The organism is Telluria sp. ZT3P26 (assembly GCF_059686035.1).
Genome location: NZ_JCASII010000001.1, coordinates 1664051 through 1777015, shown reverse-complemented (window position 1 = coordinate 1777015; position 112965 = coordinate 1664051). Strand labels below are relative to the sequence as shown.

The following is a 112965-nucleotide window of genomic DNA, read 5'->3' as shown; positions in this document are numbered from 1 at the left end:
TCGGCGCCGTTACGCACAAATTGGCCCATCTGATCTACGGCGTCATTCGAACAGGCAAGCCATTCGACGCAAATTTCTTATCGAATCGGCTTGCAATTCAAGACGGTATCTGACCCCGGCTTTTCGCATGACTGTCGAGATCGTGTCCGAATGTCAGACCTGACCCCGGCTTTTTGTATTTATCGCTGGAACAGTTTGAATTTGAGCTGGAACGATATACCGCCGTACAGACGGTCCTTGTAGTTCGGGATGATTCCGACGTTTAAGCCCACCCGCTCGTACTCGTAGGTCAGCGTCGGGATCACGCCCGGGAACCAGCCGCCGTTGCGCGTTTTCGGGTAGCCGTCGAATGCCGCCAGCGCCAGGCCCACACGCACAGGGCCCACCGCGTACGGCTGCCAGATCACGCCTGCGTAGTTCGACCAGGCGCGGTCGCTGTTGTAGAAGCGTCCCCCGGTGGCGGCCAGTGTGCCGCTGAACCGGTACTCAAGTGCGAGGCCCTTGTTGTTGTTGTTCAGGTCCTTGTCACCGTCGAAGTGGGCCGTGTAGAAGCCCGTGTCGAGCCACAGTTCGCTTTTCGGGGCGGGGTCGATCTTCGTGAAGAAGTCGGCGCCATGCGCCAGCGGGGCCGCGCCCAGCAGTGCCAGCAAATACAGGGTGCGCATCAAGTGTCCGCTTTCGTATCAAGTTCGGGGAACATCACGTCGGTGAAACCGAAGCGGTTGAAGTCGCGAATGCGCGACGGGTACAGGATGCCCAGCAGATGGTCGACTTCATGCTGCACCACGCGCGCATGGAATCCTTCGGCGTCGACGGCAATGCGCTTGCCGAACTGGTCGACGCCTTCGTAATGCAGGCGCGCGTAGCGTGGGACGCTGCCGCGCAGGCCCGGTATCGACAGGCAGCCTTCAAAGCCCTCTTCCATCGCCTCGCCGATCGGCGTGAGCACGGGATTGATCAACACGGTCTCGGGCACCGGCGGCGCGTCCGGATAGCGCTGGTTGCTGGCGAAACCGAAGACCACCAGTTGCAGGTCGACGCCGATCTGCGGCGCGGCCAGGCCCACGCCTTTGGCCGCATGCATCGTCTCGAACATGTCTGCCACCAGCGTGTGCAGCTCGGGCGTATTAAATTGCGTGACCGGCGGGGCCACGCGCAGCAGGCGCGGGTCGCCCATGCGCAGGATGGTGCGGACGGTCATTGCGCCCCCTGCCCGGCCAGCAGCCCCGCCAGCGATGCGCGGAAGCCTTCGGCGGTCTCGGGGTGCTTCAGGCCCATGGCCGTCATCGCCTGCAGGTAGCCGAGTTTGGAGCCGCAGTCGTAGCGCTGGCCGGCGTAGCGGTAGGCCAGCACGCGCTCGGCCTGCATCAGCGCGGCGATGCCGTCGGTGAGCTGGATTTCGCCGCCAGCGCCCTTGCCGATCGTCTCGAGATAGCCGAAGATCGATGGCGACAGCAGGTAGCGACCGACGACGGCCAGCGTCGATGGCGCATCGGCCGGCTGCGGTTTCTCGATGATGTCGGACACCAGCTCCAGGTCCGGACGATACGGCGTGGCGCTGACAATCCCGTACTGGCGCGTCTGCTCGCGCGGCACGTCCTGCACCGCCAGGATGCTGCTGCGTTCATACGTGTAGATGTCGGTCATCTGCGCCAGCACCGGCTTGTGGCCGGCGGCCGTGTCCATGAAGTCGTCGGCCAGCAGGACGGCGAACGGATCGTTGCCCACCACCGGGCGCGCGCACAGGACCGCGTGGCCCAGGCCCAGGGGCGACGACTGGCGGATGTAGATGCAGTTGACGTGCTTCGGAATGACATTGCGCACCGTTTCGAGCAGCGCTGTCTTGCCAGCCGCTTCCAGTTCGGCTTCGAGCTCGTAGGCGGTATCGAAATGGTCCTCGATCGCGCGCTTGTTGCGGCCCGTGATGAAGATCAGCTCCGTGATGCCGGCGGCGACCGCCTCTTCAACCGCGTACTGGATCAGCGGCTTGTCGACGATCGGCAGCATTTCCTTCGGCTGCGCCTTGGTCGCGGGCAGGAAGCGGCTGCCAAGGCCAGCGACGGGAAAGACGGCTTTGCGGATCAGGGTCATCGTGGTCAGTCGTGTGAGGATGATTGGCCGAGCAGCGCCAGCAGCGCCGCCTCGTCCAGGATCGCGACGCCCAGTTCTTCGGCCTTGGCCAGCTTGCTGCCCGCCTCTGCACCGGCCACCACGTACGAAGTCTTCTTCGATACCGACCCGGCAATCTTGCCGCCGGCCGCTTCGATCAGGGCACCGGCTGCGTCGCGGCTCATCGTCGGCAGCGTCCCGGTCAGCACGAACGTCTTGCCAGTCAACGGGCCCTCGGGCGCGGACGCTGCTTCCGGCACCAGGTCGAGCAGTTCGCGCCGCATCGCAGCCAGCGCCGTCACCAGCGCGCGGTTGCCGGCATCCGCGAGCCACGCTTCCAGCGCTGCCGCCACCGTGGCCGGCAAGCCGAAGATGCCGAAGTCGGTGCGCGTAGCGATGGCGTCCAGCGTCTGGCCTGCGGCGACGATCTGGCGCGCGCGCGGCTCGGTCAGTTTGGGGATGGCCAGTGCGGCCAGCAGCTTGATCTCGTCGAGCAGCTCGCGCAGCTGCGCCTTGGGCGGATGCTCGCCCTTCGGCGCCACGCCGGCCGCCAGCAAGGCGTCCAGCGCAGCCTGGTTTTTTTCTTCGGCGAAGAAGTCGGCGATCGACTGCGCCACCGTGCCGCCGATATCGGGCAGCACGCGCAGCAATGCGGCCGGCGCGCGGCGCACCAGCGCCAGGCTGCCCAGATACTCGGCCAGCGTCTTGGCGGTGGACTCGCCCACGTGGCGGATGCCCAGCGCAAACAGCAGGCGTTCGAGCGGCGGCGCCTTGCTGGCGGCAATCGCCGCGAGCAGGTTGTCGGCCCACTTGGTGGGCACCTTGCCCTGCCTGACGGTTTCCGGCGTCGCATCGTCGGCCTCGTCGGCCAGGCGCTTCATCTTGAGCAGGTCGTCCTGCGTCAGCTTGTACAGGTCGGCCACGCCGGTGACCAGGTTCGCTTCGACCAGGCTGTCGATGTAGCGGTCGCCCAGGCCTTCGATGTCCATCATGCGCCGGCCGGCGAAGTGGCGGATCGCTTCCTTGCGCTGGGCCGCGCAGCTCAGGCCACCGGAGCAGCGCGCGACGATCTCGCCTTCTTCGCGCACGACGTGCGAGCCGCACACCGGGCAGGTTGCCGGCAAGGTGTAGACCGGGGGTTCCGGCACCGGACGACGTTCGAGGACCACGCCCAGCACCTCGGGAATCACGTCGCCGGCGCGGCGCACGATGACCGTGTCGCCCACCCGCACGTCCTTGCGCCGCACTTCGTCTTCGTTGTGCAGCGTGGCGTTGGTGACGGTGACGCCGCCGACCGACACCGGCACCAGGCGCGCCACCGGCGTGATGGCGCCGGTGCGGCCGACCTGGACCTCGATCGCCTGGATGGTGGTCAAGGCCTCTTCGGCCGGGAATTTATGGGCCAGCGCGAAGCGCGGCGCGCGCGAGACGAAGCCCAGCGTGCGCTGGTCGTCCAGCCGGTCGACCTTGTAGACGACGCCGTCGATCTCGTACGGCAGCGACGCGCGGCGCTCGCCGATGTCGCGGTAGAACGCCAGCAAGCCATCGCGGCCGGTGACCACCTGGCGTTCCTTCGCGACCGGCAGGCCGAGGGCATCGAGCCAGTCGAGCATCGCCGAATGCGATGCGGGCAGCGCATCCTGTGCGCCATCGAGCTGGCCGATGCCATACGCGAAAAAGCGCAGCCGGCGCGCATTGGTGATGCGCGCATCCAACTGGCGCAGGCTGCCGGCGGCAGCGTTGCGCGGGTTGGCGAACTCCTTCTGGCCGGCAGCGCGCTGGCGCTCGTTGAGGCTCTCGAAATCGCGCTTGAACATCAGGACTTCACCACGCACCTCGAGCACGGCTGGCACGGCGTCGCCATGCAGGCGCATCGGGATCACGCGCACGGTGCGGATATTCGCAGTGACGTCTTCGCCCGTGTAGCCGTCGCCGCGCGTGGCGGCCTGCACGAAGCGGCCGTTTTCGTAGCGCAGGCTGATCGCCAGGCCGTCGAATTTCAGTTCCGCGTTGTAGGCGACGTCGCGCGCCTCGAGCCCTTCGCGCACGCGACGGTCGAAGTTGTCGATGTCGTCGTCGGCAAAGCCGTTATTCAGCGACAGCATCGGCACCGCGTGCGTGACCTGGTTGAATTCCGGGATCGGTGCGTCGCCCACGCGCTGGGTCGGTGAATCGGGCGCGATCGCTTCAGGGTGCAGCGTCTCGAGCGCGGCCAGCTCATGGTACAGGCGATCGTACTCGGCGTCCGGAATCGTCGGGGCGTCGAGCACGTGGTAGTTGTAGCTGGCGCGGTTCAGTTCCGCGACCAGCCAGGCCATCCGGGCCGGGGCATCGGGTTGCTCGGTCACGGGGCGTTCCTCAGCTGAACAGACGCAATGCCCGGGTCGAACCGGCGGCGATGTCGGCAGCGTCCATCTCGGCGTAGAACTCGACCACCTGGCCCTTGATTTCGTCGAGCACTTCGGCTTCGAGCGGCTGGTTGCCGTCGTCGACGATGGTCGCATCCAGGCGCTGCGTCAGTGCGCGCGCGGTATCGACCATGCGGCCGAAGGCGTCGCGCGCCGGCGCCACGCACGGCACGTCCAGCAGCAGCGTCAGGCGCGACGTGGTGTCGGCGCCCAGCGTGACGTTGGTCGAGAGCGTAAACAGCACGCTGTTGCTGGCGCCGTCGCGGTCCGGCATGGCAAAGCGCCCGTCCGGACGCACGTCGAAGCCCGCGTTCTCGAGCGCGCCGATCAGCGTCGACATCGCCCATGGCGCGCCGTTGGCGGCCAGGTTGACGCTCAGCTGCGCGTCGTGGCCGGCGACGAAGCGGTGCAGCGTGCGTGCTTCGCTCATCACTTCGATCATGTCCGGCACGTGGGGCTCGGCGCCGATGTCGTCGCCGACGGCGCGCAGGCGCGTGACGAGTTCGGAGTATTCGAGTTCATTCAGCGCCGTGGTGCGCGTGGCCATCTGCACGCCCGCCTGCAGCTTGGTGTAGACGCCGCCATGGACGATCGGCTCCCATTCGCCGCTGACGGCAAAGCCGATGTAGTGGATCGGCTTGTTGCCCACGCGGCGCAGGCCGTGCAGCGTCGGCAGGATCTTGTCGCCGCGGACTGGCGCGTCGAGCGCCAGCGGGATCATGCAGTCGATCAGCGGGTCGACCAGGCACTCGGCCAGTTCCGCCGGCGGCATGCCGGGGCGCGTGCCCGGGAGCGATGCGGCCACGGCATCCTGGGCAGCGCTGGAACCGGCGGCGCGGGAAGGCGGCGGCGCGACGGGTGCCGCTGGTGCCGCTGGTGCTGCCGGTGCTGCCGGCATGGCGGGTGCGGGCGTCGGGGTCGGCGTTGGCGTGATTGCAGCAGCAGGAACAGGTACTTCTTCGGCCGACGGCGCCGGCGTGTCGGCCAACACCGGTGCATCGAGCTGCGGCTCGGGCTTGGTGTCGGTGACGGTGAACGCGTCGGCATCGAGCGTCGGCTCGTTCACGCGCGTGTAGGTGAATTCACCCTCCTTCGCGGGCGCAGGGGCGGCGGCAGGTGGGGCAGCAGGTGCGTGCGCCGGAACATTCGGCGGCAGGCCGAGGTCGAACATCGGCTCGCTGCGTTCGGCGGCGGGCGCGCCTTCGCCGGTGCGCATCAACACGTCGTCGTGGTCCGATGCGAACGCGCGCTCGACGCTTTTCCTGGCCTTGTACTCCTGCCATTTGTTGTAAGTGACGACACCGACGACGAACACGCCGCCGGCTGCGATCAGGCTCATTTGGAGATCAGTCATGCTGCTTGTGCCTCAATAGCGAAGTCGCGCCGGACGCACGGTCCTGGTCTTGCCGCGAACTGGGTGATTCAATCGAAATGCCACGCGTGCGGGCAGTCCCCACGCGAAGGCATGCAATGATACCAACTCCCCCGCGTGGATGTCATTTATTAGCATTCTGACACGGGCCGCACCATCATGCGGCAACGAGGTCGGCGGCCGCTTCCATGTCCACCGCGACGATGCGCGAGACGCCCTGCTCCTGCATCGTCACGCCAATCAGCTGGCTGGCCATCTCCATCGCGATCTTGTTGTGCGAAATGAAAAGGAACTGCGTGTGCTCGGACATGCGCTTGACCATGCGGCAGAACCGCTCGGTGTTGGCATCGTCCAGCGGCGCATCGACTTCGTCGAGCAGACAGAATGGGGCCGGGTTCAGGCGGAACATCGAGAACACGAGGGCCGTAGCAGTCAGCGCCTTCTCGCCGCCCGACAGCAGGTGGATCGTCGCGTTCTTCTTGCCCGGCGGCTGGGCCATCACCTGCACGCCGGCGTCGAGGATCTCGTCGCCCGTCATGACCAGACGCGCATTGCCGCCGCCGAACAGGATCGGGAACAGCTCCGAGAAGTGCCCGTTCACGCGGTCGAATGTGTCTTGCAACAGGTCGCGCGTTTCGCGGTCGATGCGCCCGATCGCGTCTTCCAGCGTGGCGATGGCTTCACTCAGGTCGGCATTCTGCGAATCGAGGAAGTGCTTGCGCTCGCTGGCCTGCGCCAGTTCATCCACCGCCGCCAGGTTGACGGCGCCCAGGCCGGCGATGGCATTGGTCAGGCGCGTGACTTCGCCCTGCAGGTATTGCGGCTTCAGATCGGGGGCGAGCTTGGCCTGCAGCTCGGCTTCGTCGGCGCCGGTGGCGGCCAGCGCTTCGGCGAACTGCTCCTGGTTCAGGCGCGCTGCCTGCTCTTTCAGTTGCAGCTCGGTGATGCGGTCGCGCTGCGGCTGCAGGCTGCGCTCGGTCTGCATGCGCGATTCTTCGGCCGTGCGCAGCTGCTGCGCGACCTGATCAAGTTCGTGGCGGGCGCTTGATAACGCTGATTCCTGCGTCGTGCGCTGGTCGAGCAGCACTTGCAGGCCCTCGTGGGCGCTGCCACTTTCGAGTGCTTCCAGCTCCAGGCGCGCCTGCGCCAGACTGGCGCCAACCTGCTCGGCCTGCGTGGCAGCGGTGGCGATCGTGCGGCGCAACTCGTCGATGCGGCTGCGCTGGGCGCGCTCGGCAAACTGGGCTTCCTGCGCGCTGCGTTCCAGCTCGCGCAGGTGTTCGCGCGCGCGCGCCAGCGCCTGCTCCTGATCCTGGAACGCGGCCTGGTCGTCTTCGCTGGCTTCCTGCAGTTCGGCCAGTTGCATCTCGAGTTCTTCGAAGGTCTGCTCGGCTTCAAGCTGCGCCTGGCGCTGCTCGGCTTCCTGCGCCGCGATCTCGGTCAGGTCAGCCGCGATCTGCCCGCTCCTCTGGTTGAAGCGCGCTTCGATCTCGCTTTGCTTGAGCACCTCGATCTGCAGCGCGTGCACTTCGCGCTGCAAGGTGGCGACGCGGGCACGCGCATCCTGCACGCGCCGTGCCAGATCGAGAACCGCAGCGTCGGCGCGGGCGGCGCGCTCGCGCGCCTCACCCGCCAGCAGCGCCTGCGCGCGCACCAGCTTGTCGGTGTTGTCGATCTCGTGCTGGCGGGCCAGCATGCCATCCTGCTCGGCGTCGGGCGCATGGAAGCGCACGCTCGAGCGGGTGATCACGTGGCCCTGGCGCGTGACGAAGCTGGCGCCGTGCGGCAGGCGGGCGCGCGCGTCGAACGCTTCCGATGCATCCTGCGCGATATAAACGCCATGCAGCCAGTCGTCCAGCACACCGCGCACGCCGGCGTCGTTGATGCGCAGGAGGCTGGCGAACGGCGTCAGGCCGGCCGGTGCCGGATCACGTGCGCCGCCTGGCTGCGGCGCGTACAGCGCCAGGCGCGCCGGTGGCGGGTCGTTGAAAAACGCCTTGGCCGCGTCAAGGTCCGCCACGTCGAGCGCGCCGGCGCGCTCGCGCAGCACGGCTTCCAGCGCTGTCTCCCACCCCGCTTCCACATCGAGCTGCTGCCACAGGCGCGGCAAGTCGGCCAGCGCGTGCTTCTGCAGCCAGGGCTGAACCTTGCCTTTTGTCTGCACGCGGTCCTGCATCTGGCGCAGCGCCGTCAGGCGCGCTTCCAGCTGCGTGTTGGCGGCGCTCTCGCGCTGGACGTCGCCGTTGGCCTGACGGCGCTCGGCTTCAACCGTATCCTGGCGCGAGGTGGCGTCGTCCAGCGCCTGCGTCTGTTCTTCGAGCGCCAGCTGCTTTTCTTCGAGCTGCAGCCGCAGGTTGTCGAGCGTGGCGCTGTCGGGCAGGTTCAGCGCATTGCGCTCCTGCTGCAGGCGCTCGCGCCGCACGACCAGATTGGCCAGGATGCCGCCGGCATTGCGCCCGTGGGCCGATGCCAGCTCGATCCGCTGCTGGACTGCCATGATGCGCGCACGCGCAGCATTGGCAGCATCCTGGCCGGCGCGCCAGGCCGCTTCGAGTTCGGGCAGGCGCTCGCCATGGACTTCGACCGCGATCTGGGCACCTTCGGCGCGCGCGGCCAGTTCCTCGAGCTGCATCTCGGCTTCTTCCTGGCCTTCGCGGTGTTCTTCGGCCTGGGTCGACCAGCCATCACGCTGGGCGCTCAGCGTGGCGATCTGGTTTTGCAGGCGCGTGCGCGATTCGACGACGAACTTGATCTGCGCTTCGAGGCTGCCGATCTCCGCGTTGACGCTGTAGAGCGCACCCTGCGCCGTGTGCAGGCGGTCGCCCGCAGCGAAATGCGCCTGGCGCAGGTGTTCGAGGTCGAGCTCCACGCCGCGCAGTTGCGCGGTCTGGGCTTCGAGCCCGGTCTGCGCATCTTCGACTTCGCGGAAGAACCTGACCTGCTCGGCCTGCGCATCGTTCTTGCGCAGCAGCCAGAGGAGCTTCTGCTTTTCTTCCTGATCGGACTGCATCTGCTGGAAGCGCAGCGCGACCGCCGCCTGGGCTTCGAGTTTTTCCAGGTTGGCGTTCAGTTCGCGCAGGATGTCTTCGACCCGCAGCAGGTTCTCGCGCGTGTCGGACAAGCGGTTTTCGGTTTCGCGCCGGCGCTCCTTGTACTTGGAGACGCCGGCCGCCTCTTCGAGGAACACGCGCAGTTCTTCGGGGCGCGACTCGATGATCCGCGAAATCATGCCCTGGCCGATGATGGCGTAGGCGCGCGGGCCCAGGCCTGTGCCGAGGAAGATGTCCTGGATATCGCGCCGGCGCACCGGCTGGCCGTTGATGTAATAGGTGGAGGTGCCGTCGCGCGTGAGCGTGCGCTTGACGGCGATCTCCGCGTACTGGCCCCACTGGCCGGCAGCCTTGCCGGCGTTGTTGTCAAACACCAGTTCGACCGACGAGCGCCCCGCGGGCTTCCTGTGCGTGGAGCCGTTGAAGATTACGTCCTGCATCGACTCGCCGCGCAGTTCGGACGCCTTGGATTCGCCCAGCACCCAGCGCACGGCGTCGATGATGTTCGACTTGCCGCAGCCGTTCGGGCCGACCACGCCGACCAGCTGGCCGGGCACCTGAAAATTGGTGGGATCGACAAACGATTTGAATCCCGACAATTTGATGGAAGAGAGGCGCACGTTGCGTGGGTCAGGTAGATAGCGAAGAAGCGGTCATCATACCATCGCCGGGATGGCGAAGGCCATGGCCGGAAGGACGATGGAAACGGACTTACTCGGCGGCGCGATGGTCCGCTGGCGGGCCTGCATCGTTGACGGCCTCGCTGCCGACGGCTGCGCCGAGGATGCGGCCGACGACCCCTTCGGCCAGCACGACCCGGATTGCACCGGCGCGCAGCAGATCGGCCAGGCGCCCGGCGGGCAACGAGAACGCCTCCTGGCGCCCGGCGCCGGAAAAGATATACAGCGTGCGCAGCGGACTGACCCAGGCCAGGCGCACCTTGCGGACACGGTCGCCCTCGGCCAGCTCGAGACGCATGCCCCGCTCGAGGCCTGCCAGGGTGTCGGCTTCCGGCCCCTGACTGGCGTGCGCTTCATCTTCAGCCTGCGCCTGCTCTTGCGCAACGCGGCGCAGTGCATCCTGCTGCGCCGCCTCGACCGCCAGTTCGAGCTGGCGTTCGGGCGCCAGCTCGATCGGCGCGCGCACGATCGACGCGTGGCATTCGGCCAGTTCGGCGAAGAACTGGAGCCGCTCGGCGTCCTGCCAGCGCGTGGCGTCGAGCCATTTGTTCAGGCTTGCCAGCAGCGCCGGCAGGCGCGCGATCAGGGCCTTGCGCTGCTCTTGTGTCGCCTTGGGCTTGACGCTCCAGATCAGGTCTTCCATCGTGCGCGTGGCATTGTCGATCGCGCCGGGACGGGTGTCTTCGATCGTGTAGGCCAGCGCCAGCGCGGCGCTCCAGCGCTGCTCGAGAAAGCCCGCCACCGCAGGCACGAGCTGCTCGCCGGCCAGGCGCAAGGCCACGGCGCGCTGGGCCGAGCGCTCGGCGGCCACCCGCTTTTCGTGGCGCGTGGCATTGGCGATCGGGCCGGCGATGGCGGCCTGTTCGGCGCTGTCACGCGCGGCCAGGCCGGCTTCGAGTTCGGCCACCGCGGCTTCGAACTCGGGCTGCTCGGCATCGCGCACCCGCTCGACGCTGCGGCGCATGGCGTGGTAGACCGGATCGTCCTGGTCGGCCGGCTGCTCCCAGCCCGTTTGCGAGAGCAGGTCGAGCAGGCGCCGCGCGGGATGGGCTTCCTCAAAGAAGAAGCTGCGGTCGCGCAGCGCTGCCTTGAGCACCGGCACCTGCAGGAACGCCAGCAGTTCGCGCGTCTCGGGTGCGACGCCATCGTCCTGCAGCACGCCCTCGAACACGCGCGACAGCAGATCGAGCGTGGTGGCGTCGGCGCGCGACAGTGCGCCCGGCGGCAGGCTCGCGCGCAGCCGCGGGAGGTAGAACGCGCCGTGGGGAACGCTGCTGTCACTGCCGTGCGCCGCGCTGCTGCCGGTCGCGCCGGCGTGGAGAGCCAACGGCTGCAGATCCGGCATGCCGGGAATCGCGGCGCCGGCGCCGAGGCGGCCAAGAAGGTCGATCAGCGGCATCGCGCCAGCCATGGCCGGCGCGCCTGCGCCGCCATGGCCAGGTCCGTGCGTAAAGCCATGGGCGGGCGTCGACACGGCGTGGCCCGGTGTGCCGGGCTGGAAGCCAGGATGGGCGTTGACGTGGCCCCCGGCTCGCTCGCCAGGTTGGGCGCCAGCGTCCGTGGCGACCGGTCCCGGCGTGGCTGGCGTGCCCGCATCCGGTGCCGCAATCGCAAAACCCGAAGCGGCGCTTGGCCGCCAGCCCCCGCTGCCCTGCGGCAGATTCGGAATCTCAGGCACGGCCAGCGCCGGGTCGAACAACAGGCGCAGCTGATCCGACAGCGACGCTTCGCGCCGCGCACGTTCGGCGCGGCGCGCGGCGCGGTCGTCGGTCTTGGCAAAGCGCGTGTCGTCGTCCCTGCCCTTGCGCGCAGCCTTGAGGGCCTCGATCAGCGCTTCGTAGAGCGGTCCGAGATCGATCATCAGGCCGGGGCGCAGCAGTGGCGCGAGCAGGCCGTGCGCTTCCGGATCGGGCTCGAACTCGCACCACGCGGCGTGCAGCGCGCCCAGGAACACGGCGGGACGAAATGGATTATGGGCGGCGCGCACGAGGTCGCGCCCCAGCAGCAATCCAAGGCGCACGCCGAGGGTGGCCAGCGGCTCCGAGTACTGGAGGTCGAACGGGCGGCTGACGGCGTCCAGCGCCATTTGCTGGTCGATCTGCTCGAGCGGCACGAGGCTCAGCGCCACGGGGTGCGCCTCTGCAGCCGGGGCGCCCGGCGCCAGCAGTGCGATCTCGGCTTCCAGCGCTTTTTCGAGCGCGCTCGTGGCCAGGTGGACGAACGCGTAATCGTTGCTCTTGAGGAGGTTGCCGGATTTGACCCGGCGCATGACGGCGCGGGGATCCGGACCGGCGGCTGTGAGGTCGAGCAGGACCGAGACGATGCGCCGGACCACGTCGCCCAGGTCCGTCCCGGCCTGGCGGCAGGCGATGGCGACCAGCCCGGCAAGCGTAGCCTGCTGGGCGGCGGCATTGCGCGCGGCGTGGGTCTGGACGGATGGGGTGGCCATGACGTTTTGGCGAAGAAAGGCGAGCCTCTATTTTGCCATACTCTTGCCGATCAGCAATGAGCAAACACAGCGGGCCAGAGGCAAAGCGACACTGCGCAGGCTGGCGCCCGCGCGGCGCTTACCTGGATCGATAGTAGCGCCCGAGGCAGGCGCATGTCTACAGAGGCTGGGGCCGCCGTCCGGTCAGTGCCCGGTGCCGGGCTTCGCAGGGTGGCTTTCGCGGAAACGAACAACGCCATGTCGGCGGCAGGAGTACGATCTGGCGACACGTTTGAAAGGAATCAACATGGTCGAGAAAAATAACGCTGTTGCGGGTGCAGGCAATCAGGGCGGCAAGCAGGCGCCGCATGGCGACGCCGAACATCAGGGTCGCGGGGACATGCCAGCCCGGAAGTCCGATTCCTTGCCGGATCAGCAGCGGGATTTGGCGTCCGATGCATCGGAGCAATCGGCGCGCCAGCCCACACCGGTGCAGCAACCGGACACCCGCCTGAATGATTCGCAACAGGCCGGCTCGCTCCCGGCTGCAGCCGTCCAGGGCGGCACCCCCGGACACCACGCGAGCGCAGGGCACCAGAGCGACAAGGCCGACCCAACGCGCTGAGTCACGCTGCGCGCCGGGCAGATCAGACGACGCTCAGATATTGCGAAGGATGGCGCCCTTGGGCGGCGCGAAGTCGGTCACTTCGTGAATCATCCTTGCCACCTTGGCATCGCGCGCCGTCATGTGCAGGTCGCCGTACTGATGCACGCTCCATTGCTCGGGCGTGAGCTCGATCTCCTTGCGCAGGATCGTCTCGGTGCGCGCGTCGTCGGCGCGCAGGCCTTCGACGATGATATTGAGCGCATCCGGCCGCGAGCCGGGCGACGCCGTCGCATGCGACTTGTGGATCATGAACCGCGCCGTCTCGCTGGCGTAGCGGCGCGAGCCGGCCAGATACACGACGACGGCAATCGAGGCCACCGCCCCGGCGTTGTACATGACAAATTTCACGGGCGAATTGGCCATGAAGTTATACAGGCACAGCCCGTCGCTGACATAACCACCGTTGGACTGCAGCAGCACGTGGGCGGTATCGATGCCGTCTTCCGTCATGTTCGCCACTGCCTCGAACAGCCGGTGGACCATATCACTGTTGACATCGCCCGACAGCGTGAACCACCCCTCTTTCTCTTGCAGCGCTTTCTCTTGATTCATAGTCTGTTCCGCCTACAAAGTAAGTGAACCAAGTGTAGCAAATCCCCCCGCACGCCCTCCACTACCGATCACCAATAGTGCGAAGCAATGCTTCAAGGCAAATCCACGCCAAACCACCATGAGGGTCAGAGTAGATTTAATGGGCAATTCCTCAAAGTTGTCAAACAATTCGACTCTGACCCCAATTATTATTTGCTAATTTAGCGCTATCAAAATCAGCCTTTAATTCCGGTCCGCACTTAATTTTCTTAACGCATCGTTTTTATTTCCGCGGAGGTCAAAAATAATGAGGGTCGGAGTCGATTTAATGGGCAATTATCGAAAGTTGTCAAACAATTCGACTCTGACCCTAATTATGGGTGGGGGTGTGCGGTTGACAGTCGGCATAGGGTGGAATATCCTCCGCAGTCTTGATCGGGAGAGCGCAGCATGCTGCCGCCGAAGGGGCACTCACCCATAAACTCTCAGGCAAAAGGACCGGTCAAGGGACAGCGGCGCAGCGCGCGGCGGTTCAACTCTGGAGAGCGGCCGCGGTAGCGGTCCACCGAAGGGGCAAGCGGCGCACAGCCGCTATCTCTCAGGTACCAAGGACAGAGGGGTCGACAGCGCACGACGACCGTGCTGTACCCCTATTTCTGCCTGAGGATTCCATGACGCTCAAAGCGACCCCGCTCAATTCCGCGCACCGCGCCGCCAATGCCAAGATGGTCGATTTCGGCGGTTGGGACATGCCCGTCAACTACGGTTCGCAAATCGAAGAGCACAACGCGGTGCGCAGCGACGCCGGCATGTTCGACGTTTCCCATATGTGTGTCGTCGACGTCAGGGGCGCCAACGTGCGCGCGTTCCTTCGCGGCCTGCTGGCCAATAACGTCGACAAGCTGCAGGTACCGGGCAAGGCCCTGTATTCGTGCATGCTCAATCCCGAAGGCGGCGTCATCGACGACCTGATCGTCTATTTCCTGTCCGAAGAATGGTTCCGCATCGTCGTCAACGCTGGCACGGCCGAAAAAGACGTCGCCTGGATGAACCAGCAGAACACCGCCACCAACAGCGGCGTGACGATCACCGCGCGCCGCGACGGCAACGATCCGATCGCACTGATCGCCGTGCAGGGCCCGAATGCCCGCGCCAAGGTGTGGCAGGTGCTGCCGACCACCCAGGCAGCATCCGAAAACCTCAAGCCGTTCAACGCCGTCATCGTCCCGGACACCGCGTTTGGCGAAGCGATGATCGCCCGCACCGGCTACACCGGTGAAGACGGTTTCGAGATCGGCGTGCCGGCCTCGCAGGCCGAAGCGCTGTGGAATGCGTTTGTCGCCGTCGGCATCAAGCCGGCCGGTCTGGGAGCGCGCGATACGCTGCGCCTGGAAGCCGGCATGAATCTGTACGGCCAGGACATGGACGATTCCGTGAACCCGCTCGACGCCGGCCTGGCCTGGACGATCGACCTGGTCTCCGAACGCGACTTCATCGGCAAGGCGGCCCTGCAGGCCAAGGGCCAGGGCGCGCAATTCGTCGGCCTGATCCTGCGTGAAAAAGGCGGCATCCTGCGCGCGCACCAGAAAGTGGTCGCGGCCTCCGGCCTGGAAGGCGAAATCACCAGCGGCACCTTCAGCCCGAGCATGCAGCAGGCGATCGCCCTGGCGCGCGTGCCGATGGACGTGGCCATCGGCGACACCGTCCACGTGATCATCCGCGACAAGCGCCTGGCAGCCAGCGTCGTCAAGCTGCCGTTCGTGCGCAACGGTAAAGTGCTGGCCGCCTGAACGCTGCCCTGCATCCAGAACACCTATACTGCTATCCACCCAACTACCCGGAGTCCCCATGAACATCCCTACCGACCTGAAATACACCGAATCCCATGAGTGGGTTCGCCGCGAAGAAGACGGCACCCTGACCGTCGGCATCACCGAGTACGCGCAGGACGCGCTGGGCGACATCGTGTTCGTCGAACTGCCGCAGGTCGGCAAGGCCTTCACCGCCGGCAGCGACGCCGCCGTCGTGGAATCGGTGAAAGCCGCCAGCGACATCTACGCGCCAGTCGACGGCACCGTCACCGCCGTGAACCAGCCAGTGGCCGACGCGCCGGACTCGATCAACCAGGATGCCTACGGCAGCTGGCTGTTCAAGCTCGCGCCAAGCGACGCCGGCTCGTACGACAATCTGCTCGACGCTGACGCCTACGGCAAGACCACCGACCACTGATCCGCCTCCAGGTGCGCCGCCGGCCCCGCCGCGGCGCACCGCCCTGCACCACCCGCCATTCTCCTTCAACGTCGCCGCAGACTGTGTCCCCCAACATGACCCGACCAAGCCTCACCCAACTCGAAGCACGTGATTCATTCATCCCGCGCCACATCGGCCCGTCCGACGCCGACCAGGCAGCGATGCTGTCGGCCCTCGGCTACGAGACCCGCGCCGCGCTGATCGATGCCGTCGTGCCAGCCAATATCCGCCGCAAGGACAAGATCGACCTGGGCCAGTTCGCCGAGCCACGCACCGAAGAAGAAGCACTGGCTACCCTCAAGGGCCTGGCCTCGAAGAACAAGGTGCTCAAGTCGCTGATCGGCCAGGGTTACCACGGCACCTTCACGCCGAAGGTCATCCTGCGCAACATCTTCGAAAACCCGGCCTGGTACACCGCCTACACGCCGTACCAGCCAGAGATCTCGCAGGGCCGCCTGGAAGCGATCCTGAACTTCCAGCAGGCTGTCACCGACCTGACCGGCATGGGCATCGCCAACTCGTCGATGCTGGACGAAGGCACCGCCGCCGCCGAAGCCATGACGCTGATCCAGCGCGTCGGCAAGTCGGCATCGAAGGTGTTCTATGTGGCTGACGACGTGCTGCCGCAGACCCGCGAAATCATCGAAACGCGCGCGCTGCCGATCGGCGTTGAAGTGCGCACCATCGCCGCGGCCGACGTCGAGTCGCTGGGCGAAACCTGCTTCGGCGTGCTGCTGCAATACCCGGGCGTGAACGGCGAAGTGCGCGACTACCGCGCCGCCGTCGAGAAACTGCACGCCGCCGGCAGCATGGTGATCGTGGCCGCCGACCTGCTGGCCCTGACCCTGCTCACGCCGCCGGGCGAATGGGGGGCGGACGTCGTCGTCGGTAACAGCCAGCGCTTCGGCGTGCCACTCGGTTTCGGCGGTCCGCACGCCGGCTACCTGGCCACCCGCGACGAATTCAAGCGCAGCATGTCGGGCCGCCTGGTCGGCGTGACGATCGACGCGCAGGGCAACCAGGCCTACCGCCTGGCGCTGCAGACGCGCGAGCAGCACATCCGCCGCGAAAAAGCGACGTCGAACATCTGCACCGCGCAAGTGCTGCTGGCCGTGATGGCCGGCATGTACACGGTCTATCACGGCCCGCAGGGTCTCGAGCGCATTGCCCGCCGCGTGCACCGCCAGACCGCGATCCTGGCCGCCGGCCTGCAGCAGCTGGGCTTCGAGCTGGTCAACCAGACCTACTTTGACACGCTGACCGTACGTGTCAAGGACGCCGGCGCGATCCACGCCGCCGCCACTGCACACGGCATCAACCTGCGCCAGATCGACGCCACGCAAGTGGGCATCGCGCTGGACGAAACCGTCACCCGTGACGACCTGGCCACGCTGATGGCGATCTTCGGCGACGGCAAGTCGGTTGACCTGGACGCACTGGACGCCGACGCCAGCGACGCGCTGCCGACGGCCCTGGCCCGCACCAGTGCCTACCTGACCCACCCGACCTTCAACCGCTACCACGCCGAACACGAAATGCTGCGCTACCTGCGCGCACTGGCCGACAAGGACCTGGCGCTGGACCGCACGATGATCCCGCTCGGTTCGTGCACGATGAAGCTCAATGCGACGTCCGAGATGGTGCCGGTCACCTGGCCCGAGTTCTCGAACATCCACCCGCTGGCGCCGAACGACCAGACCGTCGGTTACCGCGAAATGATCACGCAGCTCGAGGCGATGCTGTGCGCCGCCACCGGTTACGCCGCGATCTCGCTGCAGCCGAACGCCGGCTCGCAGGGCGAGTACGCCGGTTTGCTGGTGATCCAGAAGTACCACCAGGCGCGCGGCGAAGGCCACCGCAACATCTGCCTGATCCCGTCGTCGGCCCACGGCACCAACCCGGCGTCGGCCAGCATGGTCGGCATGAAGGTTGTCGTCACCGCCTGCGATGAAAACGGCAACGTCGACCTGGTCGACCTGAAGGCCAAGGCCGAGCAGCACAGCGCGAACCTGGCCTGCGTGATGGTCACCTATCCGTCGACCCACGGCGTGTTTGAAGAAGGCATCAAGGAACTGTGCGAGATCGTGCACCAGCACGGCGGCCAGGTGTACGTCGACGGCGCCAACATGAACGCACTGGTGGGCCTGGCCTCGCCGGGCGCGTTCGGCGGCGACGTCAGCCACCTGAACCTGCACAAGACCTTCTGCATCCCGCACGGTGGTGGCGGCCCGGGCGTCGGCCCGATCGGCGTCGGCGCGCACCTGGCGAAGTTCCTGCCAAACCAGCTCTCGACCGGCTACGTCCGTGACGAACAGGGCATCGGCGCGGTCAGCGCTGCAGCCTTCGGCTCGGCCTCGATCCTGCCGATTTCGTGGATGTACATCGCGATGATGGGCGCGGATGGCCTGACGGCAGCGACCGAAGTGGCGATCCTGAATGCCAACTACATCGCACGCCGCCTGGCGCCGCACTATCCGGTGCTGTACGCGGGCCACGACGGCCTGGTGGCGCACGAGTGCATCATCGACCTGCGTCCGCTGCAGGACAAGACCGGCATCTCGAACGAAGACGTGGCAAAGCGCCTGATGGACTTCGGTTTCCACGCGCCGACCATGAGTTTCCCGGTTCCGGGCACGCTGATGATCGAGCCGACCGAATCGGAATCGAAGGCCGAGATCGACCGTTTCATCGAGGCGATGATCACGATCCACGCCGAGATCGTCAAGGTCGAGCGCGGCGAGTACGACCGCATGGACAATCCGCTCAAGGGTGCACCGCACACGGCCGAAGTGGTCACGAGCGACGACTGGGCTCACGGCTACACGCGTGAAGTGGCGGCGTTCCCGGTCGCGAGCCTGCGCAAGAAGAAGTACTGGCCACCGGTCGGCCGTGCCGACAACGTCTACGGTGACCGCAATCTGTTCTGCGGCTGCGCGCCGATCAGCGATTACGAGTAATCGCTGACCTGCCCTGCCAGCGGCATCACTTGCGGCTCGATGCGAGCCGCAAGTGCGATGCCGGACGACGGCGGCGTTCCCGGTTTGGCCCACGCCGTTCGCGTGTGGGTTCGCCGGGAACGCCGCCTTTTTCATGTGGGGTAATCGGTAACGCCGCCCCCGGCGCCTCAGCGCTGCCCTCGCCTTCTTCCAGCCGGAACCCGGCCACCGTGCGCGCCAGCGTCATGGCGTGCATCTGCAGCATGCGCGCGGCGCTGGCGGCTTCCTCGACCAGCGTGCAGTTCTGGCGCGTGACCTGGTCCATCTGCACGATGGCCTGGCTGACACCGTCCAGTTGCCTGGCCTGGCCATCGCCAGCGGACCCCAGGCGGCCCACGATGTCTTCCACATCGCGAACCGAAGTGGCGATGCATTGCATGCTGCTGCCGGCGCGCAGCGCCCACGCCGTTCCCCCGTCGATCTGCGCCACCGACTGCGCCACCACGGCGCGGATCTCGCGACTGGCCCCGGCGACCCGCCGCGCCAGCGCCCGCACCTCGGTGGCCACTGCCGCCAGGTCGACGGCGCTGATGGACACCCGCGACGCGTCCAGCGCCGCATTCAGGAGCAGCGTACCCGTCGCGCTGGCAGCCAGCTCCAGCTCATCGACAATTGCCACGACCTGCTGCGCACTGCCCCGGCTCGCCTCGAGCATCGTCACCAGGTGCCGGGCGACGCCGTCGCCGTCCTGTGCGACATCGCCGGCGCCGGTCGCCAGGCGGTTGGCGGCCCGGGCGTCATCGGCGCCGTGACGCACGTCGGCCGCCAGCGCCTGCAGCGCGTGTTCGGTCTCGGCCAGCGCAGCGGCGCGGTACACCGCGCGGCTGCCCAGGCTCAGGCTGCCGAGCTTGATGTCGCGCGAGGCCGCCCCGATCGTGCGCGCCGCGTCGACGACCGTGCACAGCATGCCATTCAGATTGCGGATGCTTGCATCGAGCAGGCGCGAGGTGTCGGCGATTTCGTCGCTGCCGTAATCGCGCTGCCGGACCGTGAAGTTACCGCTGGCCAGGCTGCTGGCGGCCACGCCGATGTCGTGGATCTCGCCGAGCAGGATGCGGCGCACGGCCAGCGTGATCGCCAGCGATAGCGCGATTGCCAGCGCCAGCAAGGCCGGCATCAGGATCGCGATCAAGCGAAAGTCCGCCTTGGCGCTACCGGCCGCCTGGCGCGACAAGGCGTCTTCGAGCGCGCCCAGGTCGCTCAGCCGCTGGTCCACCAGCGCGAACGCCGCTTCGGCCTTCTGCATGGCATTGGCGCTGATCGAGCCGTCCAGCGGCGCCAGCTCGATCACGTCGCGCACCGCGCGCGCATAGCGGCGCTGCGCCTGGGCGGCCTGCTCGACGTGGCGCCGCTCGGCGCCGGACAGCGCGCCTGCCGCCAGCGTCGCCAGGCCAACCCCAATACGGCCGTGCTGCGCCAGGATGTCGCGCCGCAGCGGCTCGGTGCGCGCCAAGGGAAAGCTGCCGCCCATCCAGCTCAGGTAGCGGTAGATGTCGGCATGCGCCTTGTGCGACTCGGTGCCCAGCGTGGCGGCAGCGCGCATGCTGGCGGCGCGCTGGCCGACGATCGATTCGAGCGAGTCGTTCTGGCGCGCCAGCGCAACATAGGCTGCGCAGGCCAGCACCAGCAGCAGCACGAGGACGGCGCCCGGCGCCAGCAGCAGTTTGGGCCCGATACGCAAGCGGCTCAGCATAGCGCCCCCGACGGCAGCACGGCGGAACGCGCGGAATGTGGCAGTCGCATCATGGCATCCTCACTCAAGTGTCTACTGCATCATTTCCTCAGTGCATTCACGAATGTACGTCGCGTGCCGGGCATTTCGTTTGTGATGGCGCAAACGCCGCCGGACGACGTGGCGCGCAGCAACGCAATCCGCCACAGTCGCTGGACACGCAATTGCCTGCCAGATACACCTTGCAGGCAGGGGCGCGCTACACTACGGGTATGAGAATGTTCGTCGTCCAGCCGCGTCACCTGTTGTTGCCGGTCCTGTTCGTGCTGTCGCTGGCGCTGCACCTGCTGGCGATCGTGTGGCTCGATCCACGCCCGGCGCCCCGCAGTGCCGCCGCAGGCCTGCTGACCGTGACGCTCGCCGGCGCCAGCGTCACCAGCCCGGTGCTGCCGGTCGCTGCGCCGCCCGTACAGGTGCCCGAGACAGCGCCGGCAACGCCCGCTCCGCTGCCACCAACGCCACCCGCCAGCGACGACGTCGCCACCGCACCGGCCGCCGCTGCCGCCGAACCGTCCACCGCCACCACGACGCTGCCGCAACAAGACATCGGCCCGCTCCAGCGGCCGAGCCAGTACCGCACTGCGTCGCACGACACGGTGCGCATCGATTACTGCGTCGACGGGATCGATGGCGGCAATGCGCATCTGGCGTGGGAAACGGATGGCAGCAGCTACCGCCTGGAACTCGACGGGATATCGGGCGACTTCGTCAGCGAAGGTGGTCTGGACGACGCGGGCATTTCGCCGCGCACAACGAGCGAACGTATGGGGACAGGCAAGGCAAGCACGGTCTTCGACCGCGCACGGGGACAGATCATCGATGGCGTCACCAAGCGCAGCGCGCAGCTGGTGCCCGGCAGCCAAGATGACGCATCGGTGCTGCTGCAATTGAGTGGTATCGGCCAGGCCGACCCCGACCAGCTGCGCAGCAGGCTGGCATTCTGGATCGGCGGCGTGAACGGGGCACGGATGGTGTATTTCGATACTGCCGGCCCGGAACGTCTCGAGACGGCCATAGGCACGCTCGAGACGGTGCGCCTGGTGCGGCTGGCCGACGACGGCGCGCCGCATCTGGAAGTGTGGCTGGCGCCGGCGAAAGCCTGGCTGCCGGTGCAGCTACGCCTGACCAGCCCGGACGGCGCAGTACGCACCCAAACCATCTGCGCGATCAGCACACCGAATTAACCGCAGCGCGAGCAATCGTAGGGTGGACGGCTGCGCCGTCCTCGCGTTCAACCACCCGCGCCGCGCCGTGACATCAAGCCAGCTTGACCGCGTGCTCGCGCGTCGCGTGGAACGTCAGCTTCGGCCAACGTTCCTGCGTCAGGCGCAGGTTCACGCCAGACGTGGCCAGGTACGCCATATTGCCGGCCGCGTCGTAGGCGACGTTGTGACCGAGCGAGGCTTCAAAATCGGCCAGGTTCTTCTTGTCGTCACTCGACACCCAGCGCGCGCTGCTGATGCTGGCGCTTTCGAACACTGCGTCGACACCGTACTCGTTGAGCAGGCGGCTGGCGACCACCTCGAACTGCAGCACGCCGACCGCGCCCAGAATCAGTTCGCCGCCCAGCACCGGCTTGAAGACCTGCACCGCACCCTCTTCGCCCAGCTGCTGCAGACCCTTGTGCAACTGCTTCATCTTCAGCGGATTACGGATGCGCACGGAGCGGAACAGCTCCGGTGCGAAGTACGGAATGCCGGTGAAGCTGAGCATCTCGCCTTCGGTGAAGCTGTCGCCGATCTGCATATTGCCGTGGTTCGGCAAGCCGATGATATCGCCGGCAAACGCCTCTTCGACCTGTTCGCGGCTGGAGGCCATGAAGGTCACCACCGACGACAGCTTGACATCGCGGCCCAGGCGCAGGTGCTTGACCTTCATGCCTTTTTCGAATCGGCCCGAGCACACGCGCAGGAACGCGATGCGGTCGCGGTGGGCCGGGTCCATATTGGCCTGGATCTTGAAGACGAAGCCGGAAAACGGCTGCTCGTCCGGCTTGACCGCGCGTACCGTGGCGTCACGCTCGCGCGGCGATGGCGCCCAGTCGACCAGGGCCGACAGGATTTCGCGCACGCCGAAGTTGTTGATGGCCGAACCGAAGAACACCGGCGTCTGCACGCCCGACAGGAAGCGCTCGAGGTCGAACTCGTGCGAGGCGCCGTGCACCAGCTCGACTTCCATCTTGAGCTGCTCGATCTCGAGCGGGAACATCTGGGCCAGGCGTGGATTGTCGATGCCCTTGACGATCTCGAAGGCGCCGTCGGCTTTTTCTTCTCCCGCCTTGAACAGCATGATCTCGTCCTTCAGCAGGTGATACACCCCGCGGAAGTTCTTGCCCATGCCGATCGGCCAGGTCACCGGCGCGCATTCGATCTTCAGCACCGATTCGACTTCGTCGAGCAGTTCGAGCGGATCGCGCGTTTCGCGGTCCATCTTGTTCATGAACGTGACGATCGGCGTGGCGCGCATGCGGCACACTTCAAGCAGCTTGATCGTCTGCGATTCGACGCCCTTGGCGGCATCGATCACCATCAGCGCCGAGTCGACCGCCGTCAGCACGCGGTAGGTGTCTTCCGAGAAGTCCTGGTGACCCGGCGTGTCGAGCAGGTTGATGACGTGGTCGCGGTAATCGAACTGCATCACCGACGAGGCCACGGAAATGCCGCGCTGCTTTTCGATGTCCATCCAGTCGGACGTCGCATGGCGCCCGCTCTTGCGGCCCTTGACGGTGCCGGCCAGCTGGATCGCGCCCGAGAACAGCAGCAGCTTTTCGGTCAGCGTCGTTTTACCGGCGTCGGGGTGGGAAATGATGCCGAAGGTGCGGCGGCGCGCGACTTCGCGCGCGATCGTGCCGGCCTGGCGGTTGGCAGCGACTTCAAGGTCGGTGCCTGCGCCGGACGGATCGTCGGCGCTGGAAATATCGGTGTCGTTGGCCATAATCGAGCCCAGTTGTGGACCTGTGACGGCCCTTGTCGGAAAACCCTCGATTTTACCGTCTCGGGCACGCGCCGTGTGAACAGAATACGGCGCGCGCCCGGGCAGGCGCAACGTGCGGCGTCAGTCGCGCACGCGGCGCCAGCCGGTGCGGCGGGCATCCTGGCTGGTGGCCGACGTCACCTCGGACGTGATGGTGTCGCCCTTGGCGGTGGTGGTGACCATCTTCAGCGCGCCTGACGGCAGGCGCACGATGATGAAGCCCACTGCCGCCGCATCGCCCGACAAGAGCGAGCCGGCGATGTCGCCGGTGCCGTCGCCGGAGGCATTGCCGGATACGGCGCGACCAGTGCAGACATCCAGATGGTACGCATAGCTCGAGCCGCCCACGTTGCAGGCCGTCGACGACTGCGGCAGGTTGGTCACCACCGACAAGGTGCCCGAGACGATCTTCGGGTCGAGGTTGACCCGTTCACCGGCGTTCTTGTCAAAGTCGATGAACCAGCCGGCCTTCGCGCCCAGATTGACTGTCGCGCCGCCGACCGTGAAGCGGTTCGAGCGCGGCACCAGTGGCGTCGCGGCGTTGTACGGCACGGTTTCGGTGAACTGGCGTTCAGAGAACGTGTCGGTGGCGCGCCATTTGGCATCTGCCACCGGCGTGCCGGTGTCGGCCAGCACGTAGACGCTCTGTTCGCTGACATCCTTGATGTCGATGTAGTCGAGCATGCGACCGGTGCCGAAGGTCACGACGCGCCGCGTCGGCGACGCATCCGCCCCCTGCCCGGTCGTATCGACCTGGCACAGCGCCACGTCAGGCCGCGACGTGATCGGCTGGTTGGCGCCGGCACTGCCCATGCGCAGCCGCGCCACCTTGGCGCCGGTGAAATCGAAGCGCCACATCTGGCCGAAGTTGTCGCCCCCGTACAGATAGGTCACCAGCGGATCGGTGTTCGGGTTGGCGGTGATCGCCGTGATCTTGGCCAGGCCGGACGGATCGGCCACGCCGCTGCCCGAGCCGATACCGCCCGATCCGGTCGTCAACAGGCCCGTCTCGGCGTGGCTGATGTCCCGGTCGCCCAGGTTCAGCACCTGCTGGCCGGTCGCGACATCGACCACGAACAGGATCCCCTTGCCGCTGCCACCGGCCACGCCGTCCGCATCGGGGATATTGTTGTAGCCCGAGGTCAGGAAGGTGACCCAGCGCTGCTTGTCATTGCCGTTGGCATCCTTGCCGTCCTTGATGGTGCCGAACTGCGGGTTGCCGAACGTGAAGCCCATCTCGGGCTGGTGCAGCGGGCCGGCGCAGACGGTGGCATCGGCGCAGATTTCCCACAGCGGCGCCGGTGCATCGGGGTCGGTGACGTCCAGCGCGTAGTAGCCCCGGCCGCCGGCATTCAGGCCCGCGACCAGGATCGTGCGCCAGGTGCCGTTGATCTGCACGTCCGCCAGTTCGGGCGAGCCGTCGACCGTGAACTGGTGCTCGGTCGCGTAACCCACGCTGGCCTGGCGGTACAGCTTCTTCATCGTGATGCGCGGCATGTAGGCCCACATCTCGGTGCCCTTGACGGCGTCGAACGCATGCAGCATGCCGTCATTGGCCGCGATGAACACGGTCGGCTTGCGCCCGGCCTGCGCTGCCTTGTAGGCGTCATAGCCTTCGGCCACGTAGCTCTTGCGCGCGCCGCGCAGATACGCCGGCTTGGACGACGCGATGTCGCCCAGCACCACGGGCTGCGCCGGCTTGTCCGGTTCGACCTCGGTCTCGCTCGGGGCGGAATAGCCGCGCAGGATCACGTTGTTGGCGTATTGCTGGTGGCCGCGCAGCCAGTTGACGATCGTCTCGCCGTTGTTGACGATCGCCTGGTTTGCGCTGTTCAGATTCGCGCATTGCGACAGCAGCGAGCATTTGTTGGCGAACCAGGCACGGTCTGCGCCCATGTCTGCGTACACCAGATCCTTGCGGGTGCCACTGACGGGATCGCGGTACCAGATCGTGCGCGTGTCGCTGGCGGCGCCCACCTGCTGGCCGACGGTCCAGGACGAGCTCCAGATTACTTTCTTCACGACTTCACCAGTGACCGGGTCGAGCACCCGCTTGGCCAGGTTGCCGGTCCATTTCACCGTGGTGAACGTCGACGAGAAGATGTCGGCGTCATCCTGCGTGATGTTTGGCGTCGAAGTGGCCGCAGACGCCGCTGCGCCGGTGGCCTGGCGGATGTCGTTGAGCGCCTCGTTCAGCCCTTCGACCACCTGCTGCGGATCGGACGCAGCAAAGTACTTGCCGCCGCCATTGATCGCCGCATGCCACAGGTCGTCCACCCGTGACTGGTACGTATCCGACAGCGCCACCTTGTCGACCACCGGATCGGGCCAGCGGTACACGCCGTCGCTCGTCCACGGGCAGCCGGTGCGCACCTTGTCGATGATGTTGTCGAGGTCGCCGCCCGGCTCGCGCGCGGTATCGTACTTCGGCTCGTACGTCATGACGCCGTCCACGCCCAGTCCCAGGCCGTAGGTGCGCATGTGCAGGCGCTTGTTGCGGGTGCCGGCCACGACCCCGACGTCGCCTTCCAGTTCGGGGCGCAGCGAATTGTCCCTGGCGGCCGGGGCGATCGTGTTGCGGCCGCCGTTGTACCAGTACAGCGCGACGTCGGCCAGCGACGGCTTGGCTTGCGCGCTGGTGTCGACACAGCCGGTGTCCTCGGTACAGAAGCGCGCCGGATCGTCCTTGTTGTCGTTGTTGACGACATCGGCGACACTACCGCCGTTCCAGTAGCCGTCGGTCGTCACGAACGTGAAGTTCTGCTGGCAGGGAAATTCGATCACTTCGGCGCCCCGCGCCTGCTTGAAGATCCCCTTGTTGGCAAACATATTGCCCATTTCGTTCAGCGCCAGCCGCACCGGCGTGCCGCCGGCGCTGTTCATTTCATAGAGTGCTTTGTACCAGGCGATGCGATCGCCCCCGGTGAACGACTTCGGATACAGGATCTGGTCGTTGCCCATGTAGTCGGTCTGGTTGGCGGCGCGCTGCAGGCCCACCAGCCCCACCTTGTAATCTTTGTCCAGCGGCTGGAAGGCCTGGCCCACGGCCGTCTTCATCATCTGGTTGCGCGACTTGTAGTAGGCATACCAGTTGGCGAAGTTGGTCATCTCTTCGTCGTAGGTGCAGGACGTCTCGGACCGGCAGTCAGTGCGTGCCTCGGTGCGTGGATAGGCATCGCGGGTGGCGACGATGTCGGTGCGCGTAAACACCCCGGTATCGACGCCGGAGACCGACGTCGGCACCTGATCGGTAACGGCTGCCACCGAAGTGAACGTGAGCGAAGCACGGTTGTTGATCGCACCAATGGTGGCAGCCGTTCCTTTGGCCGACAGCGGGCCCACCAGGCACAAGGCCGTCGATGGCGCCGCCGCGCACTGCGGCGTGATGCCGTTGCCGCCGACGTACGCCTTGACGGTTCCGCCGGTGCCGATTTCGGTAGCGAGCTGCGTGGCGATCTGCGCGGCCGAGCCCCTTCGGGTCAGCTCGAGGCCGCGACTGAACCAGGTCTGACCGGCGAAGCGCAGATTGGTCAGCACGCTGCGCGTGCCGTCACCGGCCGTGCCGCTGAACTGCAGCAGCGCCGTGACGCGGGCGCCCGATTCGACGATCAGTTCTTCGGCCGTGCGGCTGCCTTCCCTGACAACCTGGCAGCCATTCTTGTCGGACGTGCGCGGGCAGGCGATCGGAAATACGGCCAGCATGTTTGCCGCCGGCAACGTGATGCCGAAGTCGGAACACGCAGGTGCCGTGCCGGATGCCGTCAGCACGCAGGCATAGAACGGCCTCGCCAGTCCCATTTTTGCATTGATCGACTTGGCCAGCGCGACCGCCAGCGCAAGCTGCTCGGCGGGCGTGTTGGTGCCACCCGTGACGGTCATCGCGCCATTGGTGATTTCCTGCACGCCGGCAGTGCTTGCCGACGTGACCCTGGTCAGCGTCAGCGTACTGTCGGACCCGGAATTGTTGATGGTGATCGTGCTGTACCAGTTGACCGGGCGGTTCGGGTCGCCAAAGCGCGGGTATTTGTAGGTGCCCACGTACTTGGCCTGGCAGTTGGTCAGGGCCGTGCTGTCGCACCAGCGCACCGGCGCCGGCTTGCTGTAGGTCGTATTGGGCGCGACGGCGTTCACGGCGGTCGATACGCAGCTCTGGAGCTTGCTGTCCCTGCAGTATTCGTTGACGTTCAGCCGGTAGTAATAGGCGTTGCCGGTGACGGGGTTCGGGCTGGTGTAGGTGCGGTTCGGATACGTGTAGCCGATCACGTTGCGGCGGCATTCGCCGGTACTGTCGCACCATTCCAGGTCGGGAAAGCCCGTGACCAGATTGGTCTTTTGCGAGGATGTCCCGGCCAGGTCCCGGTACTCGAGGCTGAAGCCGTCAGTGGTCACGTTGGTCCAGCCGCTCGTCGTGGCCCGGTTCTGCTCCGGGTACGAGCTCTGGTCAGCCTTCACCGGCGGCTTGTAGCGCATGTCCGGGTTGTAGTACTGGCGGTTGAACTGCGGCGTGTGATACGGCACGTCGCCGACCGCGCATTCGCGCAGGCCAAGGGCCAGCGTGCTGCTGGCGCGGCAGGTCGTGTTGTCGTTGACGTAGTCGGGCGTGTAGGTGTACGCCATCGAGCCGGAATCGTCGTACAGCAGCATCAGGTTCGGCTTGACCGTCCCGCTGCCGGTCAGGCTCATCAGGGGCATGGACGCCAGCGAGGTTGGCCCCGCCAGTGCCGGCGTGGCGCCGAGGCCAATGGACAACGCGAGCAGCGCCAGGATGGTGGTAAGAGAATGTTTCATGCGATATCCATTCGAACGGCGATGCGCGGGGCCCATCAGGCGCCGATCAGCACGACCATCTGGTTGATCACGTTACCGCCGCGTGCACCATCGAGGCGGGCGGTAATGACATAGTGCAGCTGCGGCGAACTGGCATACGCTGGCGCATCGGACGCCAGGCTCTCGCCGATTGCCACCGTCGTGCCGAGCTTGACGGTGTTGGCGGCGGTCTGGACGCAGCTGTTCTTTGGCTTGGGGTTATTGAACGGCCCGGCCGCCTTGCACAGGCGGTGGATCACGTACTTGATCTTGTTGCCGTCGGCATCCTCCAGCTCGACGCTGCCCTTCCAGAATGCGCTGTCGCGCGGGTTCAGGGCCGTGTCTTCCATGCTGGCGACATACCCTTTGCCGGCATTGTCGGCGTCCAGGTCGGAACGCTTGGCAATCGCGGTCTCGCGCAGCCACTGGAACCCCGTGTGCAGGCCCAGGTCGACGGCACGGCTGAGCGTGGCGTCATACGCGAAGTTGGACGCGGCCAGCGTCGTGGTATTGCTCGAACGCAGCAGATAAATGCTGGTCACCAGCATGACCAGCATCATGATCAGCATGACCGGCAAGGCAACGCCGCGCTGGCGGCGCGAAACGATTCGGAACGTCATGCGGTAGGCCTCCAGCTTGCGTTACGCAGCGGCACGACGGACTCGAACGCGCGGTAGCGATAGCATTTCCAGTCGATCGGGTCGTCCTTGACGCCCAGGTCGAGCGTGACCGGGACGGCATCGATCCCGCTTGGCTGGTCCGTCTCGAACACGGTCAGCGCTTCGGTCGTGGTGCTGCAGTCGCCCCCGTTGGCCGGGCGCTCGGGGCGCTTGTTGCGCGCCACCACGGCAATGCGCAGCGCAGCAATGCGCTGGTAGTCGCCCGCGCCACCCGTCACGCCATCGCCGTCGGCATCGATCATGGTGTTGGACCACTCACGCACCTGCATGCCCAGCTCAGGATCGAAGGCGGCCACGGCGCGCGTGTCGAAGCCGTACTGGGCCTTGAGAGAGACGATATTGTCGGCCACGGCCTGGGCCGTCGCGCCGCTGCTGCCGAGGTTGGTCGCGCGCAGGCGCAGGACACCGCCATCGACCAGCCAGGTGTGGAACGGCAGGTTGGCGCCGCGCCCCAGATTGAACACGCGGGTGGCGCTGCCGGGGAACGTGCGGCCAAGATCGCCCGTATTGAAGCGATCGGTCGTGCTGGCAAAGCCGATCGATGGTGCATCCTGATTCAGTGTCGAGATCTGCGCCAGCGCGCACTGGCCCACGCTGTCCTCGGGCGCAGCCACGATCACGTCGCCAACCGCAAAGCCGTATGGCGTGCGGTCCAGGGCAATCTGGTTGCCGCCGTTGTAGTTGGTGGTCAGGCGCACGGTGGCCGTGCCGCTGGTCGCGCTGCCCGAGTACAGCGTGAGCTGGTCCGGCCCGGCGTTGCCATGCACGATCACGGCGGCTGCCAACGGGTGGATGGTCGCGGTGCCGCGCAGGACCGGCGTCATCGTGAATTCCTTGCTGTCGTTGAAGATGGTGTCGCACCCGGCCAGAATCGGGTCATTCAGGCCGTAACCGGCCTGCTCGGCATCCGCGCTGATCGAGAACATCGCCATCATCCCGTTCTGCATCGATTCGGACCCGCCCAGCGCGCCATCCTTGTTGCTCTCGGAATCGGTCATCATGCGGGTGGCAAACATCACGGCCAGCAAGCCGATCACGATGCTGACCATCAGTTCCACCAGCGAAAAGCCGGCTGCCCGTGACAGTGCGGGTGGTGTGCGGTTATTCATGCCGACCTCGACAGGTAGGTGACGATCCGGTGCCGGTTCTGCTGCGCCGTCTCGTTGCGGCGCCAGCGAATCTCCACTGCCACTGCCGTGCGTTTCGTGCCGGCGGCCGGGGTGACGGCAACGACGACGCTGGCATTGGGCAGGTGCTCCGCCAGCGCCGCATGCCAGTCCTGCAGCCGCGCGCCGGGGGTGGCGTCTTCGGCGACCGCATAGTCGCTCAGATGGTCGAGGTCGTTATTCATCACGCCGATCAGTTCATTCGCCGCGATGGTCGCTTCGGCGCGCATGCTCGCCTCGGCCAGTGCCGCCTGCGAATTGACTTGCAGGCCCAGCGTGCCGATCAGGCCGATGGCCAGGATCAGGATCGCGATCAGCGCTTCGAGCAGCGCGACGCCGCGTTGCCCGGCGTGCCCGGGACGGCGCGCCATCGGGCGCATGGCAGGTGGACGGCGCGGCATCATGGGCACTTGCGCGAATCGCCCGCGTCCAGGTTGGGCCGGCAGGTCACGACGGCCCCGGCCAGCGTCACGACGACGGCGCTGGCCGGAAAGTCGTCGGCGTTCCCGGCCGGCGTCAGGTCCAGCCGCGTCAGTGACGGCTTGGACGTGTCGATCCAGCCCAGCGCCGTGAAATAGGCCGCATCGGCATCGCCGTCGGGCGTGACCGTCAGCGCCGATGTGCGCGGCAGCGACGCCGCGCTGCGAAACACCGAGCTGGTCTTGACGGTGACGCCATTCGGAACGACGGCGGGCTTGTCGACATCCGACCAGCGCGTGCTGGCCGCCGTGCAATCGTCGCCCGCAACCGGGAAGCAGACGTCGGCCTGCCAGTCGCGCTGGCCGCTTTGCGCGTTCTCGGTGAACACCAGGCGGCTGCGTGCGTTGTTGGACAGCGCCAGGCTGCGCGCCAGCGTATAGCCCTCGGCGTAGAACTGGGCGGCGCCGGTACTGGTGGTGGCGCCGAGCCAGGCGCGCATATTCGGCACGCCCACCGCCATCAGGATGGCGAAGATCGCCAGCACGACCATGGTTTCAACCAGTGTGAAGCCGGCATGGCGCGCGCGGCAGCAAGGGCGGGTCATTGGGTACACGAGCCATCCTTCCGGTCAACCCAGCAGTTGTCGCTCTTGGTCCAGCCGTCCGGTACGCCGGTGGTGGCGCGCTTGCCGGACTGGTCCAGCGTGTAGACGAAGCTGGCGGCGGCAGCCCGGCCGGTGGCCGTGAGCAGGTAGCCGCTGACGTCGGCGTCCTCGAGCTGGTAGGTGAAGTTGGCGGTGTCGGCCGGCACCTGGGCGAACTTGTCGTAGGTGCGGTTGTTCGACCAGAACTGTTCCAGCTTCGGCTGCGTGGACGCCAGCGCGCTGTGCGCCTCGACCAGGCGGGCGCGCGTCACGTAACTCGTGTAGGACGGCATGGCGATCGCGCCGAGGATGCCGATGATCGCCACGACGATCATGAGTTCAACGAGGGTAAAGCCGGACTGACGCTGCTGCATAGGGTTGCTCCTGGCCGAAAATGCATCGGTAATGTTTCCAGGAGGAATGATAACCCGGCTTCCTGTCATTTCCCTGAGGAAAGGCTGACAAAACCCTGACAAGTGCGCAGTTTCGGTATTTTTATCGGGTCCGGTTTGTCTGCCTGACATTAAAACGGACCACGACCTGCGTGCCACCGCTGTCGGCATCGGTCAGTTGCACCGACGCTCCGTGCGCCAGCGCGATGTCGCGCACGATCGCCAGTCCCAGGCCGCTGCCCGTCGTCTTGTCGTCGAGCCGCACGAAGCGCTCGAACACGGCGGCGCGGCGCGCGGCGGGAATGCCGGGGCCGGAATCGACGACGGAAAACTGCGTCGCGCCGCCATCCACGCCGCAGCCGACCGTCACCTGCCCGCCTTCGGGCGTGTAGCGCAGCGCATTGTCGACCAGGTTGTCGATCAGATCGCGCAGCTGGAAGGCATCGCCCGTCACCGGCGCCGGCGCCAGTTCGAAGCCGAGGTCGATCCCCTTGCGCGCCGCCTTGCCGACGAAGAACTGGATCGACTCCTGCACCAGCAGCGCCAGGTCGAGCGGACCGGACTGATCACCCGGCCGCCCTTCCCTCGCGCGCGCCAGTGCCAGCAACTGGTTGACCTGGCGGATCATGCGCTCGTTGGCCACGCCCATCATGCCAAGCGAATGCAGCGTGCCGGGGTCGCCCGCATGGCGCGCATGCAGCCATTCGAGCTGGAGCTGCACGCCGGCCAGGGGCGTGCGGAGCTGGTGCGCCATATCGGCCAGGAAGTCGCGCTGCGCCCGCGCGCCGGTTTCGACCTTGTCGAGCAGGTCGTTGAAGCCGCTCACGACCGGGGCGATTTCATACGGCACGCCATCAGTGGGAATGGGCGCGAGGTCACCCGGTCCGCGCCTTGCCAGTTCGGCGCGGATGCGCGCGAGCGGCCGCAAGCCATTGCCCACCGAAAGCCAGACGACGCCGACCAGCGTGATCGTGCCCAGCGAGACCAGCACCACGAGCGAACGCACGATGGCGGCGCGCACGTCGAGGCGCTGGCGCAGCGTGCGCGCCACGCCGACGTGACGCATGCCCGCCGGCGTGGCCACGGCCAGCGCAACGACGCGCACCGGCTCGCCAGCGACGTCGGCATCGTAGGCCGGCGCGCCGGGGTGCAGTACGGGGAAACCCGGGGTTCCTGCCAGGTACCTGCCTGCCGCGTCGCGCACCACGAACCACGCGCGCTCGCCCGTCGCCGCAGCGGCAACGGGCGGCAGCGCGATGGCGCCGCCAGCGGCCACGCGCCCGGCGATGCCGCTCGCGGTATCCGTCAGGCCGGCGTCGAAGGCCACCTGGGCCGGCGTCCAGGCCAGGCCCGCGACCAGCGCCGCCAGCACGAGATTGACGAGCAGGATCGGCCCGAGCAGCCATTTCAGCAGGCGCAGGCGGATGCTGGTCATCGGCGTGGTTGCATCATGCAGCCGCCGCCGCTTCTAGCAGGTAACCGAAGCCGCGGATGGTGCGGATCGCCACGCCGGCGCCATCGAGCTTCAGGCGCAGGCGCGAGACGTAGACTTCCACAGCATTGGGCGTCACGTCGTCGCCCCACGGCAGGATGGCGTCGATGATCTGCTGCTTGGAGACGACGCGCCCGGTGTGCTGCAGCAGGTATTCGAGTACGCCCCACTCGCGCACGGACAGGTCGATCGTACTCTCGCCGATGCGCGCGCGGCGGGTGGCGCTGTCCAGGCTCAGGCGGCCGAGCGTCAGGACTGCCGACAGCGGCGCATGGCGGCGCGCCAGCGCGCGGATGCGGGCGATCAGCTCGGCGGTGGCAAACGGTTTGACCAGATAGTCGTCGGCACCGGTTTCCAGGCCGCGCACGCGGTCTTCGACGGCATCGCGCGCCGTCAGCAGCAGGACCGGAAGAACGCCGCCGCGCGCGCGCAGGCGCCGCACGACCTCGAAGCCGTCGATACCGGGCAGGCCGATGTCGAGGACGGCGACGTCAAAGGTGACTTGGGAAGCAGGAGCAGGAGAGGAAGCAGCGTCGGTACGCTGCAGGGCGGCGTCGGCGGCAAGGCCATCGCGCACCAGGTGGACAGTCATGTCCTGCGCGTCGAGTGCGCGCACGAGGCCGTCGGCGAGGACCGCGTCGTCTTCGACAAGCAATATATGCAGCCCCATTTGTAGGAATATCCTGTTTTGTGGTCAGTGAACATCACTGCCGGCACCCCGAATTATGCGATATTTTTTGTTTCCGTAACAAAATATACCGTCTTTTTGGGGCAAAACAGGCATTTCTCCCAGTAGGACTGGACTGACACGTGATGATGCTTGCAACCTACACCGGGGCGACTACATGTCTTATGTGCGGCAACAGACGGTAGACGTAAAGTAGACACATCGCGACGAGGTAAGCACCATACGCCTCCTGAGTCGCTCCTGACGCACGATAGACCTAAGAGGACATAACATGAACAACACTCAACTTGCTGGTATCACACAAAAAGCAAAAAGCCAGAACCCTGCCACGAGTGAGGCACTGAAGTCCCAGGTCAAACCGATCGTCAGCTACAGCGGCACGCAACAGAATGAATTGCTGGCAGCACTGCCACGCCAGGATCTGGAAGAAATGTTCGACCATCTCGAACTGGTCGCCATGCCATTCGGTAAAGAACTGTTCGAGTATGGCAGCAAACTGGAATACGTGTATTTCCCGACCACCGCAATCGTGTCGCTGCTGTACGTGATGGAAGACGGCGCAACCACCGAGATCGCTGTTGTCGGTCACGAAGGCGCAGTCGGCGTGTCGCTGTTCATGGGTGAGCGCGCTACCTGCTCGGCCGTGGTGCAAAGTGCCGGTTACGGTTACCGCCTGCGTACCCAGTACCTGCGTGACGCCTTCAACCGCGGCGGCGCCCTGCCACAGCTGCTGATGCGCTACACCAACGCCCTGTTCGCCCAGATGGCACAGAACGCTGTCGGCGGCCGTCACAGCTCGATCGAACAGAAGCTGTGCCGCTGGTTGCTGGACCGTCTGGACCGCTCCGCAAGCAACGAACTGAAAGTGACCCAGGAACTGATCTCGATCATGCTGGGTGTACGCCGCGAAAGCATCACTGCTGCCGCAGGCAAACTGCAGGACGAAGGCTTGATCCAGTACCGCCGCGGCAACATCACGGTCCTCGACCGTGCCGGCCTGGAAGATTACGCCGGCGAGTGCTACAAGGTCGCCAAGTCGGAATACGATCGCCTGCTGTCGGATGTCGCACGCTAAGCTGTTGAATTAAGCTTCAACCCGGATTCGCTGCCCCTTGCGGCAGCGATTCTTGTTTACCCGGTCCTGTTGTCTGCATCAGGGCCGGCGGCGCGAAAGAACCTGGCGCCATCGCATTACCGTCCGGCGCCGCCGTCGGAATCAAGGCACGAACACACGTTCCCACACCGTTCACTCCCCGTTCCACCACCAGCGTTCCACCCAGCAGCAACGCACGCTCGCGCATGCCCAGCAACCCATGCGACTTGGTACCGGCCAGCATGTTTTGCGGGATGCCGATGCCATCATCGGTAATTTCCAGGCCCCAGCCCGTCGGCTCACGCGTCAGGTTGACGATGACATTGCGCGCCTTGGCATATTTCGCGATGTTGTTCAGCGCTTCCTGCGTGATGCGGAACAATGCGATCGCCTGGGTAGGACCAGCCTCGTCCACTTCAGCATCGATCAGCGCATCGCAATCAAGCGACGTCACGCGCCCATAGTCGGCGCAATAGCTTTGCAACGCGGCCGACAGGCCCATATTGTCGAGCAAACTGGGGCGCAGATTCTCGATGATGCGGCGCTTGAGTTGCACGGTATCGACCAGGGTGCGGCGTGCGCGGCCCAGTTTTTCTGCCAGCTCCGGTTGGCCGGTGCGCAAGCGCTCGATGACCGTGGCCAGATCGATGCCGATGGCCGTCAGGTTCGCCCCCATTTCATCGTGCAGTTCACGTGCCAGCCGTGATTTTTCTTCTTCCGACACGCGAATCAGGTGGCGCGACAGCACCGACAACTGCGCCGTGCGTTCCGCCACGATATGTTCGAGACCATCATTGGTTTGCTGGAGAGCATGTTCGGCATCCAGGCGCGCGACGAATGACCGCTGGATCAACTTATAGAAGAGCAGCAGCACGATGATGGCAGCGACATTGATGCCAACGCCAAACAGTGCAGCGTGCCGGTACTGCTGATAGAACCCGGCCGTACGCGACTTGAGCAGTTCGTTCTGTTCGCGCGTCATGATGACCACCTGCAGACGGATCTCGTCCATCTGCGCGCGGTCGTCCGATGCGGCAGCGATGGCGACGATATCTTCCAGGCCACCCTGCCGGAAAACGTTGAGCGATTCATTGAGCAAGGCAAGCTTGCGCTGAATCAAAGCCTGCAGTTGCGCCAGGTTCTTGGCTTGCGAAGGATTGTCCGCGAGCAGAGCACCCAGCGACCGGAACTGGGCGTTGATTTGCTGGGGGGCACCGCGCAGCGGACCAAGATAGACCTCGTCGTTTGAGAGGAAATAGCCACGCAGGCTGGTTTCGGCATCGGTGACGACCAGGTTCAGGTGTTGCAGCTCGTCGGACACTTGCGCGGTCTGCGCCTGCAGGGCATTCGCGGCGCGCAGATCGTCGAGATTGCGCAGCAAGAACACGCCATTGACCACAAGCAGTACCACGCACACCAGGCATAGCAACGACTTGTGAAGCGGCAGGCTACGGGCCGGGCGTGAGGCCAGAGTGGTTGAAAAGTACATCCAGACATCCTTTCACGCTGACAACACGGCCTCGCATTTTACCTGCAAGGACGCGTTGCTGCGCCGCAAAATGACCTGACGTAACTATTTGTTGCATCTCACGTTCATGCGTGCACCCACATCGGAACTTTCTGACGCACCAATGACAAAACGCGCCGAAGCGCGTTGTGGGACCAATCCGATATGAATAACCGCTGCGCTCTTAGTCGAGCAGATTGTTCTTCATTGCGTAATAGGTCAAGTCCGAATTGGACTGCAGGCCCATTTTTTCCATGATCCGGGTACGGTAGGTCGATACCGTCTTGATCGACAGCGACAGCGCATTGCCGATATCGGACACGGTTGCGCCCTTGGCCAGACGCAGGAACACCTGGAATTCGCGATCGGACAGTTCGGTGTGCAGCGCCGTATTCGGGTCGCGGTCGAAGCTTTGCGCCAGCAACTCACCCACCGTCGACGACACATAACGCCGGCCCTGGAACACGGTACGCACGGCCGTCTTGAGTTCGTCTGCTTCGCATTCCTTGTTCAGGTAACCGTTCGCGCCCATCTTGAACAGGTTCAGCGCGTATTGCTGCGCCGGATACCCGGACAGGATCAGCACGGGCAGATTGGGCTGGCCCTGACGGATCGTGCGCAGGATGTCGATGCCGCTCTGGTCAGGCATGGCGATATCGAGCAACAGCACGTCGCAAATCTCGCGGCGCGCGATATCCAGTGCCTCGCGGCCCGTTGCGCCTTCGGCGACGACTTCAAAGTCGCCCGATGACGAAAAAATCTGCTTGAATCCTGCTCGTACTATCTGGTGATCGTCACAAATGGCAACGCGTATCATTGTCTTCCCTTAAATTTTCCTTGCGCAGGAAAGTGCCGGATCTGCTCCGCCCGGTTGATGCGTGTCATTCAGCATCGCGCGAGTGACATTTTAACACTCCCCGGCCTGCCTTCAACAGGGCACGAATGCTTGAGTGATCAAACGTGGGCGCTTGACCCGGCGACGACCCGCTGCCTGCGGGGTCGCGTGCGAACCAGCGCAGTCTGGTACGGCAAACCTGCCGATCGTGTGAGGTAGTGGCCGGCGCTACGGCGCTGGCGTCGATCCGTTCTTGAGCAGATCGAGGATGTCGAGCAAGCCGGCACGCAACTTGTCACCGTCGATGGCCGGTGGCGCATCACGCAGGCGCTCTTCATCCAGCTCGGCCACCACGACCGCGCGATGGTCGAGACGGTTGCGCGCGCCGCTGATCGTGAAGCCCTGCTCGTACAGCAGTTCGCGGATACGGCGAATCAGCAGCACTTCGTGGTGCTGGTAATAACGGCGATTGCCACGACGTTTGACGGGCTTGAGCTGGGTGAATTCCTGCTCCCAGTAGCGCAGCACATGCGGTTTGACGCCGCACAGCTCGCTGACTTCCCCAATCGTGAAATAACGTTTGGCCGGAATCGGTGGCAGCACGGTCAGTTCGGTCTTGTTCGGTCGGTCGTTCATCGTTTAATCAGGCTGCGCGCGCCATCGAACCCGAACCCGAATTGCCCGGCCCGGCTTCTTCCACCATGGCCTTGAGCTTCTGGCTGGCGTGGAACGTCACGACGCGGCGCGCCGTAATGGGAATTTCTTCCCCGGTTTTCGGATTGCGGCCGGGCCGCTGCGGCTTGTCACGCAACTGGAAATTGCCAAAGCCCGACAGCTTGACGGCCTCGCCGCGCTCGAGTGCATTGCGGATCTCGTCGAAGAAGGTTTCGACCATGTCCTTGGCTTCGCGCTTGTTCAGCCCGACCTGCTCGAACAGCAGCTCGGCCAGCTCGGCCTTGGTCAGCGTGGGCAATGACTGCTCTGCTTCTTTACGCACGCGCGCCACCAGCATTGCACGATCCAGGTCGGCCACGAGGGCTTCCTGGAACACGGTCGAATCAACGTCGTTATTGTTAATTTTGAGGCCCTGCCCGTAAGTCTAACGATGCCGCAGCGACAGCAACACGGCTTGTGACCGGTGTGCTGTCAGCCTGGAGATGCATATTATGCACGCAGCTTCGCGTTCAGTTTGGTTGAAGCAGTGGCGAGCACCGCCGCCATGATGGCGTCGACCGCGTCGTCCTGCAGTGTCGATTGAGTATCTTGCAAGCTAAAGCGGAAAGCAAGGCTTTTTTCATCCGCTTCCAGACCCTTGCCGCGATATTCATCAAACAAAACAACGGCTTGCACGATCTTGCCCATAGGATTTACTGCGATTTCAGCGGTGAATGCGTCCATCACGGACTGGGCCGGCACGTCCTGTTTCACCACCAGTGCCAGGTCGCGCGTGGCGCCAGGGAACTTCGAAATCTCGCTATACACCGGCACGGTGCGCCCGCGCAATGCTTCAGCATCGACCTCGAATACGACCGGTGCCTGCGGCAGATCATACTTTTGCAGCCAGCGCGGATGCAGCTCGCCAATCACGCCGATCTGCTGGTCGTCCAGCAGTACGGTGGCCGAGCGGCCCGGGTGCAGCGCCGGGTGCTCCGCTTTCGCAAAACGCAGCTGGCGCGGGGCGAACAGCGCTTCCAGGTCGGCCTTCAGGTCGAAGAAGTCGACAGCGCGCGTGGCAACATCCCACTGCTCGTCGAGCGCCGGACCGTAGGCGATCGCGGCGACGCGCTTCGGCTGGTCGTAACCGGCTACCGTCAGCGGGCCATCCATGACCGAGGCGTTACGTTTGAACACACCGCCGACTTCGAACGCGCGCACGCGGCCGGCCTTGCGGTTGATGTTGTAGCGCACGTTGGCGACCAGGCTGCCGATCAGCGACGAACGCATCACGCTGAGCTGGCTGGCGATCGGGTTTTGCAGGCGGATCGGTTCGAGGTTGCCGGCGAAGTCCTGCTCCCACGTGCTTTCCACGAAGCTCATGTTGACCACTTCCTGGAAGCCCAGGTCGGCCAGCTGGTGGCGGATCGCAAACAGCGAGCGGGTATTTTCCGGCTCGATCAGCATTGCGCTCGGCGCGGTCGGCGGCCGGGTCGGAATGTTCTCGAAACCATAGACGCGCGCGACTTCTTCGATCAGGTCTTCCTCGATCTCGATGTCGAAACGGTAGGTCGGCGCCGTGACGTGGAACGCGCCCTCTTCCTGCACGAAGCCCAGTTGCAGGCGCGTGAAGATGTCGGCGATCACGGCATCGGTCAATGGCACGCCAATGACCTGCGCGGCGCGCGCCGTGCGCAATACCACCGGCGTACGCACCGGCAGATTGACGATCTGGTCGTCGATCGGACCAACTTTGCTGTCCGGCGTGCCGCAGATGTCGATCAGGAGCGCCGTGATGCGCTCGAGATGCTCGGGCACGGTCGCGTAGTCGACGCCACGCTCGAAGCGGTGCGCGGCATCGGTCGAGAAATTGAAGCGGCGGGCACGGCCCTGGATGGCGTTTGGCCACCAGAATGCCGCTTCCAGATAGATATCGGTGGTGTCGAGCGACACGGCGGTCGAGTCGCCGCCCATGATGCCGGCCAGCGATTCGATCTGCTGCTCATCGGCAATCACGCCAACCCACTCGTCGACGGCAACGGTGTTGCCATTCAAAAGCTTGAGCGATTCGCCGGTCTTGCCCCAGCGCACGTCCAGGCTGCCGTGGATCTTGGCCAGATCGAACACGTGCGACGGACGGCCGACTTCGAGCATCACGTAGTTGGAGATATCGACCAGGGCCGACACCGAGCGCTGGCCGCTGCGTTCCAGGCGGCGCTTCATCCAGTCAGGCGTGGCAGCGCGGGCGTTCAGGCCGCGGATCACGCGGCCAGCGAAACGGCCGCACAGATCCGGTGCCGAGACTGTCACAGGCAGGATTTCATCGCTGTTGACCGCGACGGTGCGGGTCGGCTCGAGCGTCAACGGGGCGCCGGTCAGCGCCGCCACTTCACGCGCGACGCCCAGCACGGACAGGCAATCGGCTTTGTTCGGCGTGAGCTTGATCGTGAACTTCAGGTCGTCCAGGCCCAGGTAATCGCGAATGCTCTGGCCCACCGGCGCATCGGCCGGCAGTTCCATCAAGCCATTGCTTTCTTCGGAGATGCCCAGCTCTTTGCTCGAGCACATCATGCCCTGCGACTCGACGCCGCGCAGCTGGCCAACCTTGATTTCGAAGGGCTTGCCATCGGCGCCTGGTGGCAGCACGGCGCCGGCTTTCGCGCATATCGCTTTCATGCCGGCGCGCACGTTCGGCGCGCCGCACACGATATTGAGCAAGGTGCCGGTGCCAACATCGACCTGGCACACGTTCAGGCGGTCGGCGTTCGGGTGCTTGACCACTTCCTTGACCTCGGCCACGACCACGTTCGAGAACGGTGGTGCCACCGCCTCGACCTCTTCCACTTCGAGGCCCGACATGGTCAGGAGGTGGGACAGCTCATCTGAATTGATCTGCGGATTGACGATCGAGCGGAGCCAGTTTTCGGAGAATTGCATAATCTTTGTGCCTCAGCGTCGAATTAATTGAACTGCTTCAGGAAGCGCAGGTCGCCTTCGTAGAACAGGCGCAAATCGCTGATTCCATAACGCAGCATCGTCAGGCGCTCGAGGCCGGAGCCGAACGCGAAGCCGATGAATTTTTCCGGGTCGAGCCCGAAGTTGCGCACCACCGTCGGGTGCACCTGGCCGGCGCCCGAGACTTCGAGCCAGCGGCCCTTGAGCGGACCGGAGCCGAACGCGATGTCGATCTCGGCCGATGGTTCGGTGAACGGGAAATACGATGGGCGGAAGCGGACCTTCAGATCGTCGGTCTCGAAGAAGGCCTGGACGAAGTTCAGGTACACGCCCTTCAGGTCGGCGAAGCTGATGTTTTCACCGATCCACAGGCCTTCGACCTGGTGGAACATCGGCGAGTGGGTGGCGTCGCTGTCAACGCGGTAGGTGCGGCCCGGTGCAATGACCTTGATCGGCGGCGTGTGGGTGCGGGCATAGCGCACCTGCATCGGGCTCGTGTGCGTGCGCAGCAGCAGCGGCTTGCCGGTGCTGTCGTTGCCATCAATGTAGAAGGTGTCCTGCATCGAACGCGCCGGGTGATTCTCGGGGCTGTTCAGTGCGGTGAAGTTGGTCCAGTCGTTTTCGATCTCGGGGCCGTCGGCCACGTCGAAACCGATGGAGCGGAAGATCTGCTCGACGCGTTCCCAGGTGCGCATCACCGGGTGGATGCCACCCTTCGAGCGGCCACGGCCGGGCAGCGTCACGTCGATGGCTTCCATGGACAGGCGCGCCTGGAGCTGCGCCTCGGCGAGCGCATCGCGGCGCGCGGTCAATGCCTGTTCGATTTGTTCTTTGGCGGCATTGATCAAGGCGCCCTGCGCCTTGCGCGCATCGGGGTCGAGCTTGCCCAGACCCTTCATCAGGTCGGTCACCTGGCCGGTCTTGCCCAGGTACTTGGCTTTCGCATTTTCAAGCGCGGCGGCATCTGGCGCCTCCGCGAAATCGGCACGGGCCGCGACGACGAGTTCTTCCAGGTTCATGCTTGTTCTTTTCCTGTTTTTCGTTGGCGGGAGACGCCAGAATCAAAAACGGGGCACAGGTGTGAACCTTGCCCCGCTTCTTTGTGCGCCACGCCCGATAAAGGGCGCGGCACCAACTTGCTTAGCAGCTTAACGAATCAAGCAGCCAGCTTGGCCTTGACGGCGCTGACAATCGCGGCGAATGCCGGCTTGTCATGCACAGCCATGTCGGCCAGGACTTTACGGTCCAGTTCAATGGCGGACTTCTTCAGGCCGTTCATGAACACGCTGTAGGTCATGCCGTGCGAACGCGATGCCGCGTTGATACGGGTGATCCACAGTGCGCGGAAGACGCGCTTCTTGTTGCGACGGTCACGGTACGCGTATTGGCCAGCGCGCATGACTGCTTGCTTGGCAACACGATATACCTTGCTGCGACGACCGCGGTAACCTTTGGCAAGGTCAAGAACCTTCTTATGACGGGCACGTGCTGTAACCCCACGTTTAACTCTAGGCATAGTAGCTCCTTAGTGTGAGATTAAGCAGATGGCATCATGCGGTAGACGGACGTGACGTCTGCTGCATTGATGTTGCGGGTGCCGCGCAGTTGGCGCTTGTTCTTGGTGGTCTTCTTGGTCAGGATGTGACGCTTGAACGCCATACCCGATTTCACAGTACCACCTGGACGCACGCGAAAACGTTTCTTCGCGCTGCTTTTGGTTTTCATTTTTGGCATAGTCATCTGCCCTCGCGGACAGTCTCATATGTAACAGGATTGCAGGTGGCAGCGACGCTGCTCTTAGATGCCTACTTTCACTTGTTTTGCAGCAGACGTTGAGTCGGCTACAACCTGCTTGTCGCAAACAGGAATCGAAGATTGTAGCACAGCTTCTACGCGCTGCGATAGCCGACAGCGAGAAACAAGAAAGGTCGGCGACACCGCCCGTACAGACGCAATAAAGCCGGGCCGGGCTGCAGACGATGTCTGCAACACGGGCCCGGCTCTGGATGCTCCCGGCGAAGAGTTACTTCTTCTTCCTCGGCGCGACCACCATGATCATCTGGCGACCTTCGAGTTTCGGGAACTGCTCCACCTGACCGACTGCATCGAGATCCGTGCGCAGACGCTCGAGCACACGCATACCGATATCCTGGTGGGCCATTTCACGACCGCGGAAGCGCAGCGTGATCTTGGCTTTGTCGCCTTCTTCCAGGAACTTGATGAGGTTACGCAACTTGATGTTGTAGTCACCGTCATCGGTACCCGGGCGGAATTTGACTTCCTTGACCTGGATGATCTTTTGCTTGAGCTTCGCCTCATGCGCCTTTTTTTGCTCCGAATACTTGAACTTGCCGTAGTCCATCAGGCGGCAGACCGGCGGGACCGCGTTTGGCGCGATCTCGACCAGGTCGACGTTCAGTTCTTCGGCCATCCGGAACGCGTCGGCGAGACTAACGATGCCCAATGGCTCGTTCTCTACACCGTTCAAACGCATTTCAGGATGGGTGATCTCGCCATTGATGCGATTATTCTTGTCAGTAGCTATGTTGTTTCCTTTGAACGTATTGAAATTTGGCCGGAGTTACTTCGTCTTGGCGGCGACTTCGCCCACCAGACGTTCCACGAGCGCATCGACGGACATCACGCCCAGATCGACATTGCCTCGGGCTCGCACAGCCACGGTATTCGCGTCTTTTTCTTTATCCCCAACAACGAGAATATACGGCAGTTTTTGGACGGAATGTTCACGTATTTTATAGGTGATCTTCTCATTGCGCAAATCAGCGTGAACACGCAGGCCCGCCGCACGCAACTTCGCCTCGACTTCTTTCACGTAATCGCCTTGCGCATCCGAGATGTTGAGCACAGCCACTTGCACCGGCGCCAGCCAGAGCGGCAGCGCGCCCGCATAGTTTTCGATCAGGATGCCGATGAAACGTTCCATCGAACCGACGATCGCACGGTGCAGCATTACTGGCACGCGGCGGGTGTTGTCTTCTGCCACGTACTCGGAACCGAGGCGCCCCGGCATCGAGAAGTCGACCTGCACGGTGCCGACCTGCCATGGACGGCCGAGGCTATCCTTCAGGTGGTACTCGATCTTCGGACCGTAGAACGCGCCCTCGCCCGGCAATTCGGTCCAGGTCACGCCGCAGGCGCGCAGCGCCGAGCGCAGCGATTCCTCGGCCTGGTCCCAGACCTCGTCCGAACCGATGCGGCTGTCGGGACGCAGCGCCAGCTTGACGTCGATATTGGCAAAGCCGAAGTCGTCATACACGGCCATCGCCTGGGCGTGGAACGACGTGACTTCGCGCTCGACCTGCTCTTCGGTACAGAAGATGTGGCCATCATCCTGGGTAAAGCCGCGCACGCGCATCAGGCCGTGCAGCGCACCGGACGGCTCGTTGCGGTGGCACTGGCCGAATTCGCCGAAGCGCAGCGGCAGGTCGCGGTACGAGCGCATGCCCGAGTTGTAGATCTGCACGTGGCCCGGGCAATTCATCGGCTTCAATGCGTACGAACGATTCTCCGACTCGGTCGTGAACATATTGTCGCGGTAGTTTTCCCAGTGACCGGTCTTTTCCCACAGCGTGCGGTCGAGAATCTGCGGCGCCTTGACTTCGCTGTAGCCGGCGACCTGGTACTTGTGGCGCATGTACTGCTCCACCTGCTGCCAGATCGTCCAGCCCTTCGGATGCCAGAACACGAGGCCCGGGGCTTCTTCCTGGAAGTGGAACAGGTCCAGCGACTTGCCGAGTTTGCGGTGATCGCGCTTTTCGGCTTCTTCCAGCATGTGCAGGTACTGCTCCTGGTCTTCCTTCTTCGTCCAGGCAGTGCCATACACGCGCTGCAGCATCTCGTTCTTCGAGTCGCCGCGCCAGTAGGCGCCCGCCAGCTTCATCAGCTTGAAGACTTTCAGCTTGCCGGACGATGGCACGTGCGGGCCGCGGCACAGGTCGGTGAAGCTGCCTTCGGTGTACAGCGAGACATCCTCGTTCGCCGGGATCGAGGCAATGATTTCCGCCTTGTAGTGCTCGCCGATCGACTTGAAGTACTCGACGGCTTCGTCGCGTGGCAGCACCTTGCGGGTGACCGGCTCATCCTTCTTGGCCAGCTCGGTCATCTTCTTTTCGATGGCGGTCAGGTCGTCCGGGGTGAATGGGCGCTTGTACGAGAAGTCGTAATAGAAGCCGTTTTCGATGACCGGGCCGATCGTCACCTGGGCTTCAGGGAACAGTTCCTTGACCGCGTGCGCGAGCAGGTGGGCGGTCGAGTGACGGATCACGTCCAGGCCTTCCGGGTCGCGGTCGGTGACAATGGCGAGATCGGCATCGGCATCGATCAGGAACGACGTATCGACCACCTTGCCATTGACCTTGCCGGCCAGCGCCGCCTTGCCCAGGCTTGGGGCAATGCTCTGTGCTACCTGCGCCACAGTCACGGGACCGTCAAACTGGCGGCTGGAACCATCGGGAAGTCGGACGTTCAACATGCTGTACTCCAATCGTGGCGCCGCGCGCCGTTAAATAACAAAAATCAAGGATAGTAAAATCTGGACGAAAAAAAACGCGGGCTAGCCGCGTTGATTCGTTGTGTTAAGCAAAAGCACACCCCTTCGCGTCTAGCGATTCCCCCACAACGTCGTTGTAGTTCGCGGTGTCATAACCGTGGTGCCTTTCTCGCTCTTACAATTCGAAGTTCAAACAAGCTACTGCGCGTTTGCACTTTCGGTCTGCGATGCTCGCCGTACATTCGTACGACTGCGCTTCTCAACCAAAACTGCTGCCGCTCGCTACGCTTCTTTGCACTTCTCTATTCTGGTGGGCGGTGCAGAATTCGAATCTGCGACCCCTTGGATGTCGACCAAGTATTCTAACCAGCTGAACTAACCGCCCGATGCCGCCATTATAGGGAGTCGATACGGGAACTGCAACCCTCGCACAAAATTTATTGCTGACCAGGCCGTTCTGCTGCACCGGCGCCAATGATTTACACTGGTGCCCCGTTCGACTATTGATTGCATGGCGATGACGTACAAGCCGCACGACCCTTCCCACCTGCATGCCCACCTCGACGGTGATGCAAGCCATTCCCATTCCATCGAAGCGCGCAGCCAGAAGGCGCTCATGTTCGCGCTGGGACTGACGCTGCTGTTCGCGCTGGTCGAGGTCATCACCGGCTTCCTGTCGAATTCGCTGGCCCTGATCTCGGACGCCGGCCACATGGTCACCGACGCCGCAGCCCTGGGCCTGGCCCTGCTTGCGCAAATGATCGCCAAGCGTCCCCCATCGGCGCGCCACTCGTTCGGCTTCGTGCGCGCCGAAGCGCTGGCCGCGTTCGTCAACTGCCTGGTGATGCTGGCCCTGGTGGGCTGGATCGGCTGGGAAGCCATCCAGCGCCTGATGCATCCGGAACCCGTCAAGGGCGGCATCGTGCTGGTCGTGGCCGCCCTGGGCGCCTCGATCAATCTGCTGGTTGCCTGGATCCTGTCGCGCAACAACGACAGCATCAACACCCGCGCTGCGCTCGTCAACGTGATGGGCGACCTGCTCGGCTCGCTGGCCGCCATTGCCTCGGGCGCGATCATCTATTTCACCGGCTGGCTGCGGGCCGACCCGATCCTGTCGATCTTCGTCGCCCTGCTGATCCTGCGCTCGACCAGTGGCATCCTGCGCGAGTCGTACCATTTCCTGATGGAAGGCGTGCCGCACAAGATCGACTTCGTCCTCGTCGGCGCCGACATGGCGGCCGTCGACGGCGTGCTGGGCGTGCACGATATGCACGTCTGGGACATGTCACCCGGCCATCCGGCGCTGATCGGTCACATCGAGATCCGCAGCCTGGAACAGTGGCCCGCCGTGCTGGAAGCCGTACGCGCGATGCTGCGCGCGCGCCATGGCATCGACCACGTGACGCTGCAACCGGAAGCGGCCGGCGGCAAATCGCTGTGAAACCAGCGGTCAACATTGTTTCGCCACTATTCGTGTAAGCACAGGCCCACCGGAGGCGAGCGCGTGCGCCGATAGCCCGGTAGGGCAATCGGCGACATAATGCACGCATGGACCTTACACCAAACGTATTCGACACCCTCATCATCGGCGGCGGGCCGGGCGGCCTGACCGCCGCCATCTATCTGCGCCGCTTCACCCGCAATGTCGCGCTGGTCGACAAGGGCAACAGCCGCCTGGCCTGGATTCCCGTCTCGCACAACTATCCCGGCTTCCCGGACGGGATCAATGGCAAGCTGCTGCTCGACCAGTTGCGCTGCCAGTTGGGCAAGTACGGCGGCCACGTGATTCCCGGCGAAATCAGCAACCTGCGCATCGACGACGGCCTGTTCATCGCCGACTGCACGGGCCCGGACGGCGACGTCACCGAGATGCGCGCCCATACGGTGCTGCTGGCCACGGGCGTGGCCGACGTCGGCATGCCGGTCGAGCGCTGGGACGAAGCGGTGGCCAGCGGCGCGGTGCGCCTGTGCCCCGTGTGCGATGGCTACGACGTGATCGACAAGCGCATCGCCGTGGCCACGGCCGAAGTCAACCCGGTTGGCCACGCCCTCTTCATGCGCAGCTTCAGCCGCGACGTGCTGCTGTTCGAGCGGGCCGACGAGTCGGTGGTGGACGCCGACCAGCACGCGCAGCTGCAGGCAGCGAGCGTCCAGCATATTGCGTCACCGCTGGCCGGCGTCACGCTGACCGATGACCTGAAACCCGTGCTGCACACGCGCGACGGGCAATCCTACGAATGCGATGTGTTCTACCCGATGCTGGGCGAGAATGCACGCTCCGCCCTGGCGGCCAATCTTGGCGCCGAAACGGTCGAATGCGATACGCTGACGGTGGACGACCATTGCCGCACGGCGGTGCCGGGCCTGTACGCGATCGGCGACGTCACGCGCGGGCTGAACCAGATCGCGGTGGCCACCGGCCAGGCGGCGATTGCCGCGACGACGATCCACAACACGCTGCCGTGGGCGCTGCGCTGAGGGGTTGAGCGTTACTGGCCGCCGGCCAGTTTGCGGCGCCGTTCGATCGCTGCCTGCGCGGCCGTGTCGCCCGCCGCCTCGGCGCGCTGCGCCTGTACGCCCAGCCACGCCAGCAGCGGCCGGCGCCAGCCCTGCGTTGACGCCGTGTCGACGGCCAGTGCGATCCCGGCCGGCGTGATGCGGCTCGCCTTGAACTGCGCGCCAGCCGCAACCAGCCGCGCCAGGGGATCGGCAATGCTGTCCAATGCGCCTCCACTCACAATAGCCCGATGCTGCTCCGGCAGCAGCGCCACCTCCAGCCCATCCCACTGCCCGGCCAGATAGGCGGCGTAGGCGCGCTGCGCCGGTGTCGCATCCGGCGCCAGCGCCGCGTAACCCGGACAATCCTCGAACACCAGACTGGCCACCTGCGCCGCGCAGCGCACCAGCTCCACCTGGGCGACGTGATCAGGTCGCCCGGTGGCAGTGGTCTCGGCGCGCGCTTCGCGGAACTCGGCATTCGACGCCGCCGTGTGCCCTTTCAGGTAATCGTCAACGGACGCGTCGAGCGCGCCCTTGGCGTTGGCCTGCCAGTCGGGCGGCAACGGCTTGCTCGCGCAGCCGGCCAGCAAGGCGGCAATCATCAGTGGAAGGCACTTCATGGCAGCTTGATCTCCGGATTGGTGCGCGCGAATGGCCACTTGCGGTTGATTTCCTCGACCAGGCGATTCACCTTGCGCAGGCTGGCATCGACGTCGCCGCGCAGTGCGCTCAGGTCTTCGGTGGCTTCGCGCGTGTTGGCGCCGACGGCCTGCGCCTCGACCAGCACGGCGTCGACTTTCTTCAAGGTGGCGCTCGCGTCCTTCAGCACGACATCCAGCTGGCGCACGGCCGCCTGGGCGTCGTCCATCACGCCGGCCTGGCCGAACACGCGCTGGTCGGCCTTGGCCAGGATCACGTTGACGCGGTCGAGCGCTTCCATCAGTTTCTTCGCTTCTTCGTCGCCACCGAGCGCGCCACCGAGCACGCCGTAGCGCCCCGACATGCGGCCGGTGACGGCCGACAGGTTCGACAGGCTGGTGTTGACGTCCGACCCCGACGACGTCATCGTTTCCAGGTTTTCCAGCAGCCCGCGCGCCGTGGCGACGATGCGCGGGATTTCCGCGGTGGCGTCGCCGCGCAGCACGGTGCGAGTCGAACCGGCCGGCAGCGGCGCATCGGTCAGCACGCCCGTGTAGGCACGCAGGCGCGTTTCACCGACGATGCTCGACTCCAGCGTGAACACGCTCGATGCGCGCAGCCACTTGGCGTCCTTGCTCTGGACATCGACCAGGATATTTACCTTGCCGGTGTCGGCCAGTTCGACCTGGCGCACGCGCCCGATCGGAAAGCCGGCGAACGTCATGTCCATGCCGGGGATGACACCGGTCGAATCGTCGGCCACGAGCGTCAGGCGCTGGGTCGGCTCGAACACGCCGCGCGCGTACATCACGTAGAACACGAAGCCGCAAATCATCAGCCCCAGAAAAACGAGGAGAATCACGGCCTTGGTTTCAACGTGCTTTGGCTCGTCGGGAAGCGCGCTATCGGGAATCTGGTCCGTCATGTCAATGTGGGTCCTGTCAATCAGATGTATTTCAGTGCAAGCGAGGCCGCTTCGATCACGATCAGCACGAACAGCAGGCGCAGGGCGCCCGGCTGCACGGTCGAGACCAGACGGCGCGGGTAGCGCTGCAATTCGAGGATGGCCGCCGTCGGAATCAGCGCCACGGCCAGGCCGAACAGCACCGTCTTGAGCACGAAGCCGGCCGTGACGGTTGGCGCAAACACGCGGCCCACCGTGCGGGTGTAGTCGCCCAGGCCCCACGGCGACACGCCGTAGACGTTCAGGTAGGCCAGCAGCAGCACGACGATGGACGTGACCAGCGCCAGCGTCAGCACCGACACCGCATTGGCGATCAACTGCGGCACCAGGTCGCTGCGCATGCGGCGCAGCGCATCATCACTGGCGCCACGCGCAGGCAGCGCGCGACGCGCAAGGCCGAGGGCCGACGCGTCGAACGCCATGCTGGCGCGCAGCGCGACGAACAGCGCCGCGCACAGCGGAATCAGTTCAAGCACCAGCACCCGCACCACCATCTCGAGCGCAAAGCCGGACAAGCCGTAGCTCTTGGCCGTGACCAGCACGATGCGGATGATGACGAGGCTGACCAGGCACGCGGCCAGCGTGAACCAGGGCAGCACCTGCCAGGTGCTGGCATGGATGTGGCGCGCGGTGGCGTGGAAGCGCTCGCGCTGCCAGGTGGACGGCGAGAATGCCAGCACGATGGCCACAGCGCCCAGATGGATCATGTACCACCAGCTGCGCAGATAGCGTTTGACGTGCGCGAACCAGAGTTCGGGATGGGCAATGGAAGGAAGCGAGCGCGGCATGGGCTGAATGATACTGCGGTTGCGGCAGGCTGCGCGGCCCGGTGACAAATGATTACGTCACCTCGCCGCGCAGGGGCTTGACACTACTGCCGCTTCGCCTCCATCACGCCGCCCACTTCCATGATCGCCGCCAGCGCTTTCTGCGCCTGCGCCGTCGACCCGATTTCGGCCGTGAAGATCATGCGCGCCTGCCCCTTGGCGCTTTGCGTGTTCACGCCGATCACATTAATCTTCTCGCGCGAGAAGACCTCGGAGATATCGCGCAGCAGCCCTTGCCGGTCCTGCGCCAGGATGAACAGGTCGATCGGGTAGACCGTCTCGGTTCCCGCTGAGCCCCATTCGGTCTGGATGACGCGTTCCGGTGACTTGGCCTGCATCTCGGAGAAGTTCTTGCAGGTCAGGCGGTGGATCGAGACACCCTTGCCGCGCGTGACGAAGCCGATGATCGGGTCCGGCGGCGCCGGCTTGCAGCACTTGGCCAGCAAGGTCATCAGCCCCTCGGTGCCCAGCACCAGCACGCCCGACTTGGCGCCCTGCTCCACGCTCGAAGCGCGGCTCTTGTTGTCGAACTTGGGCTCCTCGACCGGTGGCGGCTCATCGCCATCGTGCAGCGCCGCTTCCACATGGCGCAGGCTGAACTTGTCCTTGCCCACTTCGATGAACAGTTCGTCCACCTTGGCAAAGCCCAGCTTCTGCGCAAGCAGTTCCAGGTTGACGGCCGTCTTGCCTTCGCGCTGGAGCGACTTTTCGACGAGCGCGCGGCCATGGGCCAGCGTTTCGGCCTGGTCCAGCGCATGGAACCAGGCGCGGATCTTGGAGCGCGTGCGGCTGCTGACCGCGTAGCCGGGACTGAGCCAGTCGCGCGACGGCCCCTGGTTGCCACTGGAGCCTTTGGCCGTGATGATCTCGCAGGTCTGGCCGTTTTTCAGTTGCGTATTGAGCGGCACCATCACGCCATCGATGCGCGCGCCGCGGCAGCGGTGGCCGACATCGCTGTGCAGGTGGTACGCAAAGTCGATCGGCGTGGCGCCCACCGGCAGTTCGAGCACGCGCGCCTGCGGCGTCAGCACGAAGATGCGGTCGTCGAGCGTCGTGGCCTTGAGCTTTTCGACCCACTCGCGCTGCAGTTCTTCCTGGCCCGACACGGCGTCCGAGACGTCGGTCTTCCAGGCCAGCAGCTGGCGCAGCCACGCGATCTTTTCGTCGTATTGCTGGCTCTTGAAGTTCGAGCCCCCTTCTTCTTTATAGCGCCAGTGCGCGGCGATGCCGTATTCGGCAAAGTTGTGCATCTCCTGCGTGCGGATCTGCACTTCGAGCGGCCGCCCGTCTTCGGCCATCACCACCGTGTGCAGCGAGCGGTAGCCATTGGGCTTCGGGCGCGAGATATAGTCGTCGAATTCCTTCGGCACCGGCGTCCAGATATTGTGGATCACGCCCAGCACCGTGTAGCAGGTCTTGATGTCGGGGACGATCACGCGAAACGCGCGCACGTCATACAGCTCGGTGAAATCGAGCTCCTTGCCGCGCATCTTGCTCCAGATGCTGTAGATGTGCTTCGGCCGGCCCGACACGTCGGCCGGAATCGACGCCGCTGCCAGCTCGCTTTGCAGGCGCTCGATCGACGAGGCGACGAAGCTTTCGCGCGACATGCGCTTTTCTTCGAGCATCTTGGCGATGCGCTTGTAGGTATCGGGTTCGATGAAGCGAAACGCCAGGTCTTCCAGTTCCCACTTCAGTTGCCAGATGCCGAGGCGGTTAGCCAGCGGCGCATAGAAGTCCAGCACCTCGCGCCCATACGCGCGCGTGACATCGTCGAACCGCTTGTGTTCGGCGAAGTGGCGCAGCGTGGCCGCGCACGAGGCCAGGCGCATCAGCACCACGCGCATGTCGGTGGCCATCGCCAGCAGCATCTTGCGCAGCGTCTCGTTTTGCGCCGCCGCCTGCTGGGCGGCGTTCTTGCCGCTGCCCACGGGCGCGCCGCCGGCGGTCAGGTCGCGCAGGCGGATCAGCTGATGCACGCCCTGCACGAGCGCGACGACGCCGGCGCCGAAGCGTTCTTCCAGATCGCTGAACACGGCCGGATCCATCAGCGCCAGCTCGAACACCAAGCCGGCGATGCGGGTTTCGGCATCGGTATTCAGGTACGCCAGCGTACCGGCGGCGCCGAGCGAGAATTCGAACGCGCTCTGGCCCGAGCCGGCCAGGCGCGTGCCATAGGCGCCCAGCGCGTACTCGAGCGCGCCGTGCACGCGCACACAGTCCTCAGGGCTCAGGCCCTGTACCAGGCCGGTCTTGGCATCCCCTAACAGTGCGGTGGAGACCATGCGCTCAGCGCAGTGCGGCGATGACGCACACCTCGACCAGGCAGGCCGGGTTGGCCAGCTTCGCTTCGACGGTGGCGCGCGGCGGCGTGTGGCCCTGGGCGACCCACTCGTCCCAGACGTCGTTCATGCCCGGGAAGTTGTCCATGTCCGAGATGAAGATATTGCACGACAGGATGCACGATTTGTCGCTGCCGGCCTCGCCCAGCAGACGGTCGACGTGGCCCAGCACTTCGCGCATCTGGCCATCGATGCCCTGGGTCGTGTCTTCGGCGATCTGGCCAGCCAGGTACACGGTCTCGTTGTGGATGGCGACTTCGGACAGTCGCTTGCCTACGTGCAGTCGTTTGATTTCCATGATGTCTTTCTGTTCGATAAAGGTTGATTCAGGCCGGATCGTCATGATCCCGTGCCGGTTAAAAAATCGCGGGCAATGGCAATCTGGTCGGCGTGCACGAACGTCGGCGCATGGCCCACGCCGGGTATTTCGACCAGGCGCGCATGCGGCCCGCGTGTCGTCATCTGCTGCGCCGTGGCGCGCGAGAGCAGGTCAGACTGTTCGCCACGCACCAGCAGCGTGGGACACGTGATCGCATCCCAGGCTGCCCACAGCGCCGCTTCGTCCTCGGCCGCGCGCTGCACCGTCATGCTGCGAAATGGCTCCGCCAGGTTCAGGTCGTAGTGACGGCGCCACTGGCCGTCGGCGTCCTGGCGCAGCACATCGCTGGCCAGCTTGTGCCACTCGTCGTCGGCATGCGGCCCGAACGTGCCCGAGACGGCCTTGATGTAGTCCGCGCCCGCGGCAAAGCTCGGGAAGCGCACGTCCTGGCCGATGTACTCGCCGATGCGCTGCAGCGCCTCGCCGCCGAGCGCCGGGCCGATATCGTTGATCACGAGCCGCGAGACCGGCGAGTGTTCCAGTGCCGCGAGCGACATGCCGATCAGGCCGCCCATCGAGGTGCCGAACCAGGCGACATCCTCCTTGTCGGTTCCGGCAGTCACGCGGGCAATCAGCGTGACCATGTCGGCCACGTATTGCGCCACCTGGTAGCCGGACGGATCACGCAACCGGTCGGAGCGGCCGCGCCCGACGATATCCGGGCACACGACGCGCCAGGTGTCGCACAGCGCCCGCGCCAAATGGTCAAAATCATCCCCGACGCGGGTCACGCCGTGCACGCACACGAGCACCTTCGGATTGTCCGCCGCGCCCCATTCCTTGTACGCGACGCGGTGCAACCCGGCAGGCGACATGCACTGGACGCTCTTGAATCTGGGCTCGGACATTGCGACTCCGGAATAAGAAAATCATGAAAGGCGCCTGGCTGCTTTCGCGCGCGGGAGGCGTTACGGTTAGAATTCTACCAATTCTGAGGGAGTTCCCCCCATACGCTCGCCAACGGGCATTTACCCATGAGGACACAATGACATCGACCATGCTAAACGGTAAAACGGCTCTCGTCACCGGATCGACCTCGGGCATCGGCCTGGGCATCGCACGTTCGCTGGCCGAACAGGGAGCCAATATCGTGTTCAACGGCTTCGGCGACGCGCAGCAGATCGAAAAACTCTACACCGATATCGGCGCCGAGTTCGGCGTGCAGACCGCGTACCACAATGCCGACATGTCCAAGCCGGCCGAGATCGCCGCACTGATGCAGTATGCCAGCGACAAATTCGGCGGCGTCGACATCCTCGTCAACAACGCCGGCATCCAGCACGTCGCGGCGCTCGAGGATTTTCCGGCAGAGCGCTGGGATGCGATCATCGCCATCAACCTGAGCTCGGCGTTCCACACGACGCGCCTCGCGCTGCCCGGCATGAAGCAGAAGAACTGGGGCCGCATCATCAACCTGGCCTCGGTCCATGGCCTGGTGGGTTCGAGCCAGAAGTCGGCCTATGTCGCCGCCAAACACGGGCTGGTCGGCCTGACCAAGGTCACCGCACTGGAAACGGCGCAGACGGGCGTCACCTGCAATGCGATCTGCCCCGGCTTCGTGCTGACGCCGCTCGTCCAGAAACAGGTGGACGACCGCGCTGCACGCGAAGGGCTCGACAACGACGCCGCGCGCAAGGCGCTGCTGCTCGAAAAACAGCCCTCCGGCGAATTCGTCACGCCCGATGAGCTGGGCGCGCTGGCCGTGTTCTTCTGCAGCCCGGCGGCAAACCAGGTGCGCGGCGTGGCCTGGAATATGGACGGCGGCTGGGCCGCTCAGTAACAATTCTCTCCTCGCGACCGGGCCGTCGGTCCGGTCGTGCACACTGCCAGTGCGAAAATTTCCACGCTGCACTGCTGCAGTGCAGCATGCGGATTTCCACAATAGCTTGCACCGGCTGATTGCGCCACCATGGCATCACTACCAACCTCGTTGAAGAGTTGCCATGAAGAAGCCGTTTTATAAAATCCTGTACGTCCAGGTACTGTTCGCCATTGTTCTTGGCGTGTTGCTGGGCGTATTTTACCCAGAGGTAGGCACCGCGATGAAGCCACTGGGAGACGGCTTCATCAAACTGATCAAGATGATCATCGCCCCCGTGATCTTCTGCACCGTCGTCGCCGGTATCGCCGGCATGCAGGACATGAAGAAGATCGGCCGCGTCGGCGGCAAGGCGCTGCTGTACTTCGAAGTCGTCTCGACCTTCGCCCTGGCCATCGGCCTGGTCGTGGCCAACGTCGCCAAGCCGGGCGCAGGCTTCAATGTCGATCCGGCGACCCTCGATTCGAGCTCGATTGCGCAATACACGACCAATGCGCATGCCCAGACCACGACCGAGTTCATCATGCACATCATCCCGACGACGTTCGTGGATGCGTTTGCGACGGGTAACATCCTGCAAGTGCTGCTGGTGGCGATCCTGTTCGGTTTCGCGCTGTCGATGATGGGCGAGCGCGGCCGTCCGGTGACCAAGTTCATCGACGACATCTCGCACGTCATCTTCGGCATCGTCAACATCATCATGAAGGTCGCTCCGCTGGGCGCGTTCGGCGCGATGGCGTTCACGATCGGCAAGTACGGCATCGCGTCGCTGCTGCCGCTGGCCAAGCTGATGGGCTCGTTCTACCTGACCTGCGCCCTGTTCATCTTCATCGTGCTGGGCGCAATCGCCCGCTTCACCGGCTTCTCGATCTTCAAGTTCATCCGCTACATCAAGGAAGAACTGCTGATCGTGCTGGGTACGTCGTCGTCGGAAAGCGCGCTGCCAAGCCTGATGCGCAAGCTGGAAAACCTGGGCTGCGCCAAGCCGGTCGTCGGCCTGGTCGTGCCAACCGGTTACTCGTTCAACCTGGACGGCACCAACATCTACATGACGATGGCAGCCCTGTTCGTGGCGCAAGCAACCAACACCGACCTGACGCTGACCCAGGAACTGACCATCCTGCTGGTGGCGATGCTGACCTCGAAAGGCGCATCGGGCATTACCGGCGCCGGTTTCATCACGCTGGCCGCGACGCTGGCAGTGGTGCCGACGATTCCGGTGGCCGGCATGGCGCTGATCCTGGGCATCGACCGCTTCATGAGCGAAGCGCGCGCGCTGACCAACTTCATCGGCAACGGTGTCGCCACGGTCGTCGTGTCGAAATGGGAAAACGAACTCGACATCAAGCGCATGGACGATGTCCTGCATAACCGCGTGATCGTCGAAGACCAGACCACGATGAAGGCCGTGCGCGAAGCAGCGTAACGAGAGCAATGTAACTAGCCGAAAAGCCGTACCTTACGGGGTGCGGCTTTTTTTTGGCACTCAGCATTTCCCATGAACGAAGCTGCCTGCAGTGCGACTGCGCAAATCTTCGTAGACAACTCGATCTAGACAAGATAATCTAGAAATATCTTGCCGATCTGAGGAAGCCATGCCGCACACCCCTGACGCGCCCAAGCCCACGCCTGCCGAACTCGACCTGCTACAAGTGCTGTGGCCGCTAGGCGCTGCCACCGCCAAGCAGGTGCATGAGGCAATGCTGCCGCAACGGCCCGACGTGACCTACGCGACGGTGCTGCGGCTGATGCAGGTCATGCACGCCAAAGGCTTGCTGGACCGCGACGAGCGTGAACGCTCGCACATCTACAGCCCGGTCCACGCGCGCGATGCGCTGCAGGGCAATCTGCTCAACGACCTGATGCAGCGCGCCTTCGCTGGCTCGGCCAAGGCGCTCGTGCTGGCGGCGCTCAAGAGCGGGATCTCGAAAAAGGAACGGGCCGAGATCGAACAACTGCTGAAGGACGGGGACGGCCAATGACCGCCGCCCACCTGGTCGCCAGCATTGGCTGGACACTCGTCGAATTCATCTGGCAAGGCGCGCTGATCGGCTGCTCCGTAGCGCTGGCCATGAGCCTGTTGCGCAATGCGCGTGCCGGGCACCGGTATGCCGTCGCCTGCACCGGGCTGTTGCTGTGCCTGCTCTGGCCCGCGGCCGAACTGGCCGCGCGCCTGGCCGGCACGCAGGATCTGTCCGCCCAGCCAATGGCGGCCTTTGCCAGCGGGCTGATTGCCAGTCCGCTCGACGACAGCTGGCGCACCGTGTTCGAACGCAGCCTGGGCTGGATCGTCGGCACGTGGGGCGTCTGCGCTCTTGTGCTCGCATTGCGGATGATCGCAGGGTTGCTGTGGTTGCACCGCGCCGCAGCGGCCGAGGCGTGCGAACCAGCCTGGCAAGCCCGGCTCGACCAGATGGCGCAGGCCGCCGGCATTGCACGGACGGTGCGGTTGCGGATCGTCGCGGGCCTGGGCAGCCCCGTCACCTTCGGCTGGTGGCGGCCGGTGGTGCTGGTACCGGCATCGCTCGTGTCCGGCATGCCGCCCCACCTGCTTGAAGCACTGCTGGCGCACGAACTGGCCCATATCCGGCGTCACGACTACCTCGTCAACCTGCTGCAGAACGTGGTCGAGGCGCTGCTCTTTTATCACCCGGCAATCTGGTGGATCTCGGGACGCATCCGCGCCGAACGGGAACTGGTTGCCGACACCATCGCAGCAAGACAACTGGGCGAACCGCGGCGCCTGGCGCTTGCGCTATCCGAACTGGAACGACACCAGTTTTCAACCCAGCATCTGGCCCAGGCGGCCAATGGAGGCAATCTCATGCAACGCATCAAACAACTCGTTCGTCCCGACACCCAGGCCCTGAACTGGAAAGCCGCGCTTCCGATACTTGGCCTGGCCCTGGCCGCCCTGGCCGGCTGCACGAGCACGGCGCCGGTCAACCCGTTCGCCGCCATGCCGGACAACGACACGACGTCGCCGATTGCAAAATTCAATACGTGCGCAAGGCCCGTGTACCCGGCCGATGCGCTGGCGGCCAAGATCGAAGGCACGGTGACGCTGGGGATGCTGGTCAAGGCTGACGGCAAGGTGCGCGAAGCCGTCGTGCGCAAGACCAGCGGCAACGGGTCGCTTGACGAAACGGCGCGCGCCGCCATCGCCAAATGCACCTTCCAGCCGGGCACGGTGAATGGCGCGCCGAAGGAACAGTGGACCGAAGTGCAGTATGTGTGGGTCGCGAGCTGAGGACGCACCATGTGGAAACATACCCTTACATCGATCGCCGCCCTGAGCCTGATGGGCGTACTTGGCGGCTGCGCGCAGACGCCGCCCGCCCCGACGGAGTTCACGGCTGTGCCGGCCTCGAAAGGCGGGCCTGACATCACGTCGTGCAGCCGGCCGGTTTACCCGCCGCAAGCGCTGGCAAACAAGATCGAGGGGACCTCGACCATCGGCTTTCTGATCGGGTCGGACGGCAAGGTGCTCAATACGCGACTGTACAAGTCGAGTGGCGACGCGTCGCTTGACGAGGCAGCGCGTGCTGCCCTGGCGTTGTGCATCTTCAAGCCGGCCATGGCCAAGGGCAAGCCGGTAGCAGCCTGGGTGCCGGTACAGTACGTGTGGACGCTGCCATAAAGGCAGAATGACAAGGGCGCCGACCCGCGGCGCCCGTCATTTCCCGCTGGTTGCGTCTCAGACGGCCGACGTGTCGAGCTCGCAGCCAGTGGCGGCGACGATCTCGTCCACACTCACGCCGGGCGCCAGCTCGACCAGCTTCAGGCCGGTGGCTGTCACGTCGACCACGCCCAGGTCGGTGATGATGCGGTCGACCACACCGACACCGGTCAATGGCAGATCGCACTTCTTCAGCAGCTTGTGGCTGGTGGAACCATCCTTGGCGGTGGCGACATGCTCCATCACCACGACCACGCGCTTGACGCCGGCCACCAGGTCCATCGCACCGCCCATGCCCTTGACCATTTTCCCCGGAATCATCCAGTTGGCCAGGTCGCCTTCTTCCGAGACCTGCATCGCCCCCAGGATGGCCAGGTTGATCTTGCCGCCGCGGATCATGCCGAACGAATCGGCCGAGCTGAAGTAGGCCGAGCCGGGCAGCGCCGTCACGGTCTGCTTGCCAGCGTTGATCAGGTCGGCGTCGACCGCATCGTCCGCCGGGAACGGGCCGATGCCGAGCAGGCCGTTTTCGGATTGCAGCGAAACCTCGATATCCTTCGGTACATAGTTTGCCACCAGGGTTGGCAAGCCAATGCCCAGGTTCACGTAGAAGCCGTCTTGCAGTTCCAGCGCCGCGCGGGCGGCCATTTCATCACGAGTCCATGCCATGTTGTTGTCTCCGTTTCTGTCGTCGAATGAAAGCTCAGGTGCGCACGGTGCGCTGCTCGATGCGCTTTTCGGGCGACGGGTTGTGGACGATGCGGTGCACGAAGATGCCCGGGGTGTGCACGTGGTCGGGATCGATCTCGCCGGTCTCGACCAGCTTTTCGACTTCGACGATGCAGATCTTGCCGGCCGTGGCGACGTTGGGGTTGAAGTTGCGGGCGGTCTTGCGAAACACGAGGTTACCCGAGCGGTCGGCCATATAGGCCTTGACCAGCGACACATCCGGGAACAGCGCATGCTCCATCACATAATGCTCGCCATTGAATTCGCGCGTTTCCTTGCCTTCGGCGACGATGGTGCCGTAGCCGGTCTTGGTGAAGAACGCCGGAATGCCGGCGCCGCCGGCGCGCAGCTTCTCGGCCAGCGTGCCTTGCGGCGTGAATTCGAGTTCGAGTTCGCCGGCCAGGAACTGGCGTGCAAACTCCTTGTTTTCGCCGACGTACGACGCGATCATTTTCTTGATCTGGCGTGTCTCGAGCAACTGGCCCAGGCCGAAGCCATCGACGCCCGCGTTGTTGGAGATGGCGGTGAGATGCTGGACACCCGAATCGCGCAATGCCGCGATCAGGGCTTCCGGAATACCGCACAGGCCAAACCCGCCCACGGCGATGGTCTGGCCGTCCTGCACGACACCGTCGAGTGCCGAGCGCGCGTCTGGATACACTTTATTCATACCTGTCCCTTTTATAAGTTTGAGAACCCGTCTCAGCATAGAATACCGGCAGCCCATGCACAATACCGTAGAACTACCGCCATGCCGCCCCACGTCCACGCCAACGAACGCCCCCCTGACCCGCCTCACATGAACCTGCTGCACACGATTGACTACGAGATGATTTTCCAGCACGCGCCCGTCGGCATGTGCATCTCGCGCGACCGGGTGATTCAGGCCTGCAACGGCGCGCTGGCGGCGATGTTCGGCTATGCGGCCGGGCACCTCACGGGCTCGTCGTTCTCGGTGCTGTATCCGACGATGGACGAATTTTTGCGCACGGGCGACCGCATCATTCCCATCATGAATGCGAAGGGACGCTACTCCGACGAGCGCATCATGCGCCGCGCCAATGGCGAGCTGTTCTGGTGCCACGTGACGGGACGTGCGCTGTCCCCGCTCGAGCCGCTGGGCGCGGGCGTCTGGATCTTCGAGGATGTGAGCGAGAAGCGCCCCGTGACGGCGCAGCTGACGCCGCGCGAGCGCGAAATCGCCGCGCTGCTGGTCGAGGGCAAGACCAGCAAGGTGATCGCGCGCGAAACCGACCTCAGCCCGCGCACGGTCGAAATGCACCGCGCCAGCCTGATGCGCAAGTTTGCGGCATCGACGTCGGTGGAGCTGGTGCACAAGCTGGTGGGTGCCGGCTAGGCGCTGTCACAGGTCACCCAGTTTTACCTGGGCAGGAACGGGCATCGATGTCAGAGGCATGCTGCATGCCAGCGCGCCGGCCAGACCATCACGTTCCCACGCATGCGCCACGGCTGCCGAACTGCCGAGCTTGATGACCGCCTCATGCCGACACCACAGCCTGTAAAACATGGCGTGACGCTGTTCCGGCGAGCATGCCAGTACAAGCGCTGTGTCGTGTGCATCAAAAGCGTGCTGCGCCATCGATGCCACGTCGCGCGTGCGGTCGATACGCTCGATATCGATGCCGAGCGCGACGCCAGTAGCGGCTGCGCACGCTACCCAACGGCCGCTGTGCGAGATACTGAAGCCGATATCAGCGCATGCAAGCAATGCGGGTGCCTGACCGGGCCGCTCGAGCAATGGGATTGTCTCTGGTGCGCATGCCAGCAGCCGGCCCAGCGCCAGTCGCAGCAATGCGCGTCCGACAATGAACTGGCGCCTGCGCTCCGGTCGCACAAACCTGGCACAGCGTGCCCGCTCGGATTCACCCAGCCAGGCCGCGCACGCGGCGAACAGATCGTCACCGACCTCATCCGCATCGACCAACCAGACCAGCAGATCCGCGCCAGGCGCCACGATGATGGTGTCGTTTATTTCAATTTGACGAAGTCGGCCTTGAGCGCAACGCCGCTCATGATCGCGCCTTCATGGCACTCGAATTCGGTCTTGCTCGAGCGCTCGACATTCTTGTAGTTGCTCACGATATTGACGACCGCATCGGCACCCAGTTCCCTGGCCCGCGTCTGCAGGCGCATCATGGCTGACAGGAAGACCCAGTTGCACGATGTCTCGAACGCCTTGCCGAAGGCGTTGGTCTTCTGGCTGGTCTTGTCGGAACCCAGGCGCCGCGCGATTTCCGGGGTCGGCTGATCGCCGAAGTAAAACTTGATCTCATCACCGAGCCGGGCTTTGGCATTGTTGTCGTTCAGCGCGACCTCGATCGGAAGGAAGTGGACGGAGTCGGCTGCCTGGACCGGCAAAGTGGTCAGCAACATGGCAGCTGCGATGGTCAGGATACTTTTTTTCATGTGTTTCTCGATACCAGAATGGATGGGGTGGCAGGTAACGCACGGGGATCGTGCGCTACCCGTGGAGAACATTAATTGGCTGCCACCGCGCCGTCGTCAGCGCCCGTCGGGCCGCCGACCGCACGCTCGTAATTGTCGATCGTGTAGCTGCTGGCCAGCTTGGCCACCCGGAACAGCATCAGGTTGTCCTGGACACCGAGCGTGAAGCCACCGCTCATTGCGCCGGCACGCTGGAAGAACTGCGGCTCGGCGATGACCTTGCCGTTCTGGTCGCGGTACGTAACGCGCATCAGGACACCCGAACTGCCCGCGAACGGGCCGAGGAATACGCGTTTGGTACTGCTCTTGAACGAGATCTGTTCCACGACCGGCTCCACCGTCAGTGTGGTGCCATTGCGTGGTACGCCATTCCATTTCGCCAGTGACGGCGCCAATTCCTTCGTGAAGTTCGCAGCAATCTTGCTCAGCGCAGCATCGTTGCCCTTGTAACCTGCAGCGAACATTACCGGCTTGACCTCAATCCGGCTGTAGTTCGAGAAAGCGTGCATCGGCGCTGGATTGGTCAGCGACGACGCCTTGATTTTGGTGGCACAACCGTGCAGCAGTGGCACGGCAGTGACGAGGGCGACGGCGAGGATCGTACGGCGGGTGACTTTCATGGGAATTCCTGTTGTAGGTTTTGGTGGGGACTACCTTTTGAAAATCAGCGACGTGTTGATGCCGCCGAAAGCAAAATTATTGGACATCACGTATTCGCAATCGAGCTTGCGACCTTCTCCCCTGATGTAGTCGAGTGCGCCGCATTCAGGATCGACGTCATGCAGGTTCACCGTTGGCGCGAACCAGCCTTCGCGCATCATCTCGATGCTGATCCACGCCTCCAGTGCGCCGCAGGCGCCGAGCGTATGACCCATATAGCTCTTGAGTGAACTGATCGGCATGCGTGCTCCGAACAGCGCGCTGGTTGCCAGACTTTCTGCCAGGTCGCCATGCGATGTCGCGGTGCCATGCGCATTGACGTAACCGATCGCATCTGGCGTCAAGCCGGCATCCGACAGGCTCAACGCCATCGCCACCTGCATGGTGGCCGCGTTGGGTTGCGTGACATGGGTGCCATCGCTGTTGGTGCCGAAACCCACCAGTTCTGCGTAGATGGTCGCGCCGCGTGCCAGCGCGTGCTCGCGTTCTTCCAGGATCAGGCACCCCGCACCCTCGCCGATCACCAGCCCATCGCGCGCCCGGTCGAACGGTCGCGGGCTGGTCTGCGGCGCATCGTTGCGCGTGCTGGTGGCAAACAGCGTATCGAACACCGCCGCCTCGGTCGCATCGAGTTCTTCGGCCCCGCCGGCGATCATGGCCAACTGCCGCCCACTCTTGATCGCCTCGTAGGCATAGCCGATGCCCTGACTGCCCGACGTGCATGCCGACGACGTGGTGATCACGCGGCCCGTCACGCCGAAGAACACGCCAATATTCACCGGCGCAGTGTGCGCCATCATCTTGATGTAAGTCGTCGCGTTGATGCCGCGAGTCGTGCGTTCCTCCATCATGCGACCGAAGTCACCGATCGCGCTCGGCGTGCCGGCCGACGAGCCGAACGACACCCCCATCTGCCCGCTCGTGAGCAGCGGATGGTCAAGCAGGCCCGCATCCTGCAGCGCCAGTTCGCTTACGCGCGTAGCCAGCAGTGCAACCCGGCCCATGCTGCGCGTGGCTTTGCGGTCGTAGTGCTTCGGCAGCGTGAACGGCGCAGCGGGCGCGCCCAGTTGCGTATTGAGCCCCTCGTAATTGGCCCACTCGGGCATGCGCACGATGGCATTGCGGTATTCGCCCAACCGTGCGCGCACCGTCGGCCAGTCGTTGCCAAGGGGGCTGATGCCGGCCATGCCGGTGACGACGACACGACAGCTCATGCCAGCCCTCCGTTCACGGACAGCACCTGCCGCGTAACATAGCCAGCGTCTTCGGACATCAGGTAACTGACCGCCGCTGCGACTTCTTCAGGGCGGCCAACGCGGCGCGCCGGCACCATCTTCAATGCCTCGTCGATCGGTACGCCACCAAGCATCTCGGTGTCGATCAGGCCTGGCGCGACACAGTTGACCGTGATGTCGCGCTTGGCGAGTTCGAGTGCGAGCGCTTTTGTTGCGCCGATGATTCCCGCCTTGGCCGCGCTGTAGTTGACCTGCCCGCGATTGCCAATCAGGCCCGAAACCGACGCCATCGTCACGATGCGGCCCGGCTTGCGGCGCTGAACCATCGGCATCACGAGCGGGTTGAGCACGTTGAAGAACCCATCGAGGTTCGTGCCCAGGACGATGTCCCACTCTTCCCCGGTCATGGCCGGAAACGCCGTATCGCGCGCGACGCCGGCGTTGGCGACGACCCCGTAATAGCAGCCGTGCGCCTCGATGTCAGCCAGCAGTGCTGCAGCGGTAGCGTCGCGCTCGCCGATGTCGAACTGCAGCACGCGCGCGGCGCCCCCAGCAGCCACGATCTGGTCGGCCACCGCATCCGCATCGGCACGCCGGTCGCGGCAGTGCACAACGACTGCAAAACCGTCGCGTGCAAGGCGCAGTGCGATCGCCTTGCCGATGCCACGTGACGACCCTGTCACCAGCACTGTTTTCGGGTTACTGCTCATTCAGACTCCGTTGCAAAAACGTTTCCACATTATGGGGTTGAAACACGGTGATCGTGGCACTGGCCAGCTCCACGCCACCGTTGGCATCAAGAATGCGACAATCAAATGCGCCCATGCCGTTGTCGCCCTGCAGCGCGCGCTGCACGTGGATGTGCAGTACGCTACCGGCCGGAAAAGCCGGCATGCTGCACACGTAACGGCGGGTGCCAAGCAAAAAGCCCAACTGCACCGGCTCACCGAGCTGGCGCGCCAGGTAGCCGGCGTGCGCGGCGACTGCCTGCGCCATGTATTCGACGCCTACCCAGGCGCCAACCGCGCCATCAGTGCAGAACAGGCTGTGCGCCCCGATCACGACTTCTGCGCTCAGGTTCTCGTTATCGGCCGCAAGCAGGCGGCCCAATAGCGACATGGCGCCGCTGTGCGGCACCAGTTCCTGGATAGCCGGCAGCGTCATGCAACCCTCCCGAACACCAGCGATGCGTTCGAGCCGCCGAACGCGAATGAATTGCTGAGCGCGTAGCGGATCGGGCGGCCAAGACGCGCGCCCGGCGCCACGACGTTGAGTACCGGCAGCGCAGGATCAGGGACGCCATCCCACAGATGCGGCGGAAGGCAGCCCTCGGGATTTTCGTCCTGCATCGCCAGCCAGCAGAACGCGGCTTCGACCGCACCGGCCGCGCCCAGCGTGTGGCCGGTGAGTGGCTTGGTCGAGCTGACTGCGACCTGCACGCCAAACAGCGCCGCGACTGCGCGCGACTCCATGGCGTCGTTCTGCGGCGTGGCTGTGCCATGCAGATTGATGTAATCGATGGCCCCGGCGTCGATGCCGGCGCGTCGCAGTGCCTCGGTCATCGCGATACGCGCGCCGCCGCCTTCCGGGTCTGGCGCCGACATATGGTGGCCATCGGACGACTCGCCCCAGCCGCACAGCGCCACGGTCGCCGGCGAGCGGCTCATCAGGAACAAGGCCGCCGCCTCACCCAGGTTGACCCCGTTGCGATTCGCGCTCAGGGGATTGCAGCGCGCGCCGCTGACCGATTCAAGGGCTGAAAATCCGGCGACCGTGAAACCGCACAAGGTATCGACACCGCCCGTGACGACGGCGTCGCACAGGCCCATGCGGATCAGACGCGCGGCGCTGGCCAGTGCCTTGGCGCTCGACGAGCAGGCGCTCGAATGCACATAAGCAGGGCCACTGACGCCCAATTCGCGTGCCACGACGTCGGCGCACGATCCCATCTCTTGCTGGCCGTAGTGGAAATCGGCCGGCAACGCGCCGGTATGCAACTCCGTGGCCAGCGCCGTTTCGGCTGCACTGACGCCTGATGTACTGGTGCCGAGGACGACGCCCACGCGCGTTGCACCATACTGCGTGATCGCCGCATCGAGCGCCGGTCGTATCTGTGCCAGAGCCGCCAGCGCAAGCTGGTTGTTGCGACTGCGCAGGCGCAGCGGCAAGTGATCAAGGGACGGTAGCGCACCCGATACACGTCCTAATGGCAATGGCCGCCCGATCGACCAGGCGTCCGACACCGTCAGGCCGCTGACGCCATCCACCAGCAGGCGTTGCGTGACCGCAGCGCGCTCGTGGCCCAGCGCGCATACCAGCGCGCAGTCGTTCAGGAAAGTTGTCGGTTGGGGCATGGCGACGCTCATTCAGTGGCCGACACCACGGTCAGGCGATAACCGTAGCGCGCATTGTCAAGAACCGCAGTACCCTGCCAGCGCGGCATCGTGCTGTACGTGACCGTGGCGACCACGGCACCCTCGCGGCTGAGGGTGCGGCGCAAGCCGGTATCGACGATCGTCCAGCCAGGCGGCAGAGCGCGCGCGATCTCGGCAAGCGGCCACAGAGTCAGTTGCAGGTCTTCCAGTACGTCGGCAGCACGCACCTGGGCCGGCAGCATCGCATGGCGCCACTCTTTCATCTCACGCCCGTCAAAGTCCAGGCTCAGGACCCGCATGCCCATCGCCAGTCCCACCAGGCTGACGCGCTGCGGATCGACTTCGAGCGCGGCAACCAGGTCGTTTTTTGTGCCGGCGCGTTCGACGGTCAGCTGCTGCTGCACGCTGATGGTCTCGCCCAGCGCGGCGGGCGCCAGGCGCAGGCCAAGACGCGTAGGCGCTTGCGGCGCCGTGCCGCACGCTGCAAGAAGGATCGCCAGCGCGAGCGGCGCGGCGCATTTATACCAGGACGGGCGTTGCATGCATCGATTCCTTGGAAACGGAAAAACAGGGAGCGAACAACCACACGAGCGCCGAGCCGACCAGCATCGTCAACCCGAAGGCCTGCAGCGCCGGCGTGCCGCTCAGCGCCAGCAGTCCGAACGACAGGATGGTGCTGGCGGCCGACAGGCCAACGGCCAACCATGGCGCATCATCGCCGTCAGCTGACTCTTCCTGCATGAAAATGCCGTAGTCGACACCGACACCGAGCAGCAGCATCAGCGCCAGCACGTGAAACAGCTGCAGCGGCTGGCCGGTGTAGCCCAATACCGCGAGGGTCAGAAGGCTGGCCGCTGCGGTCGGCGCCAGCACGCGCCAGGTGCGGCCGCGGTAGCGAGGGAACAGCACGGCAAACACCACCAGGTACGCGCCCAGCACGACCCAGCCCATGGTCGCGCGATAACTGCCCAGCACCGCCGAAATCCCGCCGACCTTGTCGACCCATTGCACGCCGTCGAGGTCCCTGGCCGCACCGGCCAGCAGCGGCAGCGAAGCGTAGCGCAAGCCGCGCAGCGCGACGATGCTGGCATGCGTCGGTACGCCGCCCACGTCGATCGCGCCCAGCCACAAGTGGCGCCACGGCTGGGCGGCCGGCGTGCGCATGAAATCATCGATAACGAGTGGCCTGGCGTTCGTGCGCAGGTGCGCGGCCGTATCGGTTGCCCATTGAGGGTCTTCACCGATCTCTTGTGCCAACAGCGACAGCGGGCCGCCATCAGCCAGCAGCGTGTTCTCGACCAGCGTCCTGCGCTCGGCCTGCGCGCGCATGGACGGCACCCAGTTCGACAGTGCCTGGTAGCCGGCGATGTGCTTCTGCGCGATCATGACCTCGAGCCTGCTCTTGAGCGCTTCTTCGCGCTGCAGCACCTCTTCGCTCGACGCGCCACGCACCAGAAAGTACTGGACCGGACTCGGTGCGTCCAGCAGCTTGCTCAACTTGATCTGGTCGCGGATCAGGTCGGGCGGCGACGATTGCAACGAGCGGATGTCGTCGTTCGTTGTCAGCTGCAACCAGCCGCCGATCGCCATCACACCCACCAGCAACACCAGACTGATCGTTTTCGGCTGCTTCGACACGCGCGGCCAGCGCGGCATGAGCTTGCGGTAGTTGTGCGCCAGCCAGCCAGCCTTGAGCGTCCGACCCGAGATCAGCCCCGGGAACCAGCACACCACCGTCAACCACGCAAACACGAGGCCCAGTGCCGAGAACACGGCCATGTGGCGCAAGCCGGGGAATGGACTCAGAGCCAGGCCCGTATAGCCCACCACCGCAGCCAGCAGGCTCAGCGAGAGGCCCGGCAGCAGGCGCCGCAGCAGCGCGGTCGAATCGAGCGCCGGATCTGCGCGCAGACGATGGCACAGGAAGTAGATGCCGTAATCCTGCGCCACGCCGATCAGGCTCGCGCCGAAGACAAGCGTGAGCAAGTGGATCTGCCCGAACAGCAGCCAGCACACGGACAGCGCACCCAGAAAGCCGATGCCGATGGCCAGCAAGGTCAGGCCGATCGGCTTGACCGAGCGGAAGGTCAGCCACGTCAGCAGGATGATGCCGACAAGCGAGCCAGCGCCGATCGTGTGGATTTCGCTGCTGGCCTGGCGGCCGGCTGCCGCGGCGTGCAACAGTACGCCGGCGGTGACGACGTCGGCATCGGGTACCAGGCGGCGGGCGGCATCGGCGGCCTGGGTCAGCAAGGGCACGACCGCCTCCTGCGCACCGAGCGAAAACGCCGATCCTTCCAGCGTGTAGGTCAGCAGCACATAGTCGCGCCCCTCCCCCGCCACGAACAGGCGTCCGTCGCGCGGTCGCACCGGCGTTTCGCCGGCACGTTCCTGCGCCCAGCCGGCGAACAGGCCGAACGGATCGTCGCGGAACGCGCCGAGCCTGGGACCGGAAAACGCGTTGTACAGGCGCGCCAGCGCGTCGTTTTTCCAGAACTCGGGGGGCTGCTGGCGCATCTGGCGCTCCTGCGCCGCGCCCACCAGCAGCAGTGCGTGCGGCTGCAGGCTGGCAAGCCAGCCTGCCTGCGTATCGTCGCTCATGGCATCGAACGTCAGCAGCGCGCCGTGCGGCGTGAGCACCTTGCGGTAAGCATCGGCGGCGTGGACCGCATCGTTCCAGTCTTTCGCGCCGACCAGCACAACCACGCGCTGCTGCGCGCTGTCGACCATGTGCGTGAACGACTGTTGCAGAACCGGGTCGCGCTTGTCCAGCGGCAGCAGGGTCAGGATGTCGGTGTCCGGCACGATGCGCTGGCCCAGCCACAGCCAGGCGTTATGCCCGATCAGCAGGCACACGATGAATGCCCAGGCCAGTGCCAGGCGACGTTGCGTGATCAAAGCTGGGCCGCCTCTTCGGGCAACGCGGCGCCGGGGCCGGTTTTGATGTCAGAGAAAATGATGGCGGTCTGGTCGCCGCTCTCTTCGTTCATCTGAATCGCGCGCACATGGGCGCCGCCTTCCAGCGAAATCGCGCCAACGGCGCGCGCCAGCGCGGCGTTGCGTGCTTTCAGGTCGACCTTCCAGGTCTGGCCCGTGATGCTGCCATTGACGTCGAACAGCGTCTCGAGCTGCCCCAGGTCTCCGCCCAGCAGCGAAAACAGCACGCCGTTGATCATGCGCACCGTCGGCTCCTGACTTGCATCCAGTCTCATCGAAACGCGGTCGCCCTGCATGTGGATGATCTCGTCGCGTGTCAGGCGCAGTGTGCTGGCAAACGGCTTGAGGGTACGCCAAAGCACGCCCTTGCCGGCGACCACGCAGAAGCGGCCCGTCGATACCAGCGGCTTCTTCATGCCGGCCAGGCGCTTGGTCTGGTCAAAGCGCCCACACAACTGCTCGGGCTTGGCCAGCATTGCGCCGATTTGCGCGATCGGCGCGGCCGCATGCGCGCTGGCGGTGCCGACAACGAGCGTCAGCGATAACAGAAGGCCTTTCATGGTGCGGAAACTCCCAATTTGTCGAACAGGATGGCGGGCGAGGCAAAGCACATCTCGCCGCTGGCGATATCGACCGCGACCTGGGTGGTCGTGGCGCGGTTCAGGCGCTTGCCGCTGATCGCGTCCGTGATCGCGTATTCGATGAGCAGGCGATTTTCCCACTCGACGATCTCGGCGCGCAACAGCAGGCGCTGGCCGAACGCGGCCGGGCCGGCGTAGCGCAAGTGCATGTCGATGATCGGCCACGCATAGCCCGACGCACGCATCTGTTCGTAGTTGTAATCGATCTTGTCGAGCAGCGCGCAGCGCGCCACCTCGAGGTACTTGACGTAGTTGCCGTGCCAGACGATCTGCATCGGATCGAGGTCAAAGAACTGCACCTGCATCTCGACTTCGGCCCACCAGCGTGCAGGACGCTTCGCTTTACGCATACAGGCTCCAGGCTTGGGCGCGAATGCGCTCAAGCAGAAGGCGCAGTTCGAGGTCGAGCCGGCGGTCTTCCACCACCGGTGCGATGTCCGTGCCGAGCTGGTCGAGCATCTGTGCCAGTGGAGCCGGCAGCGTACGCGCCGGATCCAGGCGGCAGCGCAGCCATACACCCTGACGCACGGTGATCAACATGCTTGCAGCGACCTGCTCGGTCAGTTCCAGCACGCGCAGGCAGTCACGCGCGGCGATCGTGCCCATGCTGACCTTGTCCTGGTTGTGGCATTCGGTCGAGCGTGAGAATACCGACGCCGGCATGGTCAGCTTGAGCGCTTCGGCGGTCCAGGCCGATGCGCTGATCTGCAGCGCCTTCAGGCCGTGGTTGATCGCGGCGCGCTCACCAGTCATGCCCGAGAGGTTGGCCGGCAGGCCGGCGTTGTAGCGCGCATCGACCAGCAGCGCCATCTGGCGGTCCAGCAGGTCGGCCAGATTGGCAACCGCATTTTTCATGCTGTCCATCGCAAACGCGATATGGCCGCCGTAGAAATGCCCGCCGTGGAGCACGCGTTCGCCGTCGGCGTCGATGATCGGGTTGTCGTTGGCGCTGTTGAGCTCATTTTCGATCCCGGTGCGGAAGAACGGCAGCGCGTCGGCCAGCACGCCAATCACGTGCGGCGCGCAGCGAATCGAGTAGCGGTCTTGCAGACGCTTGCCGTTGCGTTCCTGCTGGCCCGTGTAGGCCAGATCGTCGCGCAGCCAGGCGGCTACCCCCTGCATGCCAGCATGCGGCTTGACCGAGAACAGCGTCTCGTCAAAATGGTGATCGTTGCCGTCAAGCGCAAACGAAGCCATCGCCGTGATGCGGGTCGTCAGGCGCGTCAGGTACGCGGCGCGATCGAATGCCAGGCAGGCCAGGCCCGTCATGACGGCGGTGCCATTCATGATCGCCAGACCCTCCTTCGGGCGTAATCGCAGAGGTGTGATGCCGGCCTCGCGCAATGCGTCGGCGGCGGATACCTGCACGCCGCCACGCAGCACTTCGCGCTCGCCGCACAGCACCGCCGCCAGGTACGACAGCGGGGTCAGGTCGCCGCTCGCGCCCACCGAGCCTTCGCTGGGGATCAAAGGCAGCAGGTCGGCATCGAACAGGCGCACGATCTGTTCCAGCAGCCCAACGCTCACGCCCGAGAACCCTTTCGACAGCGACGCCAGGCGCGCGGCCATCACGGAGCGCGTTTGCGACGGGTCCAGGTAAGTGCCCAGGCCGCAGCCGTGATAGGTGTACAGGTGATGCGGCAGTTCGTCGACCAGCGACAGCGGCACGGCCACCGTGCACGAGTCGCCATAGCCGGTGGTCACGCCGTAGATGGCGCCATCCTCGCGCAGCAGGCGGTCGAGGAAGTCGGCGCCGCGCGCGATCGCCGAACGAAATTCAGGGTCATCCGACAGCACCGGGCGCGCGGTGCCGCGCGCAATGGCAACCACGTCTTCCAGCGTAAGACGCTCACGGTCGAAACGGACCGTGCGTACATCAGGGTTCACATCATTGGACTGCATCAGGACGTTCCGATCCGGGGGTTTGCCAAAAATCATAAAAGTTGAACCATTCGAGCGGCGCGCTCCGCACATGGTGTTCGAGCTGCGCAGCGAAATCTGCCGCGAGCACGCCGAGCGCCGCATCGCGGTTGGCACGCGGCAGCAGCACGCGTTCTCTCAGGCAGGCGAAATGCAGTTCGTGACGCTCGCCCTGGCGCACGGCGAACATCGTGTAGACCGGGCAGCCCAGCACCGATGCCATGACGTACGGACCGACCGGAAAGGCCGCATCGCTGCCCAGGAACGGCGCCATCACGATGCGCGGCGCTGGCGACACCGGCACGCGGTCGCCGGCGATGACGATGAATTCACCGCGCTCGATACGCTCGGACAGCTGCATGGCCATCGCAGGCGTCATGTCGGTCACCTGCATCAGATTGAGTTCGCTGCGCGGGTCGAGGCTGGCCAGCATCTTGTTGAATGCCTGAGCGTGGCGCGTGTGCACCAGCACCGTGACTTTCAGGTTCGGTGTCGACAAGGACAGCGCACGGCACAGGTCGAGATTGCCCAGGTGCGCGCACACAAGCAACGCGCCGCGGCCGGTGGCAATCATCTCGGCAAGCGGTGCGCCGCCGTGCAGTGACACTTTGGAAAAATCGAACAGGCCGCCCCACAGCAGCATCTTGTCGAGGATCGATTCGGCAAAGGCGCCGAAGTGACGCACCACGCCGAGGAAGCCGTGCGGCGCGCCCACGCGCTGCAGGTAGCGGCTCGATGCACGCCGCGCCCTGCCCTGTGTGGCGACATACCACAGCAGCACCGGGTACAGCACGGTGCGAAACGGCCAGCGGCCGAACACGCGGCAGACCCAGAACAGCAGGCGCATGCCGCCGACGAAGCTCGCTTCGTTGATCGACGCCCAGTGGCGTGCATCCTGTACGTTGTTTACTTTCGCCATGTGCGGGCCAGCAGGCGTGGAATGCGCGGCAGCATGCCGAAAAACAGCGCCGTGTGCAGGCGCGTGATCAGGACGTTGTCGGTCCAGGCCTTGAAATGCGAGACGCCATCTTCGGGGTAACCGACTTTCGTTGGCAGGCTGACCACCTCAATGCCGTCCCAGTACAGGCGCACGAGGATCTCGATATCGAAGTTCATGCGCAGGCCGAGCCTGCGGCGAGCCGCCAGCGCGACGACCGGCGCAACGGGATAGACGCGAAAGCCGCACATCGAATCGCGGATGCTCAGCGACAGTGTGTTGATCCAGACCCAGACATGGGTCAGGTAGCGCGCGTACAGGCGCAGTGCCGGCACCGATTCGTCGTATATCGGACAACCGGCAATGAGCGCCGCCGGCTGCGCGCGGGCCGCCGCCAGGAAGCGCGGGATGTCGTCGACATTGTGCTGGCCATCGGCATCGACCTGCAACACGTGGCTGTAGCCGTCCCTTGCGGCGCGCGCGAAACCGGTCAGCACCGCACCGCCCTTGCCCTGGTTGCTCACGTGGCGCTCAAGCACCAGCCGATCGGGATACTCCGCCACGAGCGCATCGAGCACGCCCGCGCAGTCCGGCGAGCTGCCGTCGTCCACCAGAATGCAGCGCAGGTCGTGCGCCAGCACGCGCGCCACGACCTTGCCGATGGCATGTTCGTGGTTGTAGACCGGGATGACGACGCAGGGCTGGAACATGATCAGTCCAACCTGGCAAAACGCAGCAGCGAGTGGCAGTAGCCGATGCCGTCGCGCGCCGTCAACAGGGTGAGACCGGCGTCGCGTGCCAGGCGCACGTAATCGTCGCTCTGATAGACCTTGCTGTTGCCGCTGGCGAGCACGGTGAAGTACGGCGACGTGTTGATCAGGCAGTACGACGCGATCTCGTAACGCTGACGGTCCCAGAATGTGTCGAGCACGAGCACCTGGCCATGCGGCGCCAGCGCTGCAGCCACACGACGGAAGATGCTGGCGATGGCATCCTCGGAAAAGCAGCTCAGGAATTGGCTCATCCAGATCAGGTTCATGTCGCCCGGCAGCGCGGCCTCGCCCAGCAGGTCGGTCGGGTGCAGGCAGGCGCGTGCGCGCAAGCCCGCATCGGTCAGCACCGTGTCGGCCACGGCCAGCTGGCCTGGCAGGTCGACCAGATGCAGCTCCACCGACGCATCGTAGGCCAGCGCGGCGAGCGTGAACTTGCCTGTGTTGGCGCCGATGTCCATCAGACGCCGCGGCGCGGTGGCGAACACGTCCGGCATGATGTCAGGGAACGAGGTGTCGGAGTAATAGTGATCGAACGCGAGCCAGCTGGTGCGCGCCGGTTCGGGCAGTTGCGACAGGCCCTGGTACAAGGTCGGCCAGTCGCCGAACACCTTCAGGCCCAGCGGACGCTCGGCGTCGAGCGCATGTTCGAGGTCGAACATGGCCTGGTAGCAGACGTCGTGGTTGAAGTCGATGTTCACCTGGGTGATCGGATCGGTCAGCACGACAAAGCCCGCCTTGTCGAGCGCGTAGCGGCCATCCTCGATCAGGACCACACCGGCCGACAGACAAGTTTCCAGAACCACCTTGAGCGCGTACGCGCTCCAGCGGCCATCCTGCGCCAGCATCTCGATCGACAGGCCGGTGTCGCCGGCATCGGCGATCGTTTGCAGCATGCCGCGTTTCCAGGCATAGCGCACGCACTGGAACACCACCGGACCGTAGGCGATTTTTTGCGCGTCGAAGCGCGCGGCGAATGCGCTCTGGCCCTCGGGCGAGAATTTTTTGTTCAGCATGCGATGCTCATGACCCTAATTGGATGCGGCCGCTGGCATGTGCGCCGGCGTCCGAGAAATAGCGGAAATTCAGGCTGCCTTTGGACAGGTCGTGGACCAGCTCGAGCCGTACCGGCAGGCCCGGGCGGATCATTTGTTGAAACTTCAGTGCATTGACGCCATTGAATGCGCCCGTCAGGCCCAGATGCAAGCGCCCGTAATGAATGGCCCAGTCAAGCTGCACCACGCCTGGCAAAACAGGCGCCACGCGAAAGTGGCCGTCGAAATACAGCAGGTCTTCGGGGACCGTCAGCGCCAGCAGCGCGCGCGCCGGTTCGGCCTCCAGCACTTCGATCAGCGGATAGCGCGGGCGCTCCGGCGGCGCATCGTCAAGAAGCGCCAGCAAACCCGCGACCGTCGTCTTGCCCTGGGCATTGACGGGCCAGGCCTCGAGATAGCGCCAGCGGCGTGGCAGCGCGACCGCTTCGACCAGTGGTTTGAGCGCTGCGCGCAGGCGCGTGTTGAGTGCCAGCTTGCCGTCGGCCGCCAGCAACGCGCGCCCCGCCTCGCTTGGCAACGCGAAGACCGCAAGCGCCTGGCGTGCGGTCTGCTGCAGGCTGATGATCTTCGCTTCGCACACCAGTCCAGTTGCGACCAGGGCCGCTTCGAGGGCATCGAGGGCGATGCGTTTTTCTTCGATCTTGACGATGCGGTCGGCGCGCCCGCGCAGCACGAAGCGGCCAGCGCCGGCATCCTCGACGCAATCGGCCAGCGCCAGCCACGGCACCGGGCCGGCGTACGGCGAGGCCACGTCAAGCGTGCCGGCAGGCCCGATACGCCAGCGCACGTCCGGCAGCGGCGTCCAGGATTCACCCGCATCACGGCGGCGCCAGGCGATGCCGCCGCTCTCCGAACTGCCATACACCTCGATCGGCGCATGGCCCAGCAGACAGGCGGCATGGATCGATGCGTCCTGTTCCAGCATGCCGCCCGAAGAAAACACAGCGCGCAGCATGCCCGTTGCACCGGTCCAGTCCAGGTGCGCGGGCATGCGTTTCAGGTGGGCCGGGCTGGCCAGCAGAATGCAGGGTTGCTGCGCCAGACCTGGCGCCAGCGTTTCGGGAAACTCATGCCGTGCCGCATGAATCGGGCGGCCCGCGGCGAGCGGCCACAGGATACGAAACAGCAGGCCATAGATGTGCTGATGCGAGACGGTCGAGATCACGTGCGCATCGTGCAGGCCGGCGCCAAACTGGCGCTCGAGTGCCGCGACTTCACTGGTCAGTTGCGAAAACTGCTTCGGAATCGGCGTCGGTTCGCCGGTGCTGCCCGACGTGAAGACGACGAGCGCTGCGAAATCGTCGCCCGGCATGCGCCATGCTTCCTGCCAATCGTCGTGGCAACCCGCCGCGACCGCCCCGCAGTCGGCAGGAAAAGCGCCCCAGAACGCGTCGACCCGGCCAGCCAGCGCGGTGCAATTGGCCGGCAACGTATCGGCCACCATCCACACGGTCTTGTGCGTAAGCCAGGCGCCGATCAGCGCCGCGGCGAATTCAAGGCTGTCATCGTGATACAGCGCCACGCGGCTGGCATCGCTGCGCGCACCGAGTGCGGCCCAGGCGCGAACACGCGCGAGGAATGCGCCGTGCGTAACAGGCGCGCCGTCGCGCCAGCCGGTAACGGCGTCCTCGCGACGCGCTGCGATCAGGGAAAACAGGTCACGCATGGTGCAAACGCTTGAAGCGCAGGCGCAGCAGATACTCTCCGGCGAACATCGCACCCATCATGACGTACGCAATGACGCCGTTGTAGAGCGACCAGACGGCATGCGACGCGAACAGGGCCGTGCCCAGCGCGATGGCGCCGTTGATGACGAAGAACACGCACCAGGCCTGGGTCACGCGGCGCGTGTAGAGAATACCCGCCGGCGGCAGGTCCGGTTCGCGCAGGCGCGCCAGGCGCTCGATCATCGACGGCCCCTTGATCAGGCTCGCGCCGAACGCGGCCAGCATCGCACCATTGACCAGCGCCGGATACAGCTTGAGCGGCAGGACGACATTCGCCGCAACGGCAACACCCACCAGCATCAGGGCCCCGACAGCGCTCCAGCGCGCAGGCCCGCTAATCTTGACCGTGGGCAGGCGGGTGGCGACGGTCAGCAACAGCAGCCCCGCCAGCCAGCGCGGCTCGATACGGTCGTGACCGAGCCAGATCGCCAGCGGATACACGACTGTCAGCAGGGCCGTCAGGACATTCCAGTGCACGGATTTACGCCGCTTCGGCGTGCGTCTCGGCCGGTGCCGTGGTCAGGGCAACCAGCGCATTGACCACATCATCGATCGTGCGGATCGTTTTGAACACGTCCGGCTGCAGGCGTTTGCCAGTCATTTGCTTGAGCTTTACAGCCAGGTCGACCGCGTCGATGCTGTCGATGTCCAGGTCGGCGTACAGGTTCGATGCTGGCGTCAGCGACGCGCGATCGAGTTCGAACATCTCGGCCAGCAGGTCGGCGACCCACACGAACAAGGCGTCGCGGTTCATGTCTTCAATGCGTACCATGTCCTTCTCCTACTTCTTGCGGTTTACTTCGATCATCGATGCCAGCGCACGCACCGACGCAAAATGACGGCGCGTTTCTTGCGATTCGGCCGACAGGGTGATGCCATAACGCTTTTGCAGCGCGACGCCGATTTCCAGCGCGTCGATCGAGTCGAGTCCCAGGCCATCGACGAACAGGGCGGCCTCACTGTCGATATCCTCGGGCGTGATGTCCTCCAGCTGCAGAACATCGATGATCAGGTGTTTCACTTCCAGTTCAAGCATGGTGCTGACTTTCTTTCATAAACAACTGTTGCAGGCAATCGGTGAGCCGACGTGCGGCGACGACCTCGGAGGCATCGCGGACAAAATCGTCTACCGCGATATCGTCCAGGACGTCGATGCGAAAATGCGCCTGGTGCGGCGGGACATGCCACCACCTGTCGCCCTTCCCCAACGTGGGAGGATTGCAGCGAATCACGACCGGTGTCACGGCCCTGAGACCACGTACCGCGATATTGGCAGCGCCACGCTTCAACGTCGCCGTGCTGCCAGGCGGCGTGCGCGTCCCTTCCGGAAAAATGATCAGGTTCCCACCGGCGCGCAGCGATGCAATGCCATCGCCGACCAGGTCCGGGCCCCGATCGTTGCGGATGTATCCGGCGGCGCGAATCGGTCCGCGCATGAACGGGTTGGTCGACAATGCGCCCTTGACGATGCAATCGGCATTGGGCACGAACGCGATCAGGAACACGGTGTCGATCAGCGTCGGATGATTCGCCAGGATCAGCTGCCCCTTGCGATCGAGCTTGTCCAGGCCGCGCACCTCGTAGCGCAGCACGCCGAGCAGGCGCATGACACCGACAAAGGCCCGGAAACTCATGCTCACCGCGCCGCGGGCGGCGCGCTGGTGCGCCGCCGGTTCATGTACGCACAGCGACAGAAGCGGAAATACCAGCACGCGCAGCACCACGCCACCAACGCCAAAGAGCGCGAAGGAAAAACCCGTCGCAAGAACGCGCCAGAAGCGCCCGATGCTACTGCTCATTGCGGCGCCAGGACCAGCGCTTGCCGGCTACGTCGCGCACCAGCAGGCGGTCGTTGCTCAGCTGAAAACGCAGCACATCAAGACCGCCGGGCATACGCGGAATGGTTGCATCACAAGAATCGGTCGCCTGCCAGGCCAGGCGCAGGGAAGGCACCCCGGCCTGCGCAGGCACGATGGCCCAGGCAAACGCAAACGGCTGCTCGTCGCAATCCTGGAATGCCGCGAACGGATCCGGGAGCGCCATATCACAAGCCACGATCAAAACCATTGGTGCGCCGTCGGCCAATTGGCCGCAAGCCTCGATGACGGCATGCTCGAAGGTAGCGGCGCCAGCGGCCAGTGCAACATGGTTGGCGCGGTCGGTGCGGGCAATGGAAAACAGCCCGGCGATCGCGTTGTGCACGGCCAGGCCGAACGCGGTCGGCGACAGCGGCTCGCCCCGCGCCAGGTCGCGCAGCAACTCGACTGAACGCACGACCTCGCCATGTCGCGAGCAGAACACGGTCGGGACATCGCGGTCCTGACCGATGCAGCCATAGGCGACTTCGAGCGCCATGCGGCCAAGCAGGCCAGCGCGTCGGCGCAGCATCGGCGGCATCGCTGCAACCTTGGGCTCTTCGCCCTGCGTCAGTAGCCGCGGCGCCTGAGACCAGGCGGCCCACCCTTCCTGCGTCGTTACGCTGGGTGACCACGCGGCGTGACGCGCAATGGAGAAGATGACCTCGTTCTCGTACATACCATGCCATCAATAGGGAATCGGCGCGCGCCTGATGGCGCCCGGGAAAACTGGCACGATTATAATCGTTCAGTTTCCTCCGGGGAAATACTAAGTGGTGAAAATCAGAAAATTTGCAACACTAATGAAGCCGGACCTGCGTTTGATCAAGTCACGGGCAGCACGCCGCGCAATGCTGCGGGCAACGGGGCCGACTTGCCCACCTTGAAATCGACCCACACGACCTTGGCCATGCCATTGGCGTGCAGGTCGCCCGGCACGCCGTCCGCATCCAGCAGACGGATCTCGTGCGACACCTCGATGCTCGAGCGCCCCGGCGGCGCGATGAAGGTGCGCACCTCGATCTCGCCCGGATAGGTCAGCTGTTTGAGAAAGTTCATCGACGCGTTGACGATGACGGGACCCTGGTCGCGCGAATCGGGCAAGCCGCCGACCTGCTCGAGCCAGGCAATGCGGGCCGATTCGATGTAACGGAAGTAATTGGTATTGTTGACGTGCCCCATGGCGTCCATGTCGCCCCAGCGGATCGGCATGCGCATGGTGTGCACCAGCTTCGGTGCGGTAGTCTCACTGCTCATTCTGTGGTTCCTGGCGTTTAGTGTGCCATCATGCCGTCGTCGGCCGTGATGATGGCGCCGTTGATGAAGTGGGCTTCTTCGGCGGCCAGCAGGAGCAGCAGGCCGTCGAGGTCTTCGGGCCGGCCGGCGCGCTTGCGTGGCAACATTTCGACGAGTTTGCGGCCCTGCTCGGTCTCGAAATAATCTTCGTTCGCATCGGTGGCGATATAGCCGGGGCAGATGGCATTCACGTTGATGCCGTACTTGCCCCACTCCACCGCCATCGCCTTGGTCATCTGCACCACGCCGGCCTTGCTCATGCAGTACACGCCGATCTGCGGCAGCACCCGCAGGCCGGCCACCGAGGCGATATTGACGATGCGGTGCTGCTTGCGCGGATCGCCCTTGGCGCGCGCGATCATGCGCTTGGCGGTTTGCTGGGCCACGAAGAACGCGCCCCGCAAATTGGTGTCCATGATGTAGTTGTAGTCATCCTCGCCCACGTCGATCAGGCGCTGGGTCGACGACACGGACGAGTTGTTGATCAGGATATCGATCGGCCCCGCCTCGGTCTCGGCATGGGCGATGGCCGCCTTGATGCTGCCAAGGTCGGTCACATCGAGCCGTACCACGTGCGCGGCGCCGCCGTCGGCTTCGATCTCGGCGCGCAGCTCCTTGAGCCGCTCGACGCGGCGCGATGCCAGCACGACCTGCGCGCCGGCGCCGGCCAGGGCCTTGGCAAACCGCGCGCCCAGGCCGCTCGATGCGCCGGTGACCATGGCGATTTTTCCTTCGAAATTGACTTCAATGCCCACGTCCGCCCCCGATGTAAGTACGATGCCGCGTTGCGAAAGCACCATGATCCCACAAATGTCCGGTATTCGACTGCCCCTTCTAATAATGCCTTTACAATGGCCGCGATATTGCAATGAACAGCAAAAACCCGCACACTCGTGCTATTTTCTGATTCCCGTCATCCCTATCCCAAAAAAACCATGACAGAGACAACGAACTTTCTCGAACAATACGGCCCACGCGAAGCGATGGAATACGACGTCGTGGTCGTCGGCGGCGGCCCGGCCGGCCTGTCGGCGGCGATCCGCCTGAAACAGCTGGCTGCCGAAAAAGGCCAGGAAGTCACTGTCTGCGTCCTTGAAAAAGGCGGCGAGCTGGGCGCACATATCCTGTCCGGCGCGGTGATGGATCCGCGCGCGATCAACGAGCTGATCCCCGACTGGAAAGAAAAGGGCGCGCCGCTCAATACGGCCGTCACCGAAGACCGTGTGTTGTTCCTGAGCGAGACCAAATCGTACGCCACGCCCGCGTTCGCCATTCCGCCGGCGCTGGCCAATCACGGCAATTACGTGATCTCGCTGGCCAATGTGGTGCGCTGGCTGGGCCAGCAGGCCGAAGCACTGGGCGTGGAAATCTTCCCCGGCTTCCCGGCCGCCGAAATCCTGTACAACGAGGACGGCTCGGTCAAGGGCGTCGCGACCGGCAATATGGGCATGAAACGCGATGGCGAGCCGGGTCCGGAATTCCAGCTCGGCATGGAGCTGCATGCCAAGTACACGTTCTTTGCCGAAGGTTCGCGCGGCCATCTCGGCCGCCAGCTGATGGCGAAATACGAACTGAACAAGGGCAAGGATCCGCAGACCTATGGCATCGGCATCAAGGAACTGTGGGAAATTGATCCGGCCAAGCACCAGCCGGGCCTCGTGATCCACACGGCCGGCTGGCCGCTGCCGAACGACACCTATGGTGGCTCGTTCCTGTATCACCTGGAAAACAACCAGGTCGCAGTCGGCTATGTGGTCGGCCTGTCGTACCAGAATCCGTATCTGTCGCCATACGAAGAATTCCAGCGCTATAAAACGCACCCGGCGATCCGTGGCTTCTTCGAAGGCGGCAAGCGCATCTCTTACGGTGCGCGTTCGATTACCGCTGGCGGCCTGCAATCCTTGCCAAAGACCGTGTTCCCGGGTGGCGCGCTGATCGGCTGCGATGCGGGCTTCCTGAACACCAGCCGCATCAAGGGCAGCCACACCGCGATCAAGACCGGCATGCTGGCCGCAGAGGCCGCGTTTGCCGCGCTGGGCGAAGGCCGCACGAGCGATGAGCTGACCAGTTTCCCTGTGGCGTTCGAACAATCGTGGCTGCACGAAGAGCTGCACGTGGCGCGCAACTTCAAGCCGTGGATGAGCAAGGGCCTGGTGCTGGGCACGATCATGACGGGCATCGACCAGATCGTTTTCCGTGGCAAGGCGCCGTGGACGCTGCACCACAAGCACGCCGACCACGAATGCCTGAAGCCGGCGTCACACTTCCAGCCGATCGTCTATCCGAAGCCGGACGGCAAGCTGACCTTCGACAAGCTGTCGTCGGTGTTCATCTCGAACACCAACCACCGCGAAGACGAGCCGATCCACCTGACGCTGAAGAATCCGAGCGTGCCGGTGGACGTGAACCTGGCCAAGTATGCCGGGCCTGAACAGCGTTACTGTCCGGCCGGGGTGTACGAGTACGTCAAGCGCGAAGACGGGGGCGATCGCCTGCAGATCAATGCGCAGAACTGCGTGCACTGCAAGACCTGCGATATCAAGGACCCGACCCAGAACATCGTCTGGGTCACGCCAGAGGGCGGCGGCGGGCCGAATTATCCGAATATGTAAGCGCCTGGCCCGCCGCTTTTACTGCTGACTTTGTAAGAATCATCCTGCAACATCGCCGCCAATCTGCTGATTGGCGGACGCCCCGGACGGCGTAGCATGGGCTGCTCATACACCAGTGGCAGGAGACAGCGATGGGTGATTCCACAGATAACATGCGCAAGCAGCAAAATCCCGGCATGGGGCAAAGCGGCAATCTGCAAAGCGGCAAGCAGGACATTGCTGGCGACAAGCAACCTACCGGCCAGCAAGGTAGCCGCATGCAGGAGGGCAAGCAGCAAGACACCGGCAGCCGGCAAGGCAACGGTGGTCAACAGCAGAACCAGCAACACGGTGGCCAGCATGCATCAGGCGGCACCCCGGCGCTGGACGACCTGAACGCCGACCGCGACAGCCGCGACCAGGGTTCGCCGGGCAGCGGGTCCCGGCAGATGGACCAGCAGAGCGACTGGGCCGGCAAGCAGGACAAACAACGCTGACGTGGCACGATCCACGCAAGAGCGCGGCGCCTTCAACGGGTCGCGCTTTTTTTTCGTGCGTCAGGCCGGCGGCATATTGCTGGCGTCCTGGCCGAACCACTTGAGCGACAGCGCGCGCAGCGTGCCGTCCGAGCGTGCCTCGCGCAGTGCCTTGTCGATCGCGAGCTTCAGCTGTGGACGGCCCTTGCGCATGGCAATGCCGACGCGCAAGGGCGCCCCGATGCGGGCACCGGCCTTGAGCGGCAATTGTGTCTGCTTGACGAGGTAACCGACGAGCAGGCTGTCATCGAGCAAGGCATCGATCCGGCCGAAGGCGAGGTCCTGCAGGTTCTCTGGCACGGCCGGATAGCGCTTCACGTCGATGCCTGGTACGGCCATGGCCTGCTGCTCGAAGACGCTGTTCTGGCGCACGCCCAGCTTGCGACCCTTGAGGTCGGCCAGCGTGCCGTAGGTCGCACGCTCGTTCTCGCGCACGATGAGGCGCGACTGCGAATACAGGTACGACGCAGAAAAATCGAATGTCTTCTCGCGCTGCGGCGTGATGATGACCTGGCTGATCGCGACATCCACCCTGCCCGCGCGCAGCGCCGGCAGGATCGCGCTCCATTCGGTCAGCACGAATTCCGGATTGAGGCCCATCCGCATGGCAACCGTGTGCGCCACATCGACGTCGTAGCCAGCCAGTTGCCCGCTGGCCTGGTCCCTGAAATTGAATGGCGGATAGGTCCCTTCGAGCGCAATGCGCAGTGTGCCCCTTGTTGCGGAGGGATCTGCGGGTTGTACCGGCGCTGCCAGGTCTGCCGCGCCTGCCCATGGCGTGCACAGCGCAGCTGACGCGGGCAGCGCCAGCAACTGTCCCAGCGCCCGGCGCCGCCTCATACTTGCGATCCCTTCCGCCATCTTCTTGGCCTCCACACGGTCAATGACACGTTATAACCGAAAAGCGGCGCGCGTGGCAGGCTCAGGCGCGTACGAGGATCCGCTTCTGTTCGCGCGCGGAGCGGTACACGGCCTCGATGATGCGGAGGTCGCGCAAACCTTCTTCGCCGGGAACGAGAGGCTCGCGGTTCTGCAGCACGCACTGCGCCATATGGTCGAGCTGCCCCACCCACTGGTTCGCATACGGTCCGGGCGGCGGTTTGACCTCGGTCTTGTCGCTGCGGTCCTGGCCGACCCACATGCGCTGGCCGCTGTAGGCAGTCGCCGGCTCCAGTTCGATCCGGCCCTTCTCGCCCATCAGCACGAACTGGTTGCGGTTCGCGCTGTACATCGACATGCAGGAGCCGATCGCGCCGGACGGGAACTCCAGCTGGAAATCGATCATGTCTTCCACTTCGCGGAAACGCGGGTCGCTGCGGTTCGTGGTTTCCTTCGCGAACACGGCCACCGGTTCTTCGCCCGTCATGTAGCGCGCCGCCTGCAACGCGTAGATGCCGATGTCCATCAGCGAGCCGCCGCCCGACTGCGCCTTCTTCATGCGCCAGGTGTTGGCGTCGCCCGCGACAAAGCCATGCTCGGAGCGGAAATAGCGGAGCGTGCCGATCGCGCCGGCGCGCGCCAGCCGGATGGCCTCGACATTGTGCGGTTCGAAGCGCGAGCGGTAGCCGATCATCAGCTTCTTGCCGGCCTTGCGGCAGGCGGCAATCATCTGTTCGCATTCGGCCGGACTGACCGCCATCGGCTTTTCGCACATGACGTGCTTGCCGGCCTGCGCGGCGCGGATCGTGTACTCGGCGTGCATGAAGACGGGCAGGCAGATATACACGATGTCGATGTCCGGGTTATCGCGGATGCGGTCGAAATCGTTGTACGAATAGATGCCGCGTTCGGGCACGCCGTATTCCTGCGCCACCTTCTTTGCCTTGGCAGGGTCGCCGCTGACCAGCGCCACCAGGCGGCTGTGCTGGCAGTTCTGGAACTGCGGGATGATGCGGCCCAGGCCATAGCCGCCCAGGCCCACGATCGCGTAGCCGAGCTTGCGACCGGTGCTGGCCCAGCCCGGGTTCATGGCGCTGGCCGCCAGGACGCCACCTGCAGCCATGACCAGGCCGCGCCGATGTAGATCGATCATGCTTGTCTCCTCCAATAGGATTGCGGGAATGTTATCGTCTTGTAGAGAGAAGGATACAATTGATTCATTCGAAATGATAGCGGTATCACCGTCGTCATTTACCGTTCACCTTGCCAGGAGTTGCCCATGTCCGTATCACCCCGTCGCGTTCCCTTCGTTCGCCTGCTCGTTGCCGCCAGCGTCGCCGCCGTCCTGTCGCCTGTAGTCTCGGCCGCCCCGGCCGCCAGTTGCAGCGGCAAGGCCCCGTCGGGCGAGCTGAAAGCCGAGCGGATTGCCGCGATCACGCCAACGCGCGGCGAACCGGGCCTGTACGAGGGGGCGGTATGGATGAACGGCGCGCTGTATTTTTCGGACTTCAGCTTCAGCCAGGGCTTTCCGTCACGCGTGCGCAAGTACACGCCGGGCGGCGACGTGACCACGGCCATCGAGGATGCGGGCAGCAATGGCCTGGCGGTCGACGCCAACGGCGCGCTGATCGCGGCCACCCACAAGTACAAGGCGCTGTCGCGCTACAGCCTGGCAGACGGCAAGCGCACGAATGTCGCCTCACAATTCCAGGGCCAGGTCTTCAATTCGCCGAACGATATCGCCATCGCGGCCGATGGCACGATCTACTTCACCGATCCGGATTACCAGAAAGCCGCAGCGCCCGGCGGCCAGCCGGTGACCGGGATCTATCGCGTGGCGACCGATGGGGCGGTAACGCTGGTCGACGGCTCACGCAAGAATCCGAACGGGATTGCCCTGTCACTTGACGGCAAGACGCTGTACGTGAACGCGAGCGACGGCGCAGTGCGCGCTTACCCGGTCAAGGATGGCGTGCCGCAGGCCGGGCGCGACCTGATCAAGGGCATCGAGAATGGCGACGGCATGACGCTGGACTGCCACGGCAACCTGTATGTGACGGAACATGCGCCCAAGCGTGTGCGCGTGTTCTCGCCACAGGGCCGCGAACTGGCAACGATCCGGGTCGACGCCAATGTCACCAATGTCGCCTTCGGCGGCGTGGACGGCAAGACGCTCTACATCACGGGCGCCGGCGCCGTCTGGCAAGTGCCGCTGGACGTCACGGGACTCCCGTACTGAAACCGTTTACCAGCTCGGGCGCGAACCTGGCCCGAAGTTGTGGCCCGTGACCAGCGTGGTGCTCTGCACGAGCGTCGACAGACCCAGGATCAGCTGGACGAGCTTATCGTCCGGCAGCACCCAGATCTGACCGCGCGGCTGCTCGGCGCCGGTGGCGGCCATGATCAGGGGCGCGATCCAGGCGGCGTCGCTGTCGACGTCGAGCAGGATGGCGTCGGCCGTCGTCTGCATGTGCACCAGGCCGCCTTCGGCAATGGCAAAGCAGATGCCGACGCCCGTTTCCTGCGGCGTGATCAGTTCCTGCATGGCGGCATTGTGCTCGTCGATCCACAACTCGACGTCTTGCGGCGTTTCGAGCGCGATCCAGGGACGGGGTTTGAAGCGGGGTGGCTGTTCGGGCGGGAGGGTCATGTGCTGCACGCAAAAGGGGACGGGGCGTATCTTACGGCAATTTCCATCGCCGCGGGCCAGGTCTGCGCTTGCATCACGGGATGTCGAGCGTCACGAGGCGCACGCTGACGTGTCCGTCGTCGATGATGAGTTCGCCGACTGAAACGGGCAGCGTAAAACGACGGCGCCCCGCCGCGCCGGGATTCACGTACAACACGCCTTCGCGCTCGACGCAGGCCGGTTTGTGCGTGTGGCCGGTAACGACCACGCGCACGCCGCTGGCCACCGGATCGATGGCAAGTTCCTTCAGGTCGTGCAGCATGTGGATGGTGACGCCACCGAACGTGACGGTGACGGTGTCAGGCAAAGCCCGTGCCCAGGCGCCGCTGTCGTTATTGCCGCGCACGCTGGTGAGCGGGGCAAGTTCGGCCAGGCGCTCGAGCGTGGCCGGATCGACGATGTCACCAGCGTGCAGCACGGCATCGCTGCCCTGCAGGAAGTCGAGCGCCTGCGGACGCAGCAGGCCGTGCGTATCGGAAATCAGGCCAATGCGAATGACCACTTACGGACGCTTGCTGCCGGCCATCTTGGCCATGGTGACGACCGAGTACAGCGCCGCCAGGCCGACGAGCACATACACGACGCGGGTGAGCGTCGAGCCCGGCTCGAACAGCACGCCGACCATGTCGACGTCGAACAGGCCAACCATGCCCCAGTTCAGGCCGCCAATAATCAATAGTGCCATCGCAATGTAATCCAGGGCGGACATGGCTGGACGGCCATGCGTGCGCGCCGTGACGCGGCGATCGGGCAGCGAACGGCGGTCCATGGTTGGTGTATTGATTGTTGACATCAGAGCCTCCTGGAGAAAGACATTGGCACCACCGGGGCGGCGCCCCGGGACGTGTTGTCCATACTAGCCCAGGTTAACAAACAGGCACGCACCGTTGCCGCGCAGGCAGACGGCTGCGAACTCAGCCTTTCCAGGTTCGGGCCAGGCCCGTGTCGGCATGGATCCAGCCGCCGCGCGGTCCGCTGCGGTAGTAGTAGCCGACGCCGCCGCCGCGGAAGCTCTTGATCAGGCCGCCCAGCACTTCTTCGTTCAGGTTGGCGATACGGATATCGGCCGCCTTGCCCACCAGGTGCAGCGACTGGCGCGCCGCCGGGATGCCCTGCTCGCGCAGGCGCGCGTTCGAGGCCGGCGAGCGGTAGCCCGACAAAATCTCCAGCGGCTTGATGATGCCGAAGCGGGCGATGAAGGCCTGGGTGCTCCAGAGCATCTCGAACAGTTTCGGATCGATGGGTGCGGACGCCTTGCCGTTCACGTCGCGCAGCAGATGGCACAGTTCCTGGTAGGCCGACTCGATGACTTCGCCGTCTTTCCAGTACAGCACATTGGCCGTCTCGCCGCTTTGCGGACGCGTCACCGACAAGGTGCGCGGCTTGACCCAGAAATCGAGGTCAAGTGCCTGCGAATCGAACAGGTCGGGTGGCGGTTGGAGGTCGGTCGCGGCAGCGGCCAGCGGCGCGCCGATGACACCGATGGCGGCAAGGCGCGCGCCCTGATGGAGAAAGTCTCTGCGGGAAGCCATATATGCGTTGGTGTAACTCGTGAATATCGATGGGCCGTACTATAGCGTATTCATCATGGATGGCGCGGTACGGCGTGAACCGCGCGCATTCATCGCGCAATCAGTCGCTGCAGTTGCAGAACCGCTTGCGTGCATTGCCTTCGCCGGCGCCGTCGAGCCGCTTCCACATCAGGTCGCTATCCAGGCCGAAACAGGATTTTTCCTTGCCCGCATTGCTGAACCCGTGGCGCTCGAAGAACGCGCTGGCGCCAGCGGGGCTGTGCAGATGCAGCTTGCTGATGTTCCAGGCACGCGCCTGCTCCTCAACCGCCGCCAGCAGCGCCCGGCCCACGCCGCAGCGCAGCGCATCGGGCAACACGTAACACAGCGCCACCTTGCCGGCCGGGGTCAACAGCGTCAACCCGACCAGCTGCCCTTCGCTCTCGGCGACGACGGCAAAATTGGCCGGTGCAGCAAACCAGGCGGCCACGGTGGCCGGCGTCTTGTTGCCGAGCCAGGCGTCGAGTACTGCCGGCTGGTCATGGTGGTCGGCACGGCAGCCTTCCTCGATCGAGCGGCGCAGCAGGTTGCAGGCTGGCACGGCGTCGGCGGGAAGCGCCTTGCGGATTTCAATACGCGTGGACATCGATCATCAACATAAATACGGTACAAGGACGTGAGGTGGCGGGAAACGACGCCCCGGGCATGACACGGGCACGACTATACACCGAAAGCCAACGACCCTGCTGGCGACAGGGACAAGCAGATGATCGGCATAACCATATGACGAAAGTATTGTTCCGTTTGACGGCGGCATCAGGGAACATGCACGCTGTCACTCCAACTTCAAGCTAGCGAGACCCATTATGCGCATCACCCCTCCGAACACGCTGCGCCGCTCGATCCTGGCGCTGGTCCTGGCTGCCGGCGGCGCCGTGCCGCTGCATGCCAGCGCCGCCGGCCCCGAGCTGCTGAACGTGTCGTACGACGTCGCCCGTGAATTGTACAAAGAAATCAACCCGGCCTTCATCGCCTCGTACAAGCAGCAGACGGGCCAGACGGTCGAAGTCAAGCAATCGCACGGCGGCTCGAGCAAGCAGGCGCGCGCCGTGGCCGACGGCCTGGCGGCGTCGGTCGTCACCATGAACCAGGCCAATGACATCGACATGCTGGCCGACCGTGGCCTGGTGGCGAAAGACTGGGCCAAGAAGTTCCCGAACAATGCGGCGCCCTACTACTCGACCATGGTGTTCCTGGTCCGCAAGGGCAATCCGAAGCAGGTCCGCGACTGGCAAGATCTGGCCCGGCCCGGCGTGGCCGTGATCATCCCGAATCCCAAGACTGCCGGCAACGGCCGCTACACCTATCTGGGTGCGTGGGGTTCCGTGATCAAGAAAGGCGGCAACGAAGCTGCCGCCCGTGACCTGGTCTCGAAGATCTTCAAGAACGTGCCGATCCTGGACGGCGGCGGCCGCGCAGCGACCACCACCTTCACCCAGCGCCAGATCGGCGACGTGCTGGTGACGTTCGAGAACGAAGTGAGCATGGTGCGCAAGGAATTCGGCAACGATTTCGAAGTCGTCTACCCGAACAGCTCGATCCTCGCCGAGTCGCCGGTGGCGGTGGTCGACAAGGTCGTCGACCGTCAGAAACTGCGCCAGCCGGCAACGGCGTACCTGAACTTCCTGTACAGCCCGGTGGGCCAGGAAATCGGCGCCAAGCACTTCATGCGTGTTCGTTCGGACGCCGTCATGAAGAAGTACGCGGCCAACTACAAGCCGATCAGCCTGTTCACTGTCGACGAAGTCTTCGGTGGCTGGCGCGCAGCGCAAAAGCGTCACTTTGACGATGGCGGCGAGTTCGACAAGATCTACACCGCCAAGTAATCCGTACTACCCTTCAACAGCCCTGCCGCGTGCAGGGCTGTGTGCTTTGAGGCGTCCATTCGAGGTCACTCGACATTTCTGCTGAACATGCCCTGTTAATAATCTGCACCTGAACTGAGCAATTCCGATAGAAAATTGCGGATTTACAGGGTGATTTTCTTGTGCACCATAGACATGCCTGTCGGATAAATGCTATCTTGCCTGCCTTCTAGTTGCTCTAGAAACAGATGTTGATCCGCGCCGCCCCGGCGCCCAGCTCCATCAACCTCAACCCAGATTCCAGACAGACAATGATCAAACACCTGTTCGCCACGGTCCTGATGACGTTTTCGGCCGCGGCATTCGCCGTGCCGTTCGGCTCCCAGTCCGTCCTCGTTGTTGAAAACGACACCGGCAAGATCCTCCTTGAAAAAAACGCCGACACCGTCGTCCCGATTGCATCACTGACCAAGCTGATGACGGCAATGGTCGTCCTCGACGCCAAGCTCGACATGAACGAGCAGATCGAGATCGACCGCGACGACGTCGACCGCGTCAAGTTCAGCAGCTCGCGCGTGCCGGTCGGCGCCAGCATCTCGCGCAGCGACGTGCTGCACCTGGCGCTGATGTCCTCGGACAACCGCGCCGCCGCCGCGCTGGCCCGCACCTACCCGGGCGGCAACGAAGCCTTCAAGGCCGCCGTGCGCCGCAAGATCCGCGCGCTGGGCATGACCCAGACCACGATCGAAGAACCCACCGGCCTGTCGCCGCACAACCGCTCCACCGCAGGCGACCTGGTCAAGATGGCCGTCGCCTCGGTCCGGTACCCGGATATCGTGCGCATGACTACCGAAACCAAGGAAGTGATCGACATCAACGGCCGGGGCGTCGAGTACCACAACACCAACCGCCTTGTCGGCGCCAAGGGCTGGGACATCGGCCTGTCGAAAACCGGCTACACGAACGAAGCCGGCCGCTGCCTGATCATGAACATCACGGCAGCCGGCAAGAAGGCGACGCTGGTGCTGCTCAATGCCGGCGCCTCGTCGGCCCGCGTGCTCGACGCACTGAACATCCGCCGCTTCATGACTGGTGACGCAGCACCCGTGGCCCGCGTCGCGCGCGCCGCACGCGTTTCGTCGGGCGGTCCACGCATCAAGGCCAGCGCCGGTAGTGTGAAAGCCAAGGCAAAAGCCCGTACCAAGCTCGTCAAGTCGAAGGTCCAGGCCACCAAGAACCGCAAGGTCGCCAAGGTCAAGACGACGCGCAAGCGCCGCGACTAAGCACGTGTCTGGTGGAATCAAGGGGCCGCAAGGCCCCTTTTTTTATGCGCACAACATCAGTAGGGTGGACGGGTTTCCCGTCCACGCGTTCAACCGCCTCTCTGATTCAGAAGAACCTACTTTGCCGCAGCCGCTTTCACGACGAGCGCATCCATGACCTGCCCGGTCGCCGCCATCACCTCACCGGCATCCTGGATCCTGTTCGCCTGCTGCACTTGCGATGGCGACACCACATACGTGCCATCGATGATGACAGTCGGCGTGCCGGCGACCTTGTAGGCCTCGGCAACCTGGCTCAGGCGTTTGAGCCGGGTCTGGACACCAAACGAGTTCCACGTCTCCATGAATGCGGTCTTGTCGAGACCATTCTCGCCAGCCCACGCGATGATATCGGCGTCCTTCATCAGGCGCTTGCGCTCGACGTGCACGGCATTGAACACCCGCCCGTGATACGCCTCGAGCTTGCCCATCGCCTCGAGCGTCAGGAACAGGCGCGCTTCCGGATCGGTCGGGCCCTGGAACGGCAGCGGCACGCGGCGCAGCGTGATCCGGTTGCCCTGCTGCTTCGTCCAGTTCTTCAATGTCGGCTCGAACGCATTGCAGGCGCCGCAGTGATACGCGAAGAATTCGATGACCTCGACCTTCTTGCCCTCGGCCTGGGTTGGCTGCGGCGTGGCCAGCGTCATGAAGTCGGCGCCATCGCGCGGCACGGTTGGCGAAGCGTTGGCAAGGCCGGCCACCAGGGCGGCGGCAATAAGGGCAAGTCGCAGGGCACGCATATCGATCCTTTTCAGTATGAAGCAAACATTCTAGCCCACGGCGCCACCATCAAATGCGCGCATTCTCACGACGCCCGCGCGTGACCTCTCATGCCACCAGGTCACGCAAGCCACTGGTACGGTGCGTACGGCTGGCAATCGCTTCCTGCAGCACGTCGCCGCCTGGCGTGACGAGCGTAAACACCTCGCTGGCACGCGTGATGCCCGTGTAGACCAGCTCGCGCGTGAGCACCGCGTTGCGCTCGCGCGGCAGCGCCAGCACCGTGTGTCGAAACTCCGAGCCCTGCGATTTATGCACGGTCATCGCGAACGCCGTTTCGACATTGCGCAGGCGCGTGGCCAGCACGCTGCGCACGGCGTCGCCTTCAAGGAAGTAGACGCGCAGCGCGCCGGCGCGCGCCGGATCCGGCAGCGTGACGCCGATATCGCCGTTGAACACGCGCGTCGAGTAGTCGTTGCGCGTGACCATGACGGGCCTGCCGACATACCACTCGGCGCCATGGCGCAGCAAGTGACTGGCCGCGAGCCGCTTTTCGATGGCCTCGTTCAGGCCCGTCACGCCCCATTCGCCATCGCGCACCGCGCACAGGATGCGGAAGGTCTCGAAGCTGAGCAGGATCTGGCGCACCCAGTCTTCATGCCCGCCACTGGCGCCATCGCGCAGCAGCTGCAGGTACGGCGCATACCCGGCATGCGCCAAATGCAGGAGCTGCGCCGGCTGCGCATGTTCGAGCCAGCGCACGCTCTCGTCCCCGGCCCGCAGCACCTGTTCGGCGCGCGCGGTATCGCCACCATTGACCGCCAGCGCGAGCTGGCCGATCGGCCCGCCGAAGCGGCGGCTGTAGCGCAGCATCACGGTTTGCTGCGCCAGCGCGCCGCCGTCGCCGCGATAGATGTCCGGGATGATCTCGCCGCTCGCGGCCTCGATGTACGCGATCGTCGCCGCGCTGTAGTGGCCTTCGTGCGCGGCATGGCACAGGTCACCCAGCACTGCGCCCGCCTCCACCGACGCCAGCTGGTCCTTGTCACCCAGCAGGATCAGCGTCGCGCCCACGGGCAGCGCATCGAGCAGGCTGGCCATCATTTCCAGGTGCACCATCGATGCCTCGTCGACGATCAGCACATCGACGTCTAGCGGATTGCCGCGGTGGTGCGCGAATGCGCGCGTATCGGGCCGCGCCCCGAGCAGGCTGTGGAGCGTGCGCGCCGCGCCCATGCGCGCCGTCAGTTCGCGCAGCGGCAGTTCAGCGCCGACGCGGTCAGCCAGTTCATTGAGGGCCTTGTCAATGGACTGCTTCAGGCGCGCGGCCGCCTTGCCCGTCGGTGCGGCCAGTGCGACGCGCTGGCGCCCTGCTTCCGGGGCCGTCGCGAACAACAGCGCCAGCAGGCGCGCGACCGTGTAGGTCTTGCCGGTGCCGGGACCACCCGTGATGATCGCCACCGAACTGCGCAGCGCCACGGCGCAGGCGAGCTTTTGCCAGTCCGGCCCCTGCGCGCCAGGCTGCGCGACGAACAGCTTGTCGAGCCAGCTGCGCACGAGCGGTGTCTCCACCGGATGCGTGGCCGCCGCGCGCTCGCGCACGGCCTGCGCGACCAGCGTCTCGTCGCGCCAGTAACGCCGCAGGTACAAGCGCTGGCCATCGAGCACCAGCGGCTGGTCGAGATCGAATTCGCCCCGGATCCAGACTTGCTGGCAGTGCGCCAGCAGCTTGCTCCAGCCGGCCACGCCGCGAGGCAACGGCGCAGCCGCCTGCGCCAGCTGGCGCCACGCGTCGTCGCTCCAGCCCAGCAGCAGCGCCGGCCCGGCGGCAAGGTCGTCCAGCTGCAGGCAGCTGTGGCCGTGGCCTTCGAGCTCGGACAGCACAGCCGCCGCCACGATCAGCGCCGGCGGCGCGTCGCCCAGTTGCGCAATGAAGCGCGCGAACGCGCCGGACAGGCGGCGCAGCTCGCCCGCTTCGGTCAGCGCACCGATCTCGCGCCACAGACCATCGATATCGGCATCAAGCTTCGCCATGTGCATCCTTGTCCAGCAAGCGTTCCAGTCCATCCAGCAGCGCGAGGTCGGGCGCCAGTACCCAGCAGCCGCGCGTGACCGGATTGGCGATCCCGCGCAGGAACATGAAGACGGCGCCGCCCAGCTGCTCTTCGGGCTCGTAGGCGTCGCCCAGGCGCGCGCGCAGCAGCCGGTGCAGGGCCAGCAGATAGATGCTGCCCTGGATCTCGTAGCGGTGTTCGGCCATCCCCGCGGTCATTGCCGCCTGGCTGTACGACGCGTCGCCCGGCCCCAGCGCATTGGACTTGTAGTCCAGCACCCAGTAGCGGCCTTCGTGCTCGAACACCAGGTCGGCAAAGCCTTTGAGCATGCCGTGCAGCACACGCTCGGGCAGCACCGGCCGCTCGATCCCGCCCAGCAACTGCGTGCGGCACAGCGCGTCCAGGCACTGCAGGTCGAGGTGCTCGCTCGGGAACCAGAACTCCATCTCGGGCAGCACGCCGTGCAGGTCGCGCAGGCGCGCATTCAGTGGCGGCAACGGCGTATCGACGATCTCGCGCAGCCATGCCAGCGCATCGGCAAGGCGGTGGCCCCAGCCCGCACGCTCGATATGCTGCACCAGGCGCGCCTCGCAGGTCGGGTCGTCCAGACAATCAAAACCTTCACGCGCCAGCCACTCGAGCCGCTCGTGCATGAAGTTGCCAGGCACCGAGCCGCGCGGGAAGCGGTGCCACGGTGCGTCCTCGATGCGGGGCGGCGTGGCCACCTGCGGCACGTCTTCCATCAGCGTCTGGTCCTGCGCGCGCATCGGCGTTGGCGGCGCGATCGCATGGCGCGTCAGCGACGTAAACGAGCCGACCGACCAGTCGCGCTCGAACTCGGCGCGGTAGCGCGGCGCATCGAGCAGGTCGGGGCGGATGTCCTGGCGCGACAGCATCGTCACCGCATCCGGCTCGGCCAGTTCGTGCAGCGAGATGCCCTCGGTACTGCCAGCCACGACATCGAAGCGTGCACGCAGCGCCTCGGCGGCAATCGCGTCGCCCCCGGCCAGCAGATAGCCCAGCGCCGACTCGTGCAGCTTGTTCTCGCCCTTGCGCGTGCCGGAGACGGCCGCCGCGCCCAGCCACAGGAAGTGGCGCGCACGCGTCAGCGCGACGTACAGCAGGCGCAGGTCTTCCTCGATGCGTGCGCGGTCGACGGCAGCCAGCGCATCATCGCTCAAGGCCAGGTCAAGATGGCGCGTGCCGGCATCGTCCACGTATTCGAAGAATGCACGGTTACGGCGGTTGGTCGCGCGCGCCGTCACGGCGAACGGCAGGTACACCAGCGGGTACTCCAGGCCTTTCGACTTGTGCACGGTGACGACCTTGACCAGTTCGGCGTCACTCTCCAGGCGCAGCACGCGCTCGTCACCACTCGACCCCAGCCCGTCGATCTGTTCGGCGAACCAGCGGATCAGCGCCTGCTCGCCTTCGAGCTGGCTGCTGGCCTCCTGCAGCAATTCAGCCAGGTGTAGCAGGTTGGTCAGGCGCCGCTCGCCGCCCGGCTCGCGCAGCAGGCGCGCCGGCAGGCCCAGTTCGTGGATGAAGCGGCGCAGCATCGCCAGCACGCCCTGGCGCTGCCAGCTGCCGTGCAGGGCCTTGAGCTGCTCGACGCGCGCTTCCCAGACCATTTCGTCGTGCGAGAACTGCGCCAGTTCGGCCAGCCCAAGACCGGCGGTGGCGGTGGCAAACGCAGCCCGCGCCAGCGCGCCGTCAAGGGGATTGGCCACCGCGTACAACCAGCGCAGCACATCGGCCGCTTCATCGCTTTCGACGACCGAATCCTTGTCGGACAGGTAGACGCTGGCCACCTTGCGCCGCATCAGCGCGCGCCGGATCGCGCCGGCTTCACGCCGGTCGCGTACGAGGATCGCAATATCGGCCGGCATCAGACGCGTGAATGTGGAACCTGCGCCAGCGTCGTCGTCGAAGCCCACGCGCTCGTCATTGAGCAGGCCGACGATGTGTTCTGCGCAGTGATGGGCAAAGACATCGCGGTAGTCGTCGGCCTTCAGGTCAGCGCGGTCCACGAGGTTCACGGCCAGCGCGCCGGTAGCCTCGCCCAGGCCCACCAGCTGGCGGCGATGGCCCTGCGCCTTGACCGCATCGAACGGCAACGGGTTGTCGTCGCCGCGCCGGAACCGGAACGCCGCGCCCGGATGCGCGCCCTCGGCATGCAGGAACAGGCCATTGACCGCACTCACGAGCGGCGCGGTCGAGCGGTAATTGGTGTCGAGCTGGTAGTGCCGCCCCGCCGTCGCGCGGCGCGCCGCCAGGTAGCTGTGGATGTCGGCGCCGCGAAAGCCGTAGATCGACTGCTTCGGATCGCCAATCAGGAACAGTCCCTGCGCCGGATCGTTGGCTTCGACCCGGTACAGCAGGTCAAAGATGCGGTACTGGTCGGGCGACGTGTCCTGGAATTCATCGACCAGCGCTACCGGATACTGGCCCACGATGCGCGCGCGCAGCGCCGCGCCGTTCTCGCCTTCGAGTGCGACCTTCAGGCGTTCGAGCATGTCGGCAAAGCCGAACTGGCGGTTGCGCCGCTTGAGTTCCTGCATGCGCGCGCCGATATGGCCGGCGGCGTGGCGCAGCAGTGCGTGGGCAATCGGATCGAGCGCGGCCAGGCTGGTCTGCAGCGCGGCGGTGGCGTCGAAACAGTCCGGCACGTCGGTCGAAAAATCCTTGCTGAACGCATCGGCGATGCCATCCGGCGTCAGGCGGCGCCACGCCGTGTCGGTCAGGTCCGGCATGTGGCGCGCCGGGTCCGTGGCCCACGCGCGCAGCGCCTCGAACCATTTGACAAGGGAGTCGGCGCGCAGCTTGTTGCCGTTGAAGCACTTGGGCTGACGCTCGCGATGGCCGGCAATCCAGCGCTCCATCGTGTGGGCGCGCTCGAACCAGCCGTCCTTCAGGCGCACCAGCTCGTCGCGCTGTGCCGCGGCCAGCCGCGCCACCAGTTGCTTCAGTGGTTCGGCCGCGGGCGCGCCGAGCAAGGCGTCGCGCCGCACCAGGTCGCGCACACTGGTCTTGAGCGCTTCCACATCGCGCCAGCTGTCCATCACGATCGCCAGCGACTCGGCGCCCAGCGGATAGACCTGCTGGCGCCAGTAGTCATGCGCGGCGTCTTCGAACAGTTCACGTTCGTCGCTGACCAGCTCTTCGTCGAACAGGCTGCCGCTGTCGAAGGCGTGCTCGCGCAGCATGCGCTGGCACCAGGCGTCGATCGTGAAGATCGCCGCTTCGTCCATCGTCTCGGCCGCCATGAACAGGCGGTGCCCGGCGATGTGACGCTCGCTGCCCGCCGTGTAGCTGGCGGCCAGCTCCTGCAGGTACGGGTCGGCGATGTCGAGTTCACCGCGGAAGTAGGCGGCTGCCTGCACCAGCCGCTCGCGTACGCGATTGGCCAGTTCGCGCGTGGCGGCGCGGGTGAACGTCATCACCAGGATCTCGGATGGCAGCAGCGGGCGCACGAACGCATCCTGCCCACCGTGCCCCAGCACCAGGCGCACGTACAGCGCAGCGATGGTCCAGGTCTTGCCGGTGCCGGCCGAGGCCTCGATCAGGCGCGAGCCATGCAGCGGGAAATCAACCGGTTCGAGTTTGCTACTCATGAGAATGACTCCTGCAACGGCCTGATCTTGATGCAGTCCTGCATCCAGCGCGCCAGCGGCCCATATAGTTCATCGGCCAGGTCGGGCCAGCCGCCGGCGTTCTTCAGGGCGTCAAAGTCCGGCCACAGGCGTGCCAGGCACAGGTCGTCGACTTCGCCGCGCAGCTCGAAGCCGCCGTCGTAGGTGGCGCGTGGATCGCCCTGCGCCAGATGCGCCAGGGCGGTCTTGCACGCCACTGGCAACGGGCTGTCCAGATTCGCGCGCCACAGGCGCACCAGGTCGCGCAGCGTTTCCAGCGCCGTATCCTGGGCCAGCGGCGCCATCTCGAGCACCGCATCGCGCGCCACCAGGTAACCCGTCACCGGATTGCCGGCAGCCGCCGCGGCCAGCTGGCGCAGCCACGGCGAGATCAGCTTGTCGCCGCGCGGATTGCCGGCCCGGTCCAGCACCTTCGACGAGATCTGCATCAGCCATGCACTGCCCTCGCCGTTTGAGCGCAGGCGGTCGATCCAGTCGTCCAGCTGAATGCCATCCAGCAGCAGGCTGACGGCGAACTTCGGCGCCGCCTGCGGGAAGCGCGCGCCCAGCCGCAGCCACTCGGTGCGCACCGGCGCCAGGCTCTCGACCAGCTGCTCCTGCCACATGCGGCCCATCAGGCCGATCGGCAGAACGCCTTCGCGCGCCAGGCGTTCGGCGCGCACTGTCAGCGTGGCGCGCACGTCGCCGATGGCCTCGGCCTCGCCGCTGTCGTCCAGCAGGTGGTCTTCGATCTGGTAGCGTTCCAGCGCATCCAGGCCAAACGGTTCTTCGTCATCGCCCACGTGCGCGGCGTCGGCAAACACGACACCAAGGCGGCGGCGGAAAAAGAAGCGCGCCGGCTGGCGCAGGAAACTGGCCAGTTCGCCCAGCTTGAGGACGAAGTCGGACTCCAGCTCGTAGGCCGGCAAGACGTCGTCGACGGGATGCTCGTCGGCGCCGTGCGCAGTGCGCCACTCGCCCGCGTAGGTGAGCAGGCCGCCGCGCTGGAAGTAGCGGCGGCTGAACGGCTGCAGCGGATGCTCGGTCGTGATGTGATGCAGGTCGTCGATGTCCCAGCCGGCCTGCAGGTAATCGCGCAACTGCGCCACCAGCACCGAAGGCGGCTGCTCGCTGTTGTCGCGCACATTGCGCCCGACCCAGCTCACGTAGAACTTGTCGCGCGCGGCCAGCAAAGCCTCGAGCATCAGGTAGCGGTCGTCGTCGCGGCGCGAGCGGTCACCGGGACGCGCCATGCCCGGCAGCGCCAGCAGGTCGAAGTCGGACGGGCGCGCGCGGCGCGGGAAGTCGCCGTCATTCATGCCCAGCAGGCAGACGGCGCGAAACGGCACGGCGCGCATCGGCATCAGCGTGCAGAAGGTCACGCCGCCCGACACGAACTGGTGGTTCAGCGTGGGCGCATCCAGTTCATTCATCCAGGCCTGGCGCAGCACTGCCAGCGGCACCGGTTCGTCGAAGCCCGCCGCAGCGCAGGTCTCGAGCCAGCACTGCAGGCCCTCGCCCAGGTTCGACAGCGTCAGGCGGTCGGCTTCGTCGCCCGCCGCATAGAAGCACGACAGCATCTCGCGCGCCGCCTCGCCCCATTCGGCTGGCCGCAGCGATGCATTCAGGCGGCCGCGCCAGGTCAGCAGGCATTCGACCAGCTGGGCCAGCGAGCCGGCCAATGCCGCATCCAGGCCGCCCACTTCGGCATACGGCTCGATGTCGCCGAAGCTGGCGCCGGCGCCGCTGGCGTAGCCGAGCAGCATGCGGCGCACGCCGAAGATCCAGGCATTCTGCTCGCCCGTCATGCCCAGACCCAGGCCCGCGCGGTGATCCTGGTCCAGGCCCCAGCGCACGCCGGCGCCGTCGATCCAGCGGCCCAGGATCGGCAGATCCTCGCTCGTCACGCCAAAGCGGCGCGCGACGGCCGGCACGTCGAGCAGGTCGCGCACTTCGCTCTGGCGGCAACGCTGCTGCGGCAGACGCAGCAGCCACTCGAGCGAGACCAGCAGCGGATTGACGCTGCGGTCGCGCACGTCGCCGATCTCGAACGGGATATGGCGCGGGTCGTGGCGCCGGTGCTGGTCGAACACCGCGTGGATCGCGGGCGAGAATGCATCGATGTCGGGCACCATCACCACCACGTCGCGCGGGCGCAGCGTCGGGTCTTGCGCGAACCACGACAACAACTGGTCGTGCAGCACTTCGATCTCGCGCTGCACGCTGTGCGTGACGTGGAACTCGATCGAGCGGTCGTCCGGCATCGGCGGCACGTGCGGGTGCTCGGACAGCGGCACCAGGTCGCGCACCGCGGCCTGGACCTGTGACAAGAGCGTGCCGCCATCGTCGTCGGTGAACAGGTCCACGCGCAGTGGCGCCGGCTGGCCTTCGCCGCTTTCGCCACTTTCGCTTGCCTCGTGCTGCTGGTCGAATTCATCGAGCATGCGCACGAAATCGCGGCCTTGTCTGCCCCAGCTGGCCAGCAGCGGATGGCTGTGGACATGCATTTCCTCGATCGGGATCGTGCCCAGGTCGACGCCCTCGCGATGCGGCTGGCGGCGACGCGCCGCCTTGAGCAACTGGCTGCCTTCGATGATGTCGCCCCAGTAGAACTGGCACGGATTCGGTACGGCGAATAGCACCTGCGTGTGGCGCGCCAGCGCCGATATCGCCTGCAACGTCTGGTACGGCAGCGTCGACATCCCGAACAGCACGACGCGGCGCGGCAGGCGGCTGGCCGGCGCGGCATCGGCAGCGACGGCGGCGAGGAACTGGTCGTGGATGGTGGCGCGGCCGCTCTGGCGCTGCGCCTCGGGCAAGCTCGCGTGCACGGCGCGCCACAGGCACGCTTGCCAGCGCTGCTCGGGCGCGAGCGGGACCACATCGCCGCCCGCGCGGCGCAGCACGTCGCGCCCCGCGGCCCAATCGGCCAGCCAGTCGGCGCGATATACCTGGTACTGGTCATACAGGTCGGCCACGCGTTCGGCCAGCTGCAGGCGGCGCTCGGCGTCGCCATCGGCCAGAAAGCGGGCGAGTGGCGCGTAGCCGTCGTCCTGCAGCAGCGTCGGCAACAGGCGCATCAGGCGCCAGGTCAGCGGGTCCTTGTCGAACGGCGCGCGCTGCGGCACGCGCTCGCGGCCCAGCATGCCCCGGTAGGCTTCCCACATGAAGCGCGCCGGCAGCGCCACGCGGGTGGCGGCACAGACGCCGTTTTCCTCGGCCAGCGCGATCTTGAGCCACTCGGCCACGCCGTTCGACTGGACCAGAAAAATCTCTTCTTCGAGCGGTCCCAGGGGGTGATTGCGCAGCCAGTCGAAGACGGCGCTGCGCAGCAGCTCCATCTGGTTACCGTGGAGGATCAAGAGACCGGGAGTGATCGGGGCAGGCATGCGCTGGGCGTGGGCAATCGGGACCAAAGCATACCGCGTTTGGCCCCGTGGCGGTAGGGCCAAACGGGGCGGTCAGCGACCGTCGCCGGCGCGGCCGCCGAACTGCGCCGACACCTCGCGCTCGATGCGGATCAACAGCGCGCGCAGGCGCGCCGTCAATGCCCGCGCCTGCGCCGTGCCGCCCCCGCGCAGGTCGCGCACCGGCTGCGCTTCCAGGTCTTCGCAGATCGCGGCGAACGCGGTTGCGCCGACCGCGCGCGCGGCCGACTTGAGCTGGTGGGCCAGGCTCGCGGTGTGGGTCAGGTCGCCGCAGGCCAGGGCCGTATCGATGCCGGTCAGGTTCTCGCGCGTGGTATCCAGGAACAGGAAGACATACTTGCGCATCCGTTCCGGGTCACCGCCGGCCGTGGCGGCCAGCAGCGCGAGGTCGAGCACCGCGCTGCCTGGCGCCGTGGCCGCAGGCAGGTTGACGGCAACATCCGACACGGGCGCCGTGGTGCGCCCGAGACAGCGCGCGATGGTGGCCGCCAGCAGTTCCGGCACGACGGGCTTGGCGAGGAATTCGTTCATGCCCGCCGCCATGCAGCGCGCGCGGTCGTCCACGCCGGCATTGGCCGTCATCGCCACCACCAGCGTGCCCGCCAGGCGCGGATCGCGCCGGATGCGGCGCGTCGCCTCGAGGCCATCCATCACCGGCATCTGCACGTCCATCAGCACGCAGTCGAATTGCGCCTGCGCCATCGCCGCCAGGGCCTCTTCGCCATTGCCGGCAACGACGACGGCGGCGCCGGCCAGTTCGAGCAGTTCACGCGCGACCTGCTGGTTGAACGGGTTGTCCTCGACCAGCAGCACGGCGCAGCCGTCCAGGCGCGCCTGCGCCGGCGCGGGCGCTGCGCCCAGGCCGGAACTGGCGCCCGCCCCCACCCGCGCGCCGGCGCCATCGTCCAGCGCCAGGCGCGCCGTGAACCAGAAGATGCTGCCCACGCCAGGAGTGCTGGTCACGCCGACCTCACCGCCCATCAGCTCGGCCAGCTGGCGGCTGATCGCCAGGCCCAGGCCGGTGCCACCATGCCGGCGCGTGGCCGACTGGTCGGCCTGCTGGAATGGCGTAAACAGGTGCTGCAGCGCGTTCGGCGTGATGCCGATGCCGCGGTCTTCGACTTCGAAGCGCACCAGGATTTCCGGGCCAAACGCATGCGCCAGGCGCGCGCGCATCGTGATGCGTCCGCGCTCGGCAAACTTGACCGCATTGCCGGCAAAATTGAGCAGCACCTGCTCGAGGCGCAGCGAATCGCCGCACAGGGGGCGCATCAGCTCGGGCGCGATTTCGATATCGAAGCCCAGGCCCTTGGCGGCGGCCGCCGTACTCAGTTGCGCCTCGACGTTGCGCATCAGGGCGTCCGGCATGAAGCGTTCGGTGGCCAGTTCGAGCATGCCGGCCTCGATCTTGGAAAAGTCGAGGATGTCGTTGATGATGCCCAGCAGGTGCTGGCCCGAGTGGTAGATCTTTTCGAGGTAGTCGCGCTGGCGCGGGTCGGGCACGGCCTGCAGTGCCAGGTGCGTCATGCCGATGATGCTGTTCATCGGCGTGCGGATCTCGTGACTCATGTTCGACAGGAAGTCGCTCTTGGCCTTGCTGGCCGCGTCGGCGCGCGCCTTCAGGCGATGCAGTTCCGTGACGTCGGTCGACACGCACAGCACGGCGCGCTCTTCGTCGACCTGCAGCGGCACGCGCACGCTCCACAACTGGCGCGTGATGCCATCCGGGCCGGCCTGGGCCACTTGCGCACTGCTCTGGCGGTCAGCCCGCAGCACGGCGCGATCGAGCTCCCAGGCGGCGGCAGCCTGACCCGCGTCCATCGCCTCGGTGTCGGGCCGGCCGATCAGGTCGGTTGCCGGGCGCCCGAGGCGCGCCGCGCCCTTGGCATTCAGATAGCGGATGCGGCGCGCGCCGTCCTTCAGGTACACCTCGGCATCCAGGTTGTCGAGCACCGTGTCGAGCAGCAGGCGCTGCTCGTCAGCCGCGCGGCGCGAGCGGTACTGGGCCAGGAACAACCCATACATCAGCAGCGTGCCGATGAAGCCGGCGATCAGCGCCCCGAACGGCACGAAGCGGTCCACGCCCACCAGCATTTCTTCCTTGTGCGCCGAGAAATGCGCTTTCCAGCCATTGCCGACGTAGTCCACGCCCAGCACCGTCACGAAATGCAGCGCCGGATCGAGCGGATTGCGGCGCACGTCGACACCATGCAGCAGGATGTCGCCCGCCACCGGCGCGCCCGGGCGGCCGGTATAGCGGCGCCCGGTACCGTACATGCTCACGCGCAGCGGCTGCGCATCGAGCGAGGCGAGCGCATTGCGCACCAGCTCCTGCACCGAAAAGAAAATGCCGAAAGAACCCAGGTACGCCGCCCGGCGCTCGGCCACGCCCAGCGGCAGCACGCCCCCGATGTACACGGGCAGGCGCATGCCAAGGGCATTGTGCGGCACCGGGTCGGGCAGGAACACGGGCTGCCCCGACGCCACCATCGTGCCGCTGTCGCGCGCCTGGGCCAGCGCCCGCGCGACCAGCGGCCGGGAGGCCATGTCGAAGCCGAGCCGGCGGGTGGGCTTGTCGGCTGGGTACTGGTACGTCACGACTTCGTACCACGGGCGGCGCCCGGCCGGGAAGATCTGGAAATCCGGGTAGCCGCGCACATCGACGCTGCGGTCGGCGCGCATGGCAGTGGTAAACGCATCGCGTTCGGCGTCTGGCACGCGCGTGGCGAAGGTCAGCGCTTCGATGGCCGGATAATTATTCGGCAGGTCGAGCGCCGCCGCATAGCGGTGGAACGAGGCGCGGTCGGGCACCGCACTGCCGCCGCCGGCCGCATGCAGGGCCGCCATTGCGCGCACGGCGCGGGCGTACGAGGCGATGGCGTTGTCGAGCCGTTCCTGGGCGCCGCGCGCCAGGTTGTCAAAGCGGCGCCGGGCGTCGGTCTCGACGGCGGCACTGGCCACCACATGCAGCAGCATGCCGATCGCCAGCGCCAGCAGCACACCGCCACCCCACAGCACGATGGGCCGGCCCACGCGCGCCGCGGCAACTTCGATGGCGCGGGCGCCGCGCAAGGCTGATCGCTTCATGCTTCCCCTTTCGGGCCATGCATGCCCTGCTTGTTGGTAAGAGTCGATGTGAGTATATCGGTGCACCGGCGCGGCGTAGTCCCGTTCGCCGCGCCAATGAGGCTCGCAAGCAACACATCGCCGTCCACCGGCGCAAACCGTGGGGGCAATGGCTGCGGCCCCGGTTCACGATGCGAGGCGCGTGGCAAACAGGGCGTCCCAGGTCGGCGCGATCTCGACGTACAGGGCGACGGCCTGCTCGATCCCGACCGTCTGCGGCGCGCCGATCCGCGTGATGACCACGCCGGCGCGGCGCAGCATGCGCTCGATTGCCGTGGTCGTGACGGTGATGTAGCGCTTCAGTCCGCGCTCGTGGGCGTCGTCAATGATGGCGGCGATCGACTCCATCGTCATCGCCGAAAAACCGTAGCCGGCCACGCCGTCCGTCTCCAGTGCAAAGCGCGACAGCTCCCAGATCTCCGGGTCGCTCGGCGCCGCCTGCCCGTCGAGCAGCTGGGGAAACGAATCCTTGAGCATGTACGGCCCTTCGGTCGGCAGCAGGCGCCAGCAGCCGCGCAGCGTGGCGTCGTCGCGCATCAGCATGTAGCGCGGATCGAGGGCGTCGTAGCCATCGATCTCCATGCCCGACAGAATGGGGACTTCCCAGCCGAGCCGCCCGCGAAATACCCGCGCGCGCAGCAAATGCATTTCGCACAATTCGTTCGATGGAATGGCGCGGCGTGGTGCAATCCTGATATGCATGCTCATTTACCTCTCCCTGTTGAGTGACGTTCGGTCGATCAGAAAAATTCACTGTGCATAGAACCGTCATGCAAATTGGGTAGTCTGGGTACTATCAGCTCTGCTAGGTGTTGAGCAATGTCGGCAGTGCAATACTTTTGGGTATGCAGTTTCCGACGTACTGGCTTTACCCTCCTGAAAGGAATCATCATGGCAATCGAACTGATGTCCAACGCCCTGAGCGCTGACCACCACGCCAACCAGGTCATGCAGGCCGCTGGCGCCGTGCGCATGGCACCGCATGAACTGCGCCGCCTGCGCATCACTAAGCGCGAAAGCCAGGAAAAGTTCTGGGGCCGCTTCGGCGTCACCCAGTCGAGCGGCTCGCGCTTCGAGACCGGCCTGGCGATCCCGACGCCTGTGTCGATCCTGCTGCGCATGTATGTGAACGGCAAGCTCAGCGATGGTGATCTTCAGGGGTAATCAAGCCAAGGCCGATGGCCTTGACCACTGCCTGCTGGCGGGTGTTGACGTCGAATTTCTGACGCACATTCGCCAGGTGGAAGTTCACGGTCGCTTCGGAGCAGTTGGTGATGCGGGCAATTTCCCATGACGATTTGCCCGCCATGACCCACTGCAGCACTTCCAGTTCGCGTTTGGTCAGGCGTGGCGCCGCGCCCCGCCCTTCTTCGGGCCGCACACCCTCATCGCGAAAGCGCTGCGACGACGCAAACGCGTAGTCGCGCACCAGCGCCAGCATCGGCAGCGCCTCCATCACGGCGCGCTGGGCGGCGATATCCGGCCTCGCATCGGACGCAAAGCTGATCACGCCGAATTCGCCCTGCGGCCCGTGCACCGGCAGCGTCACGCCACTGCGGATACCGTGCGCGCTGGCTTCTTCGTACAAGCCGGCCTGCTGGCTGTCGGCGGCGAACAGCCCTGGCTCCCACACCATCGGCAACGTGCTCGTCAGGCAGTGGGCAACCGTCGGATCCACGTAGGCAAAGCCGTTGCGGTCGTAGCGCTCGCGCCAGTTGTCGGCATAGTTACTGCGCAAAAAGGCGGACTCGAAGCGCGCATGGCGCGAACCGACCAGCCCGAACAGCACCTGATCGAACCCCAATGTCTGCGCGAGTCTGTACAGGGATGCGCTCCACTGGTTCGCGTCCCTGGCCTGCATCAACTCAAGTAGTAAAGCGGTATCAATCATGGGGGCGGAATAATATGCAACAGCGCTATCCTAGTCCGTCCGCCCCCCCTCAAAATCCTCGAAAATTAACAATCAAGATATTTACACGCGGCCATTTCATGGGTTGTCGTGTAATGACAACAACTATTTTCAGATCGTCCGTCATGGCGGGATGATTTCGACGATCGTGCGCCGCGTTACTCAAGGTAATTTTTGCGGTTGCAATTGGACGTGACAGCTTTGTTAGCGAAACATAATTTTGTGTCTTGACGCCGATCAATGAAGCACGTTGCTGCGCCAGCGGGTGCTGCGTCTGTTTTACAACAGCCGGGCGCGGTACGGGAAGCCGCGCCACCGCCCCTTGCTCCGGTCAATGAGGCGCAGCATGATAAAACCGGTGTGTAAAATCGACGCATGCACAACCGCTCTTTACCGCCCCCGCCCGGTACCATGCCGGACACGACAACACGCGCCTGGGTCCGGATGCCATCGGGCCGGCGCCTCGACCTGCTGGACCCGACCCCGTTCGATTGGGACGACGCCGACCTCGCGCTCGGCCTGGCGCGCACCTACCGCTGGGGTGGCCACTCGGCGTGGCCGCTGCCGCTGTCGGTCGCGCAGCACTCGCTCAGCGTGATGCTGCTGCGGCGCGCGGCCACGCCCACGCTGTCGCCGCTCGACGAACTGCGCGAGCTGCTGCACGATGCCGAAGAAGGCTTGCTGGGATTCGATGCAATTTCGGTCATCAAGCCGTTTCTGGGTGATGCCTTTCGCGCGCTGACACGGCGCCTGGAACACATGGTGTTCCTGCGCTACGGCTTGCCGGCCTGGGACACGAAGTCGCACGCGGCGCACAAGAAAGCCGACCGGCTCGCCGCCGCCAGCGAAGCGGTCCATGTGGCCGGCTGGTCGGCCGACGAGGTCCGGCGCACGCTCAAGATCCGGGCAGCGATCCTGCCGCAAGACCCGCTGGCGCACTACTACGACTGCGTGCCATGGGAACCGTGGCCGCCGCAGCTGGCCTGCGAACGTTTTCTGCATGAGCTCGAACGGCTCAAGGGATTGGCGAAGCCGGCGCCCTGACGCCGGCCCTGCCCGCTCTGCCTTACGCCTTCGCGCGCGGGGTCAATTCTTTTTCCAGGTACTTTTCCAGGCTTTCGAGCGAGCGGCCGCGCGTTTCCGGCAGGCGCAGCGCGACGAAGATCAGCGAGCCGACATTGATGGCGGCGAACAGGAAGAAGGTCGTACTGCCGAACTGCGCCAGCGCCAGCGGGAACAGCAGGGCCACGATCGCGTTGAAGATCCACTGGCACGCCACGGCGGTGCCGGTCAGCACGCCACGCAGGTGCATCGGGAACAGCTCGGACATCAACAGCCAGTACACCGGCGCGATCAGCATCTGCATGCACAGCAGGAAGCACAGGATGCAGGCCAGCGCGGCGTAGCTGCGCGTGATCCCATCCGGCATCCACAGCAGCACGGCGCCCAGCGCGAACTGCATGACAACGACGCCCGACAGGCCCGACAGCAACATCGAGCGGCGGCCGTGCTTGCCGATCAGCCAGATACCGATGAACGTGGCGATCACGGCCACGACGCCGTTGCCGATGGTCGCGGTCAACGCGGCATTCGTGCCCAGTCCCGTCGATTGCAGGATGATCGGGGTGAAGTACATGAAGGCGTTCACGCCCGTGAACTGGGCCATGAAGCCCAGGCCGATACCCAGCCACAGCAGTTTCCGGATCCACGGCGTCCCCATGACGGCCGACCAGCCGGCCTGCTCGTGCTCGATCTCGTTCAGCTTGGTCATTTCGGCCATCTCGCGCTCGATCTGCTCGTCGCTGGAGCGGATCTGCTGCATGACGGCGCGCGCTTCATCCATCCGGCCCTTGCTGGCCAGCCAGCGCGGCGATGGCGGCACAAACAGCATGCCCACACCCAGCAGCAGGGCCGGCACGGCGGCGATGGCCAGCATGTAACGCCAGACATCCGGCGAATTCGCATAGTGCGCCAGCACCGCATTGAGCACGTAGGCGATCAATTGACCGGTGACGATCATCAATTCATTCTGCGTGACCAGCCTGGCCCGTCTGCTGGGGCCGGCCATTTCGGCGATGAAGACCGGCACCGTGGACGAGGCGCCACCCACGGCCAGGCCAAGCACGAAGCGCATGGCGACCATGACTTCGACCGACGGGGCCAGGGTGGTGCCGAGCGCGCCGATCATGAACACCACGGCCAGCCAGATCAGCGTCATGCGACGGCCGAACTTGTCGGACAGCCTGCCGGCCATCAGCGACCCCACTGCAGCGCCGAACACGAGCGCGGACGTCACGACGCCTTCGGTCAGCGGTGTCAGGCCAAGACCGCCACTCGAGGGCGGCGCGCTCATGAATGGCAACGCGCCGGAAATCACACCGGTGTCGTAGCCGAACGCCAGCGCCCCCATCGTGGCGACGATGGCGACCTTGAAGACGAAGCGGCTTTCCTTGGTATCGGGTGGCGCCGGGGTGGCGGCCGGGGGAACTGCTGCAGACATACGAATCCTTTGTTGGAAATGGACAGGCAGGGAACAACGGTGGGTCCATTTCGTCACCGTCCGGACGACGGGTCAAATTACTTGGCAAAGGATAAAGGGATGGGAATGGGACGACTGTTCGATAGCAAACATATTAGTGAATGTTGTCTACTAACAAAACGCCAATGCTGTTAACAAAATTGAACGACGATTCATCGCGACAAAGAAGATGCCCGCAAGCATCACAACGAGCTAAGCTGCTGATTTTGCTCAAGCTTTTACGCTATCCACAAGAATTGTGGATAACTGTGTGGACAAGCGCCACTTGACAAGCCACAAGGCCAGACGGGATGCGGGTTTCAACAAACTGCCCGTTGTACAGGCAAAAAATTGTTCCAATAAAATCAATCACTTGCACATGCACCAGATATGGGCAGCAAGTTTATGTGCGGCGCACTCCTACAAAACCGTGACATGGGGGATAAGTTGCCAACATGCGGCGATCGACCGTCATTTCCACGCGCTGCGCGCCCGGTCGCGCACGAGCATGCGCACGCTGTCGGGCATTGGCGTGCGCAGCTCGCGCTTGTCGGCGCTGAGCCAGGCGGCTTCTTCGAAATGCTTGAGCATCACGGGCGTGACGAAGCGCGAGCGCGTCGCATACACGTGGCGATCGCCCATGCTTGATTGCTGCTTGATGAAGAAGCGGTTCGGCACGATCAGGTGCAGGTTCTCGCGGGCCCGCGTCATGGCGACATACAGCAGCCGGCGCTCTTCCTCGATATCGTCCTGGTTACCAGTGGCCATGTCGGACGGGATGCAGCCGTCGACCACATTGAGCACGTGCACCGACTTCCACTCTTGCCCCTTGCTCGAGTGGATGGTCGAGAGGATCACGTAATCGTCGTCGAGCAGTGGCGGGCCGGCGCGGTCGCTCGTCGCTTCGGGCGGGTCGAGCGTGATGTCTGCCAGGAAGCTTTCGCGATTCGCATGGCCAGCCGACAGCACGACCAGCTGGTCGAGGTCGAGCGCGCGCACCTGGAAATCGTCGTGCAGGCGCTCGAGGTGCGGTGCATACCAGTCGCGCGCCAGTTCGAGGTCTTGTGGCCAGCGCAGGCCGGCGGTGCGCAGGCACGCGTACAGCGTGCAGAACGTCTGCCACTCGGCGCTGCAGCGCGCCGGCACGGGAAACGCGGCCAGCGTCGCGGCGACATCGCTGCTCTCGCCCACCGCATCGAGCACGCGCGTGGCCGTGGCCTGGCCGATTCCGGGAATCAGCTGCAGCACGCGGAACCCGGCCAGGCGCCCGCCGGGATTCTGTGCAAAGCGCAGCAGCGCCAGCAGATCCTTGATATGCGAGGCTTCGAGAAATTTCAGGCCGCCGAACTTGACGAACGGGACATTGCGCCGCATCAGTTCGAGTTCGAGCGCGGCGCTGTGGCTGGCCGCGCGAAACAGGACGGCCTGCGACTTGAGCGGCACGCCTTCTTCGCGCTGCTCGAGAATGCGGCTGCAGACCCAGCGCGCCTGCTCGGCTTCGTCGGGAATCAGCACCAGCTGCGGCTTGATGGTCGACACCTTGTCGGTCCAGAGCGTCTTGGCATGGCGCTCGAGCGCGGCGCCGATGACGGCGTTGGACGCATCGAGGATTGGCTGCGTCGAGCGGTAATTGCGCTCGAGCGTGATCGTCTGCGCCGGTTGCGTGAACTGGCCCGCGAAGTCGAGGATGTTGCGCACGGTGGCGCCGCGAAAACTGTAGATGGACTGGGCGTCGTCGCCGACCACCATCACGCCCTTGCCGTCGGGCTTCATGCCGGTGATGATCGCGGCCTGCAGGCGGTTGGTGTCCTGGTATTCGTCGACCAGCACATGGTCGAACCAGCTGCCCAGCTCAGCGCCGAGCACCGGGTCGGCTGCCATCTCGGCCCAGAACAGCAGCAGGTCGTCGTAGTCGAGCACGTTCTGCGCCTGCTTGGCGTCGACATACGCGCCGAACAGCGTCTTGAGCTGGGCTTCCCATTCGGCGCACCACGGGAAATACGCCTGCAAGACCTGGTCGAGCGGATCGCGGCTGTTGACCACGCGCGAGTAAATCGACAGGCAGGTGCCTTTCATGGGAAAGCGTTTCTCGGTGCGGGACAGGCCGATCTCGTGGCGCACCATGCCCATCAGGTCCTCGGCGTCGCCCCGGTCGTGGATGGTGAATTGCGGATCGAGGCCGATGCGTCCGGCGAATTCGCGCAACAGGCGTGCGCCGATGCTGTGGAAGGTGCCGGCCCAGGGCAGCGCCACCGGGGCCTGGGATTGCGCCGCCCCGCCCCGGCCAAGCAAGCGGTGCAGGACGCCACTGGCGCGCTGACGCATTTCGTCCGCCGCCCGGCGCGAAAAGGTCAGCAGCAGGATGCGCTGCGGATCGGCGCCAGCCCCGATCAGGCGCGCAACGCGGTGCGCCAGCGTATTGGTCTTGCCGGAGCCAGCGCCGGCCACCACCAGCAGCGGGCGCGGGGCGGCTACGCCAATATCGTGCTCGACCGCAGCGCGCTGCGCCGGATTCAGGCTGGCAAACGGGTCTTCAGTAGCGGGCGCGGCGGTAGCGGTGGTCATGGGCGGCAGACGGAGAAAGCACTACTGTACATTTGTCCAGTATCGTACCGCAAGCGCTAAATCGCATGACACCGGGCCAGACCTGCCGTGCCGTCGGTCAGCCCGCAATCAAGAAAACGTTTTTCTGGATATCCACAAAGTCTGTGAATAACTATGTGGAAAAGCGGGGGCTTGACAGGCTGGACACGGCCTGCGGGGCGGCTTTCAACAATTTGCCTATTGGGAAGGCAACGACGGTGACAACTGCAAATTGACCGCAAATTAAGGCGGTCACACCCTTGACAGGGCCACTGCTGCCATGCGACTACGCGAGCACGCGGCGCCTTTCTGGCTCAAGCAAGACGCGCTCGATCACCTTTGGCCGCACCCCGTTGGACTTCAGGTATTCGACCGCCGGCACGACGCCGAGTTCGCCCAGCGTGGCAATCCCGCGCGTGACGACATCGCGCTGGCCGGCATCGGACCGTAGTTCGGACACGCTGGCAGCGCGTGGAAGGATGTCTTGCGCGTGCAGTGGCTTCATCGATGATCTCCGGTGGTGATGGATGTGTCATGCACCACGATTATTGGCGAAGCAAATGTAAAGTCAATGGCAAACCTGTATCAATACGCGAATACATTGCCCGTGGTAAGCGCGAGTACGGCGCAACAGCGATAATGGCGGGATGAGTCATTCTCCCCTCCCCTCCCGGAACGCGCAACCGGGCCTGACAGCCACCGCGCGCCCCGCTCCCGCCTCGTGCACCGACCTGTTCGTGTCATTCACACTGATTGCCCTGCAGGGTTTCGGCGGCGTGCTGGCCGTGATCCAGCGCGAACTGGTCGAGCGCAAACGCTGGTTGAGCAATGAAGAATTTATCGAAGAATGGTCGGTCGCGCAGATCCTGCCCGGACCCAATGTGTGCAACCTGGCGATGGTGATCGGGCAGCGCCACTTCGGCCTGGCCGGCGCAATGAGTGCACTGGCTGGCCTGCTGGCGGCGCCGCTGCTCGTGGTGCTGGCGCTGGCTCTGGTGTATGCCAGGTTCGCCGATGTGCCTGCAGTCCAGGGCGCGCTGCGCGGGATGGCGGCAGTCGCCGCCGGGCTGGTGGCGGCCACCGGCCTGAAGATGTCGGCCGCGCTGGGCAAGAACGTGCTGCCGCTCGTGGCCTGCGTGCTGATTGCCGCGCTCGGCTTCGTGCTGCTGGCCTGGGTGCGGGTGCCGCTGGCGGCGGTCGTGTTCGGCCTGGGCGGTCTGGGCTGTGTGCTGGCCTGGCGCAGGCTCAAGCCATGAGCGCGCCGCAACTGGCATTCACCTGGCACGACTGGCTCAGCCTGTTCACGCACTTCCTGGCGCTGTCGATGATGTCGCTTGGCGGTGCGATCTCGACCACGTCCGAAATGCAGCGTTACCTGGTCGAGCGCCAGGGCTGGCTGACGCCGGCGCAGTTTGGCGACTCGGTTGCGCTGGCGCAGTCGTCGCCCGGCCCGAATGTGCTGTTCGTGGCCTTGTTGGGATGGAACGTTGGCCTGAACAACGGCAGCACGCTGGCCGCGCTGTGCGGCGTGGTCATCGCGATGATCGGCATCATGCTGCCGTCGACCGTATTTACTTATCAGGTGGCGCAATGGGCACAGCGCAATCGCGAACAGCGGGCCGTGCGCGCCTTCAAGCAGGGCATGGCCCCGCTCGTCATCGCCATGCTGCTGTCGACCGCCTGGCTGCTGGCCACCGGCGGGGGCACCGATCCGGACCGCTGGCCGCTGTGGCTGCTGTCGGTGGCGAGCTGTCTCGTGATCTGGCGCACCCGCCTGCACATATTGTGGATGCTGGCAGCCGGCGCCGTGCTGGGCGCGATTGGACTGGTGTAGTTGGCATGCCGGCGCAGGACGCGGCATACTGGCCGCACCTTTCACTGTCCCCCACATGACGATGTCCGAACTTCTGAACCAACACGCCTGCTTCGGCGGCGAGCAGCGTTTTTACCAGCACGATTCCAGCGCCATCGGCCTGCCGATGAAGTTTTCGGTCTACCTGCCGCCCGAGGCCAGCGGCAAGAAGCTGCCCGTACTGTTCTACCTGGCAGGCCTGACCTGTACCGAAGAAACGTTCATGACCAAGGCGGGCGCGCAGCGCGTGGCCAGCGAACTGGGCATCATCCTGGTGGCGCCCGACACCAGCCCGCGTGGCGCCAACGTGCCGGGCGAGACCGACAGCTGGGACTTCGGCGTCGGCGCCGGCTTCTATCTTGACGCGACCGAAGCGCCATGGTCGACGCATTACCGCATGCACAGCTACCTGCTCGAACTGCACGCCCTGGTACTCGATCTGCTGCCCGCCGATCCGGCGCGCGTGGGCATCTTCGGCCACTCGATGGGCGGCCACGGTGCGCTGGTCATGGCGCTGCGCCACCCGGAACTGTTCCGTTCGGTCTCGGCGTTTGCCCCCATCGCTGCGCCAAGCCGCTGCCCGTGGGGCGTGAAAGCCTTTGGCGGCTATCTGGGCCCGGACGAAAGCACCTGGCAGCAATACGACGCCAGTGCGCTGATGGCTGGGCAACTGTCGGCCCCCTTCCCTGACGGCATCCTGATCGACCAGGGCCTGGCCGACAAGTTCCTGCCAGAGCAGCTGCGGCCGGAAGCGTTCGAAGGCGCCTGCGCCCGCATCGGCCAGCCGCTGACACTGCGCCGCCAGCCGGGCTATGACCACGGTTACTACTTCGTCTCGACGTTCGTCGAAGACCATCTGCGTTTCCACGCCAGCCAGCTTGGCTGACACGTGACGGCTTCAGCACCGCTGAAGCCATTTTCCGGCGGCCCTGAACAACGGCACTGGGACAAGCGACATTGG

Annotated in this window: 101 protein-coding genes, 1 tRNA gene and 2 riboswitches; of the genes, 24 read left to right on the top strand and 78 right to left on the bottom strand. The window is 65.1% G+C overall.

Annotation, left to right across the window (positions count from 1 at the left end; all coding sequences use genetic code 11):
- Positions 1–179: 179 nt before the first annotated feature.
- The 7 genes from AC56LN_RS07835 to AC56LN_RS07805 form a co-directional block, all read right to left on the bottom strand.
- Positions 180–665 carry a hypothetical protein gene (locus AC56LN_RS07835; protein ID WP_499570755.1) on the bottom strand — a complete coding sequence of 162 codons (486 nt, stop codon included), beginning with the start codon at positions 663–665 and terminating at the stop codon, positions 180–182.
- Complete coding sequence (gene def / locus AC56LN_RS07830) at positions 665–1201, bottom strand: peptide deformylase (RefSeq protein WP_499570754.1); 537 nt, start codon at positions 1199–1201, stop codon at positions 665–667. The genes AC56LN_RS07835 and def overlap by 1 nt, the downstream gene beginning before the upstream one ends.
- Entirely contained in the window at positions 1198–2091 is an 894-nt protein-coding gene (gene galU, locus AC56LN_RS07825) for a UTP--glucose-1-phosphate uridylyltransferase GalU (protein WP_499570753.1), read from the bottom strand. The genes def and galU overlap by 4 nt, the downstream gene beginning before the upstream one ends.
- 5 nt (positions 2092–2096) lie before the next feature.
- Complete coding sequence (gene ligA / locus AC56LN_RS07820; protein ID WP_499570752.1) at positions 2097–4457, bottom strand: NAD-dependent DNA ligase LigA; 2361 nt, start codon at positions 4455–4457, stop codon at positions 2097–2099.
- Between the two features lie 10 nt (positions 4458–4467).
- Positions 4468–5871: a cell division protein ZipA C-terminal FtsZ-binding domain-containing protein gene (locus tag AC56LN_RS07815; RefSeq protein WP_499570751.1), complete on the bottom strand. Its 1404-nt coding sequence runs from the start codon at positions 5869–5871 to the stop codon at positions 4468–4470.
- Between the two features lie 175 nt (positions 5872–6046).
- A complete protein-coding gene (gene smc, locus AC56LN_RS07810) occupies positions 6047–9559 on the bottom strand; it encodes a chromosome segregation protein SMC (RefSeq protein ID WP_499570750.1) in 3513 nt (1170 codons plus the stop codon).
- A 91-nt stretch (positions 9560–9650) separates the two neighbouring features.
- A complete protein-coding gene (locus tag AC56LN_RS07805) occupies positions 9651–12068 on the bottom strand; it encodes a DUF1631 family protein (protein WP_499570749.1) in 2418 nt (805 codons plus the stop codon).
- Between the two features lie 286 nt (positions 12069–12354).
- On the opposite strand from AC56LN_RS07805, the gene AC56LN_RS07800 reads away from it, so the two are divergent.
- The gene (locus tag AC56LN_RS07800; protein ID WP_499570748.1) at positions 12355–12672 is read left to right on the top strand and encodes a hypothetical protein; all 318 of its coding nucleotides are present in this window, start codon (positions 12355–12357) and stop codon (positions 12670–12672) included.
- A gap of 33 nt (positions 12673–12705) precedes the next feature.
- Here the strand turns inward: AC56LN_RS07800 and AC56LN_RS07795 are convergent, their stop codons facing one another.
- Positions 12706–13266: an ATP-dependent Clp protease proteolytic subunit gene (locus AC56LN_RS07795; RefSeq protein ID WP_499570747.1), complete on the bottom strand. Its 561-nt coding sequence runs from the start codon at positions 13264–13266 to the stop codon at positions 12706–12708.
- Between the two features lie 405 nt (positions 13267–13671).
- Positions 13672–13756: riboswitch (glycine riboswitch) on the top strand.
- 17 nt (positions 13757–13773) lie between these two features.
- A riboswitch (glycine riboswitch) is annotated at positions 13774–13870 on the top strand.
- A gap of 46 nt (positions 13871–13916) precedes the next feature.
- Between AC56LN_RS07795 and gcvT the strand changes: the two genes are divergently transcribed.
- The 3 genes from gcvT to gcvP all read left to right on the top strand — a co-directional run bounded on the left by gcvT (position 13917) and on the right by gcvP (position 18452).
- Positions 13917–15035, top strand: a complete 1119-nt coding sequence (gene gcvT, locus AC56LN_RS07790; RefSeq protein ID WP_499570746.1) for a glycine cleavage system aminomethyltransferase GcvT — start codon at positions 13917–13919, stop codon at positions 15033–15035.
- A gap of 58 nt (positions 15036–15093) precedes the next feature.
- Positions 15094–15474: a glycine cleavage system protein GcvH gene (gene gcvH / locus AC56LN_RS07785; RefSeq protein ID WP_332533355.1), complete on the top strand. Its 381-nt coding sequence runs from the start codon at positions 15094–15096 to the stop codon at positions 15472–15474.
- Between the two features lie 95 nt (positions 15475–15569).
- Positions 15570–18452: an aminomethyl-transferring glycine dehydrogenase gene (gene gcvP, locus AC56LN_RS07780; RefSeq protein ID WP_499570745.1), complete on the top strand. Its 2883-nt coding sequence runs from the start codon at positions 15570–15572 to the stop codon at positions 18450–18452.
- 25 nt (positions 18453–18477) lie between these two features.
- Here the strand turns inward: gcvP and AC56LN_RS07775 are convergent, their stop codons facing one another.
- Positions 18478–20184: a methyl-accepting chemotaxis protein gene (locus tag AC56LN_RS07775; RefSeq protein WP_499570744.1), complete on the bottom strand. Its 1707-nt coding sequence runs from the start codon at positions 20182–20184 to the stop codon at positions 18478–18480.
- Positions 20185–20441: 257 nt separating this feature from the next.
- On the opposite strand from AC56LN_RS07775, the gene AC56LN_RS07770 reads away from it, so the two are divergent.
- Positions 20442–21407: a DUF3108 domain-containing protein gene (locus AC56LN_RS07770; protein ID WP_499570743.1), complete on the top strand. Its 966-nt coding sequence runs from the start codon at positions 20442–20444 to the stop codon at positions 21405–21407.
- A 73-nt stretch (positions 21408–21480) separates the two neighbouring features.
- On the opposite strand, the gene AC56LN_RS07765 is transcribed toward AC56LN_RS07770, so the two are convergent.
- From AC56LN_RS07765 to AC56LN_RS07725, 9 genes are all read right to left on the bottom strand, one after another.
- Positions 21481–23157: a peptide chain release factor 3 gene (locus AC56LN_RS07765; protein WP_482899134.1), complete on the bottom strand. Its 1677-nt coding sequence runs from the start codon at positions 23155–23157 to the stop codon at positions 21481–21483.
- A 120-nt stretch (positions 23158–23277) separates the two neighbouring features.
- Positions 23278–27984 carry a pilus assembly protein gene (locus tag AC56LN_RS07760; protein ID WP_499570742.1) on the bottom strand — a complete coding sequence of 1569 codons (4707 nt, stop codon included), beginning with the start codon at positions 27982–27984 and terminating at the stop codon, positions 23278–23280.
- 35 nt (positions 27985–28019) lie between these two features.
- A complete protein-coding gene (locus AC56LN_RS07755) occupies positions 28020–28622 on the bottom strand; it encodes a pilus assembly PilX family protein (protein ID WP_499570741.1) in 603 nt (200 codons plus the stop codon).
- The gene (locus AC56LN_RS07750; RefSeq protein WP_499570740.1) at positions 28619–29791 is read right to left on the bottom strand and encodes a PilW family protein; all 1173 of its coding nucleotides are present in this window, start codon (positions 29789–29791) and stop codon (positions 28619–28621) included. The genes AC56LN_RS07755 and AC56LN_RS07750 overlap by 4 nt, the downstream gene beginning before the upstream one ends.
- Positions 29788–30252, bottom strand: a complete 465-nt coding sequence (locus AC56LN_RS07745; protein WP_499570739.1) for a prepilin-type N-terminal cleavage/methylation domain-containing protein — start codon at positions 30250–30252, stop codon at positions 29788–29790. Before AC56LN_RS07745 ends, AC56LN_RS07750 begins: the two co-directional genes overlap by 4 nt.
- Positions 30249–30872, bottom strand: a complete 624-nt coding sequence (locus AC56LN_RS07740) for a prepilin-type N-terminal cleavage/methylation domain-containing protein (protein WP_499570796.1) — start codon at positions 30870–30872, stop codon at positions 30249–30251. The genes AC56LN_RS07745 and AC56LN_RS07740 overlap by 4 nt, the downstream gene beginning before the upstream one ends.
- Positions 30869–31285 carry a type IV pilin protein gene (locus tag AC56LN_RS07735; protein WP_499570738.1) on the bottom strand — a complete coding sequence of 139 codons (417 nt, stop codon included), beginning with the start codon at positions 31283–31285 and terminating at the stop codon, positions 30869–30871. Before AC56LN_RS07735 ends, AC56LN_RS07740 begins: the two co-directional genes overlap by 4 nt.
- 121 nt (positions 31286–31406) lie before the next feature.
- Positions 31407–32738, bottom strand: a complete 1332-nt coding sequence (locus AC56LN_RS07730; protein WP_499570737.1) for a sensor histidine kinase — start codon at positions 32736–32738, stop codon at positions 31407–31409.
- Positions 32739–32751: 13 nt separating this feature from the next.
- Complete coding sequence (locus tag AC56LN_RS07725; protein ID WP_499570736.1) at positions 32752–33465, bottom strand: response regulator transcription factor; 714 nt, start codon at positions 33463–33465, stop codon at positions 32752–32754.
- A 289-nt stretch (positions 33466–33754) separates the two neighbouring features.
- Here AC56LN_RS07725 and AC56LN_RS07720 point away from each other — a divergent pair, with 289 nt between their 5' ends.
- Positions 33755–34558 (top strand): Crp/Fnr family transcriptional regulator, encoded by an 804-nt coding sequence (locus AC56LN_RS07720; protein WP_482899143.1) that lies wholly within the window; start codon positions 33755–33757, stop codon positions 34556–34558.
- Positions 34559–34574: 16 nt separating this feature from the next.
- On the opposite strand, the gene AC56LN_RS07715 is transcribed toward AC56LN_RS07720, so the two are convergent.
- The 11 genes from AC56LN_RS07715 to AC56LN_RS07665 form a co-directional block, all read right to left on the bottom strand.
- Entirely contained in the window at positions 34575–35987 is a 1413-nt protein-coding gene (locus AC56LN_RS07715) for a CHASE3 domain-containing protein (protein ID WP_499570735.1), read from the bottom strand.
- Positions 35988–36267: 280 nt separating this feature from the next.
- The gene (locus AC56LN_RS07710; protein WP_091873377.1) at positions 36268–36900 is read right to left on the bottom strand and encodes a response regulator; all 633 of its coding nucleotides are present in this window, start codon (positions 36898–36900) and stop codon (positions 36268–36270) included.
- A gap of 246 nt (positions 36901–37146) precedes the next feature.
- Positions 37147–37554, bottom strand: a complete 408-nt coding sequence (locus tag AC56LN_RS07705; RefSeq protein WP_499570734.1) for a MerR family transcriptional regulator — start codon at positions 37552–37554, stop codon at positions 37147–37149.
- 7 nt (positions 37555–37561) lie between these two features.
- Positions 37562–37930 (bottom strand): integration host factor subunit alpha, encoded by a 369-nt coding sequence (locus tag AC56LN_RS07700; protein WP_183553735.1) that lies wholly within the window; start codon positions 37928–37930, stop codon positions 37562–37564.
- Positions 37931–38082: 152 nt separating this feature from the next.
- Positions 38083–40509, bottom strand: coding sequence for a phenylalanine--tRNA ligase subunit beta (pheT, locus tag AC56LN_RS07695; protein ID WP_499570733.1), 2427 nt, complete (start codon positions 40507–40509; stop codon positions 38083–38085).
- Positions 40510–40532: 23 nt separating this feature from the next.
- A complete protein-coding gene (gene pheS / locus AC56LN_RS07690) occupies positions 40533–41546 on the bottom strand; it encodes a phenylalanine--tRNA ligase subunit alpha (RefSeq protein WP_499570732.1) in 1014 nt (337 codons plus the stop codon).
- 137 nt (positions 41547–41683) lie between these two features.
- The gene (gene rplT / locus AC56LN_RS07685) at positions 41684–42043 is read right to left on the bottom strand and encodes a 50S ribosomal protein L20 (RefSeq protein ID WP_183553077.1); all 360 of its coding nucleotides are present in this window, start codon (positions 42041–42043) and stop codon (positions 41684–41686) included.
- 20 nt (positions 42044–42063) lie between these two features.
- Positions 42064–42261 (bottom strand): 50S ribosomal protein L35, encoded by a 198-nt coding sequence (rpmI, locus tag AC56LN_RS07680; RefSeq protein WP_183553079.1) that lies wholly within the window; start codon positions 42259–42261, stop codon positions 42064–42066.
- 289 nt (positions 42262–42550) lie between these two features.
- Positions 42551–43072, bottom strand: a complete 522-nt coding sequence (gene infC, locus AC56LN_RS07675; protein WP_183553737.1) for a translation initiation factor IF-3 — start codon at positions 43070–43072, stop codon at positions 42551–42553.
- 36 nt (positions 43073–43108) lie between these two features.
- On the bottom strand, positions 43109–45019 hold the full coding sequence (gene thrS / locus AC56LN_RS07670; RefSeq protein WP_482899148.1) for a threonine--tRNA ligase: 1911 nt from the start codon (positions 45017–45019) through the stop codon (positions 43109–43111).
- A gap of 326 nt (positions 45020–45345) precedes the next feature.
- A tRNA-Val gene (locus tag AC56LN_RS07665) sits at positions 45346–45422 on the bottom strand.
- A gap of 132 nt (positions 45423–45554) precedes the next feature.
- Here AC56LN_RS07665 and AC56LN_RS07660 point away from each other — a divergent pair.
- Together AC56LN_RS07660 and AC56LN_RS07655 are read left to right on the top strand one after the other, a co-directional pair.
- Positions 45555–46478 (top strand): cation diffusion facilitator family transporter, encoded by a 924-nt coding sequence (locus tag AC56LN_RS07660; RefSeq protein WP_499570795.1) that lies wholly within the window; start codon positions 45555–45557, stop codon positions 46476–46478.
- Between the two features lie 107 nt (positions 46479–46585).
- Positions 46586–47515, top strand: coding sequence for an NAD(P)/FAD-dependent oxidoreductase (locus tag AC56LN_RS07655; protein ID WP_499570731.1), 930 nt, complete (start codon positions 46586–46588; stop codon positions 47513–47515).
- Positions 47516–47526: 11 nt separating this feature from the next.
- On the opposite strand, the gene AC56LN_RS07650 is transcribed toward AC56LN_RS07655, so the two are convergent.
- The 6 genes from AC56LN_RS07650 to AC56LN_RS07625 all read right to left on the bottom strand — a co-directional run bounded on the left by AC56LN_RS07650 (position 47527) and on the right by AC56LN_RS07625 (position 53535).
- Positions 47527–48156, bottom strand: coding sequence for a hypothetical protein (locus AC56LN_RS07650; protein WP_499570730.1), 630 nt, complete (start codon positions 48154–48156; stop codon positions 47527–47529).
- Positions 48153–49100 (bottom strand): MlaD family protein, encoded by a 948-nt coding sequence (locus tag AC56LN_RS07645; RefSeq protein ID WP_499570729.1) that lies wholly within the window; start codon positions 49098–49100, stop codon positions 48153–48155. The genes AC56LN_RS07650 and AC56LN_RS07645 overlap by 4 nt, the downstream gene beginning before the upstream one ends.
- A 20-nt stretch (positions 49101–49120) precedes the next feature.
- Positions 49121–49927 (bottom strand): MlaE family ABC transporter permease, encoded by an 807-nt coding sequence (locus tag AC56LN_RS07640; RefSeq protein WP_499570728.1) that lies wholly within the window; start codon positions 49925–49927, stop codon positions 49121–49123.
- An 83-nt stretch (positions 49928–50010) separates the two neighbouring features.
- Positions 50011–52251 (bottom strand): RelA/SpoT family protein, encoded by a 2241-nt coding sequence (locus AC56LN_RS07635; RefSeq protein WP_499570727.1) that lies wholly within the window; start codon positions 52249–52251, stop codon positions 50011–50013.
- A 4-nt stretch (positions 52252–52255) separates the two neighbouring features.
- Positions 52256–52606, bottom strand: a complete 351-nt coding sequence (locus AC56LN_RS07630; protein WP_183553092.1) for a RidA family protein — start codon at positions 52604–52606, stop codon at positions 52256–52258.
- 41 nt (positions 52607–52647) lie between these two features.
- Positions 52648–53535 (bottom strand): alpha/beta fold hydrolase, encoded by an 888-nt coding sequence (locus AC56LN_RS07625; RefSeq protein ID WP_499570726.1) that lies wholly within the window; start codon positions 53533–53535, stop codon positions 52648–52650.
- 149 nt (positions 53536–53684) lie between these two features.
- On the opposite strand from AC56LN_RS07625, the gene AC56LN_RS07620 reads away from it, so the two are divergent.
- The 5 genes from AC56LN_RS07620 (at position 53685) to AC56LN_RS07600 (ending at position 58146) form a co-directional block, all read left to right on the top strand.
- The gene (locus AC56LN_RS07620) at positions 53685–54467 is read left to right on the top strand and encodes a 3-hydroxybutyrate dehydrogenase (RefSeq protein WP_499570725.1); all 783 of its coding nucleotides are present in this window, start codon (positions 53685–53687) and stop codon (positions 54465–54467) included.
- Positions 54468–54630: 163 nt separating this feature from the next.
- Positions 54631–55932 (top strand): dicarboxylate/amino acid:cation symporter, encoded by a 1302-nt coding sequence (locus AC56LN_RS07615; protein ID WP_499570724.1) that lies wholly within the window; start codon positions 54631–54633, stop codon positions 55930–55932.
- A gap of 169 nt (positions 55933–56101) precedes the next feature.
- On the top strand, positions 56102–56488 hold the full coding sequence (locus AC56LN_RS07610) for a BlaI/MecI/CopY family transcriptional regulator (RefSeq protein ID WP_499570723.1): 387 nt from the start codon (positions 56102–56104) through the stop codon (positions 56486–56488).
- Entirely contained in the window at positions 56485–57756 is a 1272-nt protein-coding gene (locus AC56LN_RS07605; protein ID WP_499570722.1) for a M56 family metallopeptidase, read from the top strand. Before AC56LN_RS07610 ends, AC56LN_RS07605 begins: the two co-directional genes overlap by 4 nt.
- A 9-nt stretch (positions 57757–57765) precedes the next feature.
- Positions 57766–58146 (top strand): energy transducer TonB, encoded by a 381-nt coding sequence (locus tag AC56LN_RS07600; RefSeq protein WP_499570721.1) that lies wholly within the window; start codon positions 57766–57768, stop codon positions 58144–58146.
- A gap of 57 nt (positions 58147–58203) precedes the next feature.
- Here the strand turns inward: AC56LN_RS07600 and AC56LN_RS07595 are convergent, their stop codons facing one another.
- Both AC56LN_RS07595 and AC56LN_RS07590 read right to left on the bottom strand, forming a co-directional pair.
- The gene (locus tag AC56LN_RS07595) at positions 58204–58854 is read right to left on the bottom strand and encodes a 3-oxoacid CoA-transferase subunit B (protein WP_499570720.1); all 651 of its coding nucleotides are present in this window, start codon (positions 58852–58854) and stop codon (positions 58204–58206) included.
- 34 nt (positions 58855–58888) lie between these two features.
- A complete protein-coding gene (locus tag AC56LN_RS07590) occupies positions 58889–59584 on the bottom strand; it encodes a CoA transferase subunit A (protein WP_482899161.1) in 696 nt (231 codons plus the stop codon).
- A 129-nt stretch (positions 59585–59713) separates the two neighbouring features.
- On the opposite strand from AC56LN_RS07590, the gene AC56LN_RS07585 reads away from it, so the two are divergent.
- Positions 59714–60271, top strand: a complete 558-nt coding sequence (locus AC56LN_RS07585; protein WP_499570794.1) for a LuxR C-terminal-related transcriptional regulator — start codon at positions 59714–59716, stop codon at positions 60269–60271.
- Between the two features lie 6 nt (positions 60272–60277).
- Here AC56LN_RS07585 and AC56LN_RS07580 read toward each other — a convergent pair whose 3' ends face one another.
- The 23 genes from AC56LN_RS07580 to AC56LN_RS07470 all read right to left on the bottom strand — a co-directional run bounded on the left by AC56LN_RS07580 (position 60278) and on the right by AC56LN_RS07470 (position 79589).
- A complete protein-coding gene (locus tag AC56LN_RS07580) occupies positions 60278–60889 on the bottom strand; it encodes a 4'-phosphopantetheinyl transferase family protein (RefSeq protein WP_499570719.1) in 612 nt (203 codons plus the stop codon).
- 14 nt (positions 60890–60903) lie between these two features.
- The gene (locus AC56LN_RS07575; protein WP_499570718.1) at positions 60904–61341 is read right to left on the bottom strand and encodes an excinuclease ATPase subunit; all 438 of its coding nucleotides are present in this window, start codon (positions 61339–61341) and stop codon (positions 60904–60906) included.
- 71 nt (positions 61342–61412) lie between these two features.
- The gene (locus AC56LN_RS07570) at positions 61413–62000 is read right to left on the bottom strand and encodes a hypothetical protein (RefSeq protein WP_499570717.1); all 588 of its coding nucleotides are present in this window, start codon (positions 61998–62000) and stop codon (positions 61413–61415) included.
- 30 nt (positions 62001–62030) lie between these two features.
- Complete coding sequence (locus AC56LN_RS07565; RefSeq protein ID WP_499570716.1) at positions 62031–63254, bottom strand: beta-ketoacyl-ACP synthase; 1224 nt, start codon at positions 63252–63254, stop codon at positions 62031–62033.
- Positions 63251–63985 carry a 3-oxoacyl-ACP reductase FabG gene (gene fabG / locus AC56LN_RS07560; protein ID WP_499570715.1) on the bottom strand — a complete coding sequence of 245 codons (735 nt, stop codon included), beginning with the start codon at positions 63983–63985 and terminating at the stop codon, positions 63251–63253. The genes AC56LN_RS07565 and fabG overlap by 4 nt, the downstream gene beginning before the upstream one ends.
- Positions 63975–64439 carry a hotdog family protein gene (locus AC56LN_RS07555; RefSeq protein ID WP_499570714.1) on the bottom strand — a complete coding sequence of 155 codons (465 nt, stop codon included), beginning with the start codon at positions 64437–64439 and terminating at the stop codon, positions 63975–63977. Before AC56LN_RS07555 ends, fabG begins: the two co-directional genes overlap by 11 nt.
- A complete protein-coding gene (locus AC56LN_RS07550) occupies positions 64436–65629 on the bottom strand; it encodes a beta-ketoacyl-ACP synthase (RefSeq protein ID WP_499570713.1) in 1194 nt (397 codons plus the stop codon). Before AC56LN_RS07550 ends, AC56LN_RS07555 begins: the two co-directional genes overlap by 4 nt.
- 8 nt (positions 65630–65637) lie before the next feature.
- A complete protein-coding gene (locus AC56LN_RS07545; protein WP_499570712.1) occupies positions 65638–66192 on the bottom strand; it encodes a DUF3261 domain-containing protein in 555 nt (184 codons plus the stop codon).
- Positions 66170–68548, bottom strand: a complete 2379-nt coding sequence (locus tag AC56LN_RS07540; protein ID WP_499570711.1) for an MMPL family transporter — start codon at positions 68546–68548, stop codon at positions 66170–66172. The genes AC56LN_RS07545 and AC56LN_RS07540 overlap by 23 nt, the downstream gene beginning before the upstream one ends.
- Positions 68545–69147 carry an outer membrane lipoprotein carrier protein LolA gene (locus AC56LN_RS07535; protein ID WP_499570710.1) on the bottom strand — a complete coding sequence of 201 codons (603 nt, stop codon included), beginning with the start codon at positions 69145–69147 and terminating at the stop codon, positions 68545–68547. The genes AC56LN_RS07540 and AC56LN_RS07535 overlap by 4 nt, the downstream gene beginning before the upstream one ends.
- Entirely contained in the window at positions 69144–69578 is a 435-nt protein-coding gene (locus tag AC56LN_RS07530) for an acyl-CoA thioesterase (RefSeq protein WP_499570709.1), read from the bottom strand. The genes AC56LN_RS07535 and AC56LN_RS07530 overlap by 4 nt, the downstream gene beginning before the upstream one ends.
- Positions 69571–71130, bottom strand: a complete 1560-nt coding sequence (locus AC56LN_RS07525) for an HAL/PAL/TAL family ammonia-lyase (RefSeq protein WP_499570708.1) — start codon at positions 71128–71130, stop codon at positions 69571–69573. The genes AC56LN_RS07530 and AC56LN_RS07525 overlap by 8 nt, the downstream gene beginning before the upstream one ends.
- Positions 71117–72067 (bottom strand): lysophospholipid acyltransferase family protein, encoded by a 951-nt coding sequence (locus tag AC56LN_RS07520; protein WP_499570707.1) that lies wholly within the window; start codon positions 72065–72067, stop codon positions 71117–71119. Before AC56LN_RS07520 ends, AC56LN_RS07525 begins: the two co-directional genes overlap by 14 nt.
- Positions 72055–72795 (bottom strand): glycosyltransferase family 2 protein, encoded by a 741-nt coding sequence (locus tag AC56LN_RS07515; protein ID WP_499570706.1) that lies wholly within the window; start codon positions 72793–72795, stop codon positions 72055–72057. Before AC56LN_RS07515 ends, AC56LN_RS07520 begins: the two co-directional genes overlap by 13 nt.
- A gap of 2 nt (positions 72796–72797) precedes the next feature.
- Positions 72798–73871, bottom strand: a complete 1074-nt coding sequence (locus tag AC56LN_RS07510) for a class I SAM-dependent methyltransferase (RefSeq protein ID WP_499570705.1) — start codon at positions 73869–73871, stop codon at positions 72798–72800.
- A 7-nt stretch (positions 73872–73878) separates the two neighbouring features.
- Positions 73879–75576 (bottom strand): ApeI family dehydratase, encoded by a 1698-nt coding sequence (locus AC56LN_RS07505; RefSeq protein WP_499570704.1) that lies wholly within the window; start codon positions 75574–75576, stop codon positions 73879–73881.
- Positions 75569–76114 carry a COG4648 family protein gene (locus AC56LN_RS07500; RefSeq protein WP_499570703.1) on the bottom strand — a complete coding sequence of 182 codons (546 nt, stop codon included), beginning with the start codon at positions 76112–76114 and terminating at the stop codon, positions 75569–75571. Before AC56LN_RS07500 ends, AC56LN_RS07505 begins: the two co-directional genes overlap by 8 nt.
- A gap of 4 nt (positions 76115–76118) precedes the next feature.
- A complete protein-coding gene (locus tag AC56LN_RS07495; RefSeq protein ID WP_499570702.1) occupies positions 76119–76409 on the bottom strand; it encodes an acyl carrier protein in 291 nt (96 codons plus the stop codon).
- A 9-nt stretch (positions 76410–76418) separates the two neighbouring features.
- Positions 76419–76673 carry a phosphopantetheine-binding protein gene (locus AC56LN_RS07490; protein ID WP_499570701.1) on the bottom strand — a complete coding sequence of 85 codons (255 nt, stop codon included), beginning with the start codon at positions 76671–76673 and terminating at the stop codon, positions 76419–76421.
- On the bottom strand, positions 76666–77436 hold the full coding sequence (locus tag AC56LN_RS07485; protein ID WP_499570700.1) for a lysophospholipid acyltransferase family protein: 771 nt from the start codon (positions 77434–77436) through the stop codon (positions 76666–76668). Before AC56LN_RS07485 ends, AC56LN_RS07490 begins: the two co-directional genes overlap by 8 nt.
- A complete protein-coding gene (locus AC56LN_RS07480) occupies positions 77426–78172 on the bottom strand; it encodes a beta-ketoacyl synthase chain length factor (protein WP_499570699.1) in 747 nt (248 codons plus the stop codon). Before AC56LN_RS07480 ends, AC56LN_RS07485 begins: the two co-directional genes overlap by 11 nt.
- Positions 78173–78318: 146 nt before the next feature.
- Positions 78319–78750, bottom strand: a complete 432-nt coding sequence (locus AC56LN_RS07475) for an acyl-CoA thioesterase (protein ID WP_499570698.1) — start codon at positions 78748–78750, stop codon at positions 78319–78321.
- A gap of 17 nt (positions 78751–78767) precedes the next feature.
- The gene (locus AC56LN_RS07470; protein ID WP_499570697.1) at positions 78768–79589 is read right to left on the bottom strand and encodes an SDR family oxidoreductase; all 822 of its coding nucleotides are present in this window, start codon (positions 79587–79589) and stop codon (positions 78768–78770) included.
- 135 nt (positions 79590–79724) lie between these two features.
- Here AC56LN_RS07470 and AC56LN_RS07465 point away from each other — a divergent pair, with 135 nt between their 5' ends.
- Both AC56LN_RS07465 and AC56LN_RS07460 read left to right on the top strand, forming a co-directional pair.
- A complete protein-coding gene (locus AC56LN_RS07465) occupies positions 79725–81401 on the top strand; it encodes an electron transfer flavoprotein-ubiquinone oxidoreductase (protein ID WP_499570696.1) in 1677 nt (558 codons plus the stop codon).
- A gap of 131 nt (positions 81402–81532) precedes the next feature.
- Positions 81533–81877 (top strand): hypothetical protein, encoded by a 345-nt coding sequence (locus AC56LN_RS07460; protein ID WP_499570695.1) that lies wholly within the window; start codon positions 81533–81535, stop codon positions 81875–81877.
- Between the two features lie 60 nt (positions 81878–81937).
- Here AC56LN_RS07460 and AC56LN_RS07455 read toward each other — a convergent pair whose 3' ends face one another.
- Positions 81938–82756, bottom strand: coding sequence for a transporter substrate-binding domain-containing protein (locus tag AC56LN_RS07455; RefSeq protein ID WP_499570694.1), 819 nt, complete (start codon positions 82754–82756; stop codon positions 81938–81940).
- Between the two features lie 82 nt (positions 82757–82838).
- Positions 82839–83948, bottom strand: a complete 1110-nt coding sequence (locus AC56LN_RS07450; protein WP_499570693.1) for a Gfo/Idh/MocA family protein — start codon at positions 83946–83948, stop codon at positions 82839–82841.
- A 126-nt stretch (positions 83949–84074) separates the two neighbouring features.
- Between AC56LN_RS07450 and AC56LN_RS07445 the strand changes: the two genes are divergently transcribed.
- Entirely contained in the window at positions 84075–85034 is a 960-nt protein-coding gene (locus AC56LN_RS07445; protein ID WP_499570692.1) for an SMP-30/gluconolactonase/LRE family protein, read from the top strand.
- 6 nt (positions 85035–85040) lie between these two features.
- Here the strand turns inward: AC56LN_RS07445 and AC56LN_RS07440 are convergent, their stop codons facing one another.
- The 5 genes from AC56LN_RS07440 to AC56LN_RS07420 all read right to left on the bottom strand — a co-directional run bounded on the left by AC56LN_RS07440 (position 85041) and on the right by AC56LN_RS07420 (position 87641).
- A complete protein-coding gene (locus AC56LN_RS07440) occupies positions 85041–85445 on the bottom strand; it encodes a hypothetical protein (RefSeq protein WP_482899174.1) in 405 nt (134 codons plus the stop codon).
- A 73-nt stretch (positions 85446–85518) separates the two neighbouring features.
- Complete coding sequence (locus tag AC56LN_RS07435; protein ID WP_499570793.1) at positions 85519–85980, bottom strand: metallophosphoesterase family protein; 462 nt, start codon at positions 85978–85980, stop codon at positions 85519–85521.
- Between the two features lie 6 nt (positions 85981–85986).
- Positions 85987–86277 carry a DUF378 domain-containing protein gene (locus AC56LN_RS07430; protein ID WP_499570691.1) on the bottom strand — a complete coding sequence of 97 codons (291 nt, stop codon included), beginning with the start codon at positions 86275–86277 and terminating at the stop codon, positions 85987–85989.
- A gap of 121 nt (positions 86278–86398) precedes the next feature.
- Positions 86399–87016, bottom strand: a complete 618-nt coding sequence (locus AC56LN_RS07425) for a YcbK family protein (RefSeq protein ID WP_332533731.1) — start codon at positions 87014–87016, stop codon at positions 86399–86401.
- A 100-nt stretch (positions 87017–87116) separates the two neighbouring features.
- Positions 87117–87641 (bottom strand): GNAT family N-acetyltransferase, encoded by a 525-nt coding sequence (locus tag AC56LN_RS07420; protein ID WP_499570690.1) that lies wholly within the window; start codon positions 87639–87641, stop codon positions 87117–87119.
- A gap of 220 nt (positions 87642–87861) precedes the next feature.
- Here AC56LN_RS07420 and AC56LN_RS07415 point away from each other — a divergent pair, with 220 nt between their 5' ends.
- Both AC56LN_RS07415 and AC56LN_RS07410 read left to right on the top strand, forming a co-directional pair.
- The gene (locus AC56LN_RS07415) at positions 87862–88881 is read left to right on the top strand and encodes a sulfate ABC transporter substrate-binding protein (protein WP_499570689.1); all 1020 of its coding nucleotides are present in this window, start codon (positions 87862–87864) and stop codon (positions 88879–88881) included.
- Positions 88882–89171: 290 nt separating this feature from the next.
- On the top strand, positions 89172–90143 hold the full coding sequence (locus AC56LN_RS07410) for a serine hydrolase (RefSeq protein WP_499570688.1): 972 nt from the start codon (positions 89172–89174) through the stop codon (positions 90141–90143).
- Between the two features lie 116 nt (positions 90144–90259).
- Here the strand turns inward: AC56LN_RS07410 and AC56LN_RS07405 are convergent, their stop codons facing one another.
- From AC56LN_RS07405 to AC56LN_RS07380, 6 genes are all read right to left on the bottom strand, one after another.
- Positions 90260–90922 carry a thiol:disulfide interchange protein DsbA/DsbL gene (locus tag AC56LN_RS07405; RefSeq protein WP_499570687.1) on the bottom strand — a complete coding sequence of 221 codons (663 nt, stop codon included), beginning with the start codon at positions 90920–90922 and terminating at the stop codon, positions 90260–90262.
- A gap of 88 nt (positions 90923–91010) precedes the next feature.
- Positions 91011–92936, bottom strand: coding sequence for an exodeoxyribonuclease V subunit alpha (recD, locus tag AC56LN_RS07400; protein ID WP_499570686.1), 1926 nt, complete (start codon positions 92934–92936; stop codon positions 91011–91013).
- Positions 92923–96570 (bottom strand): exodeoxyribonuclease V subunit beta, encoded by a 3648-nt coding sequence (gene recB / locus AC56LN_RS07395; RefSeq protein ID WP_499570685.1) that lies wholly within the window; start codon positions 96568–96570, stop codon positions 92923–92925. The genes recD and recB overlap by 14 nt, the downstream gene beginning before the upstream one ends.
- Positions 96567–99977 carry an exodeoxyribonuclease V subunit gamma gene (gene recC / locus AC56LN_RS07390; RefSeq protein ID WP_499570684.1) on the bottom strand — a complete coding sequence of 1137 codons (3411 nt, stop codon included), beginning with the start codon at positions 99975–99977 and terminating at the stop codon, positions 96567–96569. The genes recB and recC overlap by 4 nt, the downstream gene beginning before the upstream one ends.
- 72 nt (positions 99978–100049) lie before the next feature.
- Positions 100050–103103, bottom strand: a complete 3054-nt coding sequence (locus tag AC56LN_RS07385; RefSeq protein WP_499570683.1) for a CHASE domain-containing protein — start codon at positions 103101–103103, stop codon at positions 100050–100052.
- A gap of 165 nt (positions 103104–103268) precedes the next feature.
- Entirely contained in the window at positions 103269–103850 is a 582-nt protein-coding gene (locus tag AC56LN_RS07380; RefSeq protein ID WP_499570682.1) for an acyl-homoserine-lactone synthase, read from the bottom strand.
- Between the two features lie 240 nt (positions 103851–104090).
- On the opposite strand from AC56LN_RS07380, the gene AC56LN_RS07375 reads away from it, so the two are divergent.
- On the top strand, positions 104091–104306 hold the full coding sequence (locus AC56LN_RS07375; protein WP_332530918.1) for a helix-turn-helix domain-containing protein: 216 nt from the start codon (positions 104091–104093) through the stop codon (positions 104304–104306).
- On the opposite strand, the gene AC56LN_RS07370 is transcribed toward AC56LN_RS07375, so the two are convergent.
- Positions 104281–105033: a helix-turn-helix transcriptional regulator gene (locus tag AC56LN_RS07370; protein ID WP_499570681.1), complete on the bottom strand. Its 753-nt coding sequence runs from the start codon at positions 105031–105033 to the stop codon at positions 104281–104283. The two genes, AC56LN_RS07375 and AC56LN_RS07370, sit on opposite strands and share 26 nt — an antisense overlap.
- 49 nt (positions 105034–105082) lie before the next feature.
- A complete protein-coding gene (locus AC56LN_RS07365; RefSeq protein ID WP_499570680.1) occupies positions 105083–105367 on the bottom strand; it encodes a hypothetical protein in 285 nt (94 codons plus the stop codon).
- A 128-nt stretch (positions 105368–105495) separates the two neighbouring features.
- On the opposite strand from AC56LN_RS07365, the gene AC56LN_RS07360 reads away from it, so the two are divergent.
- Positions 105496–106095, top strand: a complete 600-nt coding sequence (locus AC56LN_RS07360; RefSeq protein WP_499570792.1) for a phosphohydrolase — start codon at positions 105496–105498, stop codon at positions 106093–106095.
- Between the two features lie 22 nt (positions 106096–106117).
- Here the strand turns inward: AC56LN_RS07360 and AC56LN_RS07355 are convergent, their stop codons facing one another.
- From AC56LN_RS07355 to AC56LN_RS07345, 3 genes are all read right to left on the bottom strand, one after another.
- Positions 106118–107551, bottom strand: coding sequence for a sugar porter family MFS transporter (locus tag AC56LN_RS07355; RefSeq protein WP_499570679.1), 1434 nt, complete (start codon positions 107549–107551; stop codon positions 106118–106120).
- A gap of 489 nt (positions 107552–108040) precedes the next feature.
- A complete protein-coding gene (locus AC56LN_RS07350; RefSeq protein WP_499570678.1) occupies positions 108041–110134 on the bottom strand; it encodes an ATP-dependent helicase in 2094 nt (697 codons plus the stop codon).
- 304 nt (positions 110135–110438) lie between these two features.
- Complete coding sequence (locus AC56LN_RS07345) at positions 110439–110657, bottom strand: hypothetical protein (protein ID WP_499570677.1); 219 nt, start codon at positions 110655–110657, stop codon at positions 110439–110441.
- A gap of 142 nt (positions 110658–110799) precedes the next feature.
- Here AC56LN_RS07345 and AC56LN_RS07340 point away from each other — a divergent pair, with 142 nt between their 5' ends.
- The 3 genes from AC56LN_RS07340 to fghA all read left to right on the top strand — a co-directional run bounded on the left by AC56LN_RS07340 (position 110800) and on the right by fghA (position 112890).
- A complete protein-coding gene (locus AC56LN_RS07340) occupies positions 110800–111408 on the top strand; it encodes a chromate transporter (protein WP_499570676.1) in 609 nt (202 codons plus the stop codon).
- Positions 111405–111986 (top strand): chromate transporter, encoded by a 582-nt coding sequence (locus tag AC56LN_RS07335; protein WP_499570675.1) that lies wholly within the window; start codon positions 111405–111407, stop codon positions 111984–111986. The genes AC56LN_RS07340 and AC56LN_RS07335 overlap by 4 nt, the downstream gene beginning before the upstream one ends.
- 61 nt (positions 111987–112047) lie before the next feature.
- Positions 112048–112890: an S-formylglutathione hydrolase gene (gene fghA, locus AC56LN_RS07330; RefSeq protein WP_499570791.1), complete on the top strand. Its 843-nt coding sequence runs from the start codon at positions 112048–112050 to the stop codon at positions 112888–112890.
- The last annotated feature ends 75 nt before the right edge of the window (positions 112891–112965 follow it).

Coding starts and splice junctions, on each gene's coding strand:
- AC56LN_RS07835 (WP_499570755.1), bottom strand. CDS start 665: ATGCGCACCCTGTATTTGCTGGCACTGCTGGGCGCGGCCCCGCTGGCG.
- def (WP_499570754.1), bottom strand. CDS start 1,201: ATGACCGTCCGCACCATCCTGCGCATGGGCGACCCGCGCCTGCTGCGC.
- galU (WP_499570753.1), bottom strand. CDS start 2,091: ATGACCCTGATCCGCAAAGCCGTCTTTCCCGTCGCTGGCCTTGGCAGC.
- AC56LN_RS07815 (WP_499570751.1), bottom strand. CDS start 5,871: ATGACTGATCTCCAAATGAGCCTGATCGCAGCCGGCGGCGTGTTCGTC.
- AC56LN_RS07805 (WP_499570749.1), bottom strand. CDS start 12,068: ATGGCCACCCCATCCGTCCAGACCCACGCCGCGCGCAATGCCGCCGCC.
- AC56LN_RS07800 (WP_499570748.1), top strand. CDS start 12,355: ATGGTCGAGAAAAATAACGCTGTTGCGGGTGCAGGCAATCAGGGCGGC.
- AC56LN_RS07795 (WP_499570747.1), bottom strand. CDS start 13,266: ATGAATCAAGAGAAAGCGCTGCAAGAGAAAGAGGGGTGGTTCACGCTG.
- gcvT (WP_499570746.1), top strand. CDS start 13,917: ATGACGCTCAAAGCGACCCCGCTCAATTCCGCGCACCGCGCCGCCAAT.
- gcvH (WP_332533355.1), top strand. CDS start 15,094: ATGAACATCCCTACCGACCTGAAATACACCGAATCCCATGAGTGGGTT.
- gcvP (WP_499570745.1), top strand. CDS start 15,570: ATGACCCGACCAAGCCTCACCCAACTCGAAGCACGTGATTCATTCATC.
- AC56LN_RS07775 (WP_499570744.1), bottom strand. CDS start 20,184: ATGCTGAGCCGCTTGCGTATCGGGCCCAAACTGCTGCTGGCGCCGGGC.
- AC56LN_RS07770 (WP_499570743.1), top strand. CDS start 20,442: ATGTTCGTCGTCCAGCCGCGTCACCTGTTGTTGCCGGTCCTGTTCGTG.
- AC56LN_RS07765 (WP_482899134.1), bottom strand. CDS start 23,157: ATGGCCAACGACACCGATATTTCCAGCGCCGACGATCCGTCCGGCGCA.
- AC56LN_RS07760 (WP_499570742.1), bottom strand. CDS start 27,984: ATGAAACATTCTCTTACCACCATCCTGGCGCTGCTCGCGTTGTCCATT.
- AC56LN_RS07755 (WP_499570741.1), bottom strand. CDS start 28,622: ATGACGTTCCGAATCGTTTCGCGCCGCCAGCGCGGCGTTGCCTTGCCG.
- AC56LN_RS07750 (WP_499570740.1), bottom strand. CDS start 29,791: ATGAATAACCGCACACCACCCGCACTGTCACGGGCAGCCGGCTTTTCG.
- AC56LN_RS07745 (WP_499570739.1), bottom strand. CDS start 30,252: ATGATGCCGCGCCGTCCACCTGCCATGCGCCCGATGGCGCGCCGTCCC.
- AC56LN_RS07740 (WP_499570796.1), bottom strand. CDS start 30,872: ATGACCCGCCCTTGCTGCCGCGCGCGCCATGCCGGCTTCACACTGGTT.
- AC56LN_RS07735 (WP_499570738.1), bottom strand. CDS start 31,285: ATGCAGCAGCGTCAGTCCGGCTTTACCCTCGTTGAACTCATGATCGTC.
- AC56LN_RS07730 (WP_499570737.1), bottom strand. CDS start 32,738: ATGACCAGCATCCGCCTGCGCCTGCTGAAATGGCTGCTCGGGCCGATC.
- AC56LN_RS07725 (WP_499570736.1), bottom strand. CDS start 33,465: ATGGGGCTGCATATATTGCTTGTCGAAGACGACGCGGTCCTCGCCGAC.
- AC56LN_RS07720 (WP_482899143.1), top strand. CDS start 33,755: ATGAACAACACTCAACTTGCTGGTATCACACAAAAAGCAAAAAGCCAG.
- AC56LN_RS07710 (WP_091873377.1), bottom strand. CDS start 36,900: ATGATACGCGTTGCCATTTGTGACGATCACCAGATAGTACGAGCAGGA.
- AC56LN_RS07705 (WP_499570734.1), bottom strand. CDS start 37,554: ATGAACGACCGACCGAACAAGACCGAACTGACCGTGCTGCCACCGATT.
- AC56LN_RS07700 (WP_183553735.1), bottom strand. CDS start 37,930: ATGCTGGTGGCGCGCGTGCGTAAAGAAGCAGAGCAGTCATTGCCCACG.
- pheT (WP_499570733.1), bottom strand. CDS start 40,509: ATGCAATTCTCCGAAAACTGGCTCCGCTCGATCGTCAATCCGCAGATC.
- pheS (WP_499570732.1), bottom strand. CDS start 41,546: ATGAACCTGGAAGAACTCGTCGTCGCGGCCCGTGCCGATTTCGCGGAG.
- rplT (WP_183553077.1), bottom strand. CDS start 42,043: ATGCCTAGAGTTAAACGTGGGGTTACAGCACGTGCCCGTCATAAGAAG.
- rpmI (WP_183553079.1), bottom strand. CDS start 42,261: ATGCCAAAAATGAAAACCAAAAGCAGCGCGAAGAAACGTTTTCGCGTG.
- thrS (WP_482899148.1), bottom strand. CDS start 45,019: ATGTTGAACGTCCGACTTCCCGATGGTTCCAGCCGCCAGTTTGACGGT.
- AC56LN_RS07660 (WP_499570795.1), top strand. CDS start 45,555: ATGACGTACAAGCCGCACGACCCTTCCCACCTGCATGCCCACCTCGAC.
- AC56LN_RS07655 (WP_499570731.1), top strand. CDS start 46,586: ATGGACCTTACACCAAACGTATTCGACACCCTCATCATCGGCGGCGGG.
- AC56LN_RS07650 (WP_499570730.1), bottom strand. CDS start 48,156: ATGAAGTGCCTTCCACTGATGATTGCCGCCTTGCTGGCCGGCTGCGCG.
- AC56LN_RS07645 (WP_499570729.1), bottom strand. CDS start 49,100: ATGACGGACCAGATTCCCGATAGCGCGCTTCCCGACGAGCCAAAGCAC.
- AC56LN_RS07640 (WP_499570728.1), bottom strand. CDS start 49,927: ATGCCGCGCTCGCTTCCTTCCATTGCCCATCCCGAACTCTGGTTCGCG.
- AC56LN_RS07635 (WP_499570727.1), bottom strand. CDS start 52,251: ATGGTCTCCACCGCACTGTTAGGGGATGCCAAGACCGGCCTGGTACAG.
- AC56LN_RS07630 (WP_183553092.1), bottom strand. CDS start 52,606: ATGGAAATCAAACGACTGCACGTAGGCAAGCGACTGTCCGAAGTCGCC.
- AC56LN_RS07625 (WP_499570726.1), bottom strand. CDS start 53,535: ATGTCCGAGCCCAGATTCAAGAGCGTCCAGTGCATGTCGCCTGCCGGG.
- AC56LN_RS07620 (WP_499570725.1), top strand. CDS start 53,685: ATGCTAAACGGTAAAACGGCTCTCGTCACCGGATCGACCTCGGGCATC.
- AC56LN_RS07615 (WP_499570724.1), top strand. CDS start 54,631: ATGAAGAAGCCGTTTTATAAAATCCTGTACGTCCAGGTACTGTTCGCC.
- AC56LN_RS07610 (WP_499570723.1), top strand. CDS start 56,102: ATGCCGCACACCCCTGACGCGCCCAAGCCCACGCCTGCCGAACTCGAC.
- AC56LN_RS07605 (WP_499570722.1), top strand. CDS start 56,485: ATGACCGCCGCCCACCTGGTCGCCAGCATTGGCTGGACACTCGTCGAA.
- AC56LN_RS07600 (WP_499570721.1), top strand. CDS start 57,766: ATGTGGAAACATACCCTTACATCGATCGCCGCCCTGAGCCTGATGGGC.
- AC56LN_RS07595 (WP_499570720.1), bottom strand. CDS start 58,854: ATGGCATGGACTCGTGATGAAATGGCCGCCCGCGCGGCGCTGGAACTG.
- AC56LN_RS07590 (WP_482899161.1), bottom strand. CDS start 59,584: ATGAATAAAGTGTATCCAGACGCGCGCTCGGCACTCGACGGTGTCGTG.
- AC56LN_RS07585 (WP_499570794.1), top strand. CDS start 59,714: ATGAACCTGCTGCACACGATTGACTACGAGATGATTTTCCAGCACGCG.
- AC56LN_RS07575 (WP_499570718.1), bottom strand. CDS start 61,341: ATGAAAAAAAGTATCCTGACCATCGCAGCTGCCATGTTGCTGACCACT.
- AC56LN_RS07570 (WP_499570717.1), bottom strand. CDS start 62,000: ATGAAAGTCACCCGCCGTACGATCCTCGCCGTCGCCCTCGTCACTGCC.
- AC56LN_RS07565 (WP_499570716.1), bottom strand. CDS start 63,254: ATGAGCTGTCGTGTCGTCGTCACCGGCATGGCCGGCATCAGCCCCCTT.
- fabG (WP_499570715.1), bottom strand. CDS start 63,985: ATGAGCAGTAACCCGAAAACAGTGCTGGTGACAGGGTCGTCACGTGGC.
- AC56LN_RS07555 (WP_499570714.1), bottom strand. CDS start 64,439: ATGACGCTGCCGGCTATCCAGGAACTGGTGCCGCACAGCGGCGCCATG.
- AC56LN_RS07550 (WP_499570713.1), bottom strand. CDS start 65,629: ATGCCCCAACCGACAACTTTCCTGAACGACTGCGCGCTGGTATGCGCG.
- AC56LN_RS07545 (WP_499570712.1), bottom strand. CDS start 66,192: ATGCAACGCCCGTCCTGGTATAAATGCGCCGCGCCGCTCGCGCTGGCG.
- AC56LN_RS07535 (WP_499570710.1), bottom strand. CDS start 69,147: ATGAAAGGCCTTCTGTTATCGCTGACGCTCGTTGTCGGCACCGCCAGC.
- AC56LN_RS07530 (WP_499570709.1), bottom strand. CDS start 69,578: ATGCGTAAAGCGAAGCGTCCTGCACGCTGGTGGGCCGAAGTCGAGATG.
- AC56LN_RS07525 (WP_499570708.1), bottom strand. CDS start 71,130: ATGCAGTCCAATGATGTGAACCCTGATGTACGCACGGTCCGTTTCGAC.
- AC56LN_RS07520 (WP_499570707.1), bottom strand. CDS start 72,067: ATGGCGAAAGTAAACAACGTACAGGATGCACGCCACTGGGCGTCGATC.
- AC56LN_RS07515 (WP_499570706.1), bottom strand. CDS start 72,795: ATGTTCCAGCCCTGCGTCGTCATCCCGGTCTACAACCACGAACATGCC.
- AC56LN_RS07510 (WP_499570705.1), bottom strand. CDS start 73,871: ATGCTGAACAAAAAATTCTCGCCCGAGGGCCAGAGCGCATTCGCCGCG.
- AC56LN_RS07505 (WP_499570704.1), bottom strand. CDS start 75,576: ATGCGTGACCTGTTTTCCCTGATCGCAGCGCGTCGCGAGGACGCCGTT.
- AC56LN_RS07495 (WP_499570702.1), bottom strand. CDS start 76,409: ATGGTACGCATTGAAGACATGAACCGCGACGCCTTGTTCGTGTGGGTC.
- AC56LN_RS07490 (WP_499570701.1), bottom strand. CDS start 76,673: ATGCTTGAACTGGAAGTGAAACACCTGATCATCGATGTTCTGCAGCTG.
- AC56LN_RS07485 (WP_499570700.1), bottom strand. CDS start 77,436: ATGAGCAGTAGCATCGGGCGCTTCTGGCGCGTTCTTGCGACGGGTTTT.
- AC56LN_RS07480 (WP_499570699.1), bottom strand. CDS start 78,172: ATGTACGAGAACGAGGTCATCTTCTCCATTGCGCGTCACGCCGCGTGG.
- AC56LN_RS07475 (WP_499570698.1), bottom strand. CDS start 78,750: ATGAGCAGTGAGACTACCGCACCGAAGCTGGTGCACACCATGCGCATG.
- AC56LN_RS07470 (WP_499570697.1), bottom strand. CDS start 79,589: ATGGTGCTTTCGCAACGCGGCATCGTACTTACATCGGGGGCGGACGTG.
- AC56LN_RS07465 (WP_499570696.1), top strand. CDS start 79,725: ATGACAGAGACAACGAACTTTCTCGAACAATACGGCCCACGCGAAGCG.
- AC56LN_RS07460 (WP_499570695.1), top strand. CDS start 81,533: ATGGGTGATTCCACAGATAACATGCGCAAGCAGCAAAATCCCGGCATG.
- AC56LN_RS07455 (WP_499570694.1), bottom strand. CDS start 82,756: ATGAGGCGGCGCCGGGCGCTGGGACAGTTGCTGGCGCTGCCCGCGTCA.
- AC56LN_RS07450 (WP_499570693.1), bottom strand. CDS start 83,948: ATGATCGATCTACATCGGCGCGGCCTGGTCATGGCTGCAGGTGGCGTC.
- AC56LN_RS07445 (WP_499570692.1), top strand. CDS start 84,075: ATGTCCGTATCACCCCGTCGCGTTCCCTTCGTTCGCCTGCTCGTTGCC.
- AC56LN_RS07440 (WP_482899174.1), bottom strand. CDS start 85,445: ATGACCCTCCCGCCCGAACAGCCACCCCGCTTCAAACCCCGTCCCTGG.
- AC56LN_RS07430 (WP_499570691.1), bottom strand. CDS start 86,277: ATGTCAACAATCAATACACCAACCATGGACCGCCGTTCGCTGCCCGAT.
- AC56LN_RS07425 (WP_332533731.1), bottom strand. CDS start 87,016: ATGGCTTCCCGCAGAGACTTTCTCCATCAGGGCGCGCGCCTTGCCGCC.
- AC56LN_RS07420 (WP_499570690.1), bottom strand. CDS start 87,641: ATGTCCACGCGTATTGAAATCCGCAAGGCGCTTCCCGCCGACGCCGTG.
- AC56LN_RS07415 (WP_499570689.1), top strand. CDS start 87,862: ATGCGCATCACCCCTCCGAACACGCTGCGCCGCTCGATCCTGGCGCTG.
- AC56LN_RS07410 (WP_499570688.1), top strand. CDS start 89,172: ATGATCAAACACCTGTTCGCCACGGTCCTGATGACGTTTTCGGCCGCG.
- AC56LN_RS07405 (WP_499570687.1), bottom strand. CDS start 90,922: ATGCGTGCCCTGCGACTTGCCCTTATTGCCGCCGCCCTGGTGGCCGGC.
- recD (WP_499570686.1), bottom strand. CDS start 92,936: ATGGCGAAGCTTGATGCCGATATCGATGGTCTGTGGCGCGAGATCGGT.
- recB (WP_499570685.1), bottom strand. CDS start 96,570: ATGAGTAGCAAACTCGAACCGGTTGATTTCCCGCTGCATGGCTCGCGC.
- recC (WP_499570684.1), bottom strand. CDS start 99,977: ATGCCTGCCCCGATCACTCCCGGTCTCTTGATCCTCCACGGTAACCAG.
- AC56LN_RS07385 (WP_499570683.1), bottom strand. CDS start 103,103: ATGAAGCGATCAGCCTTGCGCGGCGCCCGCGCCATCGAAGTTGCCGCG.
- AC56LN_RS07380 (WP_499570682.1), bottom strand. CDS start 103,850: ATGAGCATGCATATCAGGATTGCACCACGCCGCGCCATTCCATCGAAC.
- AC56LN_RS07375 (WP_332530918.1), top strand. CDS start 104,091: ATGCAGGCCGCTGGCGCCGTGCGCATGGCACCGCATGAACTGCGCCGC.
- AC56LN_RS07370 (WP_499570681.1), bottom strand. CDS start 105,033: ATGATTGATACCGCTTTACTACTTGAGTTGATGCAGGCCAGGGACGCG.
- AC56LN_RS07360 (WP_499570792.1), top strand. CDS start 105,496: ATGCCATCGGGCCGGCGCCTCGACCTGCTGGACCCGACCCCGTTCGAT.
- AC56LN_RS07355 (WP_499570679.1), bottom strand. CDS start 107,551: ATGTCTGCAGCAGTTCCCCCGGCCGCCACCCCGGCGCCACCCGATACC.
- AC56LN_RS07350 (WP_499570678.1), bottom strand. CDS start 110,134: ATGACCACCGCTACCGCCGCGCCCGCTACTGAAGACCCGTTTGCCAGC.
- AC56LN_RS07345 (WP_499570677.1), bottom strand. CDS start 110,657: ATGAAGCCACTGCACGCGCAAGACATCCTTCCACGCGCTGCCAGCGTG.
- AC56LN_RS07340 (WP_499570676.1), top strand. CDS start 110,800: ATGAGTCATTCTCCCCTCCCCTCCCGGAACGCGCAACCGGGCCTGACA.
- AC56LN_RS07335 (WP_499570675.1), top strand. CDS start 111,405: ATGAGCGCGCCGCAACTGGCATTCACCTGGCACGACTGGCTCAGCCTG.
- fghA (WP_499570791.1), top strand. CDS start 112,048: ATGTCCGAACTTCTGAACCAACACGCCTGCTTCGGCGGCGAGCAGCGT.